Here is a 115,343-nt window from a genome sequence, read left to right on the forward strand (position 1 = left end):
AAAAATACTGAAAAATTATTAACTTCAGCGCAACTAGTAGATTATTTAGTTGATTTAACTAAAAAATATCCAATTATTTCAATTGAAGATGGTTTGGCTGAAGGTGATTGAGAAGGATTTAAATTATTATTAGAAAAATCAGAAGGTAAATTCCAAGTTGTTGGTGATGATTTATTCGTTACTAATCCAAAAATTATTAAAGAAGGAATTATTAAAAACGTTGCTAATTCAGTATTAATTAAACTAAATCAAATTGGAACATTAACTGAAACTATGGAGGCTATTGAAATGTGTCAAAAAGCTGGGTGAACAGCAGTAGTATCTCATCGTTCTGGGGAAACTGAAGATACAACGATTGCTGACTTAGCAGTAGCTTTTAATACTGGACAAATTAAAACAGGTTCAATGTCAAGAACTGATCGTGTTGCAAAATATAATCGTTTATTAACAATTGAAGCCGATTTAGCAGATCAAGCTAAATTTTTAGGTGACGATGTATTTTATAATATTAATTAATTAAAATCATATTTTATGGTTAAATTTACTGATATCCTTTTTAATTTTAAACAAATTATAATAATTATCACTAAAATAATGTAATTAGAAGAGAGGATGACTAAATATGCAAGAATTAAATAAAAGAAGAATTGGAATCTTAACTTCTGGTGGTGATTCACCAGGTATGAATAATGTTATTAATGCAGTATATAAGACTTTTCGTGGTATAAATCATGAAAATAGTAAAATTGCTACTGCTGATAAAAGACCATTTGAATTAGTTTTAATAAAAAATGGTTATAAAGGAATAATGACAAATGACATTCACGTTATTGATAACAATTGAGCAAATTTAATTGATCTAGGAACTGAGATGGGGGGAACAATCATTGGGTCTGCTCGTTTTAGAGAATTTGAGCAAGAAGAAACTCGTAAAAAATGTATTGAAATTTTAAAATCTAAAAAAATTGAAGGTTTAATTGCTATTGGTGGTGATGGCACATATAATGGTTTGCAAAAATTAAGTAATGAAGCAGCTATTCAATGTGTGGGTATTCCAGGTACTATTGATAATGATATTAGTTCAAGTGAGTTTACTATTGGTTTTGATACCGCTCTTAATACAATTGTTGAAAATCTTGATAAAATTCGTCAAACTGCTAATTCTCACGGAAGAATTATGATTGTTGAAGTAATGGGTCGTAATTGTGGTGACCTTGCTCTTCACAGTGCTGCTGCAAATTGTGATTTAGTTGCAACTAAAGATTTAGGAATTGGAGAACAGTCATTGATTGATATTATTAAACAGTTGTACACTAAAAAACAACGTCGTTCATTAGTAATAGTAGTAACTGAACGTCAATATGATGTTAATAAAATAGCTAAAATCATTGAAAAGGATACTGATTGTGAAACAAGAGCAGTAATATTGGGTCAAATTCAACGTGGGGGAACACCAAGTGCATTTGATCGTTATTTAGCAACAATGATGGGTATTTTTGCTGCTGAAAGATTTGCAAATAGTAATAAATCTAGTATTTGTATTGGATTACAAGATAATAAATTAGTAGCTATTGAAATTCAAGATGCATTAAACACACCTTCAATAAATAAAAATAACGTTGCTAATAAAATTTTACGTTTGTCAGGAGTTATTTTTAAAAAAAATACTTAATAAAAAGAGGTGAATAATTTGATATCAATTATAAAAAGAACTAAATGTGTAACTACTTTAGGACCTGCTTCAAATTCTGCTGCTGTTATTAAACAACTAATAGAAAATGGCTCAATTTGTGGGCGTTTAAATTTTTCTCATGGTACTCATGATGAACATTTAGCAAGGGTTTTAATGATTAGAGAAGTATCTAAACAATTAAATGTACCAGTTGCTATTATGTTAGATACTAGAGGTCCGGAAGTTAGAACACATACCTTTACAAAGAGTAGTGTAGAAATCAAAAAAAATGAAATTATTACGATAATTGATAATAAAGAGATTATTGGTACTGCGGATAAGTTTTCTGTAAATTATGGTAATTTAGCAAAGGATATTAAAGTTAATGATAATTTACTAGTAGATGATGGTAAATTAACATTAAAGGTTACAGCGGTTAAAGACCATACTGTTATTTGTCAAGCTTTAAATACACATACTATTAAAGATCGTCGTGCTATTAATATTCCAAATGTTAAATTATCTTTACCTTTTATTTCTGAAAAAGATAGAGCAGATTTAATTTTTGGTTGTCAGCAAAAAGTAGATTATGTTGCTGCATCATTTGTTTGTTCAGCAGCTGATATTAAAGAAATCCGCAAAGTTTTAGATGATAATGATGGTAAACATATTCAAATCATTGCTAAAATTGAATCACAATTAGCAGTTAATAATTTTGATGAAATTTTAAAAGAATCAGATGCTATTATGGTTGCTCGTGGTGATTTAGGAGTTGAAATTCCTTTTGAAAAAGTTCCTTTTTTAGAACGTGAATGAATTAAAAAATGTCGTACTGTTAACAAACCGATAATTGTTGCTACGCAAATGCTAGATTCAATGATAGATAACCCTCATCCAACACGTGCTGAAGTTACTGATGTTTGGGTTGCTATGGATTGGGGAGCAACATGTACAATGTTATCGGGTGAATCTGCTAATGGTAACTATCCTGTGTTATCAATTGCAACAATGAGTAAAATTCTTGTTGATGCTGAAAGTCATCAAGAACAGATTAAAATTGCTACTGATTTATTGCATACAAAAAATCAATTAGTTGCTAAAACTATTAAAAAAATTATTGAAGAAAAACCACAATATTTAATTACTAATAGTCAAGATAGTAATTATATTAGAACTATTGCTAATGCTCATTTGCCAGTTTATATAATTCCTATTGTTAATAATGTTATTGATTATAATAAATTTGCAATAAACTTTGGAATTTATACTTTTTTAGCAACTGAAGGAATTCCAGTAGAATTAAGTAATTCTTCGCAATTAGTTAAAAGCATTAGTAGCACTTATATAATCCCTACTAAATCAAAAGTATTAGTAGTAGATATTAATAATAATACTAATCCTTTTACAACTTTTATTGTTAAATAACCTAGTACTACTGAGGTAAATTAGAAAAGGAATTAGGTAAAACATGAAAATTAATGTAATTAAATTAAATGGCAAAACGATGACTTATAATATTGAAAATCCAATTACTGGTTATCAATTATTAAAACAGGAAAATGAAAATATAGATTCTTCAATTATTGCTTTTACTCTGAATGGACAATTAAAAGATTTATATTGAGAAATTAAAGAAGATGCTGAAATCAAGTTTATTAAAAAAGATGATGCTTTAGGATGAACTATTTTAAATTATGGATGTGCTATGATTTTAGCTCATACTATTAAATTAATGTATCCACAAGCGTTAATTACGATTGCTAATACTAATGATAATGGTTTTTATTTAGATTTTGATTATGAAAAACGACTTTCTAATGATGAATTAATTAAAATTGAAGAGAAAATGCGTGAAATTTTAATAAAAAATATTGAAATTAAAAGAGTTTGTCAAACTAAAGAAGAATCTTTAAAAACTCATAAAGACAATCCTTTTGCTTTAGAATATATTAAATTAAATCATGTTAATGGATTAAAATGCTCTTATTTAGTTGATAATAAAACTTTAGTAGTAGCATCGGCGGGTGTTGCTATTAATAATTCTTCATCAATAAAAGATTTTAAATTATTAAGTATTACTGGTGCATATTGATTAGGAAATGATAAAAATAAACAATTACAGCGCATTTCTGGAATTTGTGATTATTCAAAAGTAAAATTAGTAGATAAACTTAATGAACTTGAAGAACAAAAAAATCGTGATCATCGTAAACTAGGTAAAGAATTAAGTATTTTTACTTTTAATGATGATTGTGGTAAAGGATTACCTATATTTTTACCAAATGGTATGGTTATTAAAAAAGTTTTGCAGGAATATTTGAGAAAACAAGAATTTATGTGAGATTATCAAGAAGTAGCGACACCAGTTTTAGGTTCTGTTGAATTATATAAAAAAAGTGGTCATTGAGATCATTATCGTGAAAATATGTTTACTCCAATTAAAAAAGAAGAAGAACAATTGGTATTAAGACCAATGACTTGTCCTCATCACTGTATGATTTATAAAAGTGCTCTTCGTAGTTATAAAGATTTGCCTTTGCGTTTAAGTGAACATGCTTTATTATATCGTTATGAAGCAAGTGGGGCTTTAACTGGTTTAGAACGAGTAAGAAGTATGGAATTAACCGATTCTCATATTTTTGTTAGATTTGATCAAATGAAAACAGAGTTTAAACGTTGTTATCAGTTAATTGCTGAGGTTTTAAAAACTTTAAATATTAAAATTGATTATTTATCATTATCTTTACGAGATCCTGCTGATAAAGAAAAATATTTTAATGATGATAAAATGTGAAATCAAGCAGAAACAGCATTACGTGAAGTATTAGATGAATTACAATTAGAGTATAAACCAATGATTGGTGAGGCTGCTTTTTATGGACCAAAATTTGATGTTCAAATTAAAACAGCATTAGGTCATGAAATTACAATATCTACTATTCAATTCGATTTCTTATTACCGAAAAAGTTTAATTTAACTTATATTGATGAAAATAATAATGAAATAAATCCAGTTATTGTTCATCGAGGATTAATTGGTACATATGAACGTTTTATTGCCACATTATTAGAACAAAATAAAGGTGTTTTTCCACTATGATTAGCACCAAGGCAAATTGCAATTTTACCAATAAATGAAAAAGAAAAAAGCTTAGAATATGCTAATAAATTATTGCAAACTTGTAAACAACATAATTTACGAACTGAAATTATTAGCAGTGGAACTATTGGCAAACGTATTGTTGAAACACAAACTCAAAAAATTCCTTATCAAATTATTATTGGTGATAAGGAAATAGAAAATAATAATTTAAGTTATCGTCAGTATGGTCAAAAAGAAAGTAAAATTGTTACTTTATCAGAATTTTTAAAATTATTAACAAAACAAGTTGATAATAAAATATAATTATAAAAATTAAAAAACCATTTAAGGTTCTAATTCTTAAATGGTTTTTTTAGTTAATTAAGCAATTTAATTTTACTAAGTATATTAGTAAAATTTAAACCATTTTTTTATATGAAAAAAATATTTATATTTTTAGTATTATTTTCATTGACATTGGGTTTTGTTTTCTGTAAGATACTTATTGTGCCCGAAAATAAATGGGTTACAAACTAGAAAAAACGATCTTTGAAAACTAAATAGAACAAGAATTAATCCGTCAATTTTTTATTAAAAATTAAATAAGTCAGACATCATCTTTTAACAAAAACAATTTTATTGAGAGTTTGATCCTGGCTCAGGATTAACGCTGGCGGCATGCCTAATACATGCAAGTCGAACGAAAGTAGCAATACTTTAGTGGCGAACGGGTGAGTAACACGTATCTAACCTACCATTTAGTGGGGAATAACTGTTGGAAACGACAGCTAATACCGCATATGTTATTTATTTGCAATGATAAATAATGAAAGGAGCATTTGCTTCGCTAATTGATGGGGATGCGGCGCATTAACTAGTTGGTAAGGTAATGGCTTACCAAGGTAACGATGCGTAGCCGATCTGAGAGGATGAACGGCCACATTGGGACTGAGACACGGCCCAAACTTCTACGGAAGGCAGCAGTAGGGAATTTTTCACAATGGGCGAAAGCCTGATGGAGCAATGCCGCGTGACTGATGAAGGTCTTCGGATTGTAAAGGTCTGTTGTAAGGGAAGAAGTGCTAGAATAGGAAATGATTTTAGTATCGACCATACCTTACCAGAAAGCCACGGCTAATTATGTGCCAGCAGCCGCGGTAATACATAGGTGGCAAGCGTTATCCGGATTTATTGGGCGTAAAGCGTGCGTAGACGGTTTTGCAAGTCTGAGGTTAAATTTAGGGGCTCAACCCCTAACCGCCTTGGAAACTACATTACTAGAGTATAGGAGAGGTTAGTGGAATTTCATGTGTAGCGGTGGAATGCGTAGATATATGAAGGAACACCAGTGGCGAAGGCGGCTAACTGGCCTATTACTGACGTTGTGGCACGAAAGCGTGGGGAGCAAATAGGATTAGATACCCTAGTAGTCCACGCCGTAAACGATGAGTACTAAGTGTTGCCATGAGGCAGTGCTGTAGCTAACGCATTAAGTACTCCGCCTGAGTAGTATGCTCGCAAGAGTGAAACTCAAAGGAATTGACGGGGACCCGCACAAGCGGTGGAGCATGTGGTTTAATTCGAAGCAACGCGAAGAACCTTACCAGGTCTTGACATACCTTGCGAAGCTATAGAGATATAGTAGAGGTTAACAAGGATACAGGTGGTGCATGGTTGTCGTCAGTTCGTGTCGTGAGATGTTTGGTTAAGTTCAGCAACGAACGCAACCCTTGTCCTTAGTTGCCAGCATTAAGTTGGGGACTCTAAGGAGACTGCTAGTGTAAGCTAGAGGAAGGTGGGGACGACGTCAAATCATCATGCCCCTTATGACCTGGGCTACACACGTGCTACAATGGCTGATACAAAGAGTCGCTAAACCGCGAGGTCAAGCAAATCTCAAAAAGTCAGTCTCAGTCCGGATTGAAGTCTGCAACTCGACTTCATGAAGTCGGAATCGCTAGTAATCGCGAATCAGCAATGTCGCGGTGAATACGTTCTCGGGTCTTGTACACACCGCCCGTCAAACCACGAGAGTTGGCAATGCCAGAAGTCGGTGTCCTAACCGTAAGGAGGGAGCTGCCAAAGGCAGGGTTGATGATTGGGGTTAAGTCGTAACAAGGTATCCCTACCGGAAGGTGGGGATGGATCACCTCCTTTCTATGGAGTTTGGTTTCTAATAAGAAACCAAGACAACAAGAAAAATTAGATGGATGATTTATTGGATTACTTCTTTTGTTCTGTTTAGTTTTCAGGGATTGTTTTCTCTGAGCAATTGTTCTTTAAAAACTAGAAATAGACATCTTTTAAAAAAAATAAGATAATTTTTATCTTGCAATAGGATATTCTAAAAATAAATTATTAAGAGCGTATGGTGGATGCCTTGGAATTGGAAGACGATGAAGGACGCGATTACCTGCGATAAGCTTCGGGGAGCTGGAAATAAGCTTTGATCCGGAGATGTCCGAATGGGGAAACCCACTATCTTTAATCAGATAGTACTGTACAATGAATTCATAGTTGTGCAGAGTGATACCTAGAGAATTGAAACATCTTAGTACCTAGAGGAAAAAAAAGCGAATGCGATTCCCTTAGTAGCGGCGAGCGAAAAGGGAGCAGCCTAAACCAGTCGTCAGACTGGGGTTATAGGACTGTCTATTAGGTTCGACCTATGAAGAGTTACAAAATTTATATATAGCAGAAGTTGTTGGGAAGCAACGCCATAGATGGTGAAAGCCCAGTATGCGAAATGTATAAATCTCTTGACAGTATCCTGAGTACGGCGAGGCACGTGGAACCTTGTCGGAATTTGCGCAGACCACTGCGTAAGGCTAAATACTAACCAATTACCGATAGTGAACCAGTACCGTGAGGGAAAGGTGAAAAGTACCCCGAGAGGGGAGTGAAATAGTTTCTGAAACCATATGCTTACAACAAGTCGGAGCCCGTTAATGGGTGACGGCGTGCCTTTTGTAGAATGAGCCGGCGAGTTACGATTTACATGCAAGGTTAAGTTGAAAAGACGGAGCCGAAGTGAAAGCGAGCCTGAATAGGGCGTTTAGTATGTGGTCGTAGACCCGAAACCAGGTGATCTAGCCATGAGCAGGTTGAAGTTAATGTAACAGTTAATGGAGGACCGAACCAACGTTCGTTGAAAAGACCGTGGATGACTTGTGGCTAGCGGTGAAATTCCAATCGAACCTGGAGATAGCTGGTTCTCCCCGATATAGTTTTAGGACTAGCGTCAGAATTAGTGCAATGGAGGTAAAGCTCTGAATGTATGATGGCCCCACCTCGGGGTACTGAATGCAATTAAACTGCGAATGCCATTGTTACATATCTGGCAGTCAGTCTATGGGTGATAAGGTCCATGGACGTGAGGGAAACAGCCCAGATCATCAGCTAAGGTCCCCAAATCAATGCTAAGTGGAAAACGATGTGGAATTGTTCAGACAGCTAGGAGGTTGGCTTAGAAGCAGCCATCCTTTAAAGAGTGCGTAACAGCTCACTAGTCGAATGATTCTGCGCGGAAAATGTACCGGGGCTAAGCATTGTACCGAAGCTATGGGTCTATATATATGTTTACATATATTGTGGGCGGTAGGGGAGCGTTCTAATCTGCGACGAAGTTAGACCGGAAGGACTAGTGGAGCGTTTAGAAGTGAGAATGCCGGCGTGAGTAACGATTGAAGGTGAGAATCCTTCATGCCGATTGACCAAGGTTTCCTGGGCTAGGTTCGTCCACCCAGGGTTAGTCAGGACCTAAGGCGAGGCCGAAAGGCGTAGTCGATGGATAACAGGTTGATATTCCTGTACCACCATGGTGACTGATGGAATGACGGAGAAGGCTAAAATGTCCCAGTGGTTGGTAGTGCTGGGCTAAGTACAAAGAGGGTTGTGTAGGCAAATCCGCACAGCGTTAACCTTGAAGTACGATGGGGAGTGAACGGTTCGCTTAGTAACGAAGCATTTGATGCCATACTTCCAAGAAAAGTTTCTAAAGACATCACCATGGTGCCTGTACCGAGAACGGACACACGTGGTCAAGGAGAATATCCTAAGGCAAGCGAGATAACTATAGCTAAGGAACTCTGCAAAATAACCCCGTAAGTTAGCGAGAAGGGGAGCTCATAGCAATACGAGTCGCAGTGAAGAGGTCCGGGCGACTGTTTAGCAAAAACACAGCTCTCTGCTAAGTCGTAAGAGACGATGTATAGGGGGTGACGCCTGCCCAGTGCTGGAAGGTTAAAGAGATTTGTTAGCGTAAGCGAAGCTTTGAACTGAAGCCCCAGTGAACGGCGGCCGTAACTATAACGGTCCTAAGGTAGCGAAATTCCTTGTCAGGTAAGTTCTGACCCGCACGAAAGGCGTAACGATCCGGACGCTGTCTCGGCTATAGACTCGGTGAAATCTTAGTACCTGTGAAGATGCAGGTTACCCGCGATTAGACGGAAAGACCCCGTGGAGCTTTACTACAACTTGATATTGAATTTTGGTGTAGTTTGTACAGCATAGGTGGGAGACGTTGATATGCAGACGCTAGTAGGCATGGAGTCACCATTGGGATACCACCCTTGCTATATTGAAATTCTAACTTGAGACCATAATCTGGTCTAAGGACAGTGTCTGGTGGGTAGTTTGACTGGGGCGGTCGCCTCCTAAAAAGTAACGGAGGCGCCCAAAGGTACCCTCAATATGAATGGAAATCATATGTAGAGCGCAAAGGTAAAAGGGTGCTTGACTGCGAGACATACAAGTCGAGCAGGAACGAAAGTTGGGCTTAGTGATCCGGCGGTGCTGTGTGGAAAGGCCGTCGCTCAACGGATAAAAGTTACCCCGGGGATAACAGGCTAATCTCTCCCAATAGTTCATATAGACGGGGAGGTTTGGCACCTCGATGTCGGCTCATCGCATCCTGGAGGTGTAGTCGCTTCCAAGGGTTGGGCTGTTCGCCCATTAAAGCGGTACGCGAGCTGGGTTCAGAACGTCGTGAGACAGTTTGGTCCCTATCTGTCGTGGGCGCAAGAAATTTGAGGAAAGCTGTTCCTAGTACGAGAGGACCGGAATGGACCTACCTCTGGTGCACCAGTTGTCACGCCAGTGGCACAGCTGGGTAGCTATGTAGGGCATGAATAAGCGCTGAAAGCATCTAAGCGCGAAGTCAGTTCCAAGATGAGATTTCTCATTCGAAAGAAGTAAGATCCCTTGAATACTACAAGGTTGATAGGTCAGGTGTGTAAGCATAGTGATATGTTCAGCTTACTGATACTAATAGATCGAGGATTTATTGAAGAATATATTCTCTATTGCAAATCAAAAGTAATCAAATTTAAAGATGTCTGTTTCTAGTTTTTAGGGAGCAATTGCTAAACTATTTGGTGTCCATGGCGGAGTGGTCATACCTGTTCCCATCTCGAACACAGCAGTTAAGCACTCCAGCGGCGAAAATACCAGCAATGGGAAAATAGCACGATGCCAAATTTTTTTTATTGTTAATCTTAATTTTTACATTAAAATAAGTAAAAAATTTTATTTTTAATTTATGATTGTTTTAAACCACTTATACGCTCTGCTATTGATAAATCATTTTTTATTCATCAATAAATAGTAATAATAAATCCAATTAATGATATATAAGTTATATATTGTAGTAAACTGCAAAGTCCATAGATTAGTTTTTCTTTACGATTTGATCCAACATTAATTCCGGTGACGATTTCACCAACGGATCTAATATTAAAAATTCATAAAATAGCATTAATAATAAATAAAAAATTATTAATTAAACTTTTAATTAAACGTTTTGTTTGCATATTATTCTCCTTTAAACTAAAAATATTAATAATAATAATTTTAACATTTTAACTATAAAATATATTATTTTAAACATTACCTTTATTATTGATATTAAAATAATATTAAATTAAAAATAATCTTGATGCTTTATCATAAGAAATGTAACAAATATTAATGTAAAGGAAATTGATATTAATTATTTTTTCATTGGTTTTTTATGTATAAAAAAGAAGGAAAAACAATGATAAAATATTATTAATAATTTTTTATTAATAAAAATTAAAAGGAAAATAGTATGCCAAAATTATTAAAAAATAGGTATAATTACCAGTCACTCCAAGATCTGGCTGTAACTATTAGAACCATATACCCTTTATTTAAAATTGATGATTTTATCAATGACATTATAGATGAAACATGAGATAAGTTAGACTTGAAAGCCCGTATGAGGAAAATTGCTATTAATTTAGAACCTGTTTAGAATCTTTTCAATAAAATTGAAATAAAGGTAAGAACAACCATTTGTAAGCTAGTATTTAATTTTTTTTCACAATTTTTTCATAATCTTCTGCATTTTTCTAATCATGCAAAACTTCGTTCTACAACTCATCTTTTTGGTAATACTACAAAAGAATGTAATTCATTACGTTTTATAACTTCAACATTTGCATTTATAATTGTTTTAATTTTAGAAGCAAATTTTTCACCAGTATAACCAGCATCTACTAGTATTTTTTGAACTGCAGAAAGATTCTCTTTTTCATTTTCAATCATTATTATAGCACTGTTACGATCTGTTTTTTCTGCTGTGGTTATGTAAATTGCATGTGGTAAACCTTGAGAATCAACAGCAATATGACGCTTTATTCCTGAAATCTTTTTACCAGCATCATAACCTTTGTTTTTAGTAGTATCTGTATTTTTAACACTTTGTGAATCAATTATACAAAAACTAGTTTGTTCTTTTCTACCATTATTGATACGAAATGCCATGACTAATTTTTTTTAAAACTAATTGTAATACACTAGGTTCTTTACCATTATTTTTACTTCAAACTTGAAAATAATAATATACAATTTGTCATTTTGGAAAATCTTTTGGTAACATTCTTCATTGACAACCACTTTTTAATACATATAAAACTGCACAAAATACTTCATATAAATCTAAGCTTCTTGGTTTAGTTCTCTTTTTAGTATTTTCTAAAATTGATTTTATATTTTCAAATTGCTCTTTGCTAACATTACTAGGATAATTTTTACGCATATATACCTCTTATATTAAAATATATAATCATTTTACCCTATTTCTCTAAAAGATTTTAAACAGGTTCTAAATGATATTTCTAAAACACATCCTGACTTGGTTACAAAAATTGCAAAGGAATGATATGGTAAAAACAATCAGACTGATTGGATTGTAAAGCACGGTTGTAGGACCCTTTTGAAAAAAGGCAATATGGAGGTAATGAAAATCTTTGGTTTTACCAATATTGATTGTGTAAATGTGATTGATTTTGCTTTAGGTACTGAATTTGTTTCTATTGGAGAAAATATGACTTTTTTGGATGGGTTACACTTTATTGGACACTAATTACGTAGACAAGTGAACAAATTAGTTAAAAGAAAGGAAATATAATTATGGCCAATATTAACTCATATAATGATGAATTTAAAAAACAAATAGTATTTTTATATCAAAATGGCAAATCAGTATCTTGCCTTGCTAAAGAATACAACGTTACAAGAGCAGCTACTTATAAATGAATTAAGCAATTTACAAATTCAGGCAGTTTTAAAACTAAAGATAATCTTTCGGATTTAGAAAAACAATTAATTCAAGCAAATAAAGAATTAAAACAATTAAGAATGGAGAATGATATTTTAAAGCAAGCAGCACTAATAATAGGCAGAAAGTAGAGATTATTACAAATAATAAATCTAAATATAAAATTCGTCCAATTTGTCGTTTTTTAAAACTTTCTAAATCAACATATTATTTTAATTTAAAGAAAAAAGAAGATAAAATCAAAAATAATATGTATGATGAAGCTGTTATTAGTGCTTTTAAACAAAATAAAGAAGTTTATGGAACAAGAAGATTAAAAGTCAGTCTAGAAAATAAAGAAATTTATTTATCACGCAAAAAAATTAAAGAAATTATGAATCAGCATAATTTAATATCAAAATACACTAAATTATCATTTAAAAATCATCATAACAAAGTCAATGATAGCCAAATAAGCAATCTTGTGAATAGAAACTTTAATAATAGGCTTAAAAATGAAGTTATTGTTAGTGATTTAACTTATGTTCAAGTTAATGGTAAGTGAAACTATATTTGCTTATTAATCGACCTATTTAACCGCGAAATTATTGGATATAGTGTAGGTACTAAAAAAGATGCATCATTAGTATATCAAGCATTTATGCAATCAAATCGCTGTTTAAAAGATATTCAAATATTTCATAGTGATCGCGGTAATGAATTCAATAATAAAACTATTGATAAACTTTTATTAGCATTCAATATTACCCGTTCTTTAAGCAAAAAAGGTTGTCCTTATGATAATGCTGTTGCTGAAGCAACTTTCAAAACTTTCAAAACTGAATTTATTAATGATAAAAATTTTACATCATTAATCCAATTAAAATTAGAATTATTTGATTATATCAATTGATACAACAACATACGAATCCACAGCACTTTAAACTACCTAACTCCAGTTAAATATCATGAAAAAATGTCTACCAAAAAATAGTCCTAAAAAGGGTTGCCATTCCAATACAGAAGATTATGAAAAAATTGTGAAAGAAAACTAAATACTAGTTTACAAATGGTTGTTCTTTCATTTATTTCAGTTTTATTAAAAAGATTCTAAACAGGTTCTTAGAAACAAATCCAAACCACGAGGTTAAACGTTTAGTCATTGATAGAGATAATAATTTATTTATTGGTATTGACTCCAATAAAGTATATAAAAAAATAGAAGGTACAGATTTATGTTCTGAATTATCTGGAATAAAAAATACTGATGATCATATTTTTGCTTTAGCAGTTGGTCCAGATGATTCAATTTATGCTGCTGGATCGCAAGGAATCTTATATATAGCTAAAAATTTTAATAAAAGATAGGTTATATATAAGTAATTAGTATTAAAATTAATAAAAATAAAAGACTTGCTGCCTAATTATATAGTAAGTTTTTTTATTTTTATTTAAATTTATGTATTAACATATTAAAAAAATCTTGTAATTTATTAAAAATCTAATATAATAATACTTGACATAAAGAAAGTAGTTTTTACGCTCACCTGATAGCTAAGTTGTTATAGGTTCAATGCTTTAAATTTTTATTTTTAAAATAAAGTTTTGTAGTGGTGAGTGTGCGTTTTAGCACACTTTTATTTATGCAAATTAAAGGAGGTATGTATGGCTTTTAAAAATAATGATAATTTATGAAATAGTAATATTCCCTTTTATGAATTTTTATTAATTGGTAATGATGGTACTAATTATGGTTTAATGAAAAAAAATGATGCTTTAAAAAAAGCAGAAGATTTAGGATATGACCTATTATGTATATCACCAAATGCTAAACCACCTGTTTGTAAAATGTTTAAATTTGATACATATCGTTTTGAACAACAAAAAAAGGAAAAAGAAGTTAAAAAAGCACAAAAATTAACAATTGTTGAAGAAAAAGAAATTCGACTAAGTGTTGTTATTGATAACAATGACATTAAAACAAAGGCAAATAAGGCTCGTAAATTTCTAAGTAATGGTAACAAAGTAAAAGTTACATTAAAATATCGTGGTCGTGAATTACATAATCCTGAAGCAGGATTTGAAGTAATTACAAAATTTTATAAAGAATTAGAAGATATTTGTATTTATGATAAAAACTTTGATAAAAAAGAAAAAAATATACAAACTATTTATCTTTTTCCAAAAAAGAAAAATCAAGAAAATTAACAATAGGAGGTAAAATATGCCAAAAATGAAAACAAAAAAAGCTTTAAAAAAAAGAATTAAAGTAACAGGAAGTGGTAAATGAATGCGTAGTGGTGCTTTTGTTTCTCACTTAGCTCAAAATAAAACAACAAAACAAAAACGTCAATTACGTGGGTGAAGTGAAGTATCTGCTTCTGACTATAAGCGTTTAAAAGATTTAATTTAGGAAGGTGACAAAATAAATGGCTAGAGTTAAAGGTGGTTATACAACTAATCATCGTCGTAAAAAAATACTAAAAGCAGCAAAAGGATATTATGGAGCAAAACATAGTTTATATCGTACAGCAAATGAACAAGTAATGAACTCATTAGCATATGCTTATCGTGATCGTAAAAATTGTAAACGTGAGTTTCGCAAGTTATGAATTCAAAGAATTAATGCAGCTGTTCGTAATTATGATTTATCATATTCACGTTTTATTGATGGCTTAAATAAAGCTAATATTAATCTTAATCGTAAAATATTGTCTGAGTTATCAATTAATCAACCAGAAGAATTTGAAAAATTAGTTTTGGCATCAAAATCTGCTTTAGCAAAATAATTAATTGCATAATTTTATATAAAATTATGATAAGTTTTAGAAATGTATTTAATATAAATTTCAAAGAATATTTTTTTATCACAAACTTTGTTTTATAATATATTTAATGGTAAAATTAAAAAATAAATTCGCTTCTTAGTATAAAAATAAGAAAGAAATTTAAAAAAAGAGGGGGCCATTATGCAATTTGTTTTTCTTGGATTTTTTGATGGTAATCCACAAGCAGTTATTAATCCTTTATTTGGTATGTATTATTGAATTGGCTTATCTATATTATTATTCTTGATAATTAGTTTATTTATTTTTAAAAGGTTTTATGCAAATTTAAGTAAGTGCTATAGTTTTAAATGTAGTTTAGGTATTTTTCAAATACTTTTATATATTAGTTTTTATATTGTTCATGGATTGAATGGTGATAATTATCAATGGTATGATTATTTTCCTTTTCAATTATGTTCGGTATTAAATATTACTAGTGGTATACTATTAATTATTCCTAATAAAAGTTTATTTAATATTACTTTTCCTTTAATTGGTCCTGTTATTTTGGCATTTTTATTACCAGATAAAACAAAATGAGTTTTTGGTCCACAGCATTTTCTTTATTGAAATTATTATTTTATTCATATTATTATTCTTTTTTCTTATTTACTTTTATATTTATATGGTCATATTGAATATGACAAAATATATATCAAAAAAAGTATATTATATTTAACTTTATTTGGTAGTGGTGTTTTTATTTTTAATACTTCTTTTGGTACTAATTACTTATTTATTGGTAATGCTGGTTATACAGCAAGTTTTGGTAAAAAAGTATTAGACACTTCAGTGTGGTTACCAATTTTACGTTTTACATTTATGTCTGTTGTTGGTATTTCATTACTAGTTTTAACATATATTTTTATTATAAAAACTTTATCTCCTTTTTATTTAGAAAAAGGAACAAAAATTTATCCTATTTATAAAGATAAAAAATCATTAATTACAAAATTTTATAAAAAATTAAATTTAAAAGATAAAAAAATAATGAAATCTTAATTAATAATTAAAAAAAGAAAGTGAGTTAATTATGTTAAATTCAAAACAATTTTTAACAATTATCCAACTTCAAAATGAGTTAGATAAAAAAATAATTATTAATCGTGGTGTTAGCGATATTAAAACATTAAATTCTAGATTTTTAGCACTTTTAGTTGAATTAGGTGAATTTGCAAATGAACAAAGATGTTTTAAATATTGAAGTTCAAAACCAAGTAGTGAAAAATCAGTAATGCTTGAAGAATATATTGATAGTCTTCATTTTATTCTTAGTATCGGTAATAGCCTTAATATTGATTTTCAAAATTTTAGTTTTTCAGAAAAAACAAATTATCAAGATCTTAATCTTGCATTCATTGATTTATTTGCTTTTGTTACAACTCTTTTTAAATCAAAATCAAGTAATGATTTTTTTGAATTATTAAATATTTATTTTACAATTGGTAAAAAATGTAATTTTAATAGTGAAGACATTATTTCTTGTTATATTTATAAAAATGAAATAAATCATTTACGACAATCACAAAATTATTAATGGAAATAAGTGATCGTTTTATTTAGGAGATTAAAATGACTAATGTTAAAATTTTCAATTATAATAATACAAAATGAGAGTACATTATTACATATAAACAACAAAAACATATGTATTTAAAAGTGCGCAACGATCAAATTATTATTAGTGCTCCATTTTTTATGCAAGAAAAATTAATTGAAGATTTCATTTTAAAAAGTTTACCTAAAATTTTAAAAAAGAAAACTATATTAAAACCTAATATTGTTATTAATAATAATGACAGTTATCTTTATTTTTTAAGTAAAAAATATAAATTAATTACTAAGTATCATTCAAAAAAAACCATTATTTATTTTGAATTTAATAATTTGGTAGTATGCACAAATATTCAAGATGATAAGCAAATATTAATTAAAATTCAAAAATTTTTAAAAGAAGAGTCAAAAAATATTTTTATGAGTCGCTTACAATATTGATCAGAAATTATCAATATTGAGTTTTCAGTACTAAAAATTCGTTCGATGTTAAATAAATGAGGTGTTTGTCAACCAAATACTAAAATCATTACACTAAATTATAAATTAATTCATTTTGATTATGCTGTAATTGATTATGTTATAATTCATGAGTTAACGCATATAATTCATGCTCATCATAAAAAAACATTTTGAAATTTTGTTGCTCAATATTGTCCAGATTTTCAAGATTGTCAAAAAATATTAAAACAAGGAGTTATGGATGAAACAAATAACCTCACTTAAAAATCCAATAATTCAAGAATTAGTTTTATTACATGAAAGAAAACATCGCAATGTTAAAAAAAAGTTTTTAATTGAAGGAGAACATTTAATTAGTATTGCATTATTAAAAAAAAGATTACTTGCAGTATATGTTGATGAGAAGTATTTAGACAAATATGCAAATTTATTAAAAACTTGTAATAATATTGAAGTTATTGTTGTAAATAGTATGATTATTAAAAAAATTTCACAACAAAAAACACCACAACCAATAATTGGCGTTTGTAATATTGTTAAACCTTTAAATTATTTTTATTCTTCTCATATTATTCTAATTGATACAATTCAAGATCCAGGTAATTTAGGAAATATTTTACGCAGTGTTACTGCTTTTAATATTTCTGAAGTATATTTATCAAATGAAAGCGTTGATTTATATAATCTCAAAGTAATTAGTGCAAGTCAAGGAGCTATTTTTTATACTAATGTGTATTATGAAAATTTTGATCAATTTTTATTAAAAGTAAAAAATGCAAATTATATGATTTATGGTACATTTCTACATGAAGATAATAGTACTAATTTATCTGAAATTACCTTTAAGCAAAAGAATGCTTTTTTATTTGGCAATGAAGGACAAGGTATTAATAAAAAGTATAAAGATAAAATTAATAGTAATATTTTTATTCCAACTTCTTTTAATGTTGAATCATTAAATTTAGCAACAAGTGTAGCAATAGTAACGTATTGCTTATTTACTAGTAATATATTAAAATAAATTATACTTATTTTGAATTATAAAAATTTAATTATACATATTAATAAATTAATGGAGGAATAGAATGTTAGCGGTTAACGATTTAAAAAAAAGATTAGAAATTATTAGACAGCAAGCATTTAATAATATTGATGAAGTTGCTGATTTACATAAATTGCAAGTTTTAAAATCACAATATTTAGGTAAAAATTCGGATATTAATAATATATTAAAATCTTTAGAAAAGTTTCCTCATAATTTTAGAATTGAAATTGGTCAAGCAGCTAATAAATTAAAAAAAGAAATTAATGAATATATAATAAAAAAATTTAATGAAATTGAGAAAGATAACATTAATGAGCGTCTTAAATCTTCAGAAATTGATTTAACACTACCGGGTATTGATTTTAATATTGGTCACACCAATCCTTTATTAAAAACTGTTACCGAAATATCTGAAATTTTTAAAAATTTGGGTTATCAAATCATTAGTGGTAATGAAGTAGAAAATGAAGAATATAATTTTAATCGCTTAAATTTACCATTTGATCATCCAGCAAGAGATATGCAAGATACTTTTTATCTTGAAAATAATAATGACAAACTTAATCGTTGATTATTAAGAACACACGCTACAAATATGACTGCACGCATTCTTAGCGAGCAAGATAAAAATTCAAAAGAAACCACGGCTATTATTAGTTTAGGAAATGTTTATCGAAAAGATGATGATGATGTTACTCATTCTCACCAATTTATGCAAGTTGATGGGTTTTTAGTTGGATCTAATATTACTTTTGCAAATTTAAAATGAACATTAAATTATTTTTGTCAGCAATTTTTTGGTATGGAAACTAAAACAAGATTACGTCCTAGTTATTTCCCATTTACGGAGCCTTCAGTTGAAGTAGATGTAAGTTGCCCAAAATGTAATACAGAAGGTTGTTCATTATGTAAGTATACTGGTTGAATTGAAGTTTTAGGTGCTGGTATGATTCATCCAAATGTTTTTATTGCTGCTGGTTTAGATGAAACAACAGCAGGTTTTGCCTTTGGTGTAGGCATTGAAAGAATTACTATGATTAAATATGGCATTGACGATATCAGATTATTTTATAATAATGATTTTCGATTCTTAAAACAATTTTAAAAATTAAAAGGAGTATAAAATAAAATGATAGTTTCACGTAAAATCATTTCGCAGTGATTGAATATTAATAGCATTAAAGATTATGAAATCGTTGATGCTTTAAATAGTTTGGGTTTTGAGGTTGATCAAGTAAAAAATTTAATGTTCAGTAATACAAACTTAGTTGTTGGTCAAATTACTAAAATTACTAAACATCCTAAATCAAATAAATTAAATATTTGTGAAGTAACAGTAGGCACTGAAATGTTAACTATAGTTTGTGGTGCAGCAAATGTAGTTATTGGTATTAAAGTTGTTGTAGCAAGGATAGGAAGTACTTTAGGTAATGGTCTTACTATTATTGAAAGAACAATTCAAGACGTTGTTTCTTCAGGAATGCTTTGTTCATTAACAGAATTAGGATTAAGTGGTATTGTTCAGAATAAAGAAGAATTAAGTGGTATTATTCATTTACCAGATGATGCAATGGTTGGTAATATTAATCCATTACAATATTTAAATTTAGATGATACAATTTTTTTTATTGATTTAACAGTAAATCGTAGTGATTGTTTGGGGATTTATAGTATTGCTAGAGAATTAAGCGGTTATTTTAAAATTCCTTTAAAAAACATGGAAGTTAGTAGTATAGGAAAATTTGATAATAAAAGTCAAGTTAGTGTTCTTAATGGTAAAATTCAAGCTTTAGCAACATTAAAGATTGAATTTGATGATAAATCTGTAATAACACCAATTTGAATTAGAAGAACACTACAACTTGCAAATATTGTACCCAAAACTTTATCAGAAGATATTATTCATTTAGTAATGTTAGAATTGGGTCAACCCTTAATTACTTTTAGTGCCGATGTTTTAAAAAAACCATCTTTAAATATTTCACCTAAATCATACCCAGAAGGTAATTTGCAAATTAAAGAGGGTGATATTTTATTACATGATAAATATTTGGCTTTTAGTGTTTTAGGAGTTAGTCATAATATTGAATATGAAGTTAAACCAAGTTCCAAAGAAGTTTTTATATTTTCAATTAATCCTGATGTTACCTTAATGAGTAAACAAGCAAAGCGACATGGTGCTCTTATTAATACATTATTAGAACGTTTAACAAGACCAGTTGTTCCTGATTATTATTTAATTGCTTTACAACGTTATTTGTTTATTTTAGGACAATTACAAGTTAAATATGAAATTACTGGTTTTAGTAATGATGTTCCTTATCAAGTTAAAACAAAAGTGATCAATTTTAATTTTAATTTTATTAATAAAATTTTAGGTACAAATTTTGGGGTTAATGAAATAATTAATTATTTGACTATTATTGGTTGTCAAATTGAAATTGATGCAAAAAATCAAGAAAGTTTAAAAGTAACAGTTCCTAATCATCGTAGTGATTTAAATAATGCTAATGATTTTAGTGAAGAAGTTGCCAGAGTATTTGGATATGATAAATTACCAGTTATTAAACCACAATTTAATGTATCATTTAAGTCACCAACGGCAATGGAAAATTTAATGATGAAGTGAAGACAACATTTAACAAGTTATGGTTTTAATCAAGTAAAAACATATAGTTTAACAAGTATGCAGAGATTAAATGATTTTAATTTTTTTAAATATAAAATACCTGTAAAATTAGAAGCACCTTTGACATTAACAAGAGAAGTTATGCGTTTTAGTTTGACAGATAGTTTATTAAGAATTTGTCAATATAATTATGCACGTAAAGAAACACAATTAAAAATTTTTACTGATGAAACTATTTATACAGGTGATGAAACTGATGATAATCATCATTTAGCTTTTATGATTATGGATAATTTTTGACCAAAAATTAATACTAATAGAATTACTAATAGTACGTATTATTTTATTAAAGGTTTTTTAGATGGTTTTTTAGCAAAAGTTATGCCAAATTTATTTAACTCTATTGTTTATAAAACAAATAATAATTCTTTAATGCATCCGTATTTAAGCGCAGATATTTTTTATGAGCAAGAACATATTGCTACTATTGGCGCACTGCATCCACAAACTGAAAAAATAATGAATGTTGAAAAAATATTCTTAGCAGAAATTAATTGTAGTAAGTTAGTTAAAATCATAGAAGAACAACAAAAAGTAGTTTCTAAATTTAAGCTTTGATCAAAATTTAATGCTTTAAGTCGTGATATATCAATTATTGTTAATAGCGATATTCAATTTTCTGATGTAAAAAATGCTATAATATTTGCAAATATTGATTTTTTAGAACAAATATCTTTGGTAGATTTTTATAATGATGAAAAATTAAAATCACAAAATCAACATTCATTAACTTTTAATTTGAAATTTAATAGTCAAGAAGAACAATTAGATGAAACAAAAGTAAGTGGACAAATAAGTATTATTCAAGAAATATTAAAGAAAAAATTTCAAGCAATTATTCGTTAAAAATATAACAAAATATTAAATAATAACATTAATATATTTTTTTATTATATTAAATTTTTAAATTGGGTGAGATAATATGAAAACATTAAACAAAGATAATTTAAACTTTTATAAAATGGCATTATTATTTATGATTCCAATTTGTGCACAATCTTTAATTGAAACATTAATAAACTTAATGAATAATTTTGTGGTTGGTCAATTTGGAAATGATGATGCTATTGCTGGAGTTGCATCATCAAGTAATATTTATGATATGGTTTGATATATCTTTTTTGCTATCGTTGCTACCGGTAATATTTTTACTGCTCAATATTTAGGTATTAAAGATAAGAAGAAAATTCAAGAAACTACTAATATAAAATTATTTTATACTTTAATTTTTTCAATATTTTTTGTTGTAATATTAGAATTATTTAGCAAACAAATTATGGGAGTAATTCTTGGTGCTGAAGATAATTCTCATGAAAATGCTATTGGTATTGCTGAAGAATATAGTAAATTAATTGCTTGAAATTACCCATTGTTAGGTTTTGCTTTTATTATGTCAATTACTATGAATACATGTGGTAATGTTAAAACACCATTGATAACTTCTATTTGCTCATTACTCTTAAATACATTTTTAGTTTGTATTTTATCATTACCATATAGTGGGGGACCACAATTAGGTATTGAAGGATTAGCAATAAGTTTAATTATTTCAAGAGCAGTAGAATGTTTTATATTGTTAGGTTATTTAATTTATAAAAAACCAATTTATGCTCCTAATTGAAATATTTTTAAATTTACAAAAGATTTACATAAAAAATATATTATTACTTTTATTCCTTTATTTGCTAGTCAAGTATTATTTGGTGTTTCAGTAGTAATGTTAACAGCTTTATATTCTCATTTTGGTGATACTGAAGTTGTTGCCGCTGTGCAAATTGTTGGTAGTGTTGTTGCTATTTTTTATTCTACTTTTAGGGGATATAATGCTTTAGTTGGATATGCTATTGGTAGCAAGTTAGGTTCAGGAGAACTAGTACTGGCTAAAGAAAATGCTAACAAGATATTAAAATTGAGTTTTGCTATTTCAACTGTTATTGCTTTAATTATTTTGGGTAGTGCTTTTTGAGTTCCAAAAGTATTATTTCCAAATTTATCTAATAATGCTATGAAACTTGCAGTTTGATATATGGCTTTTTCAGCAGTAACTTATTTTTTCATTAATATGATGCAACCATTATTTAGTTTTCTTTATGCTGGTGGCTATACTTTAATTATTAGTATTGCTGATCTATTTTTAATTTGATTTATTGATATTTTTATTACTTTTGCTTTATTGCAGTGAACTGACTTAAGTATTAAAATGGTAATTATGATTTCGTGTTTAAGTAAATCAGCTGATTTTATTTGTGCTTATGTATTTTATAAAGTAATTCCTTGAAATAAAAATATTATTAATTCTAAAGTAGAAAATGTACCTCATCCGACATTTGAACCACATGGATAATATAAAAATCCCTTTTTAATAATAGATTTTATTTTAATAAATTTTGTTTAAAAAATGTTAAAAAAATTTTATTATATTTTAGCAAATAAATTCATATTTATCGTTTTATTTTTATTGTATTTAATATACAATTATTATAGTTACTGGTGTGATTTTAGAGGATGGTAAAAGTAATGATTTTTTTATTTTTAGTTATAATTAAACTTTTATAATAATTAAATTTTAAATAACTAAATAAATACGGACATTAAAAATTTTGACATACCTTTATTATAAGAAATTTTTATTTTTTGAAAGAATTTTAAAAATAAGTTTAAGTAAATATATAAAAATAGTAATAACACCAGAACTAATAAAATCATTTTGGAATTAAAAAAGAAATTAAGAAATAATAAAAAAATAAAAAAAGCATGATTGTTTTAAAATTTTTTTATTTTTTTATAAAAAGGAGAAAGAAAATGTTAAAGTTTATAAGAAAATTTTATAATAAGTATCTTAAAAAGTACTTTAAAAAGAAAAATAAAGAATTACAAAAATTAAGAAAAGAAATTCTTGATATAGAAGAAGAGATGAAAAAACTAAAAGAAGACAATATTTTTTTATTTAAGACTATTAAAATGTTTTTAAATTATCAAAATAGTTCAATTGATAATCCTTTATATTTTAATCAAGATGATCATATTTATGAAGAAATAAAAGAAAAAACTATTTTTGAAAAATTTATTTATGAAAATGTAAAAGATGAAACAACTTCATTGAGTTCAGTTGGTAATAATGTTCCTCCACAATTACCACCAAGAAATAAAACAAGTGAAAATAATATGAAAGTAACGACCGAAGAAACTAATGAAATTAAACCATCAAATATTACAAAAAAAGTAGAAGAACAACCTATTTATGAAAAAATAAATACCGATCCAATTTATGATGAAGTTAAATCAAATGTTAAACCATTTTATTTTGTTGTTCTATTTCTTAGGAGGGCAAAACTATGAAAAAAATATTAAGTATATTTACAATAAGTACTTTAGCATCATTACTTTTCACAAGTAACATTATTAATAGTAACATTATTAATAATGATAGTAATAAAATGGATAATAATGTTGTTAAAAAAAATTCCTTACTACCAAAAAAAGAATCAACAAATGAGCCCTTAACTCATTTATTTAATAATCAATATAATTATTTAACAAATAGTAATTGAATTACTAATCAATCAAATTTAGATCAAAAATTTTACAGTTATGATACAAATCATGCTAATTATAAGTTGAGCAATGATATTAATGCTAGAGAAGTTTTTTTGTTGATAATGATGGTAATTTAAATTATGATTCTACACTTATTTTAGAAAAGGATAAGTTAAATATTGAAAATACAAAACAAGAAATGATTAACTATAAAAAAGTGACAAAAACTAAAGATAAAAAAATATATCTAATGAAAGTATTTATGATAATATTATTTTGAAGGTGATAATAATGATTGACAATATATTCAATTTGGAGGATTAAATAGTCATATTGATATTTCAAATCAAGTAGGTGCTGATAAAGTTGAACACAGTAATAATCTAAATGAAACATTAGGTTTATATTATATTGTTAAAGCAGTACACGAAAATAAAATTACTAAAGGTGTAGCTGATAGTTTAGGAAAGGATTTTATTAGTAAAATTAGTATTAAAAATAGTTTTAATAAAAGTTTAACTAATGAGATTATTAATTTAATTGTTGATAAAGAAAAAGTTTATAAACTAATTAATGAATTGCCCTTTTCTAATGATGCAAGAGATTATTCAATTAATTATATTTTTGATAAAGATAATAATGTAATTGAAATTTATTATCATAAATTTAATAATACGAATTTAAGTAAAAATATTAATATATTTAATTCTCAATCATTTGATGGAACTAATAGTTGAGAAGATTTTAAATCAGAAAACTACACTTTAATTAATTGAACAAAATATGCAAAAAGATGAGAAGAATTTTGTCTATTATGACCTAGCCTTTCATTTAATAATTCTTAGAACCTGTTTAAAATCTTTTTAATAAAATTTAACTAAAACAAGGAATAATAATTTATAAGTAGGTATTTAATTAACATTTTATTTTCTTTTTCATTTTTTGAGGATTTTTAATAATCTGAACTAGTACTTTGCAAAACAAAGATACACAGATTATTAAAAAGCCTCGAAAATGATTTCTTTTTGTAATAAAAAAGGTGGAGTAGGAAAAACCACAATTTGTAAAAATATTGCATACAAATTAGCTAAAGATAATAAAAAAATCTTATTAATTGATTAAGACCCACAAGCAAATTTAACAATGGAGTTTATAAACGATGAACAAGAAATTAAAAAAACAATTATGAATATAATCGCAACAAAAGACGCCATAGAAAATATTTCAATTCAAAGAGTAATAATTAATTCTAAATATAATAATATTGATTTAATAGCTTCTAAAAAGGAATTAACAAAAAGTTCATATATTTTAGGCACAATGTATGAAAAAGATGAAATATATAAAATTTCTGATATGTTATATTGAAACAATAAAGAAAAATTTGATAGTTATGATTATGTGCTTATTGATTATCCGCCAACAATAAATGAATTAAACTTAAGTTTTTTAGTTATAAGTGATTTAGTAATAGTACCTATTAATAATGCTTTAAGGTCTTTGAAGGGATTTTTAGATTTAAAAAATAATCTTGAAGTTATTTGTCATCAAGAAAAAAGAGATATTCCTAATTTAAAAATTTTAATTAATAATGTAAGAACCTGTTTAGAATCTTTTCGAAAATAATGTAAAATGATTATATATTTTAAAATAAGAGGTATATATGCATAAAAATTATCCAAGTCATGTCACCAAAGAACAATTTGAAAACATAAAATCAATTTTAGAAAATAGTAAAAAGAAAACAAAACCAAGAAGTTTAGATTTATATGAAATATTTTGTGCAATTTTATATGTATTAAAAAGTGGTTGTCAATGAAGAATGTTACCAAAAAATTTTCCAAAATGACAAACTGTATATTATTATTTTCAAATTTGAAGTAAAAATAATGGTAAAGAACCTAGTGTATTGCAATTAATTTTAAAAAAAATTAGTTAAAAAAGTTCGTATCAACAATAATCGCAAAGAACAAACTAGTTTTTGTATAATTGATTCGCAAAGTGTTAAAAATACAGATACTACTGAAAATAAAGGTTATGATGCTGGTAAAAAGATTTCAGGCATAAAACGTCATATTGTTGTTGATTCTCAAGGTTTACCACATGCAATTTACATAACCACGGCAGAAAAAACAGATCGTAATAGCGCTATAATAATGATTGAAAATGAAAAAGAAAATCTTTCTGCAGTTCAAAAAATAATAGTAGATGCTGGTTATACTGGTGAAAAATTTGCTTCTGAAATCAAAACAATCATAAATGCAAATGTTGAAGTGATAAAACGCAATGAATTACATACTTTTGTAGTATTACCAAAAAGATGAATTGTAGAACGAAGCTTTGCTTGATTAGAAAAATACAGAAGATTATGAAAAAATTGTGAAAGAAAACTAAATACTAGTTTACAAATGGTTGTTCTTTCATTTATTTCAGTTTTATTAAAAAGATTCTAAACAGGTTCTAAGAGAAAATTTTTATTTAGAAGAAATTAAAAAATTAATTTTTGATTTTAAATTAGAAACTAAAATGTTAAACACAAAACTTAAAGAATCAGAAATTTTCAAAGCAGTAGAAAATAAATTATGTTCAATTTGGGAAAATCCTTATTATTGACGTCAAAAACAAGCATATGAAGAACTTATTGCAGAAATTATATAACAAAATTAGTTAATTAAAAAAAGAACCTAACGGTTCTAAATTTGCACTAGGTTTGGTTACCCAGCAGGATATTTCTACCCCTCAAGCAATATTATAATATCATTAATATAAAAATTTGACATATTTATAAATTAATTATATAATTAATTTGTTAGTACAGTTAACGCTGTGCAAGAGAGTATAGTTCTCGAATTCCCAACCTTAGCTGTTGGGCTTTTTTAATATATAAAAAATATTTTTTACTAGTACTATTATTAATACTGGTGCTAGTCTAGTGCTAGCGTTAGTACTATTAATAGTAATATTAACAAAAAAACAAAAAAATATTAATTTAGTTAGATATATATGATATTGAAGTGACACCTAATGAAGTTGGAATGGCAACCCTTTTTAGGACTATTTGCGAAATTTTTTTTTTTAAAAAAAAGATTGTTTAATTTATAAAATTTGTTAAAAAAAAGAAGAAGAACTAAATATTTTAAGATAGGAAAAATAAAAAATGACAATTGAAATAAAAGACAAAAAGAAAAAAGTATTGTTTGATTCTAAATTTATTAGAGTAATAATAGAAAATAATTTTATTTATGTTCAAGAACCTTGATGTAATAACCAAGGAGTTGCAATATTACCCTATGTTTTAAAAGACAATCAATATCATTTTTTACAAATTCATAATGAAAATAACCCAGCTCAAAAAAAATCTAAAGTTAGTCAGTACAGTACTATTACGGGTGGTTTAGAAAATAATCAATTTTATACAACTGTTGTAAATGAAATGTTTGAAGAAACTGGAATTGATATTAGTGAAAATGTAACAATTGATAGACTTGGTCCATATTCTTTTGCAAATAAATCAAGTGATAAAAAATGATATTTATATGCAATAGATTTAACTAATTTAAATTTAGATATAAATCAAACTTATTATGGAAAAGGTGGAGATGGTACTGATTTTGAAAAAGGAATACATGCTAATTTTGTTAACAGTTATACATTAGCAGGTAGTAATGATACTCTATCTACTAGTATTTGAGGAAGAATTGATTTAGTAAAGAGATATAAATACAATGAAACTCAAAATTTTTTAAAAAAATTAAAAGAAAAAATAAAAGAAATAAATAATATAAATAAAAAAATAGATTTAAGATTACTATTTGATGAAACATTTCTTAAAGATGAATCTTATGTAGATGTAGAACTTGAAACAAACAACACTACTGTTATTCCTAATGGTTTTCCTTTGCATTATGCAGTAGATAATGCTTATTTTGAAATAGCTAAATTTTTTATTGATAATGGTGCAAATCCTAATATTGAAGATATTGGAGGAACTCCTTTACAAATTGCTATAGCAAATTTTAATAACAACATTGAAATAGTGAAATTGTTAATTGAAAAAGGTGCTGATGTAAATATTAAAAATGATAATGGTGATAGTCTTTTAGATATTGCAGTTAAGAATGATAAAATTGAAGTAGTAAAATTATTATTAAATCATTCAAATATTGATGTCAATATTAAAAATGATTATATTAAATCAATCTTTTTTTATTCTGCAAAAAATGGTCATATTAATTCTTTAAAATTGTTAATTGAAAAAGGTGCTGATGTAAATATTAAAAATGATAATGGTGATAGTCTTTTAGATATTGCAGTTAAGAATGATAAAATTGAAGTAGTAAAATTATTATTAAATCATTCAAATATTGATGTCAATATCAAAAATAAATATGGTTTTACTCCTTTGCATTATGCAGTAGATAATGCTTATTTTGAAATAGCTAAATTTGGAATGGCAATACTTTTTAGGACTGTTTTTTGGTAGACATTTGTTTTTCAAGATATGAGTAAACATTACTTTAGTTAGCTATATAATCATTTTACCTATTTCTCTAAAAGATTTTAAACAGGTTCTTATATTAAATTAACTAATTCTAATGGTCCAGTTATTAACAATAATCTAAGTTTAATGACTAATAAAATTAATAAATCTATTCCTGAGTATATTGCTCCTCCATTTAATGATCCTGTAGTATTAAATAATGATACTTTTAATTTTAAGTTTGAAAATAATTTTTGAATTTTTATGGCTCAAAATCGAATTCATATATATTTATGTATATGGCACGATGATAATAATATTTATTGTCAATATGCAGGTCATAATTCTTCTCAGTTTTGTGCTAGTGGTAGTTCTTATGATATAAAATTAGATTCTATTACATTTCATAATTTATCTGATTCATCTGTTTTATTAAATAAAAAAATAGCAAATGAAAAAATTTATGCTTTGGGTGTTGATTCACAAAGTAATATTTTTAGAACCCAAGAAGATAGAGTTTATAAACTTAGTACTACAGGAGTAGAAACTTTAATAGAAGGATTAGATGCTGGTAAAACTGTCAGAAATATAGTAATTGATAATGAAGATAATGTTTATGTTGGAACTGATTCTGGTTCTGTTTATAAAAGTGATGGAATACATAAATTTGAAAAAATTTTATTGCCAGATTCAACAAATTGAATATGAGATTTAGCGGTTAATAAAAAAACCGGCATTGTTTATGTTGGGAATGATGATGGTGTGTGTATAGCATTGATAAAAATAGTAACGTTAATCATATGTTAGGAACACATGATTCTGTTTTTGCTGGAGCTAATAATCATGGTAAAATTTATAAAAGTAATGGTGTAAATGATTTTCAATTAATTAAAGAACAAAATGATGTTGGGTCAATAAAAAGTTTAGTCGTAGATACTATTGGAACTATTTTTGCTGGTTCTGATAATGGTAATATTTATCAAATTAATAGTGGAAGTATGTATTCTAAAATTTTAAATACAGGTCATGAAATTAAACGATTAATTATTGATAGAGATGGTGTTTTGTTCGCTGGTGTTGATTCAAATCAAATATATAAAAAAGTAAAAAAATCATCTATTTTTTGCAATATGTTAGGAATAGATAATGATAATGAACATATTCTTGCCTTAACAATTAATTCAGAAAATATTTTATATGCTGCAGGAACTGAAGGAATTTTGTATTCAAATAAAAATTTTAAGTAACATTTAAAATGTTACTTAAAATTAAATATATTAAAAAAAATTTTAATTAAAAAAAATGTTGGTTCTTATGATATAAAATTAGATTTTTTTAATGCTATACTTATTTATAAAGTTTAAAATAATATGAAAGGAAGCAATTATGAAAGTAATTAAGGTTAAAAATATTACGAAGTCGTATAATGGTAATGTTGTACTCGGACCTATTAATTTAGAAATTGAGAGTGGTAGTTCTGTTGCTATTTTTGGTGCTAATGGTGCTGGTAAAACCACATTATGTGAGATTATTAGTAATACTAAAAATGCAAGTACAGGAGAAATTGAATATAACTTTAATAAAAAAGATATTCCATATGTTGTTGGAATAAATTTTCAAGATCAAGTTTATCCTAACTTTATAACAGTTAAAGAATTAATAAATTTTTATCATAAGATTTATTTAGATAAAATAAAACCCGAAATTTTTAATAGTATGTTAGATAAGTTTCAATTAACAGAATTATACAAACGTAAAGTAAATAGTTTATCGGGTGGTCAAAGACAAAGAGTTAATTTATTTTTATCATTATTTCATCAACCAAAAATTTATATTGGTGATGAGATTTCAACTGGTTTAGATGTTAAAACAAGAATTGATATTATTAATTTTTTACAAGAACAAATTAGTTTGAATAACATTACTTTAATTTTAGTTAGTCATAACTTAGATGAAATCCAAGCTTTATGTAAACGTATTATTTTTTTAAAGGATGGTCAAATTATTGATGATACTACTGTTGTTGAAGTTACTAAAAAATATGGTTCATTATTAAAATATTATTTAGAAAAAACAGAAACACCATTAGAAATAACTACGAGAAAGGAAAAAAAATAATGCTAGCAATGTTTCAATTATTATTTGGTTATTTTAAGAAATCTTTCCATAGTATTTTCTTTGGTTTTATTTTCCCTATTATTATGTTAACAATTTTAGTTGCTGTATTAACACCCGGTAACCCAAATGCTGCACAAACAGTATTACCGGGGTTAGTGATGTCAGCTTCACCAGTATTAGGAATTGTTACTTTATCAATGACATATTCTGATTTTAAACAATCAATAATTATTAAAAGAATTGGTGCAACACCATTAAAACCATGACAATTTATTAGTAGTATTTTAATATTTCATGTTATTTTAATTTTTATTGGTAGTTTTTGAACATTAGGAATTGGTGCAGCTTTATATCATAATCAGATTAATTTAGAACTAATTAATTGAGGTTATATATTACTAGCAATTCTGCTTTCATCAATTATGTGTTCAGCAGTAGGAATAATGGTTGGTATTCTTGCTTCTGATTTTAAAATTGCTTTTGCTTTTGCTTTATTATTATATTTGCCAACATCATTTTATCGGGTCAATATATTCCGTATGTAGCCATTAAAGGACAACCAGTTTTAGTTATTATTGCTAAAATTATTCCTTTTTCTTATCCTGTTTCTATTATGAATAGAGGATGAAATATTTATGGTACTCCAAATGATTTAATCAATGCAGCACTTTTTGATAATTACTGAATACCGATTTTAGTTAGTTTACTTTGAATTGGAGCATTAATATTTGGAGCAATTATGGCTTATAAATATCGACGTAAATAAGTAAATAAGAAAAAAGATTTGTTTATAAACAAATTATTTAAAATTATAAAAAATATTTACAAAATAAACAAGCCTAATTAGGCTTGTTTTGATTTATTTTTAAAAAAAATGATACTTAAATTTTGGTCATTTACTGCGGCTATCAATTCCTGAATTAGTAGCAAAAAGATCAAAATTAATAACATTTTTTACATTTCATGCTGAAAGGTTCTGATTAAATTTTTTTGCATTTCAAAACATTCCCATCATATTTGTTACATTTGAAACATCTCAACCGGAAATGTCTTGATTAAATTTTTTTGCATCATAAAACATATAACTCATATCTACTATATTTGATATATTTCAAGAAGCTATGTTTTGATCAAATGTTAGATTATTAGCAAACATATTACTTAAAGAAGTAATTTTTGTTGGTAATTGATCTGGTACTTTTTCAACTATTTTTGGCATTTTAACAGCTTGAATTTCTCTAATTCCATTTTCAAAAAAACCGATTTGAACAATTTCTTTACTTTCTATGTCTGACAAATCTTTATCATTAGTTGTTTTTTGTATTCCATTTTTATCTTTGTAAATTGTATCTTGTTGTGTTTTATTTTGAATATAATTAGTTGTAATATTAGTATTTTGTTTGATAGTGTTTAAGAAACTAGTTAAATTACCTGTGGTTGTTGTAAGTATTAAAATACTTAATGTTTTGATTAGTGTTTTCACTAAAAAATCTCCTTTTTTTGTTTTTTCCAATAACTTCTTAAGTTTAAGAAATTAATTATATTTTAATTCGTTTAAAAATAAATTCAATAAGTGTTAAATTTTATGTTAAAAATAAAAATATATAAATATTAGGAAAAATTTTTTATGTTATTAGTAAGTTTAAATGTAATACAAAAGTTATATAATATATTTTAATTTACATACAATTTGTTTATTTTTTTAAAATAAAGATATTTTTATGATATTATTAAATTAATTTAATAACTGTTAATTACTAGTATAGATAGTTTTATCTATATTAGTTTTTTTGTTTTTATTAAATTAATTTAATTAAAAAAATATTATATATTGGGTTTATTGCGTTTAAAGTCAAGTTTTATATTGAGTTTATTAGAAAGAAGTTAAAATATGACAAACGGCAGAGAAGTTATTATTACGAATAATTTAAATAATCCAAGTATAAAAAGTTTATTATTAATTGATGAATTTAATAATAAAATCGGTGACGCAATACTTATTATTGATTTAGAAAAAAAAGAAGATATTTTAGAAAGTATATTTATTGAAGAAAAATATCGTAAGCAACAATATGGTAGTTTACTTATTTACAAAATTTTTGAGATATGTCATAGCAATAATATCGAAAACCTTATTTTATTATCAGATCCAACTAATGTTACTGTCGGTGAATTTTATGAAAAATTAGGATTCACTTATGTATGAAATAAAAAAACTTTTTTTTATGATTATGAAATTAATATACCTCATGCAATTTTTAATAAAAGAGATGAAATTGAAAAGTGAAAAAATATTAAAATAAAAGAAATTTTTATTGATTTTGATAAGTCAAAATCAAAAGCTATAAATGATGAACAAAAGATATTAGAGGATAGTGAAATATTATCTAGTATTTTAGATGAAGTTTTAATACATGAAGAATCAATTTTCAAGGAAGATTATCAAAAAGTTATTGATTGATTTAATCAACAAAGAGAACAAATAATCAAAAATCCAAAACAATGATGAAATACTTTAACCCCCAAACAAGTAGATGTTGTTAAAAATGAGGCAAAAAAATAGTGAAATAACTTAACACCAGAACAAAAAAATAAAATTATTAGAAAAACAAGCATATCAAAAAAAGACAATAAAAAAAGATGATACTCCTTTATTGTGTGATTTTGATCAAAATATAAAAAATAAATTAGACTGCATGCAGTCTATGAAAACATCAACTCCTGTTGTTAAAAAAGATAATTTTAATATTTAGATTTTTTCTTTTCTCAAATGTCTTGTTTTTTAAAATTAACAATGTAAAATAAAATACATAATTAATTTAAAATATAAAAGAGTAAAATTAAATGGTAATTTAGAGACTTAGTGGTTGCTGTAAACTAAGCAAGTTTAATTTGAAGGTAACTTATATTATTAGTAATTTAAATAATAATTAAGTGCATTTACTTTGTAAATGAATTAGGATGGTACCGCGTTAAAAAACGTTCCTATTTGTGGAATGTTTTTTTATTTTAAAAAGGAGTATAACAAATGAATAGAAATTTAAACAAAAAATATAATCATATTGAAATTGAAAAGGATCGTTATGAACAATGAGTAAAATCTGGATTATTTAAGGCAAATGTTAGTTCTATTAATCCTACATTTTCTATTATCTTACCACCACCTAATGTAACCGGACTTTTACATTTAGGTCATGCTTGAGATAGTACTATCCAAGATTTATTAATTCGTTATAAACGTTTACAAGGATTTAATACTTTATTTATACCTGGTATGGATCATGCTGGCATTGCCACGCAAGTTAAAGTTGCACAACGTATTAAAGAAGAACAAAAACTTAATTTGCAAGAATTAGGTAAAGATAAATTTTTACAACAAGCATGAAAATGAAAAACAGAATATGCACAAAACATAAGAAAACAGTGAGCAAAACTTGGTTTAGCATTAGATTATTCGCATGAAGTATTTACTTTAGATGAAAATGTTAAGCAAGCAGTTAATGAAGTATTTGTAAAGTTATATAAAGAAGGTTTAGTTTATCGAGGAAAAAAGATAGTAAATTGAGATCCAGAATTAAAAACCGCTATTTCTAATATTGAAGTAAATTATCATGAAACAAAAGGAAAAATGTATTATTTAAAATATTTTATAGAAAATAGTAGTGAATTTATTACTATTGCTACTACCAGACCAGAAACAATGTTTGCTGATCAGTGTATAGTTGTAAATAGTAAAGATAAACGTTATTTACAATTTATTGGTAAAATGGTTGTTAATCCGGCTAATAAAATGTTAATTAAAGTCATTGCTGATGATTATGTTGATATGAATTTTGGAACAGGTGCTATGAAATGCACACCAGCACATGATGCTAATGACTATGAAATTGCATTACGTCACAATTTAGCAATGCCTATTTGTATGAATGTTGATGGAACTATGAATGAATTAGCACAATCATATATTAATCAAGATCGAATGGTATGTCGTAAACAATTAGTTGAACAATTAAGAAAAGAAGATTTAGTTGTAAAGGTTGAAGACCATCTTCATCAAGTTGGTTATTCAGAAAGAAGTAACGCTATTATTGAACCATATTTATCACAACAATGATTCATAAAAATGAAACCATTAGTTGAAATGATTATTGATAAACAAAAAAATAAGAAAACAAAGATTGATTTTCATCCAATATTATTTGAACAACAACTTTTGCAGTGATTAAATAATATTCAAGATTGATGTATTTCTCGTCAATTGTGATGAGGTCATTCGCTTCCAGTTTGATATCATAAAAAAACTAAGAAAATTTATGTTGATACTAACCCACCATCACCAATTAACGATTATATTCAAGAATCAGACGTATTAGATACATGATTTTCTAGCGGTTTATGACCTTTTGTAACCTTGGGTTGACCACAAAAAAATGTTGATTTGCAAAAATATTATCCAATATCAGTATTAGTTACTGCTTATGATATTTTATTTTTTTGAGTTGCACGAATGATGTTTATGGGTTGAAAATTTACTAATCAAAAACCATTTACTAATGTTTTAATTCATGGTTTAATTCGTGATGAACAAGGTAGAAAAATGTCAAAATCATTAAATAATGGAATTGATCCAATGGAAGTTATTAAAAAGTATGGTGCGGATGCTTTACGTTACTTTTTAGTTAGCAATTGTGCTCCAGGTCAAGATTTAAGATTTAGTATTACTAAAGTTGAGTCAGCTTGAAATTTCAATAATAAGTTATGAAACGCTGCACGTTATGTACTAATGAATATTGATGATAAGTTTCAATTGGATGAAAATATTGTCTATAATAATTCATTATCATTTATTGATCAATGAATTTTACAAGAACTTAATCAATTGATTATTTATGTAGAGCAATATATGGAAAAATATGAATTTGTTTTAGTAGTTAAAGCACTATCAAATTTTATATGAAATAAATATTGTTCTTGATATATTGAATTAAATAAAGTTAATTTACAAAATCAAGAGCAACAAAGTAACTCATTACAAACATTATATTATGTTTTACAACAAATTATTATTATGGTTCATCCCTTTATTCCCTTTATCACAGAAGCAATCTATGAAGAAATGGGGTATAAAAATAGCATTTTAACAAATAAGTTTCCTAAAGTTAAAGTTATGGAAAAAACAAAAGATGTAACACAATTTGTTGAAATATTAATTGAAATTATTGGTAATATTCGAGAAATTCGTAAAGAACTTAATTTATCTTTAAAATTACCGTTAACTATTCATATCAATACGACTAATTCTTTTTTTGAATTAGAAAAAAATACTTTAAATCCTTATTTATTACAATTAACTAATAGTCAAATTGTTACTATTAGTGATAGTCCGTTGTCTGTTAATAATAAAATAATTAAAATTATTAATTCAGCAGTAATAGAAATTAATGTTTCAAATTTATTTAATAAAGAAGAACAATTAGCAAAATTAAAAGAGGAATTAGTTTATATTGAAAATGAAATAAAACGTAGTAAAGATATTTTAAGTAACCAACAATTTTTAGCAAAGGCACCACCAACAAAAGTTGAAATAGAAAAGCAGAAATTAGAAAAGTATCAAAATCAAAAAATTTTAATCAATGCCAAGATTAAAGAATTATAAAAAACTTTTATTTTAATTCAAGTTGAAAAATTTCATTATTTTCCAATTTAATATCATCGATACCTACTGAAAAATCAATAAATTCTTTACCATTTCAGTGCTCAATGTATCAAAATTTTTTATCTTCTTGAGTACCTTTTTTACCTTTTACAGCAACCAAAAATCTTCCAATTTGACTTTTTTCAACAGTAAAATCATTAGAACAAGCACTTAGTAAATTACCAAGTGTATTAAAAGTAGTAATATAATTAGTTTTTTCAAGAATAGTTTCCTTGCCGTTGATAGCTGTAATTTCAATATTAGTAGTAACGCTATTTTGATTAGTAGTACCATTTAAGAATTTTGGGATATAAATAATATTTAGTATTAATGAAGTTCCTAATATTAATATAATAGAATTATATTTGCATCATTTAATAAATGTTTTATTTTTAATTATTTTTATAAAATTATTTTCTCATTTCTTACCATCAGTTTTTATTTTTGTCATTATTATCAGCCTTTGCATTATCTTTTTTATTTTATTATATTAAAAAAAATAAAAAAAGGAAATTGCTTATCTCATTTTTAATAATTATTGAGGTGAAATTAAATGAGATTATTAATTATAACATTGACAATTCTTTTTCTTGCAAGTAATGGATTAGTTGTATTAAAGTTGATTATTAATTTTAATGAAAATGAAATAGTTAGTAAGGAAAAAAATGATACAAAAATTATTACTATTACTGTTGAAATTAAAGAACATTTACCAATTAGAGAAGATTTATGTATACGAAATAAATATTATGTTAAAATTCTTAATTCAAAAATAAGTATTATTAATTTAATTAATACTTTAAATATTTCTAATGTTTATTTTGACATTTTAGCATTAAATCTAAATCAAAATATTAGTGAAAATTATAAATTAATATTATCACCAAGAAATAATGCTATTAAATATTATTCCCGTTATACTATTACTTTAGAGCCTTTAATTAATTTAGGTTTAAATAGTCAAGATGCCAAAAAAGTATTATTATTATTTAATAAAAAAAATTTAAATGCAAAACAATTGTTAGAGAATTTAGAAAAATTATTAATAACTACAAAAAGAAAATATATACAATTGATGCATAAATTTATTAGTTTTTAATGATGTTTACTTATCATGCTTTATTAGTTTTATTTCTAATATTTTTAGTTTTCTTTTTATCAAGTTTTACGATATTTAGTGGTTTAGTTTTATTATTAATAATAATTATTATTTTGTATTTTATTTTTTTTAAAAAGCAATCATTTTATAAGTATTTCTTTTTATTATTAGTATTTACTTTTACTTCCTTAGTTAACATTAACTTTAAAAAAGATGAACATATAAATATTGAAAATGTTAATTTGAAAGTAGTAGAAACCCATCCAAATTATTTGATAGTACAAGAAGGATGAAAAAAATATTATTTATTATCACATTATTATATTAATAATATGCAGTATACTATTAATGCCCAGTTAGATGATACACTTATTTTTAAAGGTCAAACTAAAGATTTAAAAACTATTAATAATTTTTATGAGTTTGATTTTAAATTATTTTTAAATGCTAATAATGTTAATAAACAAATAGTAGTTAATGAAAATAAAGTAAAAGTTGTTTTTGGAAAAACTCTTAGAAGTATTTTTTTTAATTATATAAATACTTTTCCAAAGGAAATTAAAACTTGAACTAAATTATTATTATTTGGTCAGCAAACCGAAGAAAATAAATCTATTTTTACCATTTTTAATAAGTTTGGTATTACTCCAATTATTGTTGTTAGTGGTTTACACATTAATTTTTTCTTTGTTTTTTTAAAAAAAAGTTTTTGATTTATCAAAAATGAATTAATTAAACTTTTAATTTGCTTTGCAATTTTATTTTTTTATTTATATTTACTTAATTGATCTATTGCAGCAATGAAAGCATTATTTTTTTTAATTTTTAGTTGTATTTTAAAATTTAATAAAAAAACTATTCATCCAATTTCTATTCTTAGTTTTAGTGCTTATTGTTGTCTTTGTTTATGACCTTTACAATTCTATCTTTTAGGATTTCAAGTTTCTTTTGGTATTACTTTTTTGATTTTATTTATTAATAATAAATTTAAAAAATATAGTTATTGGATTAGATTATTATTGATTAATATTGTTTTATTTTTATTCACTATTCCTATTCAGTGACAAATAAATCATGGTTTTAGTTTGTTAACTGTTGCATATTTATTATTTTTTACACCAATCATTATTTTTTGTGATGTTATTTTATTTTTAAATTTATTTTTAAATTCAATTTTAAGTTTTTTTGTTTCTCCAATTTTAAATTTTTTAATTATTATTATTATTAAGTTAATAAATATGAGTAATATTTGAATTCCGACTTTTCAAATTGAAATTTGAATTTTACAACTTTATTTTTTAATTTTAATAGTTATTTATAACTGTTGACGATATTTTAATTGAAGAATGTTAACAGTTATTATTATTAATTTTGTTTTACTTTCAACATTATGAATGAATAGTATTATTAAACCTTATTATGAATTAACGATGATTAATGTTGGTAATGCTATGAGCTTTTTATTAACTAGTCCTTATAATAAATCTGCTATTTTAATTGATGCGGGCACAGAAGATTTAAAACCAAATAATCCAACTATTTATAATTATCTTTCAGCAAAAGGAATTCATAGTTTAAAAGCAGTATTTTTAACTCATCATGATTTAGATCATATTAGTAATATTGGATTTTTGAAAATGAAATTAAAAATAGATAAAATTTATGAAAATACCAATCAATTATCGCAATATATTATTGATGGTTTTAATCCAATTCATAATTTAGTTTATGGTTTTAATTTGCAATATGTTTCTGAAAATAATAAAAGTTTAGTTTTGTTATTAAAAGTTTATAATTATAAAATTTTATTTACTGGTGATATTGAAGAACAAACCGAAAATTTATTAGTTAACACCCATGTATTAAGTAAAATTAATATTTTACAAGTTCCTCATCATGGTTCAAAAACTTCATCAACTATTAGTTTTTTAAAAACTCTTAATCCAGAAATAGCATTAATTTCCGGACATTATCAAAAACGAAGACAGTTTCCGAATATTGAAACATTGAATAATCTTAAAAAAATTAATGCTCAAGTTTATTATTCGGGAAAAAATAAAACTGTGATTATAAGAATATATATGAAACATTATGGTATTATAACGTTAATATAAACTGATATAATAATATTGTGAGATTAGAAATAGTATTTATATTATTCATGTTCAATATGAATATTTAGTAAAAAGTATTGAATAATTAAAAGAAAATTACTTTTTAGAAAAGAAACTAAAAAATATATAATTAAAACAAAAGGGAAAAAATATGAAAAAAATAAATCATTTATTAAAAATTTTGTTGTTACCTTAAATGTTAATAACTACTATTACATCCAATATTAAGGAAGAAAAAACAGTTATTGATTATCATCAATTATACATTCTTGGTGATAGTCTTTCTGATACTGGGAGTTTTTTGTTGGAGCTGGGAGTGACTTTGTCCAAAAATCACCATTAGCACCTTGATGAGTCGCTCAAGTAGAATTAGGAGATCCATATTATTTAAATCGCTCTTTCAGTAATGGTAAGGTTGCAGCTGAAATTTTAGCTAATAAATTACATTTAAACTTACAAGCAGGATGAAAATATACGATTTTAAATGATGCAGCAACTTATGAGCAATTTGGTAATAACTATGCGGTTGGGGGTGCTGTTGCATCTGAAAATGATTCATGAACAGGAACATTTTATTCAAATCGTTTTAGCCTTCAACATCAAATGGCTGCTTTTTTATCTCAACATCAAGATTTACAAAGTGATGATTTAGTCTTTCTTGAATCAGGAAATAATGATATGTTGGCTGCTATTGATAGTGGTAACTATTATAAAGGACTTGATATTATTTATAATGCAATTATAAAAGAAGGAGATATAATTCAAGAATTAATTAATAAAGGCATCCAACATATTGTTGCTACTGATGTTCCAGATTTTAGTCTTGTCCCAAAATATTATGGAACTAAATCGCAAGTTTTAGCAAAACAATTATCTGATGCTTATAAAACACTTTGAAATCACGAGATATTTTTATATACAACTAATTATCCTAATTTTATTAGAACCTGTTTAGAATCTTTTCGAAAATAATGTAAAATGATTATATATTTTAAAATAAGAGGTATATATGCATAAAAATTATCCAAGTCATGTCACCAAAGAACAATTTGAAAACATAAAATCAATTTTAGAAAATAGTAAAAAGAAAACAAAACCAAGAAGTTTAGATTTATATGAAATATTTTGTGCAATTTTATATGTATTAAAAAGTGGTTGTCAATGAAGAATGTTACCAAAAAATTTTCCAAAATGACAAACTGTATATTATTATTTTCAAATTTGAAGTAAAAATAATGGTAAAGAACCTAGTGTATTGCAATTAATTTTAAAAAAAATTAGTTAAAAAAGTTCGTATCAACAATAATCGCAAAGAACAAACTAGTTTTTGTATAATTGATTCGCAAAGTGTTAAAAATACAGATACTACTGAAAATAAAGGTTATGATGCTGGTAAAAAGATTTCAGGCATAAAACGTCATATTGTTGTTGATTCTCAAGGTTTACCACATGCAATTTACATAACCACGGCAGAAAAAACAGATCGTAATAGCGCTATAATAATGATTGAAAATGAAAAAGAAAATCTTTCTGCAGTTCAAAAAATAATAGTAGATGCTGGTTATACTGGTGAAAAATTTGCTTCTGAAATCAAAACAATCATAAATGCAAATGTTGAAGTGATAAAACGCAATGAATTACATACTTTTGTAGTATTACCAAAAAGATGAATTGTAGAACGAAGCTTTGCTTGATTAGAAAAATACAGAAGATTATGAAAAAATTGTGAAAGAAAACTAAATACTAGTTTACAAATGGTTGTTCTTTCATTTATTTCAGTTTTATTAAAAAGATTCTAAACAGGTTCTTAGAAGATTTAGTTTAAGAGAAGAATTAAGTAAATATGCACTGATATTTCAACAAGAAGGTAAAAATATTACTCAAAATGCAATTGAATCTGATTATGCTCATATGGCATTAGATGGTGCTGTTACAGCAACATATGTTAATGGTTCAACAAAAGAAACATTAAATAATTATTTCTTCTTTGATGAAGTTCATCCAACAACATTAGTGCATCAAGCGGTTGCTGAAGATCTTTATAATTTAGTTGAAAAGTGATAATGTTTTAAAACATTAGATATAATAATTACTATATAAGATAAAAGTTCAAATTTGGAATATTATCAAAAACGAAAGTATTTTTCAAATATTGAAACACTGAATAATCTTAAAAAAGTTTATTATTGAGGAAAAAATAAAAGTGTGATTATATATGAAACATTATGATATTATAACATTAACATAAAATATATTAATAATTTTGTGAGGTTGGAAACATGGTTTATATTGTTCATGGTCAAGATGAGTATTTAGTAAGAAAAAATATTGAACAATTAATTAAAAAAAATCATAAAAAAGAAAATTATGATTATAATCTATATGAATTACAAGAGGATACAATTGTTAATATTATTAATGAAATTCAAATTATGAGTATATTTGAAGAAAATAAAGTAATCGTAATTAATGATAGCAGTAATTTATGACAAAAATATATTAAAGAAAAAAAATTTGTTAATGCTTTGCTTAATCATAATCAAAAAACAATGATAATTATTAAAAGTTTAAATGTTGATTTTAAAATTAGTAGAGAATTTCAACAATTTAATATTATCAAAATTAAAAATTATACAAAATCACAATTATTATTATTAATTAATAAAGTTTGCAATAGTTTTAAAATTAACATTACTCAAGAAGCAACTAATTTTCTTTTAGAATACTTGCCAAATGATGTCAGTATTATTTTAAATGAGTTATCAAAATTAAGATTAATTGGAAAAAAAATAACTTCAGATATTATTATTGAGGTGGTTCCTAAATATTTTGAAACAAATATTTTTAAAACTGTTGAATATATATTAAAAAAAGATTATAACAATTTTTGAAGACAATATAACTATTATAATGTTATTAATTATGATAAAATTAAATTGATTAATATTCTTGTATATCAATTAGAATTAATTAGAGATATCAAAATTTTAGTTAAACAAAAAAAAAGTAATGAAGATATTTCCAATATATTAAATATTTCTAAGTTTCAAGTAAAAATATTAGAACAATATTTAAATATTAATTTAAATATTAATAATATTTTGTTAAAAATATATGAATTAGATTACAATATCAAAAAAGGAAAGTTTAATAAAAATATTGCAATTGATTTATTTTTTTTGAATATTTAGTATATAATTATAGATGTTTTAAACTCAAGAGGTGATACATATAATGAAAAGTAATAAAAATACTGATGTTACAGAAAAAAAGTTAGTAGAAGAAAATAGTGACATTACATTGGTTAAACCAAAAGTAAAAAGAGTTACAAAGAAAAAAACTGAAAAAGTGTACTCAGAAGAAGATTTAAATGTTGCATTATACTATGAAATATCAAGTACTATATATAACAGTTTAAATAATTTAATTGTTAGAAAATCTATTTTTGCTAATGAAGAACTTTTAAAAATTTTAGAATTACAAATTTCTAATTTATTTTTTCTTGAAAAAGAACTAAAAGAATTAAAAGATAAAAAGTATGCAATAGAATTTTTGCAGTTAATTTCTAATTTGGTAAATCGTAGTTTGAGTATTACTAAAAGTTCTCCTAAAAATCGTATTGAAATTCTTGAAGAGCGTAACTTATTAATAGTTACAATTACTAATATTTGTAAGACTGTGGAAAAAGAAAGTCTTGAACGAATAAGACAGTTTGATAATAATACTTTTAATGAATTAAATGATCAAATTACTGCATTAAATAATTTTAGTGATGATGCTACTGAGGTTAAGCCAAGTGTTACTCCAAATAATCAGAATGTTGATAATAATGTTGATACAAATCCTAATATTGGTGGCATTGGAAATCTAGGTAATAATTTAAATATTAATAATCTTGATAATAATAGTTTAGCAAATTTAGCGAAGTTAGGTGTATTACCGCAACATCCCGCCACAAATCCTAAATTTTACCCGTATATGAATAAACCAAAATATATTCCACTTTTAAAGAAAATATTATCAGCTTTTTTCTTATTAACAACAGTGCTAGCAATAGCTACTTATATACTAACTTATTTTATAGCAGGTACTTTTCAAATTAAAAATAATAGTACATTACCTGTTTATTATAATTTTGCACAACAATCAAAAACTATAGTTTTCACTATTGTCACAACAATAGTTTTAAATGGAGGCTTTTTATATTCAATTTTAAAACCACCAAAATTAGGTCGTGATTTATATCGAACATCATATTTTTTAATAGTTATTTTAATTTTTTGAATAATTTATACAATTTCAAATTTAATTTATATGACAACAAATGATTCATTATTAAGAACATTTACTTCTTTTTTAGATAAAGGTGATGAAATTAATTCTAATGCTTTACCTTGATTAAAAGGATTAGCAACTTTTAAAGCTTTTCAAATATTAACATATATTACAGCAGCATCAGCAATTTTACCAATTGCTATTATACTAGTTATTGCTATTCTTAATCCAAAAATTGATCGTAATAAAATTATGAGAGCCAATTCGGAATATCAAAATGCTATTAATAATGCTTTAAGTGGTAAACCCTATGAAATCGATCCATCACTTTTTGATGATAGTTTAGATAATGATAATAAAAAAGATACAAAAGATCATAAATTTTGACGTAATAGTGATTTATTTAAATAATAAAATAAAAAAGGACTAAAAGTCCTTTTTTATTTTATTATTTTTAATTATTAGATTTAATATCTTATGCTTGTCAACAATTTTGAACTTGCAACTATTGTGTAAATACCAATCAATCCAAGCCGCAACTCCTAGATATATTCCATAAGTTGTTGTAAAAGTAAAACTTGTTCCACTTCAAGCTTGAATAAATGGATCCATAGCGTATTTAAATGGATTAAAGTAAGTTGCGTATTTTAAAACGGGACTACTATTAATTAACTCAGCTGGGAAAAATACCCCACTTAAAAGTGCAACCGGAAAATAAATTACATTTGATGCTGCAACTAAAGCAGTTACTGATTTGAAAATTGAGGCCAATAACATTCCTAAACCCATTGATGAAAAGAAAATTAAGATAATAAATGGGATAGATTCTCCAATAAAATTTGCTGTTACTATATTATTTCACCCATAAGTACCACCAAACATAATTCCAGCTCATAATAAAGATCATAAGAATGTGTCGCTATCATAAAGAAAAATCCAATTATCATAACTGAAAGAACAAAGAAAATTGGTTTAATATTTGTTGCTCCAATTCGCTTCATTAAAACACTATTTTTAAATTCAACAATTGTTTGTGGAATAATGAAAATTCCTACTGCCATTGGTTGTAACATTGAAATTGAACCAACTAAAGTATGTAAACTTTTTACAGTATCACCTTCCATTTGTTTAAAAGCAAAACCTTCTAAGAACAACATTAGAATTGGAAATAAAACTAAAAAGAAGGGTACAAAAAATCCTCGATAATAATATTTAAACATTAAGTTTATTAATGGTCGACTTTTTTCGGGCATTTTGGCTTTATGAATTCATTTATTTTTTTTCTTATTTTTTTTGATTTCAGCATTTTCTTTTTTTATTTCTTCATATTGTTTTTTTAAATCAGCTTTTTTATTTTTATCAAACATTTTTCATGTAAAGTTATGAACTGAACCATATTTTTTAACAATATCTTTAACATTTCCTGCTTCTTTTATAATTCCATTATGAATGTAAATATACTTTTCACAAAATTCTTCAACTTCGCTCATATTATGAGTAGTAACTAAGATCATTGTCTTATTTTTGTCAATAATATTTTTTCTAAAAAATTCAAAAATTTCTGAACGAACTTCAATATCTAATCCTGTGGAAACTTCATCTAAAATAACTAGATCAGGATCATGAATAACAGCAAGTAAAATATTTAAACGTTGTTGTTGTCCACCCGAAAGTGTTTGAATAAACTTATTTTCAATTCCAAGTAATTGGTATGTCTTCAGTAACTCTAATAGTTCATCTTCTTTCATTGAAATATTAAAAGTATGTAAATAATATTTAATCATATCCATAACAGATATTCCGGCCGGATATCTAGATTCTTGAAATTGTAAACCATTTACTAGATGTTCTTGACGAATTATTTCACCAGATGTTGGTTTACGAATACCACCAATAATTTCACTTAAAGTTGATTTACCACTACCATTTGCACCAATGATTCCAATTCGATCGCCAGGATTAATAGTTAAATTAACTTTATCTAATGCTATTTTATTTTTATATTCCTTTGTTAGATTTAAAATTTCTACTAGTGGCCGAGATTTATCTATTTTTTTCTTATTTTGTTCATTATTTTCCATATATAATACCTCCTGCATTAGATTGTACTATAATTAAGTGTTAAAAAGCAATTATTGAAATTTGTAACAATAAAATAAACAGTATTAATTCTAAATATTTTGGAAAAATATTTTTTAATTTTTGTTTTTCATGTATATATAATATAGATTTGAAAATAGTGATTATGTAGTATAGCAATTTAACATATGCTTTAAATCAACATTTATGAATTCAAATCCCATTTAATTATAAAACCATATACTATTAATGATTACTTTTGTTGTTTTATAAATAAAAGTTATTATATTGTATAATTAATTATATTTGAGAAATTAGATAGAAACTCAGGAGGAACCATTTTGGAAAATTTAGTAAGTGAAGAAGTAATTGAAGAAACGTATTCAAAAATTAAAGATAAAATTAGTAAGACAAGTTTGATAAAAGCAGATAAACTTTCTTCATTTTCTGGTAATAATATATTTTTAAAGTTAGAAAATTTACAAAAAACAGGTAGTTTTAAAATTAGAGGAACTTTAAATAAAATTTTTAATTTATCAAAGGAACAGCAAGCAAAGGGTTTAATTGCTGCTAGTGCTGGTAATCATGCACAAGGAGTCGCTTTAGCAGCTTCAAGTTTAAATTTAGTATCCAAGATAGTTATGCCTTTAACAGCACCACTAGCCAAAATTGCTGCTACTAAAGAATTTGGTGGTGCTAAATGTACTGTTAAACTTTGTGGTAATATGTTTGATGATGCAATGTCTGAAGCATTAAGACTTGAAAAAGAAGAAGGGTTAACGTTAGTTCATCCATATGATGATAATTTTGTTATTGCTGGTCAAGGTACAATTGGTTTAGAAATATATGAGCAAATGAATGCAATGGGTAAAGAAATTGATTATTGTTTAGTTCCAATTGGAGGAGGAGGACTTTTAAGTGGTATTTCAATTTATTTAAAAAGTAAAAATCCAAATATTAAATTTATTGGGATTGAGGCACAAAATGTTGATTCTTATAATCAAGCTTTAAAACAAGGAAAACCATTTAAAATTCAAGGTAAAAGTTCAATTGCTGATGGAATTGCTGTTAAACAAACAGGAGAATTAACATTTAATATTTTAAAGAAAAATGTTGATAAAGTTGTTACTGTTAGCGAAGAAGAAATTGCGCAAGCAATGTTATTTTTATTAGAAAAATGTAAAATTGTAGCTGAAGGTAGTGGCGCTGTTAGTGTTGCTGCTATTCTTTCTGGTAAATTAGATAAAATCATTGGTAAAGATAAAAATGTTGTTTGTGTAATTAGTGGTGGTAATGTTGATATTACTACATTAGGAACAATTATTAATAGCGCCTTAATTAGTTCACATCGACGAGTTCCTTTTTCAGTTAACGGTAAAATTAATAATAGTACTATTAGCGAAATTATTAATATTATTACTAAAAATGGTGCCTCTATTTATAAAATTCACAGTACATTTGATCGTAATAAATTAGATATTAGTAATTTTAGTATTTTTATAGTTATGGATACATCAGATGAATTTCAAAAAAATAAAATTTTTGCTGAGATTAGAGCATCAAGTTCTAACTTTACATTATTAGCTAAATAGTTTTTAAATTAGGTATTTTATTAAAACAAAAATTTAGTTTAAAAATATCAATTATATTTTAAAAAGAGACACTATTAATAGTGTCTCTTTTTAAAATAAATTATAGTTATTTTGCTTTTGCTAATTTAGTCATAATTTTAGATTTTTGACGAGCAGCTTTATTAATGTGATAAATGTCTTTAACAACAGCTTTATCAATTAAACTACATACTTCATTAACAAGTACTGCAGCATTTTCTGCTTTGTTTTTTATTGATATTTCAGCTTTTTTTAAAGCAGTTTTAACTTTAGATTTATAACTTTTATTAATTTCATTTCTTTTTTGGTTTGTTTTAATTCTTTTAATTTGTGATGCAATGTTAGCCATTTTTTCTCCTTTTTTGTTTTGAACATGTTTTATAGATTAATTACAACAAAAATAATTATAACAAAAATCATAAATGTTGTATAATATTTTTTATTTTTTCAGTATAATTAATGTGTTAGCTTTTTGTTAATAGTATATTTTAATTTTTTTACACTTTTAATGTAAATTATTTGTTTAAAAACTTTAATGATAAATGTAGGTGTGGTAAATAAATGAGTTACTATTTTCGTAACCCTTATCAATTTTCTTACCATAGTATTGGTAGGATTAGATCAAGATTAAAATTGCAAGACTTAAATGATATCCAATTACGTGAATATTGTTTAAAATTGATTAATGAGTCTTATGATATTGAAGAGACAAAAAGTTTTAAATATATTAGAGTAAATAAAACACATCTTTATTTTGTAATTAAAAAAGATGTTAATTTAATTTTAACAATTTCACCGATGAGTCCAACTAAACTATTAGCAGTAATCGAGGAAAATTTATAAATCAAAAAAGAGGAATAAAAAATGGGAAATTTATCTAGTCAATGATGAATGTTAGCGCTTATAGGAGTAGTTTTAATAATTTTTATTTTTACAACCATTTCAGCAAAAAAGAAGAAAAAAGAAGAGAAAAAACAACGTCAAAAAGAAGTAAAAAATATTATTAAATCCTTTATGCGTGATGAATTAAAATTGCAACATAAAACAGTAGAATTTGAACAAGTAGTTTCACGTAGTAGTAAAGAATATCGCTATCGTGATGTTTTTGATGTAATTGTAAAATTATATGATTCTAAGAAAAATGATTTATTTGCAACTAAAGCATTTGAGGTAGAAGGGTTTACTAAACAATTATCAAAGAAAGAATTTGAAACAATTTGAAAAGTAAATTGTGAATTAGATTTAGAAGAAACACTTAAGAAAATTGAAATGTCAAAAAAACGTAGTGGTAAAATTAAAATAAAAAGAAAGACAGCAGAAGAAAAAGCAGCAATTAAAAAAGAAAATGAAGCCGTTAAACTTGCAATTGAAGAAGAACGTTTACAAAATAAAGAAAATAAAAAACGTGCTAAAAATTTAGAAAAACCTAAAATTGCAATTCATGATAAATTTTCTGGATGAAAAGATAAATAAATCTTTATTTTAAAGTAGGCAATTGGGTGATATGTAATGAAAATTTATAAAGATGATTATAAGCATTTCCGTATTTGTCGAAAACTTTCATGATTTTTAAATGCAAAAAATTATGCTTTAGCTAAGCATTTAATTGAAGAGAAAAAGATAATAAATTTTGTTGAACTAACGCATACTAAAACAAGTAGTAAATTTAAATCTAATTTAATTACTATTTCTGATTTAGACGATGATACATTTGAAAATAATTATAATGAAGAAGATGATTCTGAATTTTATCTTGGTGAAACAATTGCAGATGGTATTGAAACTGGGCACTATGCTCAAGAATATTTTAAAGTAAAATATTCTTGTTTTAATTTTGAGTCTGAACTGGGTAGTAATGTTATAGAAATTATTAATAATAAAGAGTATGATGTTTTATTTGAACCAAGATTTGAATATCAGGGTTGTGTTACTAAGTGTGATATTTTAAAGCGAAATAATGATGGTTGGGATTTAATTGAAGTAAAAGCAGTAACTTGAGTTAAAGAAGAACATATGTGAGATTTACTTTATCAGTATGATATTTTAACCAAATGTGGAATTAAAGTAGTTAATACTTATATTATGTATTTAAATAATAATTATGTTAAGAAAGAAAAAAAAGATTTAAATGAATTATTTATTGTTAATGGATCAACTTGGCAAAAAAGTCCAAATACTAAAAAAAGTTTTAGTCTTTTTGAATCAATTCAAGATGAAATTTTAAATAATAATTTGAAATTACAATATGAAAATATTAAGAATATTATTAAAATTAGTGATATTGACGAAATAGTTAAATTATTAACTTTACCTTATTGTCATGAAAATAGTAATCAATTTTGTCCTCATATTTTTAAATATTTTTCTATTCATAATACTATTTTTGAATTATATCGTTTAAGAAAAACTAAGAAAGCATTGTGATATTATGAAGAAGATTTCTTAGAAATTAATGATGAAAGATTATTACCATTTTTAACAAAGTCTAATTTACATTTAAGACAATATGATGTAATTAAAAATGGTGAAAAATTAATTGATGGCAATAAATTTGTTGATTTAAAAATTGAATACAAAAAGTACCAATATCCAATTTATATGTATGATTTTGAGACTATGAAATCTGCAATACCTAAGTTTAAAAATAGTAAACCATATCAACAAATTCCTTTTCAATATTCTGTCCATGTGTTATTAGCACCAGATTTTGATTTTAAAACTTATAAATCAATTAAACATTATGAATTTTTAGCAGATGGCAATGATGATCCAAGAGAAATGTTAACAAAAAAATTATGTTATGATTTAATTAATATTCATGGTAAGGGTACGTATGTTGCTTATAATCAATCATTTGAGAAATCTGTTCTTAAAAAATTAGCTTATTATTACCCTCAATATAAAAATAAATTATCATTAATTCATGATGGTACTATTGATTTACAAGATTTTTTTAAAGAATTTAAAATTTATAAAGAACAGTTTTATGGTTCTCTTTCAATTAAAAAAACTTTACCAGCATTTGAACCTTCCTTTTCTTATGAAGGATTAGTTATTAAAAAAGGAGATATGGCATCAGAAGTTTTTCGTAGAAGAGTTGAAAATAACATTAGTTTAACTAATTGAATTCATAATTTTCGTGAAAATATGTTAAAATATTGTGCTCAAGATACTTTAGGTATGGTAGTATTATTTTGACATGTAAAAAATATTATTGAAATGTACAAAGCAAAAATTGAGGGCGAAAATTATGAAAAAATTTAAAATTTTATTTATGGGTTCTTCTTTTTTTTCTGAAAATATTTTAAAAACATTGTTATTAACAATGAAAAATGAAATTGAAATAGTTGGTGTTGTTTGTCAGCCAGATCGTAAAATTGGTCGTAAACAAGAAGTTGTTCCTTTAGCAATTAAACAATTGGCACAAGAATATCAAATTCCTGTTTTCCAACCCGAAAATATTATTGAAAGTTTAAAAGATTTACAATTATTAAATATTGATGTTATTCTTACTTGTGCTTATGGTCAATTTTTACCAAAAGCAATTTTAAATTTACCAAAATATAAATGTTTAAATATTCATGCTTCATTATTACCATCATTGCGTGGTGGTGCCCCTATTCAATGAGCAATTATTAATGGATTACAAACTACTGGTATTACATTAATGAAAATGGTAAGTAAAATGGATGCAGGAGCAATTTATGTTCAAGAACAAGTTTCAATTGGTATTGAGGATACATATACTTCTTTAGTTAATAAGTTGATAACTTTAGCACAAAATATGTTAATAAAATATTTATTAAAAATCATTAATAATGAAATTGAAGAACAAGAACAAGATGAAAATAAAGTAACTTTTGGTTTAAATATTAAAAGAAGTGATGAAAAAATTAATTGAAATCTTTCAGCACAATTAATTTCATGTCATGTTCGTGGATTGTATAATACACCAATTGCTTATACTACGTTGAATGATAATATATACAAAATTCATCAAGTAGCAGTAACTAATGAATTATCAAATGCTCTGCCAGGAACAATTGTTGCAATAAATAAATTAGGTATTATTGTTGCCACTAAAACTAATAACATAGTAATTAAAGTTATTCAACCAGCAGGTAAAAAAGAAATTATAGCAGCTTGTTACTATGGTTCTAAAATTAATCCAATTGCAATTGGTTTTATCTTTAAATAGTAAAAAAATAACTAATATTTTTTGGTAATCTAGGAGGAAAAGATGTATCGTTTTCGCTCAATTAAATATTTAGCAATGACTGGTATTATTACTGGTTTATTAGTAACAATTGGTTATTGTTCAACTTTTCTTTTTGGTTGAGCAATTACTAGTTTATTTGGTGGAAATTCTACTTTGCAATTATTTGATGCTGTTTTTATTCCATTTTGTGCTTTTTTTGAAGGGCCAATGCTGTTATTTGCAGGACCAATTGCGGGTGGCATTTTTGATTTAATTAGTGGTGTTAAAATTGTGGTTATTCCTATTACAATTTTTATTAGAATTTTAATGTTTTTTGTTATTAAGTTATTAATTAATAAATATTGATGAAGTACTGTTTATACTTTCTTTTTTGCTGCTATTTTACTACTTATTTACCCATTGTCTTATTTAGTAATTTATCAAGATTATGCTATTACAGTTAATGAATTAATTACTGATAGTATTCAAGCTATCTTTGCTTATTTTGTTGCTATTCCACTTTATTATGCTCTTAGTAAAAATAAAATTAGATCAAATTATAGTTTTTGAAATGATCAAGAATTTGATTATTTAAAAAATAAAAAAATAACTGTTTTAGAATAGTTATTCAAAAGATCATAAAATATTTGGTATTAAATTAATTATTTTTGTGATGAAGAGAGAAAATAATGATTGAATAAAAAGATAAAACAGACATTCTTTATAAGAATAGTTTGTAATAAATTTATTATGCTCTGGGTCATTTCTGAAAGGTATTTTGTTATTTTCTTCAAAATTTATTATTTCATCAATAAGTTTTTTATTTATATCAATATATTTTTTTAGATTATTTAAATTAGAATTATTAATATTGGTTGCAATTAATATTTTTAAATAATCTAAAGTATATTTTCACTTTTTTTCTTTTTTATTTATTATTACTTGATTTATTTTTTTAAGAAATCTTTCATTTATTGAATATAAATTATTGGCATAGTTAATAATTTGTTCATTTTTATCTCCAAATTCTAATTTTCTGATATTAATTTTTTTAGATTTTAAATTATTTAAAAAACTATTAATTTCTATTCATTCATTAAATAATTGTTTTAATGAGTCTCTATTTGAAAGTTTATAGTTTAGTTTTTTATGGTGTTCATCAAGAATCTTTTCTTCTATATATTCTAGCCCTAAATTTTTGTTTAAATTTCTTATATTTTGTGCTGTTCCATCAATTTCTGATTCAATAAAACTTCTTAGAACCTGTTTAAAATCTTTTAGAGAAATAGGGTAAAATGATTATATATTTTAAGATAAGAGGTATATATGCGTAAAAATTATCCTAGTAATGTTAGCAAAGAGCAATTTGAAAATATAAAATCAATTTTAGAAAATACTAAAAAGAGAACTAAACCAAGAAGCTTAGATTTATATGAAGTATTTTGTGCAGTTTTATATGTATTAAAAAGTGGTTGTCAATGAAGAATGTTACCAAAAGATTTTCCAAAATGACAAATTGTATATTATTATTTTCAAGTTTGAAGTAAAAATAATGGTAAAGAACCTAGTGTATTACAATTAGTTTTAAAAAAAATTAGTCATGGCATTTCGTATCAATAATGGTAGAAAAGAACAAACTAGTTTTTGTATAATTGATTCACAAAGTGTTAAAAATACAGATACTACTAAAAACAAAGGTTATGATGCTGGTAAAAAGATTTCAGGAATAAAGCGTCATATTGCTGTTGATTCTCAAGGTTTACCACATGCAATTTACATAACCACAGCAGAAAAAACAGATCGTAACAGTGCTATAATAATGATTGAAAATGAAAAAGAGAATCTTTCTGCAGTTCAAAAAATACTAGTAGATGTTGGTTATACTGGTGAAAAATTTGCTTCTAAAATTAAAACAATTATAAATGTAAATGTTGAAGTTATAAAACGTAATGAATTACATTCTTTTGTAGTATTACCAAAAAGATGAGTTGTAGAACGAAGTTTTGCATGATTAGAAAAATGCAGAAGATTATGAAAAAATTGTGAAAAAAAATTAAATACTAGCTTACAAATGGTTGTTCTTGCCTTTATTTCAATTTTATTGAAAAGATTTTAAACAGGTTCTAAAAGATTTTATCATTTGATGACTTATCGACTAAAAATCTATTTTTTATTATAAAATAACTATCATAATGTTCTTCTTATTAAAAATTAATCAAAAAAGATTTTAAACAGGTTCTTAGATGTGGTTGGTAATTTAGGTAATACAAGACCATCATTTGGTTTGGATAAAATATTTAATAAATAATTGTCAGATAATTGTTTATTATTTTTTAAAAAAAATATAGTTACTGTACCACCTGTAATTATATAATCTGTATGATCTATTTTTTTATTAATTATTGGTGAGTAAGATTTAACTTTTATCTTAATGGATTGTGTATCACTATGTTTAAAAAGTCTATATTTTCCTTGACCACTAACTGCTTTTAATTTTAAAATATCAACTAAAAAGTTAGCAGCATCAGCAGATTTAGCTTTAGTAGTTTCGCTATCATTTTCTAATAAATTGCTGGCAGTAATATTGTTTAGTTGAATAGAGTTTCATTTTGTTAATTTAGTTATATTATTTTGATAGATATCTAATTTGATTGTTGAATTATTATTTGAATCTAAAAAATTAAAATCTTTTTGTACTTGCATATTCATTTTTAGAATATCATCTGATTGACATGCAATGAGTGAGCCTGTACTAACTGTTGTTAAAATAACTGCTGTCATTAATTTAAATAAAGTTTTTATATTTTTCATATTTTTTCTTTCTCCTTTTAAATCTAGAAAAATTTTAGTTATTTTTAATAATTTAGTAATTAATTAAAAATAATTTTCTGATATAAATTATATATTTTTAGCACTTATTAATGATTTTCATAATAATTTTCTTTTGTTGGTGTTGTTTTAATAATTTTAAAGTTGAATAAAAAAATCTTTAGTGAATAAAAAAATATTTAAAAAAACTGCTCAATTGAGCAGTTTTATTTTAAAAAATGTTATTTTTGAATTAAATATTTTATATAAACTTTAAATTGGTTGTTCTGGATTGACTGTAACATCTAATTCATTAGATTTACCATATAAGGTTAATGGAATAGAATAATATAATTCGTTATTATTAGCATACATTAAACAATTATTAGCAAATTGATTTTTATTTAATTCTGTTAGAAGCTCATAGAAATTATATGTTTGTCAACCTTTATTAACATTATCTTCTCAATAATATAAATTTCCAGAAAAAGTTGAACTCTTATTTAATTTTAAAGTTAGAATATAGTCAGATTTAGTATTATTTAAAAATATATCATAATCTATATTTACCTTTTTATGAGGTAATACATTTATTTTTTGAGATGGATATTTTAATGTTACTGATTCAGAATTTGTATTTGTGGTACTATGGCTAAAGTTAAAATTAAAGGTTGTTTCTTCAAAAGGTATTGATATTTTTTCACTTATACCAACATCATATGTATTAGTAACAGAATAAGTATTTGTTACTTCTTTATCGTATTCTTGTGTACTAAGTTGTTGTTCAAGGTTTGTATTATTTTTAAGTTCTGTTTGTTCAGAAGTTTCAAAGGTCTTAGTTAAATTTATTAATGAAATTTTATCATTTGATAAAATTTCATTATTTTTAATATTAAGTTTCATATTTTCCAATCAATAACCTTTATTTTTCATATGACCCATTACAAGAATATCTAGAAAATTTCATATATTAAAATCAAATTCTTGTCTATAACTTAAAGTAATTTCACCTTTATAGTCACCAGTTCCTTCAATTATAGCACTTGTAGTATTAATAGACCCTTTAATATTAAAATCATTAATAGTTAAAATACTAGCATCATAATTTATGCTTTTGATACCAATTAAAAGTTCCTCTTTGGTTGGAATTAAATTTTTTGCTAAAATTTTAATAAATCCTAGGTTTTGATTTGCTATAAGTAAATTTAAGTCTTTTTTCTCTTGTGTGGTTGTAATATTTATATTTATCGTTTTTTCACCAGTAAAGTTTATAGAAGTACTTAATGCAATTATTTTTATAATTAATTTTCTATTTTTAATATCAGCATCTTGTAGAGGTATATTATTATTTTTACTAATTTTTACATCGCTTAGTTGTAAATTTGAAAATGTTTTTTTTCTTAATTTATTAATTAATTCAACTTTAAAAACTTTTACATTATTATCAAGTGTTGTAATGTCTAAGTTATCAGATAAACCTTTTAAATCTTTTTTATGTACAGGATATACTGCTCCTCCACAAGCAACTAAACTAATACTTGTTGGTGTTGCAACCATTAAAGATAATATAAATCTTAGCAGTTTTCTCATAATTATTTACCACCTTATCTTTTTCTTATTAAATTTTTTTATTGTTTAAATTTTGGTAATTTACTGGGATTATAAATTTTTGAGCCAGTAGCAAAATTACTGTGTTCTATTATTTTTTTTACATTTCATTTTGAAAGGTTTTGATTGAATGATCTTGCATTAAAAAACATTTTATTCATATTTGTTACATTAGAAGTATTTCAATTTGAAATATTTTGATTAAATGTTAAAGCATCAGCAAACATTGAATTCATATTTATTACATTTGATGTATTTCAATCTGCAAGACTTTGATTAAATGCAATGGCATTTTGAAAGATAAGACTTAAATCTGTTACTTTTGAAATGTCTCACTTTGAAATATCTTGATTGAAGACAATAGCATCTCAAAACATATGTTTTAATGATGTTATTTCTGATGGTAATTGATCTGGCACTTTTTGAATTGTTTTTGGCATTTTAACCACTTGAATTTGATTAATAATGTTTTTATAAAATCCAATTTGAACAATTTCTTTGCTATTTATATTTGATAAATCTGTTTCATTAGTTGTTATTTGTTCTCCATCTTTGTCAATGTAAATTGTGTCCTGTTGAGTTTTATTAATTATATGTACATTTTGTTGCCAACTACTATTTAAATTAACATTATTTACATTTCTAACAGTAATTGTAATTGCTAAAATACTTAATGTTGTTAATATTTTTTTCATATTATTAACAACCCCCCTCCTTTATTTTTTGTTATTATAATTTTACATGATTTTAAAAACTAGTTATTTATGTATATATCTTTTCATATATTGTTAAGTGATAGTTTAATATATTTATAACATTATCTGCAACTTTCAATTTAATTTTATTTAAACTTTGGTATACTAAAACATAGTAAATAGTTTATAAGCAAAAGATAGGTGAATAAATAATATTATGAGTATCGATAAAAAATACATTAGAAATTTTTCAATTATTGCCCATATTGATCATGGTAAATCAACTTTGGCTGATCGTATTTTAGAATTAACTAATGCTGTTTCAAAAAGGGAAATGAAAAATCAATTGTTAGATTCACTAAATTTAGAACGTGAACGTGGCATTACAATTAAACTAAATAGTGTACAACTTAAATATCAATCATTAGATGGTCATACTTATTTGCTTCACTTAATTGATACTCCAGGTCATGTTGACTTTACTTATGAAGTATCGCGTAGTTTAGCAGCATGTGAAGGTGCCATTTTAGTAGTTGATGCTGCTCAGGGTATTGAAGCACAAACTTTAGCAAATGTATATTTAGCATTAGATAATGATTTAGAAATTATTCCTGTTATTAATAAAATAGATTTACCAAGTGCTGAACCAGAAAAAGTTAAGGAAGAAATTGAAAAAGTATTGGGTTTACCTGCTGATTATGCGCCTTTAATTTCTGCAAAAACAGGTATTAATATTCGCGATGTTTTAGAAGCAGTTATTAAATATATTCCTTATCCAATTGATGCTGATGATAATGAACCATTGCGTGCTTTAATTTTTGATTCATTATATGATAAATATCGTGGAGTGATGGCATTTATTAGAATTAAAACTGGTGTAATTAAAGTTGGCGATAAAGTAAGAATGATGTCAACTGGTGCCGAATATGAAATTACTGAATTAGGAGTACGCACACCAAAAGAAGAAAAGAGAGAAATGTTAACAGCTGGTGAAGTTGGTTGAATTAGTGGTGCAATTAAAATAATTAGTGATATTCATGTTGGTGATACGATTACTAGTGTTATTAATCCTGCTGATGCACCATTACCGGGTTATAAAACTTTAAAACCAATGGTTTATTGTGGTTTATATCCAATTGATACTAATAAATATCAAGAATTAAAGGATGCATTATATAAAATTCAATTATCGGATGCCTCATTAATTTTTACTGCTGAAACATCACAAGCATTAGGTTTTGGTTTTCGTTGTGGTTTTTTAGGGTTATTACATATGGATGTTATTCAAGAACGTTTAGAGCGTGAATATAATTTAGTTTTAATTTCAACAGCTCCTTCTGTAATTTATGAAGTAAATTTAACTAATGGTGAAAAGTTAATAATTGATAATCCAGCAAAATGACCAACTGTGCAGACAATTAAAAGTGTAGAAGAACCATTTGTGCAAGTAACAATAATGACACCAGAACAATATGTTGGTGCATTGATGCAATTATGTCAGGATAAACGCGGAACTTATTTAGATTTAAAATATGCTGATAATTTACGAAGAACTCTTATTTATAATATGCCACTGAATGAAATTGTCATTGATTTTTTTGATAAATTAAAATCAATATCAAAAGGTTATGCTTCATTAGATTATGAATTAATTGGTTATCAGGAAAGTAAATTAGTGAAAATGGATATTTTATTAGCAGGTAATATTGTTGATGCATTATCTGTTATTGTTCATAAGGATTTTGCTTATGATCGTGGGCGTGTTTTATGTGAAAAATTAAAAAAATTAATTCCAAAACAAAATTTTGAAGTTGCTATTCAGGCTGCTATTAATAATAAAATTATTGCTCGTCAAACTGTGCAAGCAGTTAGAAAAGATGTTATTGCTAAATGTTATGGTGGTGATATTACAAGAAAAAGAAAACTTTTAGAAAAACAAAAAGAAGGAAAGAAAAAAATGAAATCGATTGGTAATGTTGAATTACCACCAGAAGCATTTCGTGCTGTTTTAAAAATAGATGAAGAAAATTAATAAAAAAGTTATAAATATTTGCTTTGTTTTTTTCTAAATTGGATTATTTGAAAATAAAAATGAGATTTCTCACAATTTTATGTTAAATATATAGTATTTTTTTTAATTCTGCAATTATTTCCATTTTAATTTTTATGTAATTTTTTTGCATTTCAATATTAATTAAATTCTCTTGACTTTTTAAATGATTATTTTCTAAATTATTTTTTATTATTGCGTGACACTCAATTTCTCTAGAGTAATTTTTAATCATATTTTTTATGTTATTAATCATTTTATATTCCCCATTTCAAAGTTTTATAAATAATTTATTTATATTTTTTATTATATCATTTTATTTATAAAAATTATAAATAAAATGATATAATTTTCTATAATAAATCTAGTATTCATAGAAAAATAAATTAAAAGCAAGTTTAAATAAAATGATATAATAAAAAAACAATTTCCTAAGAAATTGATAAAATTTTAATTTATAATAAGTATATTAATAATAATTACTTAAATGGGGAGTAGGGGGTTATGTGAAAATTTTATTAAAAATAATTGATTGTTTGAACCCAATTTCTATTTTTAAAAGTATTAAAAAGTATATAGAAAATAGAGCTAAGATTGAAGCAAAATTAATTAATAAAGAAAAGCAAAGACAACATGAAAAAGATTTACAAGATTCTAGATTTAAACATGAATCACTTGAAAATGAAAAAGACAGAAAATTACAAAAAGAATTAGCTGAAGAAAAAACTAAAAGATTAGGGTTAATATTAGAACCTGTTTAAAATCTTTTAGAGAAATAGGGTAAAATGATTATATATTTTAAGATAAGAGGTATATATGCGTAAAAATTATCCTAGTAATGTTAGCAAAGAGCAATTTGAAAATATAAAATCAATTTTAGAAAATACTAAAAAGAGAACTAAACCAAGAAGCTTAGATTTATATGAAGTATTTTGTGCAGTTTTATATGTATTAAAAAGTGGTTGTCAATGAAGAATGTTACCAAAAGATTTTCCAAAATGACAAATTGTATATTATTATTTTCAAGTTTGAAGTAAAAATAATGGTAAAGAACCTAGTGTATTACAATTAGTTTTAAAAAAAATTAGTCATGGCATTTCGTATCAATAATGGTAGAAAAGAACAAACTAGTTTTTGTATAATTGATTCACAAAGTGTTAAAAATACAGATACTACTAAAAACAAAGGTTATGATGCTGGTAAAAAGATTTCAGGAATAAAGCGTCATATTGCTGTTGATTCTCAAGGTTTACCACATGCAATTTACATAACCACAGCAGAAAAAACAGATCGTAACAGTGCTATAATAATGATTGAAAATGAAAAAGAGAATCTTTCTGCAGTTCAAAAAATACTAGTAGATGCTGGTTATACTGGTGAAAAATTTGCTTCTAAAATTAAAACAATTATAAATGCAAATGTTGAAGTTATAAAACGTAATGAATTACATTCTTTTGTAGTATTACCAAAAAGATGAGTTGTAGAACGAAGTTTTGCATGATTAGAAAAATGCAGAAGATTATGAAAAAATTGTGAAAAAAAATTAAATACTAGCTTACAAATGGTTGTTCTTGCCTTTATTTCAATTTTATTGAAAAGATTTTAAACAGGTTCTTAGAAAATAAATTAACTATAAATAGACAAAATTATTATTTAAAACATGATAATAATCCTAAATTAGAATTGGAACTTAAAAGAAAACGAATTAAAGGTAAAAAAATAAAGTAATATTGTATTTACAAAAATATGAGGTTAAAATTGATATAATCACTCTATTGAAGGTGATTTTAAGGAGTTTTGATAATGGATTTAAATATCAATAAAAATTTAAAAACAAAAGTTTTAAATAATTTTTTAAATTTATTAGCAATTAATTTAGCAGATACTTATTTAGAAACCTTAAAAAAATATAAATCAAAAGATGTAGATGAATTAGTATTAAATTTTTTAGATCAAATAGTTTATTTAGTCGATGAAGAAATTGATATAACAAACGTTAAAAATAGTTCAAAAATATCAAAAATGAATACTAAACAAAAAGAAAAATTTAATAATGCTTTAAGAAAAGATAATAAATATCGAAAAATGTGTTCAGTTCTTAATTTTATATATCGAGTAATAAAAGAAGAAGAAACACAAGAGCAAGTATTCAATAATATATATCATTTTTATGAAAAATCTGATGCTGAAACTTTAGAAATATTTTCTAATGATTATAAAGAAAAAGAAAGATTTGATTTTTTTAAAGAAATAAAATTAAAGTTAAAAAATAGTAATAGTTTTTTATATAAATCAAATTTACAAGCAAATATATAAGTTTAATATATTTATAAAGTATCTTTAAAAACATCTCTAATAAAATATTAGAGATGTTTTATGAATAAACAAAATTATAAAAAATTAAAATGATTTATAATTTTACTATTAAATTTTCAATAAGTATTACAATTTTTTTAAAAAAGAACTAACTTAAAATTAGTTATTTTAAATTAGATTATTTATTTTTATATATTCCATCAGTAGTTGTTGCATAAATAGTAAAATTATTAGAATTATAAATCAATTCATTAATTGAATTAAGTTTATTTTCATAGAATAAAGTGAAGTTTTTTTCTTGATAACTTTTTCATATATTACCATCTTTATCACCAACTAAAACCCCTGTTCCAAAAGTTATTACTGTTGTATTTATTGTTTCTAAAGTTTGCTTATATGGTAAAAAATTAGCAATAGTAACACGTTTATAATAAACTTTTTTACTGTTGTTAGTAACAAAGATTGTTTCTTTATTATCAACAGCAATACTTGTAATACCACCATCTTTTAGTTGCTCAACTAAATTAAAAGGATTACCCCCAATACTTTTAAAAATCATTCCTTCTGTATTACCAGCATAAATTAAGCCATTTTTAGTTGTTTTTAAAACTGTAATGCTACCTGTTGCCCCATCTATTTTTTCTAATTCAGTTGTTGGACTTGAATTAGTATATACCCCTTGATTTGTTCCTATATAAATATTATTTTCTTTGTCAAAAGTCATTGCTAATAATTGATATAAACTTAAAGTATATTTTTCAGCAAGTTGATCATTTTTAAGAATATAAACTTTTAATTCATTATTTTTTTCATTATAAGTTCCAACATAAATTGTGCCATTAGGTGTTGTAATTAGTGATTTTATTTTATAATCATAATTAAGTAAATTTATTTCTTCAAAAGATTGACCATTGTCACTTTTATAAACAATACCTTCACTATTAACGGCATAAGTTTGTTCCCCCTTAAAGTTAAACTATTAATTTCACCAGTAGTGCCTGTCATTTTGTTAAAGCTAATTTTAGAAACATTGTTTTTATTTAAAAAAGTAGTATTTTGATTGCTATTAATTATTTTATTATTTGATAATATCATCCCTAAATTTGTAACAGTGGTAATTAATAATAACAATTGTTTAAATTTCATTTTTATTCCCTCCTTTTTTTTAAAATTAAATTAAGATTTAGCAAAAATACATTATTTTTTGTATTTGTTTTTTGGTAAATCTTAATTTAAGTTTATATTTGCAAAAAATAATATACAATAAAAAATCTAAAAAAATGTGAATTACAATTACACTTTATCAAAATTATATATGTAATATGTATTGTTTGCCTTTATTTATATTGTGATTCTTAGTTAGTTATGGTATTCTATTATGGTATTCTATATTAAAAGATGGTCTTGTAAGTGAGGTGTTTGTTATGTTAAATTTAGATTTTGTTGGACCTCACGGCATTACTGATACTTATGGTGGATGGTTTCATGTTTATGCATTTGCTATTATGTCGGGTATTTTTGCTTCAATTATTGCTTCTTGAGTAAAATTTAAATGTTATCGTGTTCCTACTGATTCTTTAGCATGATCAATAATATTTATTATTCCTGCTTCATTATTTGGTGCTAGTTTTCTTGGCAAGGATGATCCTAATAAGTCAATTAGTTTTTTTGAAAAATTTGCATTTTGAAAACCAGGGATGTCTATTCATGGTGGTGTTTTATTTGGAATTATTGCTGGTGCAATTATTTTTTACTTTGTTGGTCGTAAGTATAAAATATCATTATGAATATATGGTGATTTAATTATTCCTAATATTTTATTAGGACAGGTATTAGGACGTTGAGGTAATTTCTTTAATCATGAATTACTTGGTAACGTTGTAAGTTATGATTCATTATCATGATTACCTGCTTTTATTCGTGATAATTGTTTTAAATTAAATGGTGGACCAAGTGGCACTCCAGAAACTATTAATGGTGAAATTGTTTATCGTGCACCAATATTTCTTTATGAATCAATTGCTAATTTAGGACTATGATTAGTGATTACACTTGTTGTTCCAAATCTTGTTAAATGATTTGGTAAAAAGCCATGAAAAGTAGAGCCAGATAAGTTTCAATTTGATTTTAAAAATAATTTTAAATACTGAGGAAAAATAACTTTTAATCCAAAATATTGAAATAAAGTAAATCGTGACCCAAAACATTTGACTTGAACTAAAATGTGAAATGAAGTTTACTATTATAATCAAGTACCAAAAAATGTAGTAAATAAAGCATTAGCAGAAGTCAAACCTTCTGGTAAGAAAATTAATGATTATATAAATAAAAGCAAAAAACTTTATGAAATAAATAATCCACATCATTATCGAATGATGCATGCAGGTGTTCAAATGGGACTTTACTTTTTTGGATGAAATTTAATTAGATTTATTTTAGAGTTACAGCGCCCACCAGAAGATTTATTTTTAATTAATCGTCCAATTCTTGATTATACAGTTTTATTATTGATTACTTTCTTTGGCCTGTTTCTAGCAATATTTGCACAATTTGTTGCAGCAAAATATTTACGTAGCGAAGGATGAACATATGAAAAAGAATATTAATAATATTCTTTTTTATTATTAAAATAATTATTATAACAGAAAATAAACTATTAAATAGATAATATTAATTAGATTTGGTGTTTTTGTTATAATATTTATATACTAATGTATGAGGTGAAATTAGTGTTAGCAGTAGTAAGTGATGATAGTAGTACTAATACCATTAAGTTTTTAGGTTTTGAGATTCCAATTACTACTTTTTTATATTCAATGGGTGGGTTAGCACTTTTGATTTTTCTGTTATTATTATCAATTTTATTAATAATGTATTTACGCAAAAGGATTTCTATTAAAGGATACTTAAGTTTAGAAGAAAAAGATTATCAATTTGAAGATAAAATTTTGGAAATTGAACATGAAATTGCCAAATTACAAAGAAAATTTTATTCAAGTAAACATATTTCTAAAAAGACAAAAAAATATTTTAACTAATTAAATGTAGGTGATGTATATGTCTAAAATAAAATTTAAATTATTTGATAAATTTTTTTCACAAAAAAATAGGTTATCAGATAAAGAAGGTTATCAAAAATCAACTAATAATAACACTTATTTTAGAAATGTTGTACCACCAATTAATAAAAATAAAGAAAATATTCATAATTCTGATTTTAATGAAAATGATTATAATGAAAAAAAATATGATGGTAAAAATATACAAGTTACTAGTTCTTATATAATACCTTTACAAGAAAAAAAGACAGTGCCGATCAATGAAAACTTTACTAAAGAAAAAGATATGTATTATGATCAACCACAAACATTTAATACTATGGAAATAGTTAGTTATAAAAATAGTTTTAAAATTCCAAAACCAATTAGCAGAGAAATTAAATCAGAGAAGCTAAAACAATTAATTTTATTATTTATTGGTGTTATGACATTAATTATTGCTTCAACTTTTATTGGTTTATATTTTGGTATGATTAACATAAAAATTATTCCTCATCCTGTAATTACTATTCCATTAGCAATTATTGCTCTTACTATTATTTTAATTAATATTATTGAATTTGTGACATTAAGAAGAGAAGTGGATTTATATATTGAAAGAACATTAAAAGGGTCATTATTACCTCCTAATTTTATAATTAGAAATTATCGTAAAATTCATGCTAACTTGATAATTATTAATTGAATAAGTATTAGTAGTTATATTGTTCTTGGTATTATTATTGGCATTATGTTTTTGATTAGTGGTCAGAAATTAACTTTTATTATTCAAAAATGAACAGTTAATGTTCCTGATATTATTAAAGATGCAATAACTTTAACAATTATTTTAGGTGTTATTTTCTTTATTCATATGATTAATATTGTTATTTTTAAATTTCGTAAACGTAATATTATAAGTTATTATGGCTATGAAATTATTAATCCACAAGAGTTAAATCAATACAAAAAAAAGATAAATAGAATATGTATGATTATTACTATTGGTTTTACTGCTTTAATATTTTTTGCAATTGTTATTCCAATATTTGTATTAAAAAGAAGAAAGAAAAAGTAAAAAAATATTGAATATTATCTATATATAATTAGAGTGTGTCATTAAATAAAATATTTTATGTAATAAAGATTATTTTTAAATAAAAACTAATTTGTATTATGTAAATATTTTTTTATTAAATAGTTAAATTTAAAAAAGTAAGTATTTATTTACAATATTTAATTAGTTAATAACTTTTTATAAATTTAATGTATTATTAACTTGTATAAAATATTGAATCCAAAAAATCAAATAAAAAAAGTAAAATGGGAAATATGAGAAATTTATAAGGATAGAGTCCAAAGGAGAATTAAGTTATGAAAAAATTATTAACAACATTAAGTTTTTTAACACTTGCAACAACCGCAGGAAATTTAACGAATTTCTTAAACTCAACTATACAAAAAATAATATTACAACTAACTATATTCAAAATAAAACTCAACAAGATACAATTTACATTGATGAAGATGGAAAAGAACAAACAACTAATGCACATGATTTATTACTTATAAAAACTAAAGAAATTGTTCAAATTGGATTTTATAAAAATGAGAAAGAAGAAATTCAAGTTGTCAGAATGCCAGTAACAGTTGAGAAAGTACCTAATCAATTACCACAAGAAATAACATCTTTAAAAAATATGTTTTCTAGTGCTTTTGGTTTTACTGAAAAATTTAATCAAGATATTTCATCTTGAAATACTTCAAATGTAAAAGATATGAGTAGTATGTTTTATGGTGCTATGTTATTTAATCAAGATCTTTCAAAGTGAGATACTTCAAAAGTAACAAATATGTCATGTATGTTTCAAGGTGCACAGCAATTTAATCAAGATATTTCATCTTGAATTACTTCAAATGTAAAAGATATGAGTAGTATGTTTTCTAGTGCTATATCTTTTAAACAAAATATTTCAAATTGAAATACTTCTAATGTAACAAATATGTCAGCTATGTTTGAAGGTGCAAAGCAATTTAATCAAAATATTGGAAAATGAGATACTTCAAAAGTAAAATCTATGGGTTTTATGTTTAGCAATGTTTTTGATTGATTTTCAATATTTAATCAAGATATATCAGAATGAAATGTATCTAATGTAGAAGATATGAGTTATATGTTTTATAATGCTAAAGATTTTAATCAAGATCTTTCAAAATGAAATGTAGAAAAAGTAACAGAACATAAAAATTTTAGTGTTAATTCAGGAATTGATAATCCTAACAAAATGAAACTTTTATTTTTTTCATTAATTATTTTTTAAAAAATGTTGAAAATTTAAATTATAAATTTGTATTTCTCTTTTACTTTTGGAAAATTTTACTTGATAACTAATAGGAAGTTGTCACTAAATAATGATAAATTTTAAAAAAATGTTTTCATTTATTTTTTTGATGTTATAATTATTAACATTAACTAAAAATAGTACTTAAAAACTTTAATGAGTGTTTGCTCATTATAGTTTTTTTTATTTTTAGTTAATTTTAATAAAAGTAAGGCATTGGTTTATTTTTAGTTTAAAGTTTACAATTAGAAAATTCGAGAATATATAGATAGGATGAGAAAGTAAATGCCAAAAAAAATCAAAATAGAGGAAGACAAAAAACTTTAATAAATAGTCCAAGTATTACTGAAATGCAAAATTTAAAACTAATAGAATTAGAATTAAAAGAATTAGAAAAAGAAAAAGAAGAAAGTACTATTAATGAAGAAAAAAATATTCATATTCCTTATCAAAATTTAGTTGAGGAAATTACTAATTTTAATGATTTAGCAACTGAGATGACTATTAATACTATTAAACAAAAGGCGTTAGATTGAAGAAAAAGAGAAATAGAATTAAAAGCAAAAATTGATTCTTTACGTACCCAATCATTTAATATTTTTGGTGTTTATAATGTTTGACTAATTCAAGAAGTATTAAATATAGAACCACATTGATGAAATCGTTTTACTAATGCCAGAGAACAATGAAAACAGCTTACAAGTAAAATAAATAATATAACAAAAGAAGAATTTATAGTTAGAAATTTATGTAGTAATAGTATCAGTGATGTTGAACAAACAGAATTGAGAAGAAAACAATTGAGAAAACAATTTAAAAATATTAGTTTTGGACATTTCAGTAGAGAAAAATATTATTCATTATTTCAAGATTGAAATACCATTATAAATAAATTACAAAATGAATGCGATCAATTAAGTCAAGAAAAAATGGAAATGATACTTTTTTTAATAAAGACGGTGGGTAATGCCAACAATAATATTAGTAATAATAAAGTATTAGAAATAATTAAAGAAGTTTTTCCTTTGTCAAAAACTGAAATTTCATTAGAAAATAATAAAGCAGAAGAAATACAAGTAAGTGATGAAGAAAATTTAAAAAAACAACTTGCAGAAGAAAATCAAAAATGTAAAGAAATAATGGAAACAAAAAAAGATGAAATAATTAAAAAAACTAGTTCTTTAAAGAAAGTAAATAAAGAACTAAATACTAGTATAGATATTTGAAGTCAAAGATTAAAAAAATTAAAAAAACAATTTAATGATTATGAAAATAAGCATGGAATGAGTTTAAAACTTAAAGAAATAAATATTAGAATAATAACATTAGAAGCAAAATTACTTGCACTTTTAGAAAAAAATCAATTTAAAATCAAATGATATCGTGAATTACCTTCTAAGTTTGAAGTAGGAGAATATGTTATTAATGAAAATGATTTAGAAAATGCAAAAAAAATAGGAATCCCAATGTTATATGAAAAAGATCTTAAGCAATTATTAGAAAAATATAAAATTACAATTAAAAATAAAAAATATAAAATTGATAATGATAATGGTAGTATTGTTGTTGCTGGTGTCAAGAAATTTGAATTAAAATTAGGAAATTATGGTGGTAGTTTTGAAATTCCTACTTTATTGCAAATTCCTAGTTTTTCTCAAAATGGTAATAGCAGTATTCTAGTGAGTGGTAATAATACTGTTAATGGTAATCAATCAGGATCATTATCAGAAAGTGGTGATGTTACTGATGGTAGTTCATCATTTAGTAATTATTCACGATCATTATCAGAAAGTGGTGGTACTACTGATAGTGAACATGATAATGATGATAAAGAAACTTTATCAATATTTACTAGTTCAGAAACTTGTAATAATGGTATGTTAGATCAGACAATGTTAGAAACTAAAAATAATGTAGGTTCTTCTTTATAAATAAATTAAAAAGAATGAGTTTTAATTAATTTTAATTAAACTCATTCTTTTAACTTTTTTGAGGCTTTTTAATATTTTATAAAATATAGTCTATAAAATATTTTTATGAATAGTATTTTTTACATTAGATTGATTATCAATTATTACCCATTCATCTTCTTTGTTATTTCGGTAATGTTTAGTAATCTGTGTAACTTACAAAAATAACTATGTTTAATTAATTCTAGTAAATATAATTAAATGACTAGAAAGAGTGAGTTACAGATGGCTAAAAAAGATAACTTTAATAATAATGATCCAATATCAAAAGCAGTAGATTTATTATTAGAAAATACTGAAGATTTAACAACAGTTTTTAAAGAAGGGGGTTTATATAAAGAATTAACAAAACGTTTAGTTGAAAAAATGTTGAATTCTGAGATGCAAAATTATTTAGGATATGAAAAAAATCAACATAGTAATAGTGACAATGCTCGTAATGGTATAAGTTCAAAAAAATTAATAACTCAACAAGGTAAAATTGAGATTGATGTACCACGAGATCGTAATAGTAATTTTACTCCTGTAATAGTGCCAAAAAGACAGAGAAGATTTGATGGTTTTGATCAACAAGTTCTTTCCTTATATGCAAAAGGTATGACATTATCAGATATTAGAATGCAGTTACAAGAGTTATATCAGGGTGCTGATATTAGTGAAAGTATTATTAGTCAAATTACTGATGATGTTATTGATGATGTCAAAGCATGACAAAATAGACCATTAGAAGGCATTTATCCTATTGTTTATTTTGATTGTATAGTAGTTAAAGTACGACAAGATAAACGCATTATTAACAAATCAGTTTATATAGCTTTAGGAGTTGATTTAGAAGGTAAAAAAGATGTTTTAGGTTTATGAATTAGTGAAAATGAAGGTGCTAAATTTTGATTAGCAAATTTAACAGAAATGAAAAATCGTGGCTTAAATGATATTCTTATTGCCTGCAGTGATAATTTAACAGGCATGTCAGAAGCAATACAATCAGTTTATCTTAAAACAGAACATCAATTATGCATAGTTCATCAAATTAGAAATAGTTTGAAATATGTCTCATATAAGCATAGAAAATCTCTAGTTGCAGATTTAAAACCAATTTATACTGCATGTAGTGAAGAACAAGCAATGCAGGCTTTAGAATCCTTTGAAAATAAGTGAAATAAACACTATCCTCAAATTGCTAAATCTTGATATAAAAATTGAGATAATTTAATGGTTTTTATTAGTTATCCTGCAGAAATTAAAAGAGTGATTTATACAACAAATGCTATTGAATCTGTAAATAGTCAATTACGAAAAATTATCAGAAATAAAAAAGTTTTTCCTAATGATATGGCAGTTTTTAAAATATTTTATTTAGCAATTGAAAATATAACAAAAAAATGAACAATGCCCATTCAAAATTGAAATACAGCAATTGCTCATTTTATGATAAAATTTGAAGATAGAATTAATCTAAACTAGTACTTTGTAAAACAAAGATACACAGATTACATAAAAGCCTCTTTATTTCTGATTTAGCATCATTTAACATATCATATTGTTCTTCAACATTTATTTCTGATTTAGCATCATTTAGCATATCATATTGTTCTTCAACATTTATTTCTGATTTAGCATCATTTAGCATATCATATTGTTCTTCAACATTTTTGCTATTGTTATTATCTAAAATTATTTGATTAATTTTAGTTGCATCATCTAATATCATATTATATTCATATTTACTTATATTACTTGATTGATTTGTTAGATTCTTTGAGTTTAATGTAGTTTTCTTTTCATCATTTTTTTGTATTACTTTTATATTTAATTCTTGTTTTTTATTTTTGTAAAAATTTCATGAATAGTAACCAATTCCACCAGCAAGACATACTAGTCCCACTGTAAGAGGATTATTTGGAAGTATTGATTGTAATAAATTAGAAAGTATTTCAGAATTAATTTCGCTCTCATTTGTGTTTAAAAATTTCATTTTTATGTTCCTTTCAAATCAAAATAAAAACCTATTTATTTACAAAAATAAATAGGATAAAAACTTATATTAAATTTTTACTAAATAAATATAGCATAATTTATATATTAATTGTTAATAAGTTATTTAAAATTTTTATAAAAAAGCATATATCCAAAAAAATATTGACTTTCGCGTTAAAGTTATATATATTACAAAATAGTATTTGAATAAAGCTAATAAATTATATATAGAGGAAGATATAAGATGCCATCAAAATTAGTAATCATGGAATCTCCAGTTAAAAGTAAAGCAGTACAATCATATTTAGGTAATGATTATTTAGTGTTATCTTCGGATGGACACATTCGTAATTTAGCAATTAAAGGTCAATATGGTTTGGGAATTGATTTAGAAACTTTTGAACCAATTTACAAAATTGATCGCAAAAAAATGCCAAAGGTAAAAGAATTAAAAAGTAAATTAAAAAGTATTACTCATGTTTATCTAGCAACCGATCATGATCGTGAAGGAGAAGCAATTGCTTATCATTTAGATCAAGTATTAGCAACAAGTAATATATCATCACGAATAACTTTTAATGAAATTACTAAAGATGCAATTTTAACAGCATTTAAATCTCCACATAGTATTGATTTACCATTAGTTCGTAGTCAAGAAGCAAGAAGAATGGTTGATCGTATCATTGGTTTTCGCTTAAGTAATCTATTACAAAAGAAGATCGGTTCACGTAGTGCAGGGAGAGTACAATCAGTAGCATTAAAATTAATAGCAACAAGAGAACGTGAAATTATTAATTTTATTAGTAAAGAATTTTGAACAATTAATGGTACTTATCAAAAAAAAATAATATTAAATTGTGAAAAATATAAAGAAGAACTGTTAGTTATTAATAATGAACAAGAAGCAGTTGCTATTAAAAATGCATTAAGTGATAGTTATCAAGTAATTTCTGTTACTGAACAAAATCGTAAGCGTAATTCATTAAATCCATTTACTACTAGTAGTTTATTACAAGCAGCATCAACACAATTAAATTTTAGTACTGCTAAAACAACGCTTATTGCTCAGCAATTGTATGAAGGAATTGATGTTAATGGAACACTTACTGGATTTATTAGTTATCCTCGTACTGATTCAATACGTTTAAATGATAAATTTATTGAAAATGCCAAAACATTAATTGTTAATGAATATGGTGAACAATATCTTGGACAGAAGAAAGAACAGACTAATAAAAAAAATGTGCAAGATGCTCATGAAGCAATCAGACCAACTGATTTAACAATGAATAATAAACGTGCTATTGATTTTTTAAATAAAGATCAATTAAAACTTTATAATTTAATTTATTTTCGTGCCCTTAGTTCATTAATGGCACCAGCACAATTAATTAGTACTACTGTTTTATTTAAAAATAATGATTATCAATTTCGTTTAACAGGACAACAAATCAAGTTTAAAGGATTTTTAATGCTTGATGTAGAAAGTCTTGAAAATGAAGAACTTTTAGTTTTACCAAAATTTGAAAAAAATCAAATTATTAAAGTTGAGTCAGTAAATTTACAGCAACACTTTACTAAACCAAAACCAAGATACACAGAAGCTAAATTAATTAAAACATTAGAAGAACTAGGAATTGGTCGACCATCGACTTATAATCCAATTATGAACACTATTAAAGAACGCGGTTATGTTATTATTGAAAATAAGTCTTTTAAAGCTACTGAGAAAGGTCTTTTAACTAATGATAAACTTCAAGAGTTTTTTTATGATATTATTAATGAGACATATACTTCACAAGTTGAAACTCAATTAGATCAAATTGCTCATGGTAATTTTGATATGCATCAAGTGGTAAAAGACTTTTGAGTTAAGTTTGAACCAAGGATTGATGATGCTTTTGATAAAATGACTGAGTTTAAAATTAAACCGGTTTTATTAGATCAAGATTGTCCACTTTGTGGTGCCCCACTTGTGCAAAGAACAGGAAGATATGGTAAATTTAACGGTTGTTCAGCATTTCCAAAATGTCGATATATTCAAAAACAATTAGAAAAAATTAAACCTTGTTTAGTATGTACAGATGGTTGAATGGTTGTTAAATCTTCAAAACAAAATCGAAAATTTTTAGGGTGTACTAATTATCCAAATTGTAAACATGTTGAAAAGTATCAAGAAGTAACTTCTGATAAAGAAGTAAAGTAGGTGAAACGCATGTTAAAAAATTATATATTATTAATAGATAAACCTTCATTTATGACATCACAAGATTGTCTTGTTGTTATTAAAAAACGTTTGAAATTAAATAAAATTGGTCATACAGGTACGTTAGATCCTTTAGCAACAGGACTAATGGTAGTACTTGTGAATGAAGCAACCAAAATTAGTGATTTTATTTTAAAAAGTGATAAAGTTTACATTGCAAAAATGCAACTATTTTTAAAAACCGACACCGGCGATATTACTGGTAAAATTATTGAATCAAAACCACATCTTGATTTAAAAGAATCAGAAATTGTTAAAGCACTTGAATTTTATAATAATCGTCAATATGAGCAAATAATTCCTGCTTATGCAGCAGTTAAAATTAATGGTAAAAAACTTTATGAATATGCTCGTGAGAATATTCCTGTTGAATTACCAAAACGTAAGGTTTATATTAAATCTTTAAAATTAATTAGTTTTAATAATGATTTAGTTACTTTTGAAGTAGTATGTTCAAAAGGAACTTATGTTCGAGCTTTGGTTACTGACATTGCTAGAATTTTACATACATCAGCAACTTTAACTTATTTGAGAAGAATTCATCAATCGGGTTTTGATTTAAGTAATGCCCTAAATTTAGATGTTATTAATGAAGAAACAGTTAGTAAAAATCATATTAGTATTTATGATGGTGTTAAAAATATTATGCCAGCGATTGTTGTTGATAATAGTAAAAGTGTTATTGATGGTAAACCTTTAGTTATTGATAGCACTAATGAGCCATATGTTTTAGTTGTTAATTCTGAACATTTGCCATTAGCTATTTATCGTAATCAAAAAAATAATTTATACGTAAGCCAACGAGGTTTTAAATGTAATGAAGATATTAAAATTGAAAAATCTAAATATTCAAAATCAAAAATTGATGTCTAAACCAATTATTGCTTGTTGAGGTTTTTTTGATGGTATTCATCAAGGTCATCAAGCCCTATTTAAACAATTATTAGTTAATTCAACAATAAATAATTATCAAACATGTATTATTAGTTTTGATAGAAAACCACAAAGTGTAATTAGTAATAAAAATAATGAGGTTTTATTAAGTAATGAAGATAAAATTAAAACAATTGCTAAATACAATTTTGATTATTATTGGGAAATTAAGTTTAGTAAAGAAATAGCAACACTTTCACCAGAGCAATTTATTTCGTGATTATTGGCAAATAATGTTAAAGCAGTAGTTGTTAATCCAAATATTAGGTTTGGTTATCAAGGGCAAGGTAATATTAAAACATTACAACAATCTTCATTACAAGTTTATCTTGGTAATGATATTATTGTTAATAATAACAAAGTTTCTTCAACTTATATTAAACAACTTTTACAAAATAAAGATATTAGTAGTGCTAATCTTTGTTTACAACAAGAGCCATATACAATTAGTGGTAAAGTAGTTCATGGTATTAAAGAGGCTAGAACGATTAATTTTCCAACTGCTAATTTATCGTTATTAACAAACTATGCATTACCGGGTCTTGCTACTTATATTACGCTTACTGAAGTAGATAATAAATGATATCAAAGTATGACAGTAATTATGTTACGTAATAATAAGCCGTTAGTTGAAACTTACTTATTAAACTTTAATCAAGATTTATATGGAAAAATCATTAAAGTTAGATTTTTAGATTTTCTTCGTGATAATTTAAAGTTTACTAATTTAGATGATTTAAAAAAACAAGTGGATAAAGATTTAATAGAAACAATTAAATATTTTGCTAATTCTAGTAGTAAATTATTAAAGCCATAATAATTGTGATATTCTTTATATTTACAATAATTATTAACATTATAAATACTATTTATTAAAAACTATTTCCAATAAAATTTAATTTTATTGTATATGCTAATGAAAAATAAAAAAGAAAAAAGGGAGTAAATAAATAATGAAATATTGAGTAAAAGAATTTATAAATCAAATAAAAGATAATAATGAAATTTGCGCAAACTGTGATTATAAAGAAAATTTACAAAAAAATATTACTTCAAATGATAATTGTCAAATTGTAAATGATGAAAGAATGCCATTGTTACAAGAACACGCTTCAAATAATAAATGTATAGTTATTGAAATAGAATCAAACATTTCAGCTGTTAATAATATAGTAGAAATAAATTTACAAGGAAAACAAATTGAACAAAAAAAAAACAGACTACTAATAAATTACCTAATTATGGTTCAATTTGTTAAGAAGTTAAAACTACATAATCAGGCTTAAAATGATGAATTATTTAAATAACTTATTTTAATAGATTAGTTAATTTACTTTCACTAATTTCTTTATATATGTTTAAATTAGTTTGTTCGTATAAATAACAAGCTCAATAATATCAAATTAAATTTTGATAATTCATTCATTTTTTAGCAATAATTATTTGTTCATTATTTAAATTAAAACAATTAAATCAAGTATTAATTTCGGTTTCAGAAGTTAAACTTTCAGAAGCAAAAGAGGCAATATCAAATAATTCGTCGTTTCAACAAGCAAAATCTCAATCAATTAAATATCAACAATTATTTTTTTTAACAAAATTATTTAATGTTAAATCATTATGAGATAAAACAATTGTTGTTGGTTGATAAGTAGCAATTCATTTGATTACCTCACTGGTTATTTTTTCTAAGCAAGGATTACTAGTAGTTAAATTACAGTATAAATTAAGTTGTTCTAAACCTTTTCAAGTTTTAATTAATGATTTATTATCAAATTTAATATTATGTAGTTGTTTTACCAATGATGAAATTTGTTCTAATATTTGTTTATTAATTATTTGTTCGCTTAAATTAATTAAATTATGATAATATGGCATTAAGGTTAATAGTTTATTATTATTAATATTGACTTCATTAATAGGTAATGTAAATTTTTTTGATTTAATTAATTTAATAACATTAATTTGATTTGTAAAATTCAAAAAAGGTTGCAAAATATCTTTAGATTGTTTTAAAAAAAAATGTTTATTTACTAAAAATAAGTCATTGGTTAAACCTTTTGTTTTTAATATCTCTAATTGATATGGTGGTTTAATAGTTTTAAATTTCAAAATGACACCTCTATTTTGCTTGTATTGTCCGTAATAAAATTATACAATTTATTAAATAAAAAATATTGAAAGTAAGTGATAGTATGTTAAAAAAAGGTTATATTCATATTTATAAAGGTGAAGGAAGAGGTAAAACCTCAATTCTTAATGGTATGGTAATTAGAGCATTGGGTAATAATCTTAATGTTAGTTACTTACGTTTTTTAAAAAATCGTCCTTCTGGTGAAATTAATTTTTTAAAACAAAATACTAAACTTAAAATTGAAAGTTTTTATGAATCTTCGCAAAAATTTTTTTGAGAAATGGATGAAGAAGAAAAAAATAAATTAAAACAAGAAACTAATTATGGTCTTACTAGATTAAAACTGTTAAGTCAAAGTGATAATACTGATCTTATTGTTGTTGATGAAATTTTAGGGTGTATTCAAAATAATTTGATTAAAGAACAAGACTTAATTGAAATTTTAAAAAATAAAAAATCACATATTGAAATTGCATTATCTGGTAGATATGCATCTTTTGCCTTAGAGCAATGTGCTAATTTAATTAGTGAAGTTAAATCAATTAAACATTATTTTGAAAAAGGTCAAATTGCTCGTGAAGGGATTGATTATTAATGACTGCTAAAACCTTATGGTTTGCATCTAATAATATCGGTAAAATTAATGAATTAAAGAGTATCTTACAGACAAAGGGATATAATGTCAAATCAATGTTAGATCTTAATTCTCCTCTTGAAATTAATGAAACAGGTACATCATTTATTGAAAATGCAATTTTAAAAGCAACAACACTTGCAAAATTAGTGAATGGTCCTGTAATTGCTGATGATTCAGGGTTAGAAATATTAGCTTTAAATAATTTTCCTGGTATTAACTCAGCACGATAAAAGGGAGAAATGTCCTATCATGATGCAATGTTAGACATTTTAGAACAAATGGAAGGTGAAACTAATCGTGCAGCAGTATTTATTTCTGCTATTGCTTATGTTGATTTTGATCATAAGATTACTAAAGCATTTATTGGTAAACTTGAAGGTGAAATCACTACTGAGATAAAAGGTAATGATGGTTTTGGTTACGATCAAATATTTTATGTTCCAGTAGTACATGCTACTTTAGGTGAATTGTCATTGGCAGATAAAAATAAAATTTCTCATCGTAATTCAGCAATTCAGCAATTATTAACATTTTTACAAGAACAAAATTAGATAGTTAAAATGAAAAATAAAAAGGATGGTTTAATTCTTTTTTACAGTTTTTCTTTTTTAAAGATTGAATTTTGTTTAGAAACTATTTTAAATAATAGTTTAAGTAAAATAGATAAATTAAAAAAAATTAGTAAAGATACTATGTTAGTTATATCATTTTAGTAATAGTTTACTTGTTTATTTTTTAGTGATATTTTTAAAAAATGAAAGAATGGTTTATATAAAAAAATAACGCAAAATGAAGTTGATTCATTACAAGAAGTAGTTGTTATTGGATTTCCTAGAACATATAATACTTTTGGTAATACTGAAACTTTAATATTAAAACATAGTATTAGTTTTGATAGTTTTTTAATATTCAAGAAATAAATGAAAATGGTAAACGAGATTTTACTATTAATAGTAGTCAAAAATTTAATTTTATATCAATATAATTTGTTTAAAAATTAATTTTTAAAAAGCTTGTAACTTTTAAGTTACAAGCTTTTTTTACATTTTTGGTAAATTTGGTTTAAATTCACTTGTTGTTGATTGAGTTTGCAAATCCATAGTGTTAATCTTTGTGATTACTTGTTTTGGTCAAAATACTTCTTTTTGTTCTTCTGTAAATCAAGAAATTTGTTTTTGTGTAAGAACCTGTTTAAAATCTTTTCAATAAAATTGAAATAAAGGCAAGAACAACCATTTGTAAGCTAGTATTTAATTTTTTTTCACAATTTTTTCATAATCTTCTGCATTTTTCTAATCATGCAAAACTTCGTTCTACAACTCATCTTTTTGGTAATACTACAAAAGAATGTAATTCTGGATGGGTTACACTTTATTGGACACTAATTACGTAGACAAGTGAACAAATTAGTTAAAAGAAAGGAAATATAATTATGGCCAATATTAACTCATATAATGATGAATTTAAAAAACAAATAGTATCTTTATATCAAAATGGCAAATCAGTATCTTGCCTTGCTAAAGAATACAACGTTACAAGAGCAGCTACTTATAAATGAATTAAGCAATTTACAAATTCAGGCAGTTTTAAAACTAAAGATAATCTTTCGGATTTAGAAAAACAATTAATTCAAGCAAATAAAGAATTAAAACAATTAAGAATGGAGAATGATATTTTAAAGCAAGCAGCACTAATAATAGGCAGAAAGTAGAGATTATTACAAATAATAAATCTAAATATAAAATTCGTCCAATTTGTCGTTTTTTAAAACTTTCTAAATCAACATATTATTTTAATTTAAAGAAAAAAGAAGATAAAATCAAAAATAATATGTATGATGAAGCTGTTATTAGTGCTTTTAAACAAAATAAAGAAGTTTATGGAACAAGAAGATTAAAAGTCAGTCTAGAAAATAAAGAAATTTATTTATCACGCAAAAAAAATTAAAGAAATTATGAATCAGCATAATTTAATATCAAAATACACTAAATTATCATTTAAAAATCATCATAACAAAGTCAATGATAGCCAAATAAGCAATCTTGTGAATAGAAACTTTAATAATAGGCTTAAAAATGAAGTTATTGTTAGTGATTTAACTTATGTTCAAGTTAATGGTAAGTGAAACTATATTTGCTTATTAATCGACCTATTTAACCGCGAAATTATTGGACATAGTGTTTGTAGGTACTAAAAAAGATGCATCATTAGTATATCAAGCATTTATGCAATCAAATCGCTGTTTAAAAGATATTCAAATATTTCATAGTGATCGCGGTAATGAATTCAATAATAAAACTATTGATAAACTTTTATTAGCATTCAATATTACCCGTTCTTTAAGCAAAAAAGGTTGTCCTTATGATAAAATGCTGTTGCTGAAGCAACTTTCAAAACTTTCAAAACTGAATTTATTAATGATAAAAATTTTACATCATTAATCCAATTAAAATTAGAATTATTTGATTATATCAATTGATACAACAACATACGAATCCACAGCATTTTAAACTACCTAACTCCAGTTAAATATCATGAAAAAATGTCTACCAAAAAATAGTCCTAAAAAGGGTTGCCATTCCAAAATCTGCTTATCTACTAAAATTTTAGCACCTTATAAATAAAATACAATAAAAAATAAACACGTATCTTAGTTAAATTAATTTATAAAAAATGGAATAATCAATATTAAGAAATAAAAAAGTAAAAGAAGATAATTATATAGTTTTTTTAGCAGCAGTTTTTAATAGATTACCTGTGATTAAAGCTGTTAGTTGATCAAAAAACTGATTTGGACTATCAATAGTTCCTCATTCTTGGCCAACAGTTATTAGTTTACCTTTATTAACAATAAAAACAATTGGTAAAGCTTTAAATGCTCTTTCTTTATCAACAGGATTTTGAATTTCCTTGACACCTGAATCAGCAACAGGTGCTGAACTATTATCAGAAATTTTATGGTCAAGTAGTCAATGATAAATTTGTTGTTGTCAACTAATTTTTTTATCATTTCAAAATTGGTTAACAATATCACTACTAGGGTTGGCATAAGGAGATTTTTCATAAATTTTAATATCAATAGTCCCATTAGTAGTAACACTGTTTATTTCAGTTTTCTTTTCTGTTAATCAGTTATCTCATTTACTTGGCACATTATTATTTTTGATTTGCATTGTGTGTAAACCGTCAATAATTTGCTTAGAAAGTGGATTATCAGCAGCACCAAGTATGCCAAAAAAAGCATGCCCACTATTAACATCACTAATAAATTCTTGATATTTTGAATCATCTGTACAAGCACTAACTTGTAAACTAGTTGTTGTGCCTATTATTAAGGCTGCTATTAGTCCAAATTTTTTACGCATTTATTTTCATCACCTTCAATATAATATCATAAAGTTATATGAGTAATAAATTAATAATTAAATATAACGTACTAAGTATACTATGTTATAATCTTAATAACAATATAAAAATCAAAAGGAGTAGTTTTTTTTCTATATGGACAGTAATTGGTATATTTATTTAATAATATTGCTAGTTTTATTATTTTTAAGTGGTTTTTATTCATCTGCTGAAACATCATTAACTTCTTTAAATGTTATAAGAATTAAATCTATTGGTAAATTACGTAGTAAGAAAAGTCGTCGTGCTAATATTGTATTTAAGTTAGTTAAAAATTATAATGTAACTTTAACAACAATTTTACTTGGTAACACAGTAATTAATGTTGGAATTGGTACTTTAAGTACCATATTATTTATTGATTCTTTTCATGTTTCTCCTACTTTTGGTCCTTTAATATCAACTTTAGTTTCAGCAATTGTTGTTTTAATTATTGGTGAAATTATACCTAAAAGTGTTGCAAAATTACATCCTGAGACAATAGCTTTAAATTATGCATATATTTTGTATATTCTTAATATTATTTTTTATCCAATAACTTTTATTGTTACTTTATTTCAATTTAAAAGTAAAAAACCAACAAGTTCTGAACAAGAACTTATTGAATTGATTTCAATAATTGAAAGAGAAGGAGTTCTTGAAAAAGCAGAACGTGATTTAATTGAATCTGCAATTAAATTTGATGAAAAATCAGTTTTTCAAGCTATGCATCCCAAAAGTAAAATTAAATATATTTATGATGATACGCCACCTAAAGTTATTAAACATCTATATTTAGAAGAAAAATATAGTAGAATTCCTGTTTTAGATCATGTTAATCAAAATGTAATTGGTATTTTAAATATTAAAGAATTTATTATTAATATGTTAGAAAATGAAAATCCAGATTTATTACAATTAATGTTACCAGCAATTTTTATTTCTAAGCGTACTAAGTTAAATGAAGCATTGGAAATTTTACAAACCGAAAGAATGCATATGGCTATTGTCTGCAATAATAAAGATAAAAAAGATTTTAATGGTATTATTACACTTGAAGATATTCTTGAAGAATTAGTTGGTGAAATTTATGATGAAACTGATGAAATTGGATTGATACAAGAAATAGGAACACATAAGTTTCGTGTTGATGGTTCTTCAAAACTTGAAGTATTATTTAAACGTTATTTAAAAAGAAAACCTCCAAATTATAATAAACAAACTGTCCAAGAATGATATATGTTCAAAACAAAAGTAAAGAAAGTAAGGAAAAATAGTCCACTTTTAAAATTTCGAAATTTTTCATTTAAAGTTATAAAGGTTCGCAAAGAATTTGCTGTTTTTGAAGTTGAAATTTTTACTAATAAAAAAATTAAAAATAAATGAGAATAGTTAGTGCAGGATTTTTATTTAAATGCTACAATGTAAAATCATAATTATAATTATGATATGAAGGGGAGGTTAATTATGAAAAAAGGTATTAAATTAGTAACTATGATTGCAGCATTAAATCTTGTAACAGTTAATGGTTTAATGTTAACGTTTTCTCCAGACAGTGATCATTATGTCTATTTAAATAAGCATGATGCTAATGCTAGTTTATTAAAATGAAAACTTTCACCAGAAGATGCAAAGATGGTAAAAAAATATGAATATAAAATCCATCAAATGGCAAGTAAAGAAAGTATTGATGAATTTAATAACTTGTATGATAATAATAAAAGTGATGTAATTTGAAGTAATTATGATAGTTTACAATATGATTTAACTCATACTAAAATTGGTGGTAAAACCATTGATGTTAATTGAGTTGAAATGTATAAAAAAGCTGGTTTAAATAATGAACAATTACAATTAGCAGAGCAACAACAATTACGTTTTTATAATATTTTTGCTAAAGTTTTTCATAAAAACACTGTTATTAAACTAATTCAAAAAGTAGCACCAGTTGCTGTAAGTGATAGCACAGTAGCATGAACTGCTTTTAATTCAGAAGCTGATAATCAACGTATGGGTTATGGTCCTGAATTTGCAAATATTAATTTAATTGATCAACAATTTCAAGAGGGATTTTGATCTTCAGATCAAATAATTAGTGTTACAACTCACGAATATGGTCATGCTTTAAGTAATTTTATTGGTTTAAGTGCTGATGAAAGAAATTCATTTAATGCTAATTGAAAGTGACCAGATAGCAGTTATAGTGATTTTAATACTAATATGACATCAGTTTCTCATAAACTAACTGTTAACAATGATAACAAACAAATTTATGATCGTACTTGATATTTAATTGATTATTTAGGTCAACAAGCAAAATTAACTAATATTAAGCAAGAATTATTATTTGGTTTAATAACAGTTAATAGTAATTATGGTCGTAGTGCCTGATTTAATGGTAAATATAATATAAATCTTGATGATGAATTTTTTGCCGAAAGTTTTGCTAGATGAATTTTAACACCTCAGAATCAGCGTGATTGAGGATGAGAATTAGAAAATAGTTTTTTCTTACATTATTTACCAACGGTTTTATAACATTTTACTAGTTAAAAAGGAGAAATAATTCTCCTTTTTTATTATTTGGTATAATAAATTTAAGTAAAAGAATTGAGGAAAGTAGGTAATTTTATGTTTGGCAAAAATATCCATGATCATGAATCACAGCAAAATAGTTGTTTAAAATGTCAGTATGAAAAACTTTTTAAAACAGGTAAAATATTATTTGATGAATGAGATAAACAACCACCAGCACCTGCTCAATTACTTAAAATAAAAAAGCAATTAAATGAATTAAAAATTAAAATTGAAGAACAAAAAAATGATTCGGAATTAAAGTTTTGTGCCAATCACCCAGAAATTTTTGACTTCTTGCCTTTAGAAGTTTTATAGTTTTTTGTATTAATAGTATTAAAATATTTATATTTAGTAAAAGTTTAATATAATTAATGTCCTATTGTTTTGAAAAATAAAACAATAGGTTTTTTATTTTAGTATATTAAATTTATAAAAAACTTTTTTAAATAAAAACCTATTTACTTTAAAAATAAAGTAAATAGGTTAAAAACTTATATTAATGTTTAAAAACTATATCATATTACAAATATAGAAATAATAGTTAATATATTTTCATTTCCATTAAATATAAATTTCACTTTCTTCATAAAGATTTAATAATTTTGATAAATGATCACCAACGCCACCCTCATCATTAGTTTTAGTAGTAATATCATTGGCAATACTTTTAATAACAATATTACCATTTTTCATTGCTACACCATAGCCAACTTCCATCAACATTTCTTTATCATTAATTTCATCACCATAAGCAATAACATCTCTAATATCAACATTATAATATTGAGCCAAAATGCGAGCTGTCATTCCTTTATCAATAAATTTACTTGAAATTTCAAAGATTAGTTTATTATTATCATAACGATTTCAAGTATTTACCTTAATTGAGTTTGAATATTTTTCCAAGTCACGATATACTTGATCAAAATTAGTATTTTCTTTAAATTCAATTAAAATGGCATTAGCGCTCCCTTTTCAATCACGAATTAATTTACTAATTGTAAAAGTATCATTTTCAATAGTATCTAAATGAAAATAAGTTTCAAAGAAATCATCTTTTTTTCAACATACTGCTTTGTTGTAATATTCAATAACCGCGTTTTCAATTTGTTGAAAAATATAGTCTTCATTTAAAATATGTTTAACAATTGTTTCAGAAATTGGAAAAACTAATCGTTTGAATTTTTTGATTTTTGGATCATGAATATGGCCACCATTAAAATTGCATAGTAATGTATTAAGACCTAATTCACGATAAAATTTAATTGATCCACGATAAGGTCGACCAGTGACAATACAAACAATATGACCTTGTTTTTGAGCATCAATTAGTGCTTTTTTAGTATTAATATGAATTTCTCGACCACCACTTTTTAATAGAGTACCATCTAAATCAACTAGGATTAAATGTTTTTGTTTTTTATTGTATAAAGACATTGTCTCTTCCTCCTATCTTTCTTTCTCGATAAAATTAATACCCATTGTGTCTTGAACAAAGTTTAATTTTTTAGTAGCAATATTATTAGCAAAATTTGCACCTTCTTCTAAATATTTTGCTAATTGTGATGATTTTTCATTAATAAGTTCTTGGTGTTTTTTTTGCATTGGTTCTAATAAATCATTTATTACTTTAATTACTTCTTCTTTTAAAAAACCATAATTGTGATTGCTGAAGTATTGTTCACAAGTTTTGATATCTTTTTTAGTAATGCTAGCATAAATAGTTAATAAATTACTAACTCCAGGCTTATGTTCTGGATCAAATTTAATAATATTTTCTGAATCAGTAACTGCTTTTTTAATTTTATTGGTAACTTCTTGTTTGCTATCGCTTAAAAAAATAGTATTTTTTAGATTAGTATCAGATTTTGACATTTTTTTTTCAGGCTCTTGTAAATTCATAATTTTCTGTGCTTGTTTATCAATAATTATTTTAGGAATTTTGAATAAATCAGTTTTATAATTGTTATTCATTCTTGTTGCTAAAGTTTTTGTCAATTCTAAATGTTGAGTTTGATCAACACCAACTGGCACAAAATCAGCGTCATATAGTAAAATATCAGCAGCCATTAATGCTGGATATGTAAGAATACCTGTTGGAATACTAATCGTTTTATTTTGTTGATTTGTCATTTTTTGACTTTTATCTTTAAATTGTGTCATTCGTTCTAATTCACCGACATAACTATTACATAATAATATATATCCTAATTGACTATGGGCTAAAACATCAGATTGAATAAAAATATGAGATTTATTTGGTATAATACCAGCAGCAAAATATCAAGCGGCAATATCTTTAATATTATCTCTTAATTCTTGTGCTTTTATTGGTAGTGTTAATCCATGTAAATTTGCAACAAATATTAAGAGTTCATGTTCTTCTTGCAATTTTAAAAAATTATTAATTGCTCCCAAGTAGTTACCAAGAGTTAATTTTCCAGTGCTAGTTATTCCAGATATAATACGAGCCATATATTTTGCTTCCTCCAAATTAATTTTTTAATATAATTAATTATCAATGATAAAGTTAAATAATTCAATTAATTATATTAAAATTTGTTTGATTTTGATATAATAAAAACATAAATTAAAAATAGTTTTTGACCCATAGCTTTTATTTTTTAAGAGTAATGGGTTTTTTTACTTTATAAAGGAGTTTTTTTATGTTATTTGGAGAAGAAAAATATAAGGATGATTTACAAAAATATTTAAAGAAAATAAAAGATCGAAACAATGTGAAAGAATATCTTCAAACTCTTGGGTTAAAACTTGAGGAATTAGAAATCAAGAAACAAAATATTGCCAAAAAACAAGCAAGTTTTGAATTTGAAAGAAAACAACTAGAAAGATATATTGAAGAAAGCTGAAAGTCAATTAAGAAATATCAAAGATAGTGAAGATAAAAAAACATTTATTGAACAATATGTTAATCAGATGACTGATAAATTAAAAGCAGTTAATGAAAATATATATACTTTAGAAGTTGAAAGTAAAGAAACTGATAAAGATATAAAAAACAGAAATCTAGACAAAGTAGATAACAGAAGAACCTTAGAAAGAATTAGAAATGAATTATTTAATTTAAAAGAAATAATTCAAGAATCATCTTTTTTTAATGGTAGTTTAAAAGCATTAAAAGAAAATATGACAAAATTACAAGAAGAAAAAACTAAAATATTAAATTTAAAAAAAGAAATTTTAAAAAAAGAAGAATTGAAAGCGGAATTACAAAGTTTAGAAAATTTAATTGCATTAATAAAACAAAAATCAGAAATTGAATTAGAAATTGAAAGATTAGAAAAAAACAAGGAACAATTAACAACAGACATTGATGCAAATAAAGGTCAAATACAATCTATTTTGAATGATAATGAAAGTTCTAAAGAACAATTAATCACAAAAATAGATGAAATAAATTTAAATATTAAAACATTAAATGACAATATAGATGCAAAAACTAATTCAATTTCTTGTTTAGAAAAAGAAATTAAAAGTAATGAAGAAAATATTAGTTTAAAACTAAAAGATTCAGAAAATATTTTTCAAAATATTATAGTTTTACAAGATTGAAGAGATAGTATTTGACGTCGTGTTATTTCACTATTAACTTTTGGCATTTTTTGTAATTACAAAAGTGTTCAAAAAAAATTAGATAAAGAATTTGTTAATCGAAGTAATATAAATAAAGAAATTACTGATTTACGAATGGCAAATGAAAAAAAAATAAAACAAGAAAAGATTTGTTTAATGAGATATTAAAACATAAAAAAGAGACAAATATATTAAAGGAAAATTGACTAGTATTAAAAGCACAATTAAGCAAAAAGAATAGTACTAAAGAAGTAGAAGATTTCAAAGTGACTAATAGTCAAAAACAATTTTTATTAGAAAATACAATACTAAAAATTAAACAACAAAGAGAAAAATTAAAAAATATTTCAATTGAAAATATGCAACCATTAACTGATTTAGAAATACTTCAAAAAGAAAAAAGTGATAAATTAAATTCATTAAATGCCATTAGTTTAGATAAACTTAATAAAGATATAGAAACACTAATAGTAAGAGAAAGTGAATTAAAAATAAAAATTAATGAAAATAAATCATCTATTTCAGATTCTAGTTTAGATAATTTTAAGATAGAAGTAGAAATTGAAACAAAAAAACAACTTTCAGAAGTAGAACCATTTACTAAAGTAAAGCCACTCTTAGAAAAGAGTAATTCTAACGATTCTGGTATTGATATAACAACAGAATCAATTAAAATGATAAGATCAGTTTAATTTATTAAGCTATTTAAATTAAATTTTATTTGTCTTTAAAAGATAAATATTTATAAAGTATTAATTGTTACTTTATTATTTATATTATTGACTGGGTTTTGTAATTCAAAGTTATTGATGTTCGTTACATCATTATTTGCTAATAAAGGAGTTCTATTTTAGATTTTGAAAATGATACTAGCATATTTTCTACTAATCCTTTAGTGGCATTTGTTATTTTTTTATTACCAACTTGTGTTATGTTTAAACTATGAATTAAAGGTACAGAACCCATTATGCATACTACTAAATTATTTGGATTTAAAATAGTATTTAATTTATCTTTTATTGATTTTCCATTTCTTGTATTATCATAAAAAAATAAAATAGTTGATAAACTAAGACCAGTTAATAATATTCCGGTGGAACTAATTATAGTTCCAATTATGAATTCTTTAAAATATTTACTGTTATTATTTTGAATAGGCATGTTTAGTTAACTCCTTGTTTTTTTACGCATAAAAATTATTTATTTTTAATTATTTACTTTAAAATAAAGAAAATTTAATTTTATAATTTCATTATATTATAATTCAAATTATTAATAAAATTTGATAGTAAAATATATGTTAAATTTTTTTATAAAATTTAAGGAATAAAAGTATCTATTTTTCAAAAAATAATATGATATAATATGTGGGTGAAGGATATAGCGGAAAAGGTCTTTCATGTACTTATTTTCTAAGTTTGGTCAAAGATAGTGTGGAAATATATATTATTATAGTAATGTAGAGTTTATTAACTTTTATCTTTTAAAGATAAAAAAATATTAATTTTAAAAAAGAGTATTTAAATCAAATGTAGTCTAAAAGCAAAGAGGGGTATTGTCATGATTAAAATATATGTTTCGCCAAGTTGTTTGTCTTCAAAAAAAGTTATTCAATTTTTTGATAAACATAAAATTCCATATATTAAACGTAATATTATCCATAATCCATTGACCGATACTGAAATTAAATTATTATTAAGATTTGTACCAAATGGTGTTGGTGATATTATTTCAACAAGAGCAAAGTTTATTAAAACACATGCTATTAATATTGAAAAGTTAACAATGTTACAAGTTTTTGATTTAATTAAAACTTCACCAACTGTTTTAAAACGTCCAATTATTGTTCAAGAAAATAAACAACGTATTCAAATTGGTTATAATGAAGACGAGATTGAATTATTTTTACGTGGTTCTATTGAAAACGAATTTGAAGATTCTTGTGAAATATTTTAATTGAAATATGATTGGAATACATGATGAAAAATTATAAATTTACAATTATTGCTAATAAATATGAGAATTCTCAATCATTAGCTAAGGAATTAAGGGCCAAGTTATTGGCCCTTAAAGCACTTGAAGATACTTCTTTTCCAGATATTGTTTTTATTATTGGCGGTGATGGAACATTTTTAAAAGCTGTTCATGATTATAATAATATGCTCAATACTGTTAAGTTTGTTAGTTTTAAATGTGGTAATCTTGGTTTTTATGAAAACTTTTTAAACACAGAAGTTGACAAAGTATTAATGTGAATTGATAAAAATGATAATAATTTAATAGTAAATAAATTTTCATTATTAGAAGTAAATATTAATAATAAGATTTTATATGCTATTAATGAAGTTAAATTTGTTAATTTAACAACAACTCTTTCATGTCAAGTGTTAATTAATAATCAATTATTTGAAAACTTTCGTGGTTCTGGTTTAGTTATTGCAACAAGAACTGGTTCGACGGGTTTAATGAAATCACTTGGTGGTGCTGTTTTAATTTCAAATCATAACTTAATGCAATTTCATGAAATTGCTCCAGTAGCTAATAATAGTTATCGCAGTTTAAATTCACCACTAATTTTGGATGAAAATCATGAAATTACTTTGAAAAATATTCAAAAAGATAGTAAATTGAGTGATTTTGGAAAATTAATTGTTGATACTTTTGATTTTAATGATAAACTAAATGATAAGGTAACAATTAAATTATCAGAATTAACGTTACAAGTTTTAGAATATCGACTTAATCATTATTCTTTACTTGCTAAAGTAAAAAAAGCTTTTATTCAAGAAGATTAAGAAAATATTTAAAAATATATTAATTAAGGAAGGTAATCATGCCAATTTGACAAATAGTATTATTAGTTATTGCATTGTTATTTGCTGTGGCTAGTATTGGGATTTGAATATGAAATGTTAGTACAGCTAAAAAATTACGCAATCAACAAGAAAGTAGTTCAAAACCTATTAATAAACCACAAAAATTCCCATTTAAATTACAAAATTTTATTGTTGATTTAGGGGGAATTGATAATATTAAAGAGACAACAGCAACAGCAAATAAAATTAAGGTAGAGATTATTGATCATTCAAAAATTAATTTTAATAATCTTAAAAAAATTAAAAATCGTGGTATTTTAGACCAAGACGATAGTGTTAGTTTAGTCTTAGGAACTTATTGTAATAATTTAAGTATTGCTATTAATGATCTTATTAAATTAAATAATGAGAAATAAGTTATTTTTTGTAATATCCATAAATACCATTAATTAAAACATAAGTGTTAGTATAGCCCAATTCTCTGAGTGTTAGTGCAGCAGCAGTTGAACGATTTCCTGCATTACAAATAGTTATAATCACTTGATTTTTGTTTTCAATATATTTACTAGGATTTTTAATCAAATCATAGTAAGGAATATTAACAATATTAAGTTCACCATTATCATTTGTTATTTTTTTTAAAATTTGATATTCAGCAACATCACGAACATCAATAATTAAAGCTTTATTTTTAATTTTATCAAAGTCTTTATTTGAAATTGAAATTTCATTTTGAATTTTATGTTTAAACATAAGTTATGACCTCCTAAAATAAAATTGTTCTATAACTTATTTTAACATTTTATTATGCTATAATGCTCATAGTTGCGACAAAAAATGGAAGCTAAGGAAGTAAATAATGTTAAAAGAAAAATTCCTTTTTAAAGAAGGAAAATATGAATTAATTGTTGAATTAGGTACAATGGCTAATTTAGCAGAAAAATCAGTAAAAATTACTTATGGAAATACAGTTGTATTAACAACTGTATCATATAATGAAGTTATTAATAATCAAGATTTTTTTCCATTACAAATAGTTTTTCAAGAAAAGTTATATTCAGTTGGTAAGATTCCAGGTGGTTTTTTAAAGCGTGAAGGTCGACCTAGTGAATATGCAACACTATGTGCTAGATTAATTGATCGTTCAATCCGTCCATTATTTCCAAAAGGTTTTGTTAATGAAGTGCAAGTTGTAAATAATGTTTTTGCGTTAGATGATGCTTGTGATGTTAGAGTAAATGCAGCTTTTGGTACTTCACTTGCTTTAGGATTAAGTAGTTTGCCATTTCAGGGTCCTAGTGCTACTGTTGTTGTTGGTAAAATAAATGATGAACTTGTCCTTAATCCAACACAAGAGCAATTATTAAATTCAAAAATGGAATTGATTGTTGGTGGAACAAAAGATGCCATCAATATGGTTGAAGCTGGATGTCATGATATTTTAGAAAAAGATATGATTAAAGCATTAAAATTTGCACATGAACATATTATTAAATTAATAATTTTTCAAGAAAGTATCATTGAAAAATTAAAACCAAATAAATTTAAACCACAGTTAGCATTAATTCCTGTTAATATTGAACAATTTGTAGAAACAAATTGTCAATCACAAATTAGTAAAATTAGTACTACTGTTGATAAAAAAAGTCGAAGCAACTTGATTAAAAATTTAGTTGAAGAAACATTTCAAAGTTTTAAAAATAAATTTAATCAAGAAGTTTTAAATGTTGGTGAAGAAACAACTATTCATAATTTACGCAAAAGTATTGATCAATTATTACAAAAAGCAATGCGTACTATGATTTTAAAAAATAATGTACGAGTTGATGGACGAAAAGCAGATGATATTAGAAAATTAACAAGTATGATTGATGTTTTACCTATTGTTCATGGTAGTGCAATGTTTACTCGTGGTGAAACACAAGTTTTATCAGTTTTAACTTTGGGTGCACTTGCGGAACATCAAATTATTGATGGATTAGGTAAAGAAGAGTATAAACGTTTTATTCATCATTATAATTTTCCTCCATTTTCTGTTGGTGAAACCGGAAGAATGGGTGTTCCTTCACGACGTGAGATTGGTCATGGCGCCCTTGGTGAAAAAGCATTATTACAAATTATTCCTCTTGAAAAAGATTTTCCTTATACAATTAGATTAGTATCAGAAGTATTAGCATCAAATGGTTCAACTTCACAAGCAGCAATTTGTGCTTCATCAATGGCATTAATGGCTGGTGGTGTACCGATTAGAGCTGCAATTGCTGGTATTGCCATGGGTTTAATTAAAGAAGAAAAAGATTTTACAATTTTAACTGACATTCAAGGATTAGAAGATCACTTAGGTGATATGGATTTTAAAGTGGCAGGAACAGCTAATGGTATTTGTGCTTTACAAATGGATATTAAAATTACTGGTATTGATTTTAATATTATTACACAAGCTTTAGAAAAAGCCAGAATTGCGAGATTACAAGTATTAGCAAACATGAATGAAGTAATTAAAAAACCTAGAACTACATTGGCACCTAATGCTCCAAAAATTATTCAAAAGTTAATTCCAATTGATAAAATTCGTGATATTATTGGTGTTGGTGGGAAAGTTATTAATAAAATTATTACCGACTGTGATAATGTTAAAATTGATATTGAAGATGATGGACGATTGATGATTTATCATAATGAACAATCAGCCATTGATAAAGCTTGACAAATTATTGAAAGTATTGTTAATCCTGTTCAAATTAAAATCGGTTCTGAATTTGATAGTAAAGTTGTAAAAATTGTTAATTTTGGTGTTTTTGTTAATTTACAAGATAAGATTGATGGTTTAATTCATATTTCAGAATTTTCAAAAAAATTTAATAAACGTATTGATAATTTAAATAATGTCGTTAAAATCAATGATATAATTAAAGTTCGAGTAATTAAAGTTGAAGATAATAGTAAGCTTAGCTTAGAAATTATTGATAAATAATTTGAAACTATTTTTAATGAAAATTAATTACAGTTTTATTATTAAATTAGTGTTAAAATACTAATAACATAATATAGCAGCATCTTGGGAATTTAAGTTAAAGTTTTAATTTTTATGTTCTTCTAAGATATTAAATTTTATAAAATAAAAATAAAGAAAGTAGAAAACTGGTGAAAACATGGCAAAGATAAAAGTATTTGCTCTGGGTGGATTAGATGAACGTGGTAAAAACTTATATGTTGTTGAAGTAAATGATAAGATATTTGTATTTGATGCCGGCATTAGACTCCCAGAAAGAGAAATTTTAGGAATTGATATTATTATTCCAGATTATACATATTTAAAAGAAAATAAACATCGTATTCAAGGTATATTTATTTCAAAACCATCTGATGATACTTTTGGAGCACTACCTTATATTTTAAAAGATTTTAATAAAATAAAACCCGAGTATAAAGTTCCAATCTTTACTAGTAAACTAACTGATTTTATGATTAAGCAGAAATTAGAACGTTTTCGTTTTATTAATCAAAATGAAATTATAATTAAAACTATTGAACCCGAACAAAAAGTATCATTTGGTAATGTTGTTGTTAAAACATTTAAAACAACTACTTCAATTCCAGGTAGTTTAGGTTTTGTTCTAACTGTAAATAATGGTGAAAATATTAAATTAAATGAAACAATTGTTTATACGGGTGATTATATTTTTGATGGTGAACATCGTAGTGATTTTACTACTGATATTCAACATTTAGCTAGTGTTTCTAAAAATGATGTTTTATTATTAATTAGTGAAGCAACATGTGCCAATAGAAAAGCTTTTACAGCTCCTAAGCATAAAATTCAAACTATTATTGAGCCAGTATTAAAAGAAGCACCAGGAAGGGTTATTCTTGCATGTTATGATCAAGATTTATATCGTGTTAGTGAAATTCTTAATGCTATTAAAGAAACTGACTCTAAACGTAAAATTGCAGTTTATGGTGCAACTTTATATGATATTTTATTAAAAGTTAATGATTTAAACGCTTTCAATATTGATAAATCACAAATTATTAATTTAGCACAAACAATTGGTACTAAAGATACAGTAATTATTGTTACTGGTAGTGGTGAGCGTTTATTTACTAGAATGAATAAAATTGCTATTGGTAATGATGATTATTTAAAACTTGAATCCCAAGATACAATAATTTTAGCAACTCCACCAATTCCAGGAAATGAATTGGCTCATGCAGCCTTATTAGATGACTTAGCACGTACTGATGTTAAAGTTATTAATATATCAGAAAAACAAGCTTGAAGTTTAAATGCTTCTTATGAAGATATTAAGTTAATGGTTAATATTATTGAACCAAAATATTTTTTGCCAGTTAAAGGTTTATATAAAGATTTTGTAGCAGCACAAGCAGCAGCCATTGATGCTGGTGTATTACATAACAATGCTTTAATTCATGATAATGGTGAAGTTATTACTTTTGAAAATGGTAAATTAATTGATAATTTTGTTAAACAGTATGTTGCACGTCCTTCTCGTTTTAATGATAAAAATGCTACTAATAAAACAACAGATAACTTAATAAAAACTGGTGATGTATATGTAGATGGTATTGGTGTTGGTGATATTGGTTCCATTGTTATTAGTGAAAGAAAACAATTACAACGTGATGGTATTTTAATTACAGGAGTGACAATAAATCGTAAAACTAAAGAAATTGTTTCTTTAATTGATGCACAAATGCGTGGTGTTGTTTATTTAACTAATAATGAAGAAATGTTGAAAAAATTGCAAAACATTATTATTAATGTTATTGAAAAATATAAAACTAATAATGCTTTTAGTCTTAGTGAAGTTAAGACTAAAATGAAAAATGACTTACAAGATTATATTAAAAAAGAAACTGGTAAGTTACCTATGATTTTAACAGTTGTTAATGAAATTTAAGGTTAATGATATTATCATTAACCTTAACTTATATAATTTTTCATATTTAAACTAATTTTAAAATTTATATAATGTTTAGTAAATTAGAACTAGTTTAGAAAATTACTAAAAGCTATTGAAAATCAATTTAAAATAATTTATAGTGCATTTAGTAAAAAAACATGAAAATTATTGCTGGAGAATTTGAAAGTAATAAAAAAATTTCTTCAACTGGTATATTAGTTTTGGTGAGGCTTTTTAATAATCTGTGTATCTTTGTTTTGCAAAGTACTAGTTCAGATTAATTCTGTCTTCAAATTTTATCATAAAATGAGCAATTGCTGTATTTCAATTTTGAATGGGCATTGTTCATTTTTTTGTTATATTTTCAATTGCTAAGTAAAATATTTTGAAAACTGCCATATCATTTGGAAAAACTTTTTTATTTCTGATGACTTTTCGTAATTGACTATTAAGAACCTGTTTAAAATCTTTTCAATAAAATTGAAATAAAGGCAAGAACAACCATTTGTAAGCTAGTATTTAATTTTTTTTCACAATTTTTCATAATCTTCTGCATTTTTCTAATCATGCAAAACTTCGTTCTACAACTCATCTTTTTGGTAATACTACAAAAGAATGTAATTCATTACGTTTTATAACTTCAACATTTGCATTTATAATTGTTTTAATTTTAGAAGCAAATTTTTCACCAGTATAACCAGCATCTACTAGTATTTTTTGAACTGCAGAAAGATTCTCTTTTTCATTTTCAATCATTATTATAGCACTGTTACGATCTGTTTTTTCTGCTGTGGTTATGTAAATTGCATGTGGTAAACCTTGAGAATCAACAGCAATATGACGCTTTATTCCTGAAATCTTTTTACCAGCATCATAACCTTTGTTTTTAGTAGTATCTGTATTTTTAACACTTTGTGAATCAATTATACAAAAACTAGTTTGTTCTTTTCTACCATTATTGATACGAAATGCCATGACTAATTTTTTTTAAAACTAATTGTAATACACTAGGTTCTTTACCATTATTTTTACTTCAAACTTGAAAATAATAATATACAATTTGTCATTTTGGAAAATCTTTTGGTAACATTCTTCATTGACAACCACTTTTTAATACATATAAAACTGCACAAAATACTTCATATAAATCTAAGCTTCTTGGTTTAGTTCTCTTTTTAGTATTTTCTAAAATTGATTTTATATTTTCAAATTGCTCTTTGCTAACATTACTAGGATAATTTTTATGCATATATACCTCTTATCTTAAAATATATAATCATTTTACCCTATTTCTCTAAAAGATTTTATCATTTGATGACTTATCGACTAAAAATCTATTTTTTATTATAAAATAACTATCATAATGTTCTTCTTATTAAAAATTAATCAAAAAAGATTTTAAACAGGTTCTAACAGATTCAATAGAATTTGTAGTATAAATCACTCTTTTGATTTCTGGAGGATAACTAATAAAAATTATTAAATTATCTCAATTTTTATATCAAGATTTAGCAATTTGAGGATAGTGTTTATTTCATTTACTTTCAAATGATTCTAAAGCTTGCATTGCTTGTTCTTCACTACATGCATTATAAATTGGCTTTAAATCTGTAACTAGTGATTTTCGATGTTTGTATGAAACATATTTTAAACTATTTCTGATTTGATGAACTATACATAATTGATGTTCAGTTTTAGGATAAATTGATTGTATTGCTTCTGACATGCCTGTTAAATTATCACTGCAGGCAATAAGAATATCATTTAAGCCACGATTTTTCATTTCTGTGAAATTTGCTAATCAAAATTTAGCGCCTTCATTTTCACTAATTCATAAACCTAAAACATCTTTTTTACCTTCTAAATCAACACCTAAAGCTATATAAACTGATTTGTTAATAATGCGTTTATCTTGTCGTACTTTAACTACTATACAATCAAAATAAACAATGGGATAAATGCCTTCTAATGGTCTATTTTGTCATGCTTTGACATCATCAATCACATCATCAGTAATTTGTGACTAATAACACTTTCACTAATATCAGCACCATGATATAACTCTTGTAACTGCATTCTAATATCTGATAATGTCATACCTTTTGCATATAAGGAAAGAACTTGTTGATCAAAACCATCAAATCTTCTCTGTCTTTTTGGCACTATTACAGGAGTAAAATTACTATTGAGGCTTTTTAATAATCTGTGTATCTTTGTTTTGCAAAGTACTAGTTCAGATTAATTCTGTCTTCAAATTTTATCATAAAATGAGCAATTGCTGTATTTCAATTTTGAATGGGCATTGTTCATTTTTTTGTTATATTTTCAATTGCTAAGTAAAATATTTTGAAAACTGCCATATCATTTGGAAAAACTTTTTTATTTCTGATAACTTTTCGTAATTGACTATTTACAGATTCAATAGCATTTGTAGTATAAATCACTCTTTTGATTTCTGGAGGATAACTAATAAAAATCATTAAATTATCTCAATTTTTATATCAAGATTTAGCAATTTGAGGATAGTGTTTATTTCATTTACTTTCAAATGATTCTAAAGCTTGCATTGCTTGTTCTTCACTACATGCATTATAAATTGGCTTTAAATCTGTAACTAGTGATTTTCGATGTTTGTATGAAACATATTTTAAACTATTTCTGATTTGATGAACTATACATAATTGATGTTCAGTTTTAGGATAAACTGATTGTATTGCTTCTGACATGCCTGTTAAGTTGTCACTACAAGCAATAAGAATATCATTTAAGCCACGATTTTTCATTTCTGTGAAATTTGCTAATCAAAATTTAGCGCCTTCATTTTCACTAATTCATAAACCTAAAACATCTTTTTTACCTTCTAAATCAACACCTAAAGCTATATAAACTGATTTGTTAATAATGCGTTTATCTTGTCGTACTTTAACTACTATACAATCAAAATAAACAATGGGATAAATGCCTTCTAATGGTCTATTTTGTCATGCTTTGACATCATCAATCACATCATCAGTAATTTGACTAATAACACTTTCACTAATATCAGCACCATGATATAACTCTTGTAACTGCATTCTAATATCTGATAATGTCATACCTTTTGCATATAAGGAAAGAACTTGTTGATCAAAACCATCAAATCTTCTCTGTCTTTTTGGCACTATTACAGGAGTAAAATTACTATTACGATCTCGTGGTACATCAATCTCAATTTTACCTTGTTGAGTTATTAATTTTTTTGAACTTATACCATTACGAGCATTGTCACTATTACTATGTTGATTTTTTTCATATCCTAAATAATTTTGCATCTCAGAATTCAACATTTTTTCAACTAAACGTTTTGTTAATTCTTTATATAAACCCCCTTCTTTAAAAACTGTTGTTAAATCTTCAGTATTTTCTAATAATAAATCTACTGCTTTTGATATTGGATCATTATTATTAAAGTTATCTTTTTTAGCCATCTGTAACTCACTCTTTCTAGTCATTTAATTATATTTACTAGAATTAATTAAACATAGTTATTTTTGTAAGTTACACAGATTACTAAACATTACCTTACTATTACGATCTCGTGGTACATCAATCTCAATTTTACCTTGTTGAGTTATTAATTTTTTTGAACTTATACCATTACGAGCATTGTCACTATTACTATGTTGATTTTTTTCATATCCTAAATAATTTTGCATCTCAGAATTCAACATTTTTTCAACTAAACGTTTTGTTAATTCTTTATATAAACCCCCTTCTTTAAAAACTGTTGTTAAATCTTCAGTATTTTCTAATAATAAATCTACTGCTTTTGATATTGGATCATTATTATTAAAGTTATCTTTTTTAGCCATCTGTAACTCACTCTTTCTAGTCATTTAATTATATTTACTAGAATTAATTAAACATAGTTATTTTTGTAAGTTACACAGATTACTAAACATTACCGTTTTGGTTGAAGAAATTTTTTATTTTATTAATTAAAAATCTAATAACTTTGTAAACTACATTATATAAATTAATAGAAAAATTTAAAATTTAAAAATTTCATGGATTATAATGTCCTTTACCTTTTATTTTTGCTGCATTTTCTGCTTCTGCACGTTCTCTTTTTTGTCTTTCATCTTCTTCAGCTGCTCTGGCGCGTTCTCTTAATTCTTTAGCTCGATCTTCTTTTAATTTTTCTTGAAAAATTTTTTCTCGTTTTTCTTCTCTTTCTATTCTTTGTTTTTCCATATATTCATTTGCTTCTTTTACACGTTGGCTTTCTTCTTCAGCTTTTCTATTTTTTTCTTCTTTTTGTTTTTGTCTTTCTTCTCTTTCGGCTTTTAATCTAGCTTGGTCTCTTTCAATTTTTCGTAGTTGTTCTGCTTGTTTTTCGGCTTCTCTTTGCTTTTCTTTTTTTTCTTGTTCTTCTTTTTGTCTTTTTCTTTCTTCTCTTTCGGCTTTTAATCTAGCTTGGTCTCTTTCAATTTTTCGTAGTTGTTCTGCTTGTTTTTCAGCTTCTCTTTGTCTTTCTTGTTCTTCTTTTTTATTTTTATTAAAACCCCACATTGTTTATGTCCCCTTTAAAATTAGAAAATAAAAACCCATTTTACTTTAAATAAAGCAACGGGTAAAACTTATATTAAGTTTACAATGATTATATAATATTATATAAATTAATTGTTAAATAAATATAAATAAGAAAAATGATTTATTTTAAATTTTTAAAATCTAGAAAATAATGAATATGAAATTTAAATAATACATTTTTTATGATAAAAGTATTAAAAAATTAATATTGTTTTTTGCAATAATAAATCAAAAATCGATTATAGAAAGATATTACATATATCAATTATGTTATACTATTTTTATAAGTTATTTTGTGGAGAATGTTAAGAGGTGATGTTCTTATGATTAAAAATGGCATTAAAATATCAAAATCTCAATCTCGTGGTGATGAAGTTGGATTACTTTTTTTCTTATTAGTAATCTTCTTTTTCCTAATAGTTAGTTTAACTAGATTTTCAATAATTGGTAAAGTACTTGATGATTTTCTTTTTTCTTTTTTATTTGGGTGAATGAAATATGCTGTTTATTTCTTTCTTTTTTTAATGATTATTCCTTTAGCTTTTGGTTATCGCATGCAATTTAAATTGAAGTATATTTTTGTTTATTTTTTATTTTTAGTGATTAGTTGTTGGACAACGCAAACTTTAACTTTAATAATTTTAGGAAAGAATAATTTATGAACTAGTTATTATAATTTAAACCTATTAAATATTAGTGAAATATACGTTAAAACATGATGAAATACAAATGGTATAAATAATTTTCTAGGTTTTTTTGCTTCACCAATTTCTTTTAAAGATTTTAGTGTTGAAACCTTTTTTCCAGCATATGCTACTGGTGGCATTATTAGTAATGTTTTAATAGGTATTTTTAATTATGGTTTTTTTGTTACTAATTTAATTGCAAACTTTATTAGTATTTTTTCTTTAACTTGTTTATTTATTTTTAATAAACCTTTTATTTTCTTTAGCAAAATGAAACAAATTATTAAACAAATTATTATTAATAATAAAAATAAAATAAATGCTGATTTAAAACAAAAACATATTAAGTTAAAAAAAGAAAAATTATTAATTGATAAACAAGTTAAAAAATCTTTTAGAAAAGAAAATAGTTTTAATAAGGAATCAAAGAAGGAACCGCCTATATCACCAGTAAAAAAAGCAGAAATAAAACAAAATGAAATAAAACAAAATGATAATAGTGACATTATCAATAAACCTTCTTCGCCTATTGTTTATTTTAATGAAAATAGTTATTTAACTCCTTTTGGTAAAATTGACCCTGAAAAACAAAAAGATGTAATGAGTAATAGCAAAGGTACTCTGGTAGTTAAAAAAAGTTTAGAAGATAGTATTTTAAATCGTGAAATTCTTAATGATAACGAAACTATTATTAATAACGAATCATAAGTAATTAATAATGAATAAAATTAAGAATTTACTTTAGGATAAAACATTATATTAATGTTAAAATCAAAGTATCTTTTAATTTGTTAATAAATTTAGGTGAACTAATGGCAGAAAAATCTTTACTACAAATGAAAATTAAACTTTTACCTAATATTGCTGGATGTTATTTATTTAAAGATATACATAATAATTTAATTTATGTTGGTAAAGCTAATTCATTAAAAAAACGAGTAACTTCATATTTAAATAAAGCCAGTAATTTTAAAACAATGTTATTAGTTAATGATATTCATGATGTTGAATACATTACGACATCTAATGAAAAAGAGGCTTTAATTTTAGAACAAACATTGATTAAAAAACATCATCCTAAATATAATATTTTGTTAGCAGATGATAAAAAATATCCTTATATTCAAATTACTAATAATCGTGATCCACAATATCGTTATGTACGTAGTGCTACTAAAAAGAGGGACATTATTATGGACCATTTCCCGATGGTACTGGTGCGCGTGAAATTTTAAAGTTATTGGAACGAATTTTTCCATTACGAAAATGTGCTGGTAATCTTGGTAAACCTTGTTTATATTATCATTTACAGCAATGTTCTGGTGCTTGTTTTAAATCGGTACCTATTACTTATTATGAAGATATGATTAGTAAAATTGATCAATTTTTCAAAGGGAATGTTACTGCTGTTAAAAAAATATTAATTAATAATATGAATATTAGTGTTGAAAACTTACAATTTGAAAATGCTAATCGTATTAAAATTTTGTTATCAAAAATAGATTTATTTTTATCACAACAAGTTGTTGAGTTTCAAGATTATGGAAATCGCGATTTTATTAATTTTTTAATTGAAGATGAAATGGTTGTTTTAATTACTTTATTTTATCGTAATGGTAAATTGCAAGCTAAAGATGAACAAATAGTTCAAAATAATTACTTAGAAATTCAAGATTTAATTCGTAATTATTGTCAACAACTATATAGTAAAAATACATTGCCAAATGAAATATATTTACCATCAAATATTGATTTAAAACAATTAAAATTATTATTTCCACAAATAAAATTTATTAATCCAATTAAAGGAACAAAAGAACATATTTTAACATTGGCAAAAACCAATGCCATTTACGCATGAAATAATTATTTACAAACTAATCAATTTAATGCACCGTTAAATATGATGAAAGTATTATCACAATGATTAAAAATTCCTAATTTAAATCATTTAGAGGTTTTTGATGTTTCTAATCTTCAACAAAGTGCTAGTGTTGGCGGTATGATTGTTTATAAGAATGGTAATCCTAGTTTTAATGATTATCGCAAATTTTTATTAGATCCAAAAATTATTGATGATTATCATCGTTTTTGTGAAATGATTTATCGTAGATATCATCACTTAGTTATTAATAAATTGCCACTTCCTGATTTAATTATTGTTGATGGTGGAAAACCACAAATTAGTGCTACATTAGAACAACTAACATTATTAAACTTAACAATTCCTATTATTGGATTAGTTAAAAATAAAAAACATCAAACTGATAAAATTATAAATGATAAAATGCAAATTATTAATATTCCTAAAACTGATGCTTGTTTTTTATTTTTGAGTAAATTACAAGATCAAGTTCATAATTATGCAATTAAATATCATAAAACAAAACGAAGTCAATCAATGATAAGTAGTGTTTTATCATCAGTACCAGGAATTGGTTTACAATTACAAAATAAAATATTACAGCAATTTCCAACTTGACAATTATTGCAAAATGCTACAAAAACAGAACTTTCATCATTAGTTAAATCAAAAGTAATTTTAGAAAAACTATGAAAAGAATTACATAGTTTTGAAAATAATATATTATTAAGAAATAAATAATAACGTAAATAAGATATTTATCTAAGTTACTAATGTAAAAATATCAAAAATTAGATAAAAAATATCTTAATGTTTTAAGATATTGAAAATTTTAAGGTATTGCTTTCGTTTGTGAAGAGGCTTTTTAATAATCTGTGTATCTTTGTTTTGCAAAGTACTAGTTCAGATTAATTCTGTCTTCAAATTTTATCATAAAATGAGCAATTGCTGTATTTCAATTTTGAATGGGCATTGTTCATTTTTTTGTTATATTTTCAATTGCTAAGTAAAATATTTTGAAAACTGCCATATCATTTGGAAAAACTTTTTTATTTCTGATAACTTTTCGTAATTGACTATTTACAGATTCAATAGCATTTGTAGTATAAATCACTCTTTTGATTTCTGGAGGATAACTAATAAAAATCATTAAATTATCTCAATTTTTATATCAAGATTTAGCAATTTGAGGATAGTGTTTATTTCATTTACTTTCAAATGATTCTAAAGCTTGCATTGCTTGTTCTTCACTACATGCATTATAAATTGGCTTTAAATCTGTAACTAGTGATTTTCGATGTTTGTATGAAACATATTTTAAACTATTTCTGATTTGATGAACTATACATAATTGATGTTCAGTTTTAGGATAAACTGATTGTATTGCTTCTGACATGCCTGTTAAGTTGTCACTACAAGCAATAAGAATATCATTTAAGCCACGATTTTTCATTTCTGTGAAATTTGCTAATCAAAATTTAGCGCCTTCATTTTCACTAATTCATAAACCTAAAACATCTTTTTTACCTTCTAAATCAACACCTAAAGCTATATAAACTGATTTGTTAATAATGCGTTTATCTTGTCGTACTTTAACTACTATACAATCAAAATAAACAATGGGATAAATGCCTTCTAATGGTCTATTTTGTCATGCTTTGACATCATCAATCACATCATCAGTAATTTGACTAATAACACTTTCACTAATATCAGCACCATGATATAACTCTTGTAACTGCATTCTAATATCTGATAATGTCATACCTTTTGCATATAAGGAAAGAACTTGTTGATCAAAACCATCAAATCTTCTCTGTCTTTTTGGCACTATTACAGGAGTAAAATTACTATTACGATCTCGTGGTACATCAATCTCAATTTTACCTTGTTGAGTTATTAATTTTTTTGAACTTATACCATTACGAGCATTGTCACTATTACTATGTTGATTTTTTTCATATCCTAAATAATTTTGCATCTCAGAATTCAACATTTTTTCAACTAAACGTTTTGTTAATTCTTTATATAAACCCCCTTCTTTAAAAACTGTTGTTAAATCTTCAGTATTTTCTAATAATAAATCTACTGCTTTTGATATTGGATCATTATTATTAAAGTTATCTTTTTTAGCCATCTGTAACTCACTCTTTCTAGTCATTTAATTATATTTACTAGAATTAATTAAACATAGTTATTTTTGTAAGTTACACAGATTACTAAACATTACCTTTGTGAAAGAATTTTGCATTTGTAAATCGATGATACTACTAATATGTTCTCAACTTTCAATACTATTTTTATCTTTTGGCATATAATAGTCAATAATTTTTTTCTATTTTCACTGGCATTTTTATTAATTTCTTTTTTTTCAATTGGATTTCAATTTGGAGATGAAGGAATTAATTGTTTTATAAATACTTTATTTTTATAAGTTAATTGATGTTCTTTTTTAATAGTCAAAGTATTTTTTGATTGTAATAACATACAAGCATGATTTCATGCCGAATTTCCTGAATTATCTTTATAATCAATATCAACTGGTCATTCATTTATTAAATAAGTTACTAATTTTTGTCAATCATTTAATACTGCTATATGTAATAATGAATAATTTTCTTTTCCAAACTTGATAATATTAATAAAATCTTTTTTTAGAGAATGATTATTAAGTTCTGAATTAATATTTTTAAGTTTTTGATTTAAATTATGTTCATAGTTATCAATGATTTCAATAATTTCTTCTTGATTATTTTTTCAAATTTCATTATCATTTTGATTATCTTTTATTTCATTAGGTTTTTTTAGTTGTTCATTTAAAGCCTTATTAATGTTTAGTATCATTTCTTTAGCATTTATTAAATTTTCTGCTTTTAGTTGATTTAGTTGATTTATTTGCTCGATTATTCTTGCTATTTTTATATGGTTATTTTTATTGGCCATCATTAAAGCTGTATTACCATTTTGATTTGCATAATTAAGATTAGCGTTATTTTCTATTAAAGCATTAGTAATTTCTAAAAAACCATTTTCAGCAGCTATCATTAAAGGACTATAACCAGATTGATCTGAATAATTAACATTAACATTTTTTGTTAGTAAAGTGTTAACTATTTCCAAATAACCTTTTCAAGTACTTCATATTAAAGCTGTATCACCTTTTTCATTTACATAATTAATATTGGTATTATGTACTATTAAACTATTAACTATATTTAGATAACCATTTCGCGCGCTTCATACTATAAAGCATTATTATTTATTTGATTTGTATGATCAGCATTAGCATTATGCGCTATTATAACATTAGCTATATCTAAATATCCGTTTCTGGCGGCTCACTTGAAAGCAGTGTAACCTTCTATATTTTCATGATTAATATTAATATTATGTTGCATTATTAAGCTATTAACAATATTTAAGTGTCCGTTTCTAACGGCTCATATTAAAGCTGTATCACCATAACGATTTTCATGATTAATATTAGCAAAATTATCGATTAAGAGATTAATGATTTCATGGTGTCCGTTTCTGGCGGCTCACTTGAAAGCAGTGTAACCTTCTATATTTTCATGATTAATATTAATATTATGTTGCATTATTAAGCTATTAACAATATTTAAGTGTCCGTTTCTAACGGCTCATATTAAAGCTGTATCACCATAACGATTTTCATGATTAATATTAGCAAAATTATCGATTAAGAGATTAATGATTTCATGGTGTCCATTTCTGGCGGCTAAGATTAAAGCGGTTTCATCATTATCTTCATTTATATGATTAACATTGGCATTATGTGTTATTAATACATTAACGATATTTAAGTGTCCATTTTTAGCAGCTAGTGTTAAAGCAGTATTATTAAAATTATTAGGATGATTAATATTAATATTATGTTGCATTATTAAACTATTAACGATATTTAAGTGTCCATTTTTAGCAGCTAATAATAAAGCAGTTTCATTACCATTATTTTCATGATTAATATTAGCGTTATTTTCTATTAGTGTATTAACTATTTCAATATGATTATTTTCAGCAGCTAATAATAAAGCAGTATTACCAAATATATTAGCATGATTGATATTAGCACCATTTTCTAGTAAAGTTTTAACGATATTTAAGTGTCCATTTCAGGCCGCTAGTGTTAAAGCACTAAAATTATTTATAGTTAAATAATTAACATCAGCACCATTATTTGTCAGTAAAATATTAATTGTATCTAAATCACCATTTCAAGCACTATTTATTAATTTTTCATTTAAATCGTCATTCATTTTTTTACTCCTTTAACAATAAAAAACCCATTTACTTTGTAAATATTAAAATAAATAAGCGATAAAATTCTATAATCTTTATAAGATTATTATATTTATTTTTTTTATGATTCAAATATTAACTTTTAAATTAATTAAAAGTTAATAGTTTTTTTATATTTATTTTATAACTGTTTTATTAATAATTAAAAATTATTAGATCAAGTATATAGGGACTACGTCCCTCGCCACTATGTGGCTCACCCAATTTATAGTTCCAGCAGGTTCGCTGGAACTATATTTTTGTTTATATTTTTAGTAAGATTGAATTTTCATTTTTTAAAAGTTCATTTTCAATTAAATTATTTATTTCTTTAATATCTAAATTTTTAATATTTTTATTATAATATATTGCATATTCTTTTAATTTATTAATTTCTCCAAAAACAAATTCTTTAACTTCATCACATTTTGAAAACAATAATGTTTGTTTACAAGCAACATCTGCTAATAAATTTAAATTATTATTCAAATCTTGATTTTCCTTATAATTATTTTCTATTTTCATAATTATATCTTCCTTTCAAAATAAAAAAACCCATTTACTTTTAAAAAAGATAATGAGTTAAAAACTTATATTTATTATAATTTTTATTTATTTATTATACTATTTTTTTATTTATTTTTTTCTTTTTTCTTCAAAATATTATCTAATTTATCCAAACCAGCAGACTTAATATCATTATAATTCATATCAATACTACTTGCTTCTTTAAGATATTTCTTAGGCGACAATTCACTTTTAAGTTCATGCACATAATGTAAAGCACGTGAATTATACCTTTTTAACCAGTGTCTAGGAAAAAATAAAGTCATAGCCATTGCTTCACCACTATAACTTGGAGGCATAATACCTCTTTTAATCATTTTCTTTGTTCTACGACGTGAAAATACTACTTTATTATAATCCTCAATATTAGTATATAAATTAAGATTAAATATAACAATAAAACCCAAAAAACGCATACGTTTAACTTGAACAACATACTCAACTTTTTCTCTTGCTTGTACTGGTATTCTATTAGGGTGTTGTTCAATCAAATACATTGTACCATTAAACATGTGACCTATTAACTTACAAAATTGTCCTAAACTTTCTTGTTGATTTTTAAACTGTACTCCTAAATCATTAGAATTTATTTTTAATGCTAATTCATCTAAAATTATTAAATCTTGTTCCTCAAAAGCATAATTACTTGCTAACTGATTAAAAGTAAAAACATCGTTATAATTAACCAAATAAGAATAACCAGTCTTTAACTTAATAGGGAAAGGACTCTAACTACTCGTTTCTTATGAGTTTGTGCTAAACAACAAGCAAGGGCAGATTTGCCAGTCCTTGGAGGTGCTGAAATAATATAACTACCAACTCGTTTTAAAATTTTAACATTACGAATAGTTATAAGAATTGGATAAATAATTATAATCAAACCTATAACTAATAACACATAACCATATCAAGGCATAATAAACTCCTAACCTATAATTAAACTAATTGCTCTAACAAATAATCATAAAGGTATAATATTTTCTATTCCACTAACAATATCAACATTTAAAGCAGTACTAATCGTATCTGAAAAAATATGTCGTAATAAACTATCTGTTGTAAAAAGAAATTGTCTTAATGGTTCAACTGGTAAAACTTTACCAACAACACCATAAAGTACTCATCTAAAAGCATTACGTAAATGTGCAAAAACATCATATCAACTTGGTCTTTCATATTCGGGATTAAAAGGACTATTTGGTGGCACTGGCGTTATATTTTCACTTGAAAAAATATTGATTTGACCAAAATTCAACTGTGGTGAAAAAGTTGGTCTAGTTGATTCACCATGAACATCAAAAAATACTGTTAAATGTCTTAAATTTGGAACACGAATAGGCATAGTAACAAAATTATATAAATCTTGCTGATAAATATCATTATCAACTTTACCTTTAAAAACATATTTTGTATCACCAACATAATCTAAAAAACTAAAAGTAAAATTAGCAGTAAAAGTTTTAAAATATTCATATTCAAAATAAAACATAAAACCTTGAATATAAAAACTTAAAGGTTTATCAATTTCAAAATTTAATTGTGTTTGAAAATTTATAATACTTTTACCAGTATTAACAAAATTTAAATTATTAGTATTATTCTTTGCAACATAATTATGATTAAACATAATACGTGAAAATTCATCTAATTGTTTTCTATTAAAAGTATAAACACCAGTTCCCATATCTATCATTTGTGACGGAACACCAACTGTATCACTATAATAATAACACGTATATAAACCTTCATTATTACCTATAAATTCACCACTTACTAATTTTAAATCTGGTTGGTCAACATCAAAATAAGCAGAATTTCATGGAATTGTTGCTCAATCATCAAAACTATGGTATTTAACATGCTTAACCATTTCTTTTGTAATATCATAATTAACAACATTAGGGTCATTTGAAGCAATTAAACTAGTTGGTGCTTGAACAGAAGTATTTACAACAAAAAATAATTTAGCAAATTTAAATCACATAATTATTTACCAAACAAACATCTTAAAACTCATCATAAACCATAAAATATAATAAATCCAATAAAAAACTGAGTTCCATAAACTACTAAATTTCATAAAATAGTAGTAAAATCATCAACTGGATTACCTATAAACATAGTTCAATAATCAACTATACATTGATGTATTTTATTGTAAATATCTCAAACACTCATACTTAATACCTACCCAAACAATGACCTAAAAATAAATTTAATACTACGATAAATAAAATTAAAAAAAACACCTAATACCAACCAAAAAGTCAAATTAAACAAAATATAAACTTCATCAGTAATATTAGTTTGATTTAAAAATATACCAATATCATTACTAGAAAATATAAAAATTAAATGCAATATACTATTCACAAAATCACTCATAATTAAGTACCTACAAACTTCCCTTTTTTATTTTCAACACCCTTAGCCTTATTTCTTAAACGTTTTCTTTCATGTTGTTTAGCAATTTGCTTTCCAACAAATTTTGAACTGCCTTTAATATTTCTATAACTTTGCTTTACAGTCCCCGATGTAGAAACTGGCTGAATATCAATATTTAAAAAAACTGACATAGCAAACTTTATTAAAAGAATAAAAACAACAAAAGTTCCCAAATTAAAACCTAAATCTGTTATTGGCAAATTTCAAAATTTCATAAAAATTTGTCCAAATAGTTCTAAAACTTTTGAAATAAAAGCAACACCCATAATAAACTACTCCTATATTATTTTTAATAATTTTAAAATTAATGAAAAAGTAAAAAGCACTAAAATAATTGCTAACAATGGTGCTGGCATTGAAACTATTTGTTGTGAACTATCACCAAAAATAAAACTTTTAATAACCAAAGACAAATTATGTAAACCAGAAAAATCAGTAATATAACTTTGCAAAATATTTTGCACAATATTATTTAAAGAAGGTAAAAGTTTACCTAATAAAGGAAAAACAAAAATTATTGCAAAAAATAATTTAATCATAACTATTACCTCCCAAAAACAAATTTAATTTTTTCTATCTAAATCCACGAATAATATGTCCAATAAATTCTTTAATAAATACTAAGACCATCATAAATATTGGAATTAATACCGGTCAATTTGTCATTATAGAATCACCCGCAAATACTCAGTTAAAAACATAACTAAAAGATTCTAATAATTTTTGGCCAATACCTCCAATCATTTCTATTAAAGCACTTAATCCTTTTGGCATACTAATCACCTCCCTCCTCTAATTCTTTTCTTGCTCTTTCTTTACGCTTTTGTTCTTTACAATATCAACAATCTGGGTCAACTACATTGTGTTTTCTATGTTTAAATTTTCAAACTAACTTTTTAATAGTACCTTTAAAAGCCCAAGAAGTACCAAGCACAGCAATTATCACAACTATTCATTTAACCATTATTTTTTACCTCCTAAAAAACTATCAAAACTCATATTTTCATATAATCTCTGTTCAAAATTTCTTTTTGCCTTTTTCTTATGCAACTTTTGTCTTGGCATATTTTTTCATTTATCTTTTTTCATAAATTAATTCGCTCCTTATAAAATAAACGTTTTTATTGTTTTATTTTGTTCATTAATCTTTGGAATTTCATTATTAATTTCCAATAATTTATTTTGAAATTCTAATGTTTGTTTTAAATCTTTTATTTGATTATTTAAATTTTCAAATTTTCTTTCTATTTTTTGTTTTTCATATCTTTTTCTTTCAACTTTTAAATCATTATTTTTAATAAATTTATTTTCTTTCTTTTTAAATACTCAATCCATTATTTTATTTTTCATTTTATTTCATGGAATAGCAATATAACCCATACCTATACTAACAACAAATACTAACGGTTTAATTGCAACTATTCCTAAAACTACAATACTAGGAATTAATCCTAAAAATAAACCAAATGTAATACATCCAGTTAATACCAAAAATTTTAAAATTCATAGCATATATTTTCTCATTTTAAACACCACCTAGTGTATAAGCTTAAGAATAATCCCAATTTAAACTTGCTCTATCTAAATTAATCTCCGACATATTATCATCATTTAAATCAACATCAACCATACTGTCATTTGTACTTTGATAATCATTAACACTACCATTAATTAATCTTGCTCTTTCATCTGTAAATACTTCTTGTAATTCCGTACTATTATATGTACTTCCCAAAGGTAACAATAAAGTATTAATAATCTCACTTGCACCAGCAATTATGGTAGGTACTGCATAAGCATTATTAAAATCATTATTTATACCCATAGCAACACCACTTGAAATTAAACAACCACCAGTTGCCATATTACAAATTTTTCTTATTGCTTCAAATTTATTAGGTATTAACTCAGTTATTCCACTAATAAGATTTGATATACCAAAACTATTTAAAGATATATAAGTATCTCAATCTACAAAAGGATTATCAACTATCGGTTTAACAGTTGTAAATGGTGGATACGTTGGTTTAGGTGGTTCAGTTGGACAAGGTGGTCAAAAACAAGGTTCATCTCTTAATAAAGACACAGACTTATCTACATACTGAACAAACTTAGCATAATTAATTAAACCAATTGTTCCTAAACCTAATAATATTTTTTTACTACTATTAATTAATTTAGTTTTAGTATTTGGTCTTTGATTTAAATTTCATATATCTAAACCTAATTTTTTACTAAATAGCAAAGAATTAATAGAACCTAAAATTGGGTCTTTTAAATATTGACCATAATAAGCACTAACTCCTACCATAGCACTTAATGGACTTAATCCAGTTCTTAAAATTTTAGTTAAAGTATAATTGCTAGTTTGTTCTAACTCATTGGGCATAAATAAAACTCCTTACTTTATATACTAATAAGGAGCTTATTTATGAATTATAATCTAATCCATTGGGGCTTAATGAAAAATATATAATCCATATATAAGCCCCTTATTTAATTTTTACTTTTTTCTTTTATTCTCTTTTCTTATTCGTTGCATTTCATTAGCAACTCTGTAACACATTTCACAACCAAATACTCTTTCATAAGTCCAATCACTACACTTATGTCTCATAATTTAACTTACTTTCTTGTTGTCTCATTGATTTATTTAAAGCAATATCTAATATACAATTCGGACAATAATATTTTTTAGTATATAAGTTTTGTAAAACTCTTTTAGGACAAATAACTTGGTCACAAAGTTTACATATATAAATTGCTAAATGAAATGCTTGTTCACATGAACAATTATCATTTTTAACCATAATTTAAAATTAACTCCTAACATATTAATAATTATTTAAAATTACCCTTTTAAAAATAATTATTTTCAATTAGAAAGTTTTTTAATATTACCGCTTAAATCAAGTTCAAGTGAATAAAAATTACCAACTTTTAAATCAACAGTAGATAAACAATTATTAAAATCACTAGCAAATTCCGGATTATATCATTTATCACGTGTTTGACCAGTTGGCACGCTTGTTTGTTTATTTATTTCTACAAACTTCAAAACATCAAACTTTAATGTTTGACCTTTATTATTTTTATCGGGAATAATACGCCCTTTTTCAATATTAACTAACTGTACTTTAAACATAAAAAAATACTTAACCTCCGTAATTCATTAAATTAAAAATTTAATAAGTTAAGCATAGTAGGGTAAACCTATACTTACAAAATTATTATAACATAAAAAATAAAAATACAATAAAAAAAACGAACACTAGTAAGAATTACGGTAATTACTAGTATTCATTAACCATTATATATATACAAGTAAAAATATAGAAAAACTAGTTTTTTTTCTAATGTAAAACTTTTTTCTTAAAATCTATTTTTTCAACTTTATTACCAAAAACTTTCTCTGCCCAAATCAAAACATCTTTATCTCTTTGAATTAAATAACCGATTTCACTAGTTCGTAAATAATGCTTATACGATAAAGCACTTAAATATACATATCTTTCGTAATCTTCATATTCTTTAAAATAATCATTTACAACAGTACTTTCAATAATACCACCAATCATAACAGTATCACCACTACTATCTCTTTGAGTTTTAAAATAAAATACATTTGTAGCATTAAAACTTGCTTTAATTATATCTCCAATTGTTAATTTCTTAATTCCACGAACTACAATAGGATTTTTACAATTACGACTAAAAGCATAAGCCTTTACACCTACATCTGCTTGATTTATAGATTTAACATCATCTAATGCTTTTGTAACATATTTTCCTAAATATTTAATAACAAATTCATTTGTACCTTTTTTAACTACTTTTAAATCATTAAAACCGTGAGTTCATCATTCTGCTAACATACTTTTATATATCTTTCTATTAAAAATTATATGAAAATGAATAGCCCCACGTTCTTGATATTCATAAACATAAAAATATTTTAATTCTCCCAAATGTTCAAAACGTTTAGGGTCATTTCATCATTTTTTTAATTTAAGAAAAAATAAACGAATATCTTTTTTTGCTTTTTTAATATCTTGTATATTATCTTTATAAGTTAAAGTAACAAAACTCAACATTTTACTATCATAAAAATTATGTAATGCTTTTTGAATTAAATTAGTTTTAGTACGAACAGTATTATTTCTTAACTTTTGTTTATTACCAACATAACATTTACCTTTCTTATTTCCAATATTATTCAAAAAAGAAATAGGTAAAACTACATTTTTAACATAACAAGCATAAAAAATCTTTTTAACATAAAAATCTTGCTGAATATTCATATATAAAACTCCGTAATTCTAGTTTTAAAAACTAATTTTATATATTTTAATAACAAACAAATTTTAACATAAAAAATTATAAAAGCAAACATAAACAAAAACGATACTTAATTAAATATTTATTTTAAATGTATTATATTAAATTTTGTATAGAAACCTTTAACTTTAAATTATAAAATTTATTTAGTTCTTTTATCGACATTATCTTTAAATAAATAAATATATGATAAAATGAAAATGAAATAAATTGTAGTAAGGAGTTTTTTTCATGGCAAATAAACCAAAAAGCAGTGTTTATAATGAATCATCAATTCAAATTTTAGAAGGTCTAGAAGCAGTTAGAAAAAGACCAGGAATGTATATTGGTTCTACTGATAATCGTGGTCTTCATCATCTAGTTTGAGAAATTGTTGATAATGGTATTGATGAAGCATTAGCTGGCTTTTGTACTAGTATTGTTGTTACTATTAATTTTGATAAGTCAGTTACTGTTGAAGACAATGGTCGTGGTGTTCCAACTGGTATGCATGCTTCAAAAAAAAGTACTCCAGAAGTTATTTATACGGTTTTACATGCTGGTGGAAAATTTGACACTAATAGTTATAAAACCTCGGGTGGTTTACATGGTGTTGGTGCTTCAGTAGTAAATGCTTTAAGTAATTGAATGATTGTTACTATTCATCGTGATAAAAAAATTCATGAAATTAAATTTAAAAATGGTGGTAAGATTGATCAAAGTTTAAAAATGATTGGTAGCACTTATAAAACAGGAACTAGGGTACAATTTTTACCTGATTTTCATCGTGTTTTTCTAGGTTGTGATTGAAATGTTCATTTATTTGAACAACATTTACGTGAAAGTGCTTTTTTAATTAATGATTTAAGTATTCAATTAATTGATAAGAGGACAGGTACTGAAGAAACTTTTCATTATGAAAATGGCTTAGTTGCTTTCATGCAATATTTAAATAAAGATAAAAAAAATTTATCACCAATTGTTAGTTTAAAAGGTAAACAAAATAATATTGACGTTGAAATTGTATTACAATATACTGAAGATTATAGTGAAACGTTAGTAGGGTTTGCTAATAATGTTAAAACTGTTGATGGTGGAAGTCATTTAGTTGGTTTTAAAAGTGGTTTAACGAAAGCTATTAATGAATATGCAAGAAAACAAGAATTATTAAAAGCAAAAGATAAAAATTTAGAAGGTAATGATTTGCGAGAAGGTTTGGTTGCTATTGTTTCGTTGCGTATTCCTGAAAATTTAATTCAATATGAAGGTCAAACAAAAGGTAAATTAGGAACGCCCGAAGCAAGAATTGTTGTTGATAATATTGTTAATGAAAGATTTTCATTTTGACTTCACGAAAATAGTGATGCTGCTAAAAAAATTATTGATAAAGCCATTAAGGCTCGTGATATTCGTAATGCTTTAAGAAAAGAACGCGAATCATTGCGTAATAAAAGTAAAGATACGCAAAAATTTTTAGTAGGTAAATTGGTGCCTGCACAAAGTAAAAATCCTAACATTAATGAATTATTTTTAGTGGAAGGAGATTCCGCTGGTGGCAGTGCCAAGTCAGGTCGTGATCGTAAGTTCCAAGCGATATTACCGTTAAAAGGAAAAGTAATTAATGCCGAAAAAACTAAAGTAATTGATCTTTTTAATAATGAGGAAATTAGTATGATTATTAATGCGATTGGTGCTGGTGTTGGTAACGAATTTAGTATTGAAAATTGTAATTATAATAAAGTCATTATTATGACTGATGCCGATACTGATGGTGCCCATATTCAAATTTTATTACTAACTTTTTTCTATCGTTATATGCGAGATTTAATTACTTCGGGTAATATTTATATTGCATTACCGCCTTTATTTAAAATTTCTTTTAAAGAAGAAGAGCAAGAGAAACATGTATATGTTTGAAATGAGTTAGAATTAAAAGATAAAGTTGAAACAATTAAAGGTAAATATGACCTGCAACGTTATAAAGGTTTAGGAGAAATGAATGCTGAACAATTATGAGAAACAACTATGGATCCAAATGTCCGTCAATTAATTAAAATTACTATTGAGGATGCTCTATCAGCAGAAACAGAAATTCAAATATTAATGGGTGATAAACCAGAAAAAAGACGAAAATGAATTGAAGAAAATATTTCTTTTGAAGCTAGTGATTATTAAGAAAAAGGAGTTTATAAGTTATGAATAGTAAAGAAGAGATTCAACAAAATAATGAACAAATTTTATCTTATCCTATTGATGATATTGTTGCAGAACGTTTTGGTCGATATGCCAAATATATTATTTTAGAACGAGCATTGCCCGATATCCGTGATGGTTTGAAACCAGTTCAACGTCGAATTTTGCATGCTATGAATGATTTGGGTTTAACCAATGATAAAGCATATAAAAAAGCAGCTCGTGTTGTTGG

At 24.8% G+C, this 115,343-nt stretch carries 117 protein-coding genes, 3 rRNA genes and 10 pseudogenes (2 of these 130 cut by a window edge); 85 read left to right on the forward strand and 45 right to left on the reverse strand.

All coding sequences use genetic code 4. The features are described 5' to 3' along the window. The 7 genes from eno to rrf all read left to right on the forward strand — a co-directional run. A protein-coding gene (gene eno / locus ACI2WJ_RS04220; RefSeq protein WP_338957874.1) for a phosphopyruvate hydratase crosses the window boundary here: on the forward strand, window positions 1–516 show its end. The gene continues 789 nt to the left of window position 1, outside the view; the window shows 516 of its 1,305 coding nt (coding positions 790–1,305); the start codon falls outside the window, past its left edge; the stop codon is at window positions 514–516. Between the two features lie 106 nt (window positions 517–622). Beyond that, complete coding sequence (locus ACI2WJ_RS04225; RefSeq protein ID WP_400254931.1) at window positions 623–1,672, forward strand: ATP-dependent 6-phosphofructokinase; 1,050 nt, start codon at window positions 623–625, stop codon at window positions 1,670–1,672. Between the two features lie 18 nt (window positions 1,673–1,690). Beyond that, window positions 1,691–3,097 (forward strand): pyruvate kinase, encoded by a 1,407-nt coding sequence (pyk, locus tag ACI2WJ_RS04230; protein ID WP_400254932.1) that lies wholly within the window; start codon window positions 1,691–1,693, stop codon window positions 3,095–3,097. A gap of 43 nt (window positions 3,098–3,140) precedes the next feature. Then, window positions 3,141–5,078: a threonine--tRNA ligase gene (thrS, locus tag ACI2WJ_RS04235; RefSeq protein ID WP_400254933.1), complete on the forward strand. Its 1,938-nt coding sequence runs from the start codon at window positions 3,141–3,143 to the stop codon at window positions 5,076–5,078. A gap of 311 nt (window positions 5,079–5,389) precedes the next feature. After that, a 16S ribosomal RNA gene (locus ACI2WJ_RS04240) occupies window positions 5,390–6,911 on the forward strand. Window positions 6,912–7,102: 191 nt separating this feature from the next. Continuing rightward, a 23S ribosomal RNA gene (locus tag ACI2WJ_RS04245) occupies window positions 7,103–10,043 on the forward strand. 82 nt (window positions 10,044–10,125) lie between these two features. Continuing rightward, window positions 10,126–10,232 (forward strand): 5S ribosomal RNA (gene rrf / locus ACI2WJ_RS04250). The 16S, 23S and 5S rRNA genes sit together here, the layout of an rRNA operon. A 59-nt stretch (window positions 10,233–10,291) precedes the next feature. Here the strand turns inward: rrf and ACI2WJ_RS04255 are convergent. Next, window positions 10,292–10,564, reverse strand: coding sequence for a hypothetical protein (locus tag ACI2WJ_RS04255; RefSeq protein ID WP_338988300.1), 273 nt, complete (start codon window positions 10,562–10,564; stop codon window positions 10,292–10,294). A 278-nt stretch (window positions 10,565–10,842) separates the two neighbouring features. Between ACI2WJ_RS04255 and ACI2WJ_RS04260 the strand changes: the two genes are divergently transcribed. Next, a complete protein-coding gene (locus ACI2WJ_RS04260; protein ID WP_400254934.1) occupies window positions 10,843–11,028 on the forward strand; it encodes a hypothetical protein in 186 nt (61 codons plus the stop codon). On the opposite strand, the gene ACI2WJ_RS04265 is transcribed toward ACI2WJ_RS04260, so the two are convergent. Beyond that, a protein-coding gene (locus ACI2WJ_RS04265; RefSeq protein ID WP_400254935.1) for an IS5 family transposase occupies window positions 11,025–11,814 on the reverse strand; the annotation gives its coding sequence in 2 pieces (ribosomal slippage) (window positions 11,025–11,552 and window positions 11,554–11,814; 789 coding nt in all). The two genes, ACI2WJ_RS04260 and ACI2WJ_RS04265, sit on opposite strands and share 4 nt — an antisense overlap. 66 nt (window positions 11,815–11,880) lie before the next feature. Between ACI2WJ_RS04265 and ACI2WJ_RS04270 the strand changes: the two are divergent. The 25 genes and pseudogenes from ACI2WJ_RS04270 to ACI2WJ_RS04390 form a co-directional block, all read left to right on the forward strand. Next, window positions 11,881–12,111: pseudogene (locus ACI2WJ_RS04270) on the forward strand (hypothetical protein); the annotation flags it as partial. 77 nt (window positions 12,112–12,188) lie between these two features. After that, window positions 12,189–13,309 (forward strand): IS3 family transposase gene (locus ACI2WJ_RS04275; protein WP_400254936.1). Its coding sequence is split into 2 segments (ribosomal slippage): window positions 12,189–12,432 and window positions 12,432–13,309, totalling 1,122 coding nucleotides; the frame shifts between segments, so codons are not numbered across the junction. 27 nt (window positions 13,310–13,336) lie between these two features. Next, window positions 13,337–13,429: pseudogene (locus ACI2WJ_RS04280) on the forward strand (IS5/IS1182 family transposase); the annotation flags it as partial. Window positions 13,430–13,980: 551 nt separating this feature from the next. Beyond that, the gene (infC, locus tag ACI2WJ_RS04285; protein ID WP_174480738.1) at window positions 13,981–14,523 is read left to right on the forward strand and encodes a translation initiation factor IF-3; all 543 of its coding nucleotides are present in this window, start codon (window positions 13,981–13,983) and stop codon (window positions 14,521–14,523) included. A gap of 16 nt (window positions 14,524–14,539) precedes the next feature. After that, window positions 14,540–14,728 (forward strand): 50S ribosomal protein L35, encoded by a 189-nt coding sequence (rpmI, locus tag ACI2WJ_RS04290; protein WP_174480739.1) that lies wholly within the window; start codon window positions 14,540–14,542, stop codon window positions 14,726–14,728. Between the two features lie 16 nt (window positions 14,729–14,744). Beyond that, a complete protein-coding gene (gene rplT, locus ACI2WJ_RS04295) occupies window positions 14,745–15,104 on the forward strand; it encodes a 50S ribosomal protein L20 (protein WP_252320320.1) in 360 nt (119 codons plus the stop codon). A gap of 180 nt (window positions 15,105–15,284) precedes the next feature. After that, the gene (locus ACI2WJ_RS04300) at window positions 15,285–16,145 is read left to right on the forward strand and encodes a TMEM164 family acyltransferase (RefSeq protein WP_400254937.1); all 861 of its coding nucleotides are present in this window, start codon (window positions 15,285–15,287) and stop codon (window positions 16,143–16,145) included. A gap of 31 nt (window positions 16,146–16,176) precedes the next feature. Then, window positions 16,177–16,680: a dUTP diphosphatase gene (locus tag ACI2WJ_RS04305; RefSeq protein WP_338959033.1), complete on the forward strand. Its 504-nt coding sequence runs from the start codon at window positions 16,177–16,179 to the stop codon at window positions 16,678–16,680. A 35-nt stretch (window positions 16,681–16,715) separates the two neighbouring features. Continuing rightward, window positions 16,716–17,423 (forward strand): M48 family metallopeptidase, encoded by a 708-nt coding sequence (locus ACI2WJ_RS04310; RefSeq protein ID WP_338959036.1) that lies wholly within the window; start codon window positions 16,716–16,718, stop codon window positions 17,421–17,423. Beyond that, window positions 17,401–18,180 carry a TrmH family RNA methyltransferase gene (locus ACI2WJ_RS04315; RefSeq protein WP_400254938.1) on the forward strand — a complete coding sequence of 260 codons (780 nt, stop codon included), beginning with the start codon at window positions 17,401–17,403 and terminating at the stop codon, window positions 18,178–18,180. Before ACI2WJ_RS04310 ends, ACI2WJ_RS04315 begins: the two co-directional genes overlap by 23 nt. Before the next feature lie 64 nt (window positions 18,181–18,244). After that, complete coding sequence (gene pheS / locus ACI2WJ_RS04320) at window positions 18,245–19,309, forward strand: phenylalanine--tRNA ligase subunit alpha (RefSeq protein WP_252320310.1); 1,065 nt, start codon at window positions 18,245–18,247, stop codon at window positions 19,307–19,309. A 24-nt stretch (window positions 19,310–19,333) separates the two neighbouring features. Continuing rightward, window positions 19,334–21,739 (forward strand): phenylalanine--tRNA ligase subunit beta, encoded by a 2,406-nt coding sequence (gene pheT / locus ACI2WJ_RS04325; RefSeq protein ID WP_400254939.1) that lies wholly within the window; start codon window positions 19,334–19,336, stop codon window positions 21,737–21,739. A 76-nt stretch (window positions 21,740–21,815) separates the two neighbouring features. After that, window positions 21,816–23,237, forward strand: coding sequence for an MATE family efflux transporter (locus ACI2WJ_RS04330; protein WP_400254940.1), 1,422 nt, complete (start codon window positions 21,816–21,818; stop codon window positions 23,235–23,237). Window positions 23,238–23,695: 458 nt separating this feature from the next. After that, window positions 23,696–24,244 carry a hypothetical protein gene (locus ACI2WJ_RS04335; RefSeq protein WP_400254941.1) on the forward strand — a complete coding sequence of 183 codons (549 nt, stop codon included), beginning with the start codon at window positions 23,696–23,698 and terminating at the stop codon, window positions 24,242–24,244. Beyond that, the gene (locus ACI2WJ_RS04340) at window positions 24,229–24,567 is read left to right on the forward strand and encodes a hypothetical protein (protein WP_400254942.1); all 339 of its coding nucleotides are present in this window, start codon (window positions 24,229–24,231) and stop codon (window positions 24,565–24,567) included. The genes ACI2WJ_RS04335 and ACI2WJ_RS04340 overlap by 16 nt, the downstream gene beginning before the upstream one ends. Before the next feature lie 441 nt (window positions 24,568–25,008). Beyond that, the gene (locus ACI2WJ_RS04345) at window positions 25,009–25,275 is read left to right on the forward strand and encodes a hypothetical protein (protein WP_400254943.1); all 267 of its coding nucleotides are present in this window, start codon (window positions 25,009–25,011) and stop codon (window positions 25,273–25,275) included. 169 nt (window positions 25,276–25,444) lie between these two features. Then, window positions 25,445–26,056 (forward strand): annotated as a pseudogene (locus tag ACI2WJ_RS04350) (ParA family protein). Between the two features lie 37 nt (window positions 26,057–26,093). Beyond that, a protein-coding gene (locus tag ACI2WJ_RS04355) for an IS5 family transposase (protein WP_400254448.1) occupies window positions 26,094–26,883 on the forward strand; the annotation gives its coding sequence in 2 pieces (ribosomal slippage) (window positions 26,094–26,354 and window positions 26,356–26,883; 789 coding nt in all). Between the two features lie 73 nt (window positions 26,884–26,956). After that, window positions 26,957–27,088: a hypothetical protein gene (locus ACI2WJ_RS04360; protein ID WP_400254944.1), complete on the forward strand. Its 132-nt coding sequence runs from the start codon at window positions 26,957–26,959 to the stop codon at window positions 27,086–27,088. 499 nt (window positions 27,089–27,587) lie between these two features. After that, window positions 27,588–28,913 carry an ankyrin repeat domain-containing protein gene (locus ACI2WJ_RS04365; RefSeq protein ID WP_400254945.1) on the forward strand — a complete coding sequence of 442 codons (1,326 nt, stop codon included), beginning with the start codon at window positions 27,588–27,590 and terminating at the stop codon, window positions 28,911–28,913. 144 nt (window positions 28,914–29,057) lie between these two features. Further along, window positions 29,058–29,717, forward strand: coding sequence for a WD40/YVTN/BNR-like repeat-containing protein (locus tag ACI2WJ_RS04370; RefSeq protein WP_400254946.1), 660 nt, complete (start codon window positions 29,058–29,060; stop codon window positions 29,715–29,717). Then, complete coding sequence (locus ACI2WJ_RS04375; RefSeq protein WP_400254947.1) at window positions 29,675–30,157, forward strand: hypothetical protein; 483 nt, start codon at window positions 29,675–29,677, stop codon at window positions 30,155–30,157. The genes ACI2WJ_RS04370 and ACI2WJ_RS04375 overlap by 43 nt, the downstream gene beginning before the upstream one ends. Before the next feature lie 139 nt (window positions 30,158–30,296). Continuing rightward, entirely contained in the window at window positions 30,297–31,028 is a 732-nt protein-coding gene (locus ACI2WJ_RS04380) for an ABC transporter ATP-binding protein (protein WP_342258069.1), read from the forward strand. Beyond that, on the forward strand, window positions 31,028–31,573 hold the full coding sequence (locus tag ACI2WJ_RS04385; protein WP_400254948.1) for an ABC transporter permease: 546 nt from the start codon (window positions 31,028–31,030) through the stop codon (window positions 31,571–31,573). Before ACI2WJ_RS04380 ends, ACI2WJ_RS04385 begins: the two co-directional genes overlap by 1 nt. A gap of 68 nt (window positions 31,574–31,641) precedes the next feature. Further along, window positions 31,642–31,794, forward strand: a complete 153-nt coding sequence (locus ACI2WJ_RS04390; RefSeq protein ID WP_400254949.1) for a hypothetical protein — start codon at window positions 31,642–31,644, stop codon at window positions 31,792–31,794. Between the two features lie 99 nt (window positions 31,795–31,893). Here the strand turns inward: ACI2WJ_RS04390 and ACI2WJ_RS04395 are convergent, their stop codons facing one another. Continuing rightward, window positions 31,894–32,511 carry a BspA family leucine-rich repeat surface protein gene (locus ACI2WJ_RS04395; RefSeq protein ID WP_400254950.1) on the reverse strand — a complete coding sequence of 206 codons (618 nt, stop codon included), beginning with the start codon at window positions 32,509–32,511 and terminating at the stop codon, window positions 31,894–31,896. A 408-nt stretch (window positions 32,512–32,919) separates the two neighbouring features. On the opposite strand from ACI2WJ_RS04395, the gene ACI2WJ_RS04400 reads away from it, so the two are divergent. Together ACI2WJ_RS04400 and ACI2WJ_RS04405 are read left to right on the forward strand one after the other, a co-directional pair. Next, window positions 32,920–33,591: a GNAT family N-acetyltransferase gene (locus ACI2WJ_RS04400; protein WP_400254951.1), complete on the forward strand. Its 672-nt coding sequence runs from the start codon at window positions 32,920–32,922 to the stop codon at window positions 33,589–33,591. Between the two features lie 465 nt (window positions 33,592–34,056). Then, complete coding sequence (locus ACI2WJ_RS04405) at window positions 34,057–36,684, forward strand: valine--tRNA ligase (protein ID WP_400254952.1); 2,628 nt, start codon at window positions 34,057–34,059, stop codon at window positions 36,682–36,684. A gap of 7 nt (window positions 36,685–36,691) precedes the next feature. Here ACI2WJ_RS04405 and ACI2WJ_RS04410 read toward each other — a convergent pair whose 3' ends face one another. Then, complete coding sequence (locus ACI2WJ_RS04410; protein ID WP_338959066.1) at window positions 36,692–37,174, reverse strand: hypothetical protein; 483 nt, start codon at window positions 37,172–37,174, stop codon at window positions 36,692–36,694. Between the two features lie 102 nt (window positions 37,175–37,276). Between ACI2WJ_RS04410 and ACI2WJ_RS04415 the strand changes: the two genes are divergently transcribed. From ACI2WJ_RS04415 to ACI2WJ_RS04445, 7 genes are all read left to right on the forward strand, one after another. Next, a complete protein-coding gene (locus ACI2WJ_RS04415; RefSeq protein WP_400254953.1) occupies window positions 37,277–37,822 on the forward strand; it encodes a hypothetical protein in 546 nt (181 codons plus the stop codon). Continuing rightward, window positions 37,822–39,936: a ComEC/Rec2 family competence protein gene (locus tag ACI2WJ_RS04420; protein WP_400254954.1), complete on the forward strand. Its 2,115-nt coding sequence runs from the start codon at window positions 37,822–37,824 to the stop codon at window positions 39,934–39,936. Before ACI2WJ_RS04415 ends, ACI2WJ_RS04420 begins: the two co-directional genes overlap by 1 nt. A 387-nt stretch (window positions 39,937–40,323) precedes the next feature. Then, the gene (locus ACI2WJ_RS04425) at window positions 40,324–40,908 is read left to right on the forward strand and encodes an SGNH/GDSL hydrolase family protein (RefSeq protein WP_400255242.1); all 585 of its coding nucleotides are present in this window, start codon (window positions 40,324–40,326) and stop codon (window positions 40,906–40,908) included. Window positions 40,909–40,945: 37 nt separating this feature from the next. Further along, window positions 40,946–41,735 (forward strand): IS5 family transposase gene (locus ACI2WJ_RS04430; protein ID WP_400254448.1). Its coding sequence is split into 2 segments (ribosomal slippage): window positions 40,946–41,206 and window positions 41,208–41,735, totalling 789 coding nucleotides; the frame shifts between segments, so codons are not numbered across the junction. 112 nt (window positions 41,736–41,847) lie between these two features. After that, window positions 41,848–42,000, forward strand: coding sequence for a hypothetical protein (locus ACI2WJ_RS04435; protein ID WP_252320469.1), 153 nt, complete (start codon window positions 41,848–41,850; stop codon window positions 41,998–42,000). A gap of 215 nt (window positions 42,001–42,215) precedes the next feature. Beyond that, window positions 42,216–43,127 (forward strand): DNA polymerase III subunit delta, encoded by a 912-nt coding sequence (holA, locus tag ACI2WJ_RS04440; protein ID WP_400254955.1) that lies wholly within the window; start codon window positions 42,216–42,218, stop codon window positions 43,125–43,127. Window positions 43,128–43,170: 43 nt separating this feature from the next. Further along, window positions 43,171–44,622, forward strand: coding sequence for a hypothetical protein (locus tag ACI2WJ_RS04445; protein WP_400254956.1), 1,452 nt, complete (start codon window positions 43,171–43,173; stop codon window positions 44,620–44,622). A gap of 15 nt (window positions 44,623–44,637) precedes the next feature. Here the strand turns inward: ACI2WJ_RS04445 and ACI2WJ_RS04450 are convergent, their stop codons facing one another. Together ACI2WJ_RS04450 and ACI2WJ_RS04455 are read right to left on the reverse strand one after the other, a co-directional pair. Then, complete coding sequence (locus ACI2WJ_RS04450; RefSeq protein ID WP_400254957.1) at window positions 44,638–45,093, reverse strand: ABC transporter permease; 456 nt, start codon at window positions 45,091–45,093, stop codon at window positions 44,638–44,640. Next, window positions 45,060–46,292: an ABC transporter ATP-binding protein gene (locus ACI2WJ_RS04455; RefSeq protein ID WP_400254958.1), complete on the reverse strand. Its 1,233-nt coding sequence runs from the start codon at window positions 46,290–46,292 to the stop codon at window positions 45,060–45,062. Before ACI2WJ_RS04455 ends, ACI2WJ_RS04450 begins: the two co-directional genes overlap by 34 nt. 339 nt (window positions 46,293–46,631) lie before the next feature. On the opposite strand from ACI2WJ_RS04455, the gene ilvA reads away from it, so the two are divergent. Further along, on the forward strand, window positions 46,632–47,882 hold the full coding sequence (gene ilvA, locus ACI2WJ_RS04460) for a threonine ammonia-lyase (RefSeq protein ID WP_400254959.1): 1,251 nt from the start codon (window positions 46,632–46,634) through the stop codon (window positions 47,880–47,882). A 106-nt stretch (window positions 47,883–47,988) separates the two neighbouring features. Here the strand turns inward: ilvA and rpsT are convergent, their stop codons facing one another. Further along, window positions 47,989–48,249 carry a 30S ribosomal protein S20 gene (gene rpsT, locus ACI2WJ_RS04465; protein WP_338959088.1) on the reverse strand — a complete coding sequence of 87 codons (261 nt, stop codon included), beginning with the start codon at window positions 48,247–48,249 and terminating at the stop codon, window positions 47,989–47,991. Between the two features lie 212 nt (window positions 48,250–48,461). Here rpsT and ACI2WJ_RS04470 point away from each other — a divergent pair, with 212 nt between their 5' ends. The 6 genes from ACI2WJ_RS04470 (at window position 48,462) to ACI2WJ_RS04495 (ending at window position 54,214) form a co-directional block, all read left to right on the forward strand. Then, window positions 48,462–48,743, forward strand: coding sequence for a hypothetical protein (locus tag ACI2WJ_RS04470; RefSeq protein WP_400254960.1), 282 nt, complete (start codon window positions 48,462–48,464; stop codon window positions 48,741–48,743). Between the two features lie 21 nt (window positions 48,744–48,764). Continuing rightward, on the forward strand, window positions 48,765–49,373 hold the full coding sequence (locus ACI2WJ_RS04475) for a hypothetical protein (protein ID WP_252320562.1): 609 nt from the start codon (window positions 48,765–48,767) through the stop codon (window positions 49,371–49,373). A 36-nt stretch (window positions 49,374–49,409) separates the two neighbouring features. Next, complete coding sequence (locus tag ACI2WJ_RS04480; protein ID WP_400254961.1) at window positions 49,410–51,164, forward strand: DUF2779 domain-containing protein; 1,755 nt, start codon at window positions 49,410–49,412, stop codon at window positions 51,162–51,164. After that, on the forward strand, window positions 51,151–52,098 hold the full coding sequence (gene fmt, locus ACI2WJ_RS04485; RefSeq protein ID WP_338959096.1) for a methionyl-tRNA formyltransferase: 948 nt from the start codon (window positions 51,151–51,153) through the stop codon (window positions 52,096–52,098). Before ACI2WJ_RS04480 ends, fmt begins: the two co-directional genes overlap by 14 nt. Before the next feature lie 42 nt (window positions 52,099–52,140). Further along, the gene (locus ACI2WJ_RS04490) at window positions 52,141–52,722 is read left to right on the forward strand and encodes an ECF transporter S component family protein (RefSeq protein WP_286641343.1); all 582 of its coding nucleotides are present in this window, start codon (window positions 52,141–52,143) and stop codon (window positions 52,720–52,722) included. A 702-nt stretch (window positions 52,723–53,424) separates the two neighbouring features. After that, a protein-coding gene (locus ACI2WJ_RS04495; RefSeq protein ID WP_400254962.1) for an IS5 family transposase occupies window positions 53,425–54,214 on the forward strand; the annotation gives its coding sequence in 2 pieces (ribosomal slippage) (window positions 53,425–53,685 and window positions 53,687–54,214; 789 coding nt in all). A gap of 95 nt (window positions 54,215–54,309) precedes the next feature. Here the strand turns inward: ACI2WJ_RS04495 and ACI2WJ_RS04500 are convergent. The 3 genes from ACI2WJ_RS04500 to ACI2WJ_RS04510 all read right to left on the reverse strand — a co-directional run bounded on the left by ACI2WJ_RS04500 (window position 54,310) and on the right by ACI2WJ_RS04510 (window position 57,209). Next, window positions 54,310–54,909 (reverse strand): hypothetical protein, encoded by a 600-nt coding sequence (locus ACI2WJ_RS04500; RefSeq protein WP_400254963.1) that lies wholly within the window; start codon window positions 54,907–54,909, stop codon window positions 54,310–54,312. A gap of 270 nt (window positions 54,910–55,179) precedes the next feature. Beyond that, a complete protein-coding gene (locus tag ACI2WJ_RS04505; protein ID WP_400254964.1) occupies window positions 55,180–56,496 on the reverse strand; it encodes an ETX/MTX2 family pore-forming toxin in 1,317 nt (438 codons plus the stop codon). Between the two features lie 38 nt (window positions 56,497–56,534). Further along, window positions 56,535–57,209 carry a BspA family leucine-rich repeat surface protein gene (locus tag ACI2WJ_RS04510; RefSeq protein ID WP_400254965.1) on the reverse strand — a complete coding sequence of 225 codons (675 nt, stop codon included), beginning with the start codon at window positions 57,207–57,209 and terminating at the stop codon, window positions 56,535–56,537. A gap of 223 nt (window positions 57,210–57,432) precedes the next feature. On the opposite strand from ACI2WJ_RS04510, the gene lepA reads away from it, so the two are divergent. The 4 genes from lepA to ACI2WJ_RS04530 all read left to right on the forward strand — a co-directional run bounded on the left by lepA (window position 57,433) and on the right by ACI2WJ_RS04530 (window position 61,575). Then, complete coding sequence (lepA, locus tag ACI2WJ_RS04515; RefSeq protein WP_400255243.1) at window positions 57,433–59,241, forward strand: translation elongation factor 4; 1,809 nt, start codon at window positions 57,433–57,435, stop codon at window positions 59,239–59,241. 524 nt (window positions 59,242–59,765) lie between these two features. Further along, a complete protein-coding gene (locus tag ACI2WJ_RS04520) occupies window positions 59,766–60,020 on the forward strand; it encodes a hypothetical protein (protein ID WP_400254966.1) in 255 nt (84 codons plus the stop codon). A 55-nt stretch (window positions 60,021–60,075) separates the two neighbouring features. Beyond that, window positions 60,076–60,865 (forward strand): IS5 family transposase gene (locus ACI2WJ_RS04525; RefSeq protein ID WP_400254556.1). Its coding sequence is split into 2 segments (ribosomal slippage): window positions 60,076–60,336 and window positions 60,338–60,865, totalling 789 coding nucleotides; the frame shifts between segments, so codons are not numbered across the junction. A 197-nt stretch (window positions 60,866–61,062) separates the two neighbouring features. Beyond that, window positions 61,063–61,575 carry a hypothetical protein gene (locus ACI2WJ_RS04530; RefSeq protein ID WP_338980700.1) on the forward strand — a complete coding sequence of 171 codons (513 nt, stop codon included), beginning with the start codon at window positions 61,063–61,065 and terminating at the stop codon, window positions 61,573–61,575. Between the two features lie 178 nt (window positions 61,576–61,753). Here ACI2WJ_RS04530 and ACI2WJ_RS04535 read toward each other — a convergent pair whose 3' ends face one another. After that, window positions 61,754–62,299: a hypothetical protein gene (locus ACI2WJ_RS04535; RefSeq protein WP_400254967.1), complete on the reverse strand. Its 546-nt coding sequence runs from the start codon at window positions 62,297–62,299 to the stop codon at window positions 61,754–61,756. Between the two features lie 164 nt (window positions 62,300–62,463). Beyond that, window positions 62,464–62,721, reverse strand: a complete 258-nt coding sequence (locus ACI2WJ_RS04540) for a hypothetical protein (RefSeq protein WP_400254968.1) — start codon at window positions 62,719–62,721, stop codon at window positions 62,464–62,466. A gap of 278 nt (window positions 62,722–62,999) precedes the next feature. On the opposite strand from ACI2WJ_RS04540, the gene ACI2WJ_RS04545 reads away from it, so the two are divergent. From ACI2WJ_RS04545 to ACI2WJ_RS04570, 6 genes are all read left to right on the forward strand, one after another. Next, window positions 63,000–64,181, forward strand: a complete 1,182-nt coding sequence (locus ACI2WJ_RS04545; protein ID WP_400254969.1) for a prolipoprotein diacylglyceryl transferase family protein — start codon at window positions 63,000–63,002, stop codon at window positions 64,179–64,181. A 123-nt stretch (window positions 64,182–64,304) separates the two neighbouring features. Next, a complete protein-coding gene (locus ACI2WJ_RS04550) occupies window positions 64,305–64,613 on the forward strand; it encodes a hypothetical protein (protein WP_174480536.1) in 309 nt (102 codons plus the stop codon). A gap of 19 nt (window positions 64,614–64,632) precedes the next feature. Continuing rightward, window positions 64,633–65,691 (forward strand): MSC_0882 family membrane protein, encoded by a 1,059-nt coding sequence (locus ACI2WJ_RS04555; protein WP_400254970.1) that lies wholly within the window; start codon window positions 64,633–64,635, stop codon window positions 65,689–65,691. 559 nt (window positions 65,692–66,250) lie between these two features. Beyond that, window positions 66,251–66,934 (forward strand): BspA family leucine-rich repeat surface protein, encoded by a 684-nt coding sequence (locus tag ACI2WJ_RS04560; protein ID WP_400254971.1) that lies wholly within the window; start codon window positions 66,251–66,253, stop codon window positions 66,932–66,934. Between the two features lie 371 nt (window positions 66,935–67,305). Beyond that, complete coding sequence (locus ACI2WJ_RS04565) at window positions 67,306–68,886, forward strand: hypothetical protein (RefSeq protein WP_400254972.1); 1,581 nt, start codon at window positions 67,306–67,308, stop codon at window positions 68,884–68,886. Between the two features lie 264 nt (window positions 68,887–69,150). Continuing rightward, window positions 69,151–70,389, forward strand: coding sequence for an IS256 family transposase (locus tag ACI2WJ_RS04570; protein WP_400255219.1), 1,239 nt, complete (start codon window positions 69,151–69,153; stop codon window positions 70,387–70,389). On the opposite strand, the gene ACI2WJ_RS04575 is transcribed toward ACI2WJ_RS04570, so the two are convergent. Further along, a complete protein-coding gene (locus ACI2WJ_RS04575; RefSeq protein ID WP_400254973.1) occupies window positions 70,376–70,900 on the reverse strand; it encodes a hypothetical protein in 525 nt (174 codons plus the stop codon). The genes ACI2WJ_RS04570 and ACI2WJ_RS04575 overlap by 14 nt on opposite strands. Before the next feature lie 246 nt (window positions 70,901–71,146). On the opposite strand from ACI2WJ_RS04575, the gene topA reads away from it, so the two are divergent. The 4 genes from topA to ACI2WJ_RS04595 all read left to right on the forward strand — a co-directional run bounded on the left by topA (window position 71,147) and on the right by ACI2WJ_RS04595 (window position 75,387). After that, window positions 71,147–73,108, forward strand: a complete 1,962-nt coding sequence (gene topA, locus ACI2WJ_RS04580; RefSeq protein WP_400254974.1) for a type I DNA topoisomerase — start codon at window positions 71,147–71,149, stop codon at window positions 73,106–73,108. A gap of 9 nt (window positions 73,109–73,117) precedes the next feature. Beyond that, entirely contained in the window at window positions 73,118–74,041 is a 924-nt protein-coding gene (truB, locus tag ACI2WJ_RS04585) for a tRNA pseudouridine(55) synthase TruB (RefSeq protein WP_400254975.1), read from the forward strand. Then, window positions 74,034–74,918 (forward strand): riboflavin biosynthesis protein RibF, encoded by an 885-nt coding sequence (ribF, locus tag ACI2WJ_RS04590; protein ID WP_400254976.1) that lies wholly within the window; start codon window positions 74,034–74,036, stop codon window positions 74,916–74,918. The genes truB and ribF overlap by 8 nt, the downstream gene beginning before the upstream one ends. 136 nt (window positions 74,919–75,054) lie before the next feature. Continuing rightward, complete coding sequence (locus ACI2WJ_RS04595; protein WP_400254977.1) at window positions 75,055–75,387, forward strand: hypothetical protein; 333 nt, start codon at window positions 75,055–75,057, stop codon at window positions 75,385–75,387. 22 nt (window positions 75,388–75,409) lie between these two features. Here the strand turns inward: ACI2WJ_RS04595 and ACI2WJ_RS04600 are convergent, their stop codons facing one another. Next, window positions 75,410–76,213, reverse strand: a complete 804-nt coding sequence (locus ACI2WJ_RS04600) for a phosphotransferase (protein ID WP_338979610.1) — start codon at window positions 76,211–76,213, stop codon at window positions 75,410–75,412. Window positions 76,214–76,296: 83 nt separating this feature from the next. On the opposite strand from ACI2WJ_RS04600, the gene ACI2WJ_RS04605 reads away from it, so the two are divergent. The 3 genes and pseudogenes from ACI2WJ_RS04605 to ACI2WJ_RS04615 all read left to right on the forward strand — a co-directional run bounded on the left by ACI2WJ_RS04605 (window position 76,297) and on the right by ACI2WJ_RS04615 (window position 77,585). Next, a complete protein-coding gene (locus ACI2WJ_RS04605) occupies window positions 76,297–76,830 on the forward strand; it encodes a cob(I)yrinic acid a,c-diamide adenosyltransferase (RefSeq protein ID WP_338959145.1) in 534 nt (177 codons plus the stop codon). Next, a pseudogene (gene rdgB / locus ACI2WJ_RS04610) lies at window positions 76,830–77,423 on the forward strand (RdgB/HAM1 family non-canonical purine NTP pyrophosphatase). Before ACI2WJ_RS04605 ends, rdgB begins: the two are co-directional and overlap by 1 nt. A gap of 9 nt (window positions 77,424–77,432) precedes the next feature. Beyond that, complete coding sequence (locus ACI2WJ_RS04615; protein ID WP_252320877.1) at window positions 77,433–77,585, forward strand: hypothetical protein; 153 nt, start codon at window positions 77,433–77,435, stop codon at window positions 77,583–77,585. Window positions 77,586–77,912: 327 nt separating this feature from the next. Here ACI2WJ_RS04615 and ACI2WJ_RS04620 read toward each other — a convergent pair whose 3' ends face one another. Continuing rightward, window positions 77,913–78,104 carry a hypothetical protein gene (locus ACI2WJ_RS04620; protein WP_400254978.1) on the reverse strand — a complete coding sequence of 64 codons (192 nt, stop codon included), beginning with the start codon at window positions 78,102–78,104 and terminating at the stop codon, window positions 77,913–77,915. After that, window positions 78,064–78,228 (reverse strand): annotated as a pseudogene (locus ACI2WJ_RS04625) (transposase); the annotation flags it as partial. The pseudogene ACI2WJ_RS04625 and the gene ACI2WJ_RS04620, both read right to left, overlap by 41 nt. A gap of 76 nt (window positions 78,229–78,304) precedes the next feature. Between ACI2WJ_RS04625 and ACI2WJ_RS08115 the strand changes: the two are divergent. Beyond that, on the forward strand, window positions 78,305–78,583 hold the full coding sequence (locus tag ACI2WJ_RS08115; protein ID WP_400254803.1) for a transposase: 279 nt from the start codon (window positions 78,305–78,307) through the stop codon (window positions 78,581–78,583). A gap of 309 nt (window positions 78,584–78,892) precedes the next feature. Further along, window positions 78,893–79,432, forward strand: a pseudogene (locus ACI2WJ_RS08120) (IS3 family transposase); the annotation flags it as partial. Window positions 79,433–79,589: 157 nt separating this feature from the next. Here the strand turns inward: ACI2WJ_RS08120 and ACI2WJ_RS04635 are convergent. Continuing rightward, window positions 79,590–80,237, reverse strand: coding sequence for a hypothetical protein (locus tag ACI2WJ_RS04635; protein WP_400254979.1), 648 nt, complete (start codon window positions 80,235–80,237; stop codon window positions 79,590–79,592). A 136-nt stretch (window positions 80,238–80,373) separates the two neighbouring features. Between ACI2WJ_RS04635 and ACI2WJ_RS04640 the strand changes: the two genes are divergently transcribed. The 3 genes from ACI2WJ_RS04640 (at window position 80,374) to ACI2WJ_RS04650 (ending at window position 83,148) form a co-directional block, all read left to right on the forward strand. Next, entirely contained in the window at window positions 80,374–81,648 is a 1,275-nt protein-coding gene (locus tag ACI2WJ_RS04640; protein WP_400254980.1) for a hemolysin family protein, read from the forward strand. A 75-nt stretch (window positions 81,649–81,723) separates the two neighbouring features. Then, window positions 81,724–82,794, forward strand: a complete 1,071-nt coding sequence (locus tag ACI2WJ_RS04645; protein WP_339038964.1) for a hypothetical protein — start codon at window positions 81,724–81,726, stop codon at window positions 82,792–82,794. 93 nt (window positions 82,795–82,887) lie between these two features. Beyond that, window positions 82,888–83,148, forward strand: coding sequence for a hypothetical protein (locus ACI2WJ_RS04650; RefSeq protein WP_338959160.1), 261 nt, complete (start codon window positions 82,888–82,890; stop codon window positions 83,146–83,148). A 246-nt stretch (window positions 83,149–83,394) separates the two neighbouring features. Here the strand turns inward: ACI2WJ_RS04650 and ACI2WJ_RS04655 are convergent, their stop codons facing one another. Continuing rightward, entirely contained in the window at window positions 83,395–84,270 is an 876-nt protein-coding gene (locus ACI2WJ_RS04655) for a Cof-type HAD-IIB family hydrolase (protein ID WP_400254981.1), read from the reverse strand. A 12-nt stretch (window positions 84,271–84,282) separates the two neighbouring features. Further along, window positions 84,283–85,308: a tryptophan--tRNA ligase gene (gene trpS, locus ACI2WJ_RS04660; RefSeq protein ID WP_400254982.1), complete on the reverse strand. Its 1,026-nt coding sequence runs from the start codon at window positions 85,306–85,308 to the stop codon at window positions 84,283–84,285. A gap of 191 nt (window positions 85,309–85,499) precedes the next feature. On the opposite strand from trpS, the gene ACI2WJ_RS04665 reads away from it, so the two are divergent. Genes ACI2WJ_RS04665 through ACI2WJ_RS04675 form a run of 3 tightly spaced genes read left to right on the forward strand, consistent with a single transcriptional unit; the run spans window position 85,500 to window position 87,119 of the window. Beyond that, complete coding sequence (locus ACI2WJ_RS04665; RefSeq protein WP_400254983.1) at window positions 85,500–85,730, forward strand: hypothetical protein; 231 nt, start codon at window positions 85,500–85,502, stop codon at window positions 85,728–85,730. Then, window positions 85,690–86,595 carry a hypothetical protein gene (locus tag ACI2WJ_RS04670; protein WP_400254984.1) on the forward strand — a complete coding sequence of 302 codons (906 nt, stop codon included), beginning with the start codon at window positions 85,690–85,692 and terminating at the stop codon, window positions 86,593–86,595. Before ACI2WJ_RS04665 ends, ACI2WJ_RS04670 begins: the two co-directional genes overlap by 41 nt. Continuing rightward, complete coding sequence (locus ACI2WJ_RS04675; RefSeq protein WP_400254985.1) at window positions 86,577–87,119, forward strand: hypothetical protein; 543 nt, start codon at window positions 86,577–86,579, stop codon at window positions 87,117–87,119. The genes ACI2WJ_RS04670 and ACI2WJ_RS04675 overlap by 19 nt, the downstream gene beginning before the upstream one ends. Window positions 87,120–87,258: 139 nt before the next feature. Here ACI2WJ_RS04675 and ACI2WJ_RS04680 read toward each other — a convergent pair whose 3' ends face one another. Next, on the reverse strand, window positions 87,259–87,588 hold the full coding sequence (locus tag ACI2WJ_RS04680) for a hypothetical protein (protein WP_400254986.1): 330 nt from the start codon (window positions 87,586–87,588) through the stop codon (window positions 87,259–87,261). Between the two features lie 399 nt (window positions 87,589–87,987). Here ACI2WJ_RS04680 and ACI2WJ_RS04685 point away from each other — a divergent pair, with 399 nt between their 5' ends. From ACI2WJ_RS04685 to ACI2WJ_RS04695, 3 genes are read left to right on the forward strand one after another with little or no spacing between them, the layout of a single operon-like run. Then, window positions 87,988–88,383 (forward strand): Spx/MgsR family RNA polymerase-binding regulatory protein, encoded by a 396-nt coding sequence (locus ACI2WJ_RS04685; RefSeq protein ID WP_174481244.1) that lies wholly within the window; start codon window positions 87,988–87,990, stop codon window positions 88,381–88,383. A 20-nt stretch (window positions 88,384–88,403) separates the two neighbouring features. Next, the gene (locus ACI2WJ_RS04690) at window positions 88,404–89,222 is read left to right on the forward strand and encodes an NAD(+)/NADH kinase (RefSeq protein ID WP_342266158.1); all 819 of its coding nucleotides are present in this window, start codon (window positions 88,404–88,406) and stop codon (window positions 89,220–89,222) included. Between the two features lie 38 nt (window positions 89,223–89,260). Continuing rightward, window positions 89,261–89,659, forward strand: coding sequence for a hypothetical protein (locus ACI2WJ_RS04695; protein ID WP_338959176.1), 399 nt, complete (start codon window positions 89,261–89,263; stop codon window positions 89,657–89,659). A gap of 1 nt (window position 89,660) precedes the next feature. Here the strand turns inward: ACI2WJ_RS04695 and ACI2WJ_RS04700 are convergent, their stop codons facing one another. After that, on the reverse strand, window positions 89,661–89,996 hold the full coding sequence (locus tag ACI2WJ_RS04700; protein ID WP_252320544.1) for a rhodanese-like domain-containing protein: 336 nt from the start codon (window positions 89,994–89,996) through the stop codon (window positions 89,661–89,663). A gap of 106 nt (window positions 89,997–90,102) precedes the next feature. Here ACI2WJ_RS04700 and ACI2WJ_RS04705 point away from each other — a divergent pair, with 106 nt between their 5' ends. The 3 genes from ACI2WJ_RS04705 to ACI2WJ_RS04715 all read left to right on the forward strand — a co-directional run bounded on the left by ACI2WJ_RS04705 (window position 90,103) and on the right by ACI2WJ_RS04715 (window position 94,449). After that, window positions 90,103–92,217, forward strand: a complete 2,115-nt coding sequence (locus ACI2WJ_RS04705; RefSeq protein WP_338959181.1) for a polyribonucleotide nucleotidyltransferase — start codon at window positions 90,103–90,105, stop codon at window positions 92,215–92,217. A gap of 178 nt (window positions 92,218–92,395) precedes the next feature. Beyond that, the gene (locus ACI2WJ_RS04710) at window positions 92,396–94,165 is read left to right on the forward strand and encodes a ribonuclease J (RefSeq protein WP_400254987.1); all 1,770 of its coding nucleotides are present in this window, start codon (window positions 92,396–92,398) and stop codon (window positions 94,163–94,165) included. Window positions 94,166–94,326: 161 nt separating this feature from the next. Next, entirely contained in the window at window positions 94,327–94,449 is a 123-nt protein-coding gene (locus ACI2WJ_RS04715; protein WP_400254988.1) for a hypothetical protein, read from the forward strand. Here ACI2WJ_RS04715 and ACI2WJ_RS04720 read toward each other — a convergent pair. The 6 genes and pseudogenes from ACI2WJ_RS04720 to ACI2WJ_RS04750 form a co-directional block, all read right to left on the reverse strand. Next, window positions 94,436–94,621 (reverse strand): annotated as a pseudogene (locus tag ACI2WJ_RS04720) (IS256 family transposase); the annotation flags it as partial. The gene ACI2WJ_RS04715 and the pseudogene ACI2WJ_RS04720 sit on opposite strands and share 14 nt — an antisense overlap. A gap of 7 nt (window positions 94,622–94,628) precedes the next feature. Beyond that, window positions 94,629–95,417, reverse strand: a pseudogene (locus tag ACI2WJ_RS04725) (IS5 family transposase). Between the two features lie 132 nt (window positions 95,418–95,549). Then, window positions 95,550–96,355: pseudogene (locus ACI2WJ_RS04730) on the reverse strand (IS256 family transposase); the annotation flags it as partial. A 41-nt stretch (window positions 96,356–96,396) separates the two neighbouring features. Then, entirely contained in the window at window positions 96,397–97,635 is a 1,239-nt protein-coding gene (locus ACI2WJ_RS04740; RefSeq protein ID WP_338980998.1) for an IS256 family transposase, read from the reverse strand. Window positions 97,636–97,731: 96 nt separating this feature from the next. Then, a pseudogene (locus tag ACI2WJ_RS04745) lies at window positions 97,732–98,019 on the reverse strand (transposase); the annotation flags it as partial. Window positions 98,020–98,203: 184 nt separating this feature from the next. Beyond that, the gene (locus ACI2WJ_RS04750) at window positions 98,204–98,719 is read right to left on the reverse strand and encodes a hypothetical protein (RefSeq protein WP_400254992.1); all 516 of its coding nucleotides are present in this window, start codon (window positions 98,717–98,719) and stop codon (window positions 98,204–98,206) included. A 344-nt stretch (window positions 98,720–99,063) separates the two neighbouring features. Here ACI2WJ_RS04750 and ACI2WJ_RS04755 point away from each other — a divergent pair, with 344 nt between their 5' ends. The 3 genes from ACI2WJ_RS04755 (at window position 99,064) to uvrC (ending at window position 102,031) form a co-directional block, all read left to right on the forward strand. Further along, window positions 99,064–100,134, forward strand: coding sequence for a hypothetical protein (locus ACI2WJ_RS04755; protein WP_400254993.1), 1,071 nt, complete (start codon window positions 99,064–99,066; stop codon window positions 100,132–100,134). Between the two features lie 104 nt (window positions 100,135–100,238). Next, complete coding sequence (locus ACI2WJ_RS04760; protein ID WP_400254994.1) at window positions 100,239–100,661, forward strand: GIY-YIG nuclease family protein; 423 nt, start codon at window positions 100,239–100,241, stop codon at window positions 100,659–100,661. A 5-nt stretch (window positions 100,662–100,666) separates the two neighbouring features. Then, window positions 100,667–102,031, forward strand: a complete 1,365-nt coding sequence (gene uvrC / locus ACI2WJ_RS04765) for an excinuclease ABC subunit UvrC (RefSeq protein WP_400254995.1) — start codon at window positions 100,667–100,669, stop codon at window positions 102,029–102,031. Between the two features lie 157 nt (window positions 102,032–102,188). Here uvrC and ACI2WJ_RS04770 read toward each other — a convergent pair whose 3' ends face one another. The 18 genes from ACI2WJ_RS04770 to ACI2WJ_RS04855 all read right to left on the reverse strand — a co-directional run bounded on the left by ACI2WJ_RS04770 (window position 102,189) and on the right by ACI2WJ_RS04855 (window position 112,902). Next, window positions 102,189–103,427 carry an IS256 family transposase gene (locus tag ACI2WJ_RS04770; protein WP_338980998.1) on the reverse strand — a complete coding sequence of 413 codons (1,239 nt, stop codon included), beginning with the start codon at window positions 103,425–103,427 and terminating at the stop codon, window positions 102,189–102,191. 89 nt (window positions 103,428–103,516) lie between these two features. Beyond that, window positions 103,517–104,410: an ankyrin repeat domain-containing protein gene (locus ACI2WJ_RS04775; RefSeq protein ID WP_400254996.1), complete on the reverse strand. Its 894-nt coding sequence runs from the start codon at window positions 104,408–104,410 to the stop codon at window positions 103,517–103,519. 122 nt (window positions 104,411–104,532) lie between these two features. Further along, the gene (locus tag ACI2WJ_RS04780; RefSeq protein ID WP_400254997.1) at window positions 104,533–105,567 is read right to left on the reverse strand and encodes an ankyrin repeat domain-containing protein; all 1,035 of its coding nucleotides are present in this window, start codon (window positions 105,565–105,567) and stop codon (window positions 104,533–104,535) included. A 286-nt stretch (window positions 105,568–105,853) separates the two neighbouring features. Beyond that, window positions 105,854–106,114: a hypothetical protein gene (locus ACI2WJ_RS04785; protein WP_342257245.1), complete on the reverse strand. Its 261-nt coding sequence runs from the start codon at window positions 106,112–106,114 to the stop codon at window positions 105,854–105,856. A gap of 107 nt (window positions 106,115–106,221) precedes the next feature. Continuing rightward, a complete protein-coding gene (locus tag ACI2WJ_RS04790) occupies window positions 106,222–106,845 on the reverse strand; it encodes a hypothetical protein (protein ID WP_400254998.1) in 624 nt (207 codons plus the stop codon). Between the two features lie 17 nt (window positions 106,846–106,862). Continuing rightward, window positions 106,863–107,072, reverse strand: a complete 210-nt coding sequence (locus tag ACI2WJ_RS04795) for a hypothetical protein (RefSeq protein ID WP_400254463.1) — start codon at window positions 107,070–107,072, stop codon at window positions 106,863–106,865. Between the two features lie 9 nt (window positions 107,073–107,081). After that, window positions 107,082–108,140 (reverse strand): hypothetical protein, encoded by a 1,059-nt coding sequence (locus ACI2WJ_RS04800; protein WP_400254999.1) that lies wholly within the window; start codon window positions 108,138–108,140, stop codon window positions 107,082–107,084. Between the two features lie 2 nt (window positions 108,141–108,142). Beyond that, window positions 108,143–108,334, reverse strand: coding sequence for a hypothetical protein (locus tag ACI2WJ_RS04805; protein WP_342257242.1), 192 nt, complete (start codon window positions 108,332–108,334; stop codon window positions 108,143–108,145). A 209-nt stretch (window positions 108,335–108,543) separates the two neighbouring features. Continuing rightward, window positions 108,544–108,867 carry a hypothetical protein gene (locus tag ACI2WJ_RS04810; RefSeq protein ID WP_400255000.1) on the reverse strand — a complete coding sequence of 108 codons (324 nt, stop codon included), beginning with the start codon at window positions 108,865–108,867 and terminating at the stop codon, window positions 108,544–108,546. A 12-nt stretch (window positions 108,868–108,879) separates the two neighbouring features. Continuing rightward, window positions 108,880–109,140, reverse strand: a complete 261-nt coding sequence (locus ACI2WJ_RS04815; protein ID WP_338956747.1) for a hypothetical protein — start codon at window positions 109,138–109,140, stop codon at window positions 108,880–108,882. A gap of 34 nt (window positions 109,141–109,174) precedes the next feature. Beyond that, window positions 109,175–109,375: a hypothetical protein gene (locus ACI2WJ_RS04820; protein ID WP_338956925.1), complete on the reverse strand. Its 201-nt coding sequence runs from the start codon at window positions 109,373–109,375 to the stop codon at window positions 109,175–109,177. Window position 109,376: 1 nt separating this feature from the next. Further along, window positions 109,377–109,565, reverse strand: a complete 189-nt coding sequence (locus ACI2WJ_RS04825; protein WP_338960158.1) for a hypothetical protein — start codon at window positions 109,563–109,565, stop codon at window positions 109,377–109,379. Next, window positions 109,565–109,690 (reverse strand): hypothetical protein, encoded by a 126-nt coding sequence (locus ACI2WJ_RS04830; RefSeq protein ID WP_338956920.1) that lies wholly within the window; start codon window positions 109,688–109,690, stop codon window positions 109,565–109,567. Before ACI2WJ_RS04830 ends, ACI2WJ_RS04825 begins: the two co-directional genes overlap by 1 nt. A 15-nt stretch (window positions 109,691–109,705) precedes the next feature. Then, the gene (locus ACI2WJ_RS04835; protein WP_400255001.1) at window positions 109,706–110,125 is read right to left on the reverse strand and encodes a hypothetical protein; all 420 of its coding nucleotides are present in this window, start codon (window positions 110,123–110,125) and stop codon (window positions 109,706–109,708) included. 25 nt (window positions 110,126–110,150) lie between these two features. Further along, window positions 110,151–110,990, reverse strand: coding sequence for a hypothetical protein (locus tag ACI2WJ_RS04840; RefSeq protein ID WP_400255002.1), 840 nt, complete (start codon window positions 110,988–110,990; stop codon window positions 110,151–110,153). Between the two features lie 217 nt (window positions 110,991–111,207). After that, entirely contained in the window at window positions 111,208–111,411 is a 204-nt protein-coding gene (locus tag ACI2WJ_RS04845) for a hypothetical protein (RefSeq protein WP_400255003.1), read from the reverse strand. A 59-nt stretch (window positions 111,412–111,470) separates the two neighbouring features. Continuing rightward, a complete protein-coding gene (locus ACI2WJ_RS04850; protein WP_281748222.1) occupies window positions 111,471–111,746 on the reverse strand; it encodes a hypothetical protein in 276 nt (91 codons plus the stop codon). Window positions 111,747–111,954: 208 nt separating this feature from the next. Then, window positions 111,955–112,902: a rolling circle replication-associated protein gene (locus ACI2WJ_RS04855; RefSeq protein WP_400255004.1), complete on the reverse strand. Its 948-nt coding sequence runs from the start codon at window positions 112,900–112,902 to the stop codon at window positions 111,955–111,957. A 268-nt stretch (window positions 112,903–113,170) separates the two neighbouring features. On the opposite strand from ACI2WJ_RS04855, the gene parE reads away from it, so the two are divergent. After that, a complete protein-coding gene (parE, locus tag ACI2WJ_RS04860) occupies window positions 113,171–115,093 on the forward strand; it encodes a DNA topoisomerase IV subunit B (protein ID WP_338959197.1) in 1,923 nt (640 codons plus the stop codon). A gap of 20 nt (window positions 115,094–115,113) precedes the next feature. Then, window positions 115,114–115,343, forward strand: partial view of a DNA topoisomerase IV subunit A gene (gene parC / locus ACI2WJ_RS04865; protein WP_400255005.1) — the 5' end (the start) only. The gene runs 2,284 nt beyond the window's last position; only the first 230 of its 2,514 coding nucleotides appear in the window; the start codon lies at window positions 115,114–115,116; its stop codon lies beyond the right edge, outside the window.

This window comes from Spiroplasma endosymbiont of Cleonymus obscurus (genome assembly GCF_964273375.1).
Lineage (GTDB): Bacteria > Bacillota_I > Bacilli_A > Mycoplasmatales > VBWQ01 > Spiroplasma_E.